Raw genomic sequence first — 113517 nt, 5'->3', positions numbered from 1 at the left:
TCTCGCTGCAGAGCGTCGCCGAGGACTCCGGCGTCCGCGTCGCGGACCTCACCCCGACCGCCCGCCAGCAGCTCGCCGGCGACGGCATCCGGGTCGAGGACCTCCCGCGCGCCCAGGAGACGGTCAACCGGCTGCGCACCCAGCAGATGCTGCCGGTGTGCGTGCCCGCGGCCGCCCCGGGCACCACGCCCGGCGCGACCCCCGGCACCGTGCCCCCGGCCGGGGCACCCGCGGCGACGGCCGCACCGGGCACGCCCGGTGTCGCGGGCCAGGCCCCCGTCGCCACGCCGACCCCTGAGCAGGTCCCGGGCCGGGACTGCCGGGTCCCCTGATGGCGCGCCCGACCGCTCCCGGCGCCCGGTCCGGCACGCCGGGCAGCCCCGGCTACGAGCGTCCGGCCGACCGCACGGCCCTGCGGCCGGCGGTCGCGGCGGCCGTGTCCACACGCCGGGGCGTGGAGCTCGCCCTCCTCGGCTTCGCGGCCGTGATCACCACGGGTGCGCTCGTGCTCGTCGAGGCCAACCAGGAGCAGGAGCTCACCTGGGCGCTGCTCTACCTCGGCGCGGCCTACATGGCCATCCTCGCGCTCGCGCACCTCGCGGTGCGGAAGTTCGCCCCGTACGCCGACCCGCTCGTGCTGCCCCTCGCGGCGCTGCTCAACGGCATCGGGCTGGTGATGATCCACCGGGTCGACCTCGCCAAGATCGCCCGCGCGGCGAGCCTCGGCAACGAGGAGCCCGCCCAGGAGGCGCTGCGCCAGGTCGGCTGGACGGCGATCGGCATCGTCTTCTTCGTCGGGGTCCTCTGGCTCGTCCCCGACCACCGCACGCTCGCCCGCTACGGCTACACCGCCGGGTTCGTCGGGCTGGTGCTGCTGGCGCTGCCCGCGGTGCTGCCGGCCTCGCTCTCCGAGGTGAACGGCGCCCGCATCTGGATCAAGCTCGGGCCCGCGAGCATCCAGCCCGGCGAGTTCGCGAAGATCCTGTTCGTCGTCTTCTTCGCCTCCTTCCTGGTGGTCAAGCGCGACCTGTTCACCAGCGCGGGCAAGCACTTCCTCGGCATGACCTTCCCCCGGCCGCGCGACCTCGGACCGCTGCTGGTGGCCTGGGGCGTCGCGATGGCGGTCCTGGTCTTCGAGTCCGACCTCGGCACGTCGCTGATGTTCTTCGGGATCGTGCTGGTGATGCTCTACGTCGCCACCGAGCGCATCTCGTGGGTGATCATCGGTCTGACCATCTTCGGGGCCGGCGCCTTCGCGGCGTGGACCTTCGTCGACCGCGTCCAGATCCGCGTCTCGGTGTGGCTCGACCCGTTCGCCGACTATAACGGCCGGGGCTTCCAGGTCAGCCAGGGGATCTTCGGGCTCGCGACCGGCGGCATGGGCGGCACCGGGCTCGGCGCGGGGCGCCCGGAGCTCGTCCCGTTCGCGAGCACCGACTTCATCTTCACCTCGCTCGGCGAGGAGCTCGGGCTCGTCGGGATCGCGGCGCTGCTGCTCATCTACTGCGTGCTCGCCACGCGGGCCATGCGCAGCGCGCTGGCGGTGCGCGACACGTTCGGCAAGCTGCTCGCCGCGGGCCTCGGCTTCGCGATCGCGTGGCAGGTGTTCGTCGTCGTCGGCGGCGTCATCAACCTCATCCCGAACACCGGCATCACGGCGCCGTTCGTGTCCTACGGCGGGTCGTCGCTGGTGGCCAACTACGCCCTGGTCGCGATCGTCCTGCGGGTGTCGAACGCCGCCCGGCAGCCCGCCACGGACCGCAGGCCCGGGGCCGCGCCCGGTGGAGGAGGGCCGCAGGCGCCGCTCGCGCCGCTCGCCGAGGCCAGCACCGAGATGGTGTCCCGCGACCAGGTGCGCACCCCGCCGCACGGGCACGGGCACCAGGAAGCCGGCGCCGGCGGACCCGGCGCCCCCGCCGACCGCTCCCCACGAGGAAGGACCCGAGGAGAGTGAACACCCCGCTGCGACGGGTCTCCCTCGCGGTCATGGTGCTGGTCCTGCTGCTGCTGGGTCAGGCCACCTGGATCCAGGTCGTCAAGGCCGACGAGTACCGCGCGGACCCCCGGAACGCCCGTGTCCTGCTGGACGAGTACGCCCGCCAGCGCGGCCAGATCTCGGCCGGCGGCGAGGTGCTCGCGCAGAGCGTGCAGAGCCCCGACCCCGGCGACCGGCTGCGCTACCTGCGCCAGTACACCGACGGGCCGCTCTACGCGCCCGTCACGGGCTACTACTCCCAGATCTACGGCGCGGGCGGGATGGAACGCGCCATGGACCCGGTGCTCAACGGCACCGACGACCGCCTGTTCGTGCGGCGCATCTCCGACGCCGTCACCGGGCGCGACCCGGCCGGCGGCAACGTCGTCCTGAGCATCGACCCCCGCGTGCAGCGGGCGGCGTACGACGCGATGACCTCGCGGGGCTACCAGGGCTCGGTCGTGGCGATCCGCCCGCAGACCGGCGAGATCCTGGCCATGGTCTCGACGCCCTCGTACGACCCGAACCCGCTGGCCAGCCACTCGGGGACGGTCCAGCAGAACACCTGGAACCAGCTCTCGGAGGACGATCCCCCGACGCTGACCAACCGCGCGACCAGCGAGACCTATCCGCCCGGCTCGACCTTCAAGATCGTGAACACCGCCGCGGCGCTCGAGGCGGGCATGATCCAGCCGAACAGCCCGGTCACCGCCGCGCCGCGGATCACGCTGCCCGACAGCACGACGACGCTGGAGAACTACGACGGCAAGCCGTGCGGGCCCGGGGCCACCGTGCCGTTCGCGACCGCGTTCGCGAAGTCCTGCAACGGGCCGTTCGCCCAGCTCGCCGTGCAGGTCGGCGCCGACCGCCTGCGGGCCATGGCCACCTCGCTCGGCTTCGGGAACCCGGGGCTGACCGTGCCGATGCCGGTCGAGGCGTCGGAGACCGGGCCGATGTCCGACGGCGCGTCGGTCGCCCAGTCCGGCATCGGGCAGCGCGACGTGCGGCTCACCCCGCTGCAGAACGCCATGATCACCGCGACGGTCGCGAACGGGGGCGTGCCGATGACCCCGACCACCGTGTCGCAGATCCAGGGTCAGGATCTCTCGACCGTCGAGTCCACCGAGCCCGACCGCCTGCAGCGGGCCTTCTCGCAGTCGACCGCCGACACGCTCACGCAGCTGATGATCGGGTCGGAGAACAACGGGTCGGGCCAGGGCAGGATCCCCGGCGTGCAGATCGCCTCCAAGACCGGCACGGCCGAGTGGGGCGCCTCGCCGAAGACCAACCCGCCGCACACCTGGTACGACGCCTTCGGGCCGGTGCCGAACCCGCAGATCGCCGTGTCGGTCATCGTCGAGCGCGGCGGCAACCGCGGCGAGGAGGCCACCGGTGGGTCGGTGGCCTCGCCGGTCGGCCGCGCCGTCATCGCCGCCGCCCTGGGGAACAACGGCTGATGGCACCGACGACCGGCTCCCTCATCGGCGACCGCTACCGGCTCGGGCGGCGGATCGCCGTCGGCGGGATGGGCGAGGTCTGGGAGGCCGAGGACTCGCGCCTCGGCCGGACCGTCGCCGTGAAGATCCTGAAGGCGGAGCTCACCGGCGACCCCGAGTTCCTGCACCGCTTCCGCACGGAGGCGCGTACGGCCGGCTCGCTGTCGAACGCCGGCATCACGGCGGTCCACGACTACGGCGAGACCACCACCGAGTGGGCCACCGCCAACGGCACCGTCCAGGTGCCCACGGCGTACCTGGTCATGGAGCTGGTCCGCGGTGAGCCGCTCGCCCAGATCCTGGCCGTGCACGGGCGCCTCGGGGTCGACTACACGCTGGACATCCTCGAGCAGTGCGGCCACGCCCTCGAGGCCGCGCACGAGCGCGGGCTGATCCACCGCGACGTCAAGCCGGGCAACATCCTGGTGACGCCGACGAACCAGGTGAAGATCACCGACTTCGGCATCGCCAAGGCCATCGACGCGGCGCCGGTGACGCGCTCGGGCATGGTCATGGGCACGGCCCACTACATCGCCCCCGAGCAGGCAGGCGGCGGCGACGCCGGCCCCGCCTCCGACGTGTACTCGCTGGGCGTGGTGGGCTACGAGTGCCTCGCGGGGCGCCGCCCGTTCCTGTCCGAGAACGCGGTCACGGTCGCGATGATGCACATCCGCGACCCCCTGCCCCCGCTGCCGAACGACGTCCCGCCCGTGGTGCGCCAGCTCATCGAGGCCACGCTCGCCAAGGACCCGCGCCAGCGCTACGCCACCGGCGGGGAGTTCGCCCAGGCCGTGGCGGCCGTGCGCCGCGGCGACCCGCTGCCGCTGCCCGGCCAGGCCATGGCACCGACGGAGCGCGTCAACCCGGCCACCCGCGTCGCGCCCGCGATGCGGGAGACGTCCCCGCCCCGGGGCGCGGAGCGGCCCGACCGCTGGGCCTCGCGCCCGGAGGAGCCGCGCCGTCGGGGGCCGTGGGGCACGGTCGCGGCGCTGGCGGTGGTCGCGCTGCTGCTGCTCGCCGGCGTGCTGTGGGTGATCAACTCCGCCGAGACCTCCGCGCCGCCGCCGGCGCCGACCACCACCGCGTCGTCCACCACGACGACCCCCAGCCCGACCACGACGCGCAGCTCGCGCACGACCTCGAGCACCGCGTCCGGCAACACGGTCTCGGTGAACCAGGTCGAGTACCTCGGACGGTCCGCGCAGACCGCCGCCGCCGGTCTCCGCCAGCTCGGCCTCGACCCCGAGGTGAAGACGGTGCTGGGCGGCACCCCGAACGACGAATCGGCCTGTCGCGTCCTCTCCGTCTCCCCGAGCGGTGAGGTCCCCCGCGGGGAGACCGTCACCGTGACCTGTCAGGAGTTCTGAGGATGACCACCCCACGACTCCTGTCGGACCGCTACGAGCTCGGGCCCGCCCTCGGCTACGGCGGGATGTCGGAGGTGCACGGCGGCCGCGACGTGCGCCTGGGCCGCGACGTGGCCATCAAGGTGCTGCGCGCCGACCTCGCGCGCGACCCGCAGTTCCAGGTGCGGTTCCGGCGCGAGGCGCAGAACGCCGCGGCCCTCAACCACCCGGCGATCGTCGCGGTCTACGACACCGGCGAGACGCCCACCGACGACGTCCCGCTGCCCTACATCGTCATGGAGTACGTGGCGGGGCGGACGCTGCGCGACATCGTCAAGACCGAGGGCCCGATGGAGCCCTTCCGCGTCTGCGAGGTCCTCGCCGACGTCTGCGCGGCGCTCGACTTCTCCCACCGGCACGGGATCATCCACCGCGACGTCAAGCCCGCGAACGTCATGATCACCCCAGCCGGCGCGGTCAAGGTGATGGACTTCGGCATCGCCCGCGCGCTCTCCGACGCCCAGCCGGCGGTCACCCAGACCGCCGCGGTGATCGGGACCGCGCAGTACCTCTCGCCCGAGCAGGCCCGCGGCGAGTCGGTCGACGCCCGCTCGGACGTCTACTCGACCGGGTGCGTGCTCTTCGAGCTGCTCACCGGCCGCCCGCCCTTCACCGGCGACTCGCCGGTGGCGATCGCCTACCAGCACGTGCGGGAGGATCCGCCGGCTCCGTCGGAGATCAACCCGCGGGTGTCGCCGGACCTCGACGCGATCACGCTCAAGGCGCTGGCCAAGAACCCGTCGAACCGGTACCAGAGCGCCGACGAGATGCGCGAGGACCTCTACCGGGTCCTGTCCGGCGAGCAGCCCGGCGCGCCGATGGTGATGACCGCCGACGAGCGCACCGAGTACATGACCGGGAGCCATCCGGCTGCGTACCCGGCCGCGGCCACCGACGGCTTCGCCGAGGTGGACGAGTTCACGGCGTGGCAGGCCGAGCAGAACGAGGCCCGCCGCAAGCGCTCGCGCCGCCGCACGATCGCGGTCGTCGCGGTGCTCGCGCTGCTCGCCGCGCTCGCCGGCGTGTACTTCCTGTTCTCGCCGTCGGCGAACACCGTGGCCGTGCCGACCGTCGTCGGCCAGCCGCAGGCCGCGGCGCTCCAGTCGATGTCGACCGCCGGGCTGCGCCCGACCGTCGTGCCCGTCGCGTCCACCCCGCAGCAGGTCGGGCAGGTCGTCACCACCAACCCGTCGGAGGGCCTCGAGGTCCCGCCGGGCAGCGTCGTCGAGCTGCGGGTCGGTCGCGGACCCGACCCCGTGCAGGTGCCCGACCTGTCCGGGCAGACCGCGAACGAGGCGCAGGCGACCGTGCAGCGCCTCGGGCTGACCCTCGCCCCGGTGCCCCAGCAGCGCGAGGTCGACGACGCCAACCAGGTCGGCCGCGTGCTGTCCCAGGACCCCGCGGCCGGGGGCTTCATCGCGCCGGGCACGCCGGTGCTGCTGACCATCGGGCGCCAGCGCGAGACGCTGCGCCTGCCCGACGTCGTCGGCCAGGACCGCCAGACCGCCACCACGACCCTCGAGGGCGTCGGGCTGCGCGTCACGGTGTCCGAGGTCGACGGCGGCCAGTCGGCCGGCACCGTCGTCGACACCTCGCCCGGTGCGGGCTCCACCGTCCCGCGCAACTCGTCGGTGACCCTGCAGGTCTCGCGCGGCAACCAACTCTCGGTGCCCTCGGTGGTCGGCCAGACGCCGTCGCAGGCCGCCCAGCAGCTCTCGCAGGCCGGGTTCACCGGATCGATCGCGCAGACCTCGCAGCAGGTCACCGACGCGTCCCAGGTCGGGAAGATCCTCTCGCAGAACCCGAGCGCCGGCAGCCAGGCCGGGCGCAACGACACCATCCAGGTCGTCGTCGGGGCCTTCGGCGGCGGAGGCGGCGGCGACGACGGTGGCGGGCTCTTCGGCGGCGGGTAGGCCCGGTCTCAGGCCCGGTCTCAGGCCGGGGGTGCGGCCGCGAGCGCCAGGGCGCGCAGACCCTCGGTGAGGTCGCGGACGACCGCGTCGTCGACCGGGTGGCCGCAGGCGCCCATCCAGGTCGCGAGCAGGCGGTGGCCGTCCTCGGTGAGCACCGACTCGGGGTGGAACTGCACGCCCTCGAGCGGGAGCTCGCGGTGGCGCATCGCCATGAGCACGCCGTCGTCGGTCCAGCCGGTGGGCTCGAGGACGTCGGGCAGCGTGTCGGGCCGCACCGTCAGCGAGTGGTAACGGGTGGCCGTGAACGGGGTGCGCAGGCCGGCGAGCACCCCGACGCCCTCGTGGTGCACGAGCGAGGTCTTGCCGTGACGCAGCTCCGGCGCCCGCTCCACCACCCCGCCGTGGGCCGCCCCGAGGGCCTGGTGGCCCAGGCACACCCCGAGCATCGGCCGCGCGGCGGCGGCGCAGCGGCGGATCACCTCGAGGCTCGACCCGGCGTCGTCCGGCGTCCCCGGGCCGGGGCTGACCAGCACGCCGTCGACCTCGTCGACGAGGTCGACCACGCCCTCGGCGTCGTTCCGGAGCACGACCGGCTCCGCGCCCAGCTGCGCGAGGTACTGGACGAGGTTGTAGACGAAGCTGTCGTAGTTGTCGACGACCAGGACGCGCATCCCCCGAGCGTACGGCCGGTTGATCGAACCGGTCGACTACGCTGGCGCGGGAGTCGTCCCGCCCGATCGGAGCCGTCGTGCCCAAGTCCAAGGTCCGCCGCAAGCCGGCCTACACGCCGCCGCCGAAGGCCGGTCCCGCCGCCGCGGGGCCGTCCCACCCGGCCTACGTCGGGATCATGCTCGGCGTCGGCCTGCTCGGGCTCGCCTGGCTGGTGGTCAACTACCTCGCCTCCGAGTCGATCCCGTTCATGCAGGACCTCGGCCCGTGGAACTTCCTCATCGGGTTCGGGCTCATCGTGGTGTCCCTGCTAATGACCATGAAGTGGCGCTGAACCACACGCATGTCATTCGTCCACCGCTGTGGACGGACCCTGTGGACGGACGGCGATGACTGACGACGCCGGGGCGGTCACCTGGGCCGCACCCTGGCCCGCGGTGCTGCTCGGCCTGGCCGGCACGGTCGGGTTCGGGGCGTGGGCGCTCGCGGTCGGTGACCCGCCCGGGCGCCTGCTGGTGGGCATCGCCGCGGTCGCGGTCGGCGTCGTGACCGCGGTGGGAGCGTTCGCCCGCCCTCGGCTGCGCGTCGACGACGGGGGGCTCGTGCTGCGGGGGCTGACCGGCACCCGACGCTGGCCGTGGGAGCGCGTCGACGCGGTGCGGGTCGTGCGGATGCGCCGGCTCGGGGTGCCGGCGGCCTATCTCGAGGTCGAGACGCGCGACGGGGACGCACCCGATGACGGGCGTTTGCTGGTGCTCGGGCGCCTCGAGCTCGGCACCGACCCCGTCGAGGTCGCCGAGGCGCTCCAGGAGCACCGGGCCCGCGCGGGCCGGGCCGCGCGGACCCCGGCGTCAGGACAGCGCGAGGACCCGGACCGCGACGAGCACGACCAGGACGACGGCGATCCCGCCGACGGCGAGGAGTCCGGCGGCCGGCCGTGACCGGGCCGGCCCGTGCACCAGCGCGACGGCCACCAGGGCGCCGGTCACCAGCCCGCCGAGGTGCCCGAGCAGCGAGAGGCCGGGGATCGTGAAGCTCAGGACGACGTTGATGCCGATCGTCAGCAGCGCCGGGCCCTGGTCGAGCTGCAGGCGCCGCAGCACCACGAGCAGGGCGCCCATCAGCCCGAACACCGCGCCGGAGGCGCCGGCGACGGGCCGCAGGGGATCGCCGAACAGCACGACCGCGGCCGAGCTGCCGAGCAGCGACACCGCGTAGAGCAGCGAGAACCGCAGCCGGCCGAGGACCAGCTCGAGGTCCCGGCCCAGCACCCACAGCGCGAACATGTTGACCGCGACGTGCAGCGGGCCGATGTGCAGGAAGCCGGCGGTGACGAGGCGCCACCACTGCCCGTCCGCCACGTCGGCGGGCACGAGCCATCCGGCCTGCGCCCACGGTGAGGCGATGTTGTCCCACACGCTGCCCGCGGACAGGGCGGTGAGCGCGAAGACGGCGAGGTTGACGACGACCAGCGTGATCGTGACGACCGGCCGGTCGCCGGGGCGCGCGGCCGCCCGCGGGCGCCGGACCTCGCCGGCAGCCCGGTTCTGCGCGGCGACGCAGTCGACGCAGTGCGCGCCGACCGGCGCCGGGCGCAGGCAGTCGGGACACGCGGGCCGCCCGCACCGGGTGCAGGCGAGAGCGGTGGGGCGCTCGGGGTGCCGGACGCAGGACGCCGCGGCCTCGGGCCCGGCGGCGGTCACGTCGCCCCCCTGGTCGGCGTCAGGAGCCGACCGACACCGACGTGATGACGATGTCCTGGACGGGACGGTCGCCCGGACCGGTGGCGGTCGCGGCGATCGCGTCGACGACGTCGCGGGAAGCCTGGTCAGCCACCTCACCGAAGATCGTGTGCTTGCGGTTGAGCCAGGTCGTGGGCGCGACCGTGATGAAGAACTGCGAGCCGTTGGTGCCCGGCCCGGCGTTCGCCATCGCGAGCAGGTAGGGCCGGTCGAAGCGCAGGTCCGGGTGGAACTCGTCGGCGAACTTGTAGCCGGGGCCGCCGCGGCCGGTGCCCGTCGGGTCACCGGTCTGCAGCATGAAGCCCGCGATCACACGGTGGAAGATGGTGCCGTCGTAGAAGGGTCCACTGCTGCCGCCCTTGGCGTTCGGCTCGCTGTAGGACTGCTCGCCGGTCGCCAGTCCCGTGAAGTTCGCGACGGTCGTGGGCGCCTCGTTCGCGAACAGGACGAGGTTGATGTCCCCGTTCGAGGTGTGCAGCGTGGCGGTCGGGGTGTCGGCGGTGGTCACCCGGCCATCGTGCCACTAGGACCGTGGCGACCTTCGAATGGAGTAGCGGGTGTGACGCCCCGGCGGGTCGGGCACCTGCACCGCAGGGGCCGGGGGCATCATGGCCGCCCCACCGACGAGTGAGGTGAAGTCGTTGAGCAGCAAGACCGTGATCGGGGCCAGGCAGGACCTGGACGATCTGCGCAAGGAGGGCCGTCGCGCCCGGAAGAAGGCGGAGAAGCGCGCGGAGAAGGCCGCCGCGCAGGCCCGCAAGGACCGGGAGAAGGCCCGCAAGGAAGGCGCCAAGAAGCGCGCCGAGGTGCGCAAGGACGTGCGCGCGGCCGCCGATGACGCCCGCAAGCGCGTCCTGGACGCCCGCGCCGAGGCGCGCCAGCGCGCCGAGGAGGCGCAGGCGGAGGCCCGCGCGCGTGCCCAGGAGGCGCGCGCGGAGACCCGCAAGCGCGCCAACAAGGCCGCCAAGGAGGCCCGCAAGCAGGCCAAGGCCTACGCCAAGGACGCCCGCAAGCGCCTCGAGAAGTCGGCCGTGCCGACCTCGAGCAAGGAGTTCCAGGAGCTCGGTGAGACCGTGCGCGGCTCGCTCGAGGAGGGCCTGACCTCGGTGCGCAAGGACCTCGCGGCCCGCATCGAGCCCGAGGAGCCGAAGAAGCGCCGCCGTTGGGGCCTGTGGCTCGTCGTCGCCGCCATCGTCGGTGTCGGCGCCGCCGTCGTGGCCACGCGCCGCGAGCCGGAGCTGCCGCCCCCGCCGCCGCCGGCCCCGCGCCCGAAGCCGGCCACCACGTCCGGCGCCACGTCGACCCCGCCCGTCTCGCCGTCGGCCGCGTCCGGTCAGGAGATCCCGACCCACACCGCGACCGACGCGGTCTCCGGGTCCAGCCCGAACGGCGCGGTCTCGTCCGAGAAGCCGGCCACGGGCGGCAAGGACTAGTCCCGCCCGGCGCACCCCTCGTCGGCACGACCCGTTCCCGGTCCCGCGCGGACCGGGGACGGGTCGTTCGCGCGTCCGGGACCGGTTCCTCACCCACCCACCAGGCGCCGCAGGCGGTCCCCCGCGTCGACGCCCCGGTCCAGCACCGTGTCCTGCGGTCGGCCCCCGACGACCGCGGCGACGTTCGCGGCGCTCGTCGTCCCCGGCGTGAGGTAGGCGTGGTGGCCCCGGGACTCCGCGAGCACCCGCCCGTCGGGCAGGGCCACCTCGCGGGCCGACAGCCCGGTGACCCCCGGCATGCGGTTGGGGTCCGGCCCGAACCAGCCGGTGTCGGCGGTCGGGTCCCCGCCCGCCTCGACGACCCACGCGTGGCCCGGCGGCCGCCCCGGTGACGGCCCGACGCCCGGGCTGCCGAGGTAGACGACGTCGTCGACACCGCCCGCGCCGCCCGGCGCGAGGGCGGCCGCGGTGACCACCGATCCGTACGAGTGCCCGATCGCCGTGACGTGCGCGTCGGGCTCGGCCCCGGGCCGCGCGGCGTCCAGGCCGTCGAGGAACGACGCCAGCCGGTGCCCGCCCTCGACGGCGGGCGCCCGGCCCAGCACCGACCGGTCGGGGTCGGCGACCTCGTCGGCCTGCGGCGCGTCGTAGCCGTACCAGGCCACCGCCGCCGTGGCCGGGCCCGCGGCGTCCGCGAGGGCGTCGAGCTCGTCGAGGCGGGCCGGGAGCTCGTCGACCCCCGTGGTGAAGCCCGGCGTGAACACCGCGACGTCGCGGGCGGTGTCGACGTCGCCCCGCGCCACGGCCGCCCGGACACCCTGGCCCGGGCGGCCGTCCGGATCGATCTCGAGGTCCAGCAGCGCCCGCCCCGGACGGTCGAGCGCCGCGGCCACCGCCCCGAGCCGCGCGAGCCGCTCGCGCACCTCGTGGAGCTGCCAGCCGACCTCCGCGAGCGCCACCGGGTTCCGCGTCCGGGCCAGTCGCTCGCGGGCGGCGGTCTCCTCCCCGCGCGCCTGCTCCTGCGCCGCGGCGAGCACGATCCGGTTGGCACGGTCGCGGACCGGTGCCGGGAGCCCGTCGAGGCCGCCGACGAGGGTGGGGCGCTCCCGCTCGAGCACGGCCCGCGTCGCGGGGTCGAGGCCCGCCCACCACCGGGCGACGGCGGCGGGGTCCGGCCCGGCGCCGCCGTTCAGCACGGTCGGGGGCGGGGTCGGCGGGGTCCGTGTCCCGTGGCCCGCGCCGTCGAGCGCCGTCGCGAGCACCGCGTCCACGGCGGCGGGCGCGACGCCGGCGCCGAGGGCGAGCGCCGCCGACCCGAGGGCGGCGAGCACGCCGTCGACGTCGGCGACCAGCGCCCGGTGCCGGTCGGCCAGCGCGGCGCGGGTCGAGGTCGCCGCCGCGGCGGCCGGGCCGGTCCATCCGGGAACCGGCCCGTCGAGCACCGCGGCAGCGTCGGCGAGGGCCCGCCGGGCGGCGAGGAGCCGGGTCGCCGCGGTGGCCACATCCGTCACCGCGCCGACCCCAGCGCCCTCAGGTCGCCCGCCGCGTCCTCGTCCCCGGTGCGGTAGGCCGCGCCCGCGGCGCCCAGGGCCTCGCCGTGGGCCACGAGGTCGGCACACCACAGCGCGACCGCCGCCTCCCACCGGTCGGCGAGCCCGGCCGCCGCCGGCCCGGCGCGGCCCGCCGGCAGCACCGCCACCTCCCGCACCGCCGCGGCCGGGGCGGTGACCGGTACGGCGAGCGCCGCCGCGGAGCACGCCGCGCCCGCCTCCTGCAGCTCGTCGGGCCGCACGACCGGCCCGTCCTGTTCGTCCACACCGGTTCCGACGCGGCACCCGGCGTCGCGGATCCCGGGGTCCCGGCGGGGTGGGGACGCATCCGGTCGATGGGGACGGCGATCGGCCGTGCGGTATGACGCCGGTCACATCGACGGTGGATCGCGTCGATCGGCGCGAGGGCGTTCGTGGCGGGATCGACCCCGACCGACGAGGAGCACCCGATGATCGAGTACCTGCCCGCACCCCGCACCCTGATCGACGGCCTGGCCATGGTCGAGTCCGGGCGCTGGCACGGCGGCCGCCTGTGGTTCGCGCACTGGGGCGTCGGCGAGGTCGTCGCGGTCGATCCCACCGGCCGCGCCGAGGTGACGGCGACGGGGCCGGCCCGGATGGGCTGGTCGATCGCGTGGCTGCCCGACGGCCGCCTCGTCACCACCGGCGACGCCGTCGTCCGGCACGAGCCCGACGGCACCACCACGACGCTGCGGGCGCGGGGCGCCAACGAGATCGCGGTCGACCCGGTGGGGCACGTCTACGTCGACGGCTTCGACGGCTCGTTCGGTGACGGCGGCTGGCCCGATCCCGGCTGGATCGACCTCCTCGCGCCGGACGGCACCGCCCGCCGGGTCGCCGAGGACATCCACTTCCCCAACGGCATTGTGATCACGCCGGACGGCGCCACGCTCGTCGTCGCGGAGTCGACGGCCGGGCGCCTCACGGCGTTCGACATCGCCGACGACGGCGGCCTCACCGGCCGCCGCGTGTGGGCGGACGGCCTCGGTCCCGACGGCATCGCCATCGACGCCGAGGGCGGGATCTGGACGCAGACCGGGGACACGCGGACCTTCACCGGCGATCCCACCTCGCCCGCGGGCGCGTGCGTCCGGGTGCTCGACGGCGGCGAGATCACCCACCGCGTGGAGACCGACCTGCCGTGCTTCTCCTGCGCCCTCGGCGGGCCCGATGGCCGATCGCTGTTCCTGCTGTGCAACGAGTGGGCGGGCATCGACGAAGCCGTCGCGGTGCAGGCCCGGCGATCGGCGCGCGTGCTCGTGACCGAGGTGCCGCGGTGATGCTGCGGTGATACTGCGGGGGTGCCGACCCCGTCCCCGCGCGAGCTCGAGGCCGCCCGGGACCGCCTGCTCCCCGACGTCCTGCCCGGGCCGGACGATCCGCCCCTGCGGGTGCTGTTCTGCGGGATCAACCCCGGGCTGGTGTCGGCGGCGACCGGGCACCACTTCGCGCGCCCCGGCAACCGGTTCTGGCCCGCGCTGCACGCCTCGGGGTTCACGCCACACCTGCTCGCGCCTGCGGAGCAGGGCGAGCTGCGCCCGCTGGGGCTGGGGCTGACCAACGTGGCCCCGCGGGCCACCGCCCGCGCCGACGAGCTCGACGACGCCGAGCTGGTGGCCGGCGGCGAGCGGTTGCGCACCCTGGTCGCCGCCGTCCGCCCGGCGTGGCTCGCGGTGGTCGGGATCGGCGCCTACCGGGTCGCGTTCGGCGAGCGCCGCGCCGCCGCGGGCCGGCAGGCCCGCACGCTCGGGCCGACCGGCCTGTGGGTGCTCCCGAACCCCAGCGGCCTCAACGCCCACCAGACACCGGCGACGCTCGCGGCGGCGTTCCGGGAGCTGCGCGCGGCGTCCGGATAAGGGCCGCGGTTCCGGGGCACCTGGCCGTCATGAAGGCTGCGCTCTACCGCCGCACCGGCCCGGCCGCCGAGGTGCTCTCCGTCGCCGACATCGACGTCCCGGATCCCGGGCCGGGCGAGGTCCGCGTCCGCATCACCGGCTCGGGGGTGAACCCGACCGACTGGAAGACCCGCGCCGGGCTGACCGGCCGCGACCCGGAGGACTTCCAGGTCCCGCACCAGGACGGGGTCGGCGTCGTCGACGCGGTCGGCGGGGGCGTGGACGCCGTGGCCCCGGGTCAGCGCGTGTGGCTGCAGCTCGCGGCGTTCGGCAACCGGTACGGCACGGCCGCGGAGTACTCCGTGCTGCCCGCCGAGCGCGTCGCACCGCTCCCGCAGGACGCGCCGGACGACCTGGGTGCCTGCCTCGGCGTGCCGGCGGTGACCGCGGCGCACTGCCTGCTGGTGCGGGGTGCCGGCCGCGAGGCACTGCGCGGGGCGACGGTGCTGGTCGCCGGCGGCGCGGGGGCGGTCGGGCACTACGCGATCGAGCTGGCCCGGCACGCCGGCGCCCGGGTCGTGACCACCGTGAGCTCCGAGGAGAAGGCCGAGCTGGCCCGGGCGGCGGGGGCCGACCTCGTCGTCAACTACCGCGAGGACGGGGCGATCGACCGCGTCCGGGAGTTCGCGGGCCAGGTCGACCGCGTCGTCGAGGTCGCCCTGGGCGCGAACCTCGAGCTGGACCTCGCCGTCGCCGGGGCGGGCACCGTCATCGCTGTCTACGCCAACGAGCCGGACGACCCGGTGATCCCGACCCGCCGCTTCATGGTCGCGAACGCGACCATCAGCTACGTGCTGCTCTACGGCGTCCCGTCGTCCGAGCTGGCGGTCGCCACGGCATGGGTGAGCGAGGCCGCGGGCAGCGGCGCCCTCTCCCCGCTGCCGGTCACCCGGTACGGGCTCGACGACGTCGTCGCCGCGCACGAGGCCGTCGAGGACGGGGCGGTGGGGAAGGTCGTCGTCGTCCCTGGCTAGCTGTACTGCTCCCGCGCGGCGAGGAACGCGTCGCGCGGATCGTCGGCCTCGTCGCCCCGCCCGACCGTGGCGAGTCCGACCGCGGCGCCGTGCGCGGCGGCGGCGCCCCGCGGCCACATGCCGGCCTCATAGCGGGCCGTGGCCGTGGCGGGGTCGTCCACGACGGCTGCCGCGAGGTCGGCGGCGTCGAGCATGGCGAGGTTGGCGCCCTGCCCGCCGAACGGCGACATGAGGTGGGCGGCGTCACCGAGCAGCGTCACGCCGGGGTGCGTCGGCCACCGCAGCCCGACCGGCAGGGCGTACAGGCGGCGGGCGACGACCGTGTCGTCGGCGAGCGCCACGACGTCGCGCAGGGCCGGCGCCCAGCCGTCGAACCAGGCGAGCAGCGCGGCGCGCGCCGCCGGCGGGTCGTCGGCCGGGAAGCCGTCGGCCCAGGCCTCGTCGACGCGCAGGGAGACGTAGACGCCGAGGTTGCCGGCCGAGAGCCGCTGGGTGGCGAGGCCGCGGTCGCCGTCGAAGCACATGGTGCTGCCGCGGCCGGCCAGCGCCGCGACGGCCGGGCGGGTGCGGTCGACGTCGGTGTGGAACAGCTCGACGAACGTGACGCCGGTGTAGGACGGGCGGGCGTCGCAGAGCAGCGGACGGACGCGGGACCAGGCCCCGTCGGCGCCGACGACGAGGTCGGCGACGAGGACGTCCGGGCCGTCGGGGCCCTGCAGCCGCAGCTCGTGGGTGCCGTCCGGGCGGGGCCTGACGGTCTCGAGCCGCGTGCCCCAGCGGACGGTCCCGGGGACGAGGGCGTCGAGCAGCAGGCCGCGAAGCTGGCCCCGGTCGATCTCGGGGGTCGCGAAGCCCTCGGCCGGCTCCTCGGCCAGCACGGTGCCGTCGGGGGCGAGGCGCCGCCCGGCCTGGTCCTCGGGTCGGGCCAGGGCCGCCCAGGTGTCGTAGAGGCCGGCGGCGTGCAGCGCGTCCTGCCCGGAGCCGGCGTGGAGATCCAGGGAACGACCCTGGTCGCGGGCGCCGGCGGAGTCCTCCTGCTCGAGGACGGTGACGGTGTCGATCCCGTGCCGCTGCAGCACCCGGGCGAGCGTGAGCCCGCCGGGGCCGCCGCCGACGACGGCGATCCGGGGTGGGGTGAGCATGCCGCGAAGCGTAGGCGTACTCACTACAAAACTGCAATCACTCAATTTTCGGAGGCGTTACGGTGTCGCCGTGGAACAGACGGTGGGCCGCCGCGAGCGCAAGAAGGCCGCGACGCGCCAGGCGCTCGCCGACGCGGCGCTGGAGCTCTTCCTCGCCCGCGGCTACGCCGACGTGACCGTCGCCGAGATCGCCGACGCCGCGGACGTCTCGGTGACGACGCTGTTCAACCACTTCCCGGGCGGCAAGCCGGCGCTCGTCTTCGACGAGGCCGAGGCGCGTCAGGACGCGCTGGTCGCCGCGGTGCGCCACCGGCCGGCGGGCATCGGGCTGGTCGCGGCGCTGCACGCGCACCTGCGGGGCTCGCGCACGCTCTCGCCGCCCGCGGCGCCGGCGGACCGCGAGCGGATGGAGCGCTTCCTCGCCCTGGTGCGCGAGAACCGGCCGCTGGCCGAGGCGCACCGGGCCATGTGGGCGTCGCAGGAGGCCGCGCTGGCCGCCGCGATCGCCGAGGAGCCGGGCACCGACCCGGAGGCGGCCGCGGCGCTCGCGCGTCTCGTGCTCGACGGCTACGTCCACGCCGAGGGGCGCCCGGACCCGGCCGCGTCGTTCGACGTCGTCATGCGCCTGCTGACCCGGGGCTGGGACACGATGTACCTGTGACCTGTTGTTACAGCTACCGGCGGGTTAACCTCTCCGCGTGTCGACGCACTACGACGTCCTCGTCGTCGGATCGGGATTCGGGGGCAGCGTCACGGCGCTGCGGCTCGCGGAGAAGGGCTACCGGGTCGGCGTCCTGGAGGCGGGGCGCCGGTTCACGCCGGCGACCCTGCCGGCGACGTCCTGGGACGTCCGGAACTTCCTGTGGGCACCGAAGCTGGGCTGCTACGGGATCCAGCGCATCCACGTGCTGCGCGACGTCGTGGTGCTCGCCGGCGCGGGCGTCGGCGGCGGGTCGCTGAACTACGCGAACACGCTCTACCGGCCGAAGAGCGACGCGTTCTACCGCGACCCGCAGTGGGCGTCGATGACCGACTGGCGCGACGAGCTCGACCCGTTCTACGACCAGGCGACCCGGATGCTCGGGGTGGTCACCCAGCCGTCGGTGACGCCCTCGGACGTCGTCATGCGCGACGTCGCCCGGGAGTGGGGGCGGGAGGACACCGTCGCGCCGACCCAGGTGGGCGTGTACTTCGGCGCCGGGCCGGGCGTGACGTCGCCGGACCCGTTCTTCGGCGGCGCCGGACCGGAACGCACCGGGTGCCTCCAGTGCGGCGAGTGCATGACCGGCTGCCGTCACGGCGCCAAGAACACCCTCGAGACGAACTACCTCGCGCTCGCCGAGCGCGCCGGGGCCGTGGTGCACCCGGAGACGTCGGTGCGCGCGATCCGGCCGTCGTCGTCCGGCTACGTCGTGGAGACGCGGGCCCTGCGCGGGCGGGGACGCGCGACGTTCACCGCCGAGCAGGTCGTGGTCGCCGCGGGCACGTGGGGCACCCAGACGCTGCTGCACCGGCTGCGCGACACCGGCGTGCTGCCCCGCATCTCCCGGCGGCTCGGCGAGCTCACGCGCACCAACTCCGAAGCGCTGGTCGGCGCCATGGCCCGGCGGGCGCCCGAGCGCGGCGGGCCCCGCGACTTCACCCGCGGGGTCGCGATCACGTCGTCGTGGCACCCGGACGAGGACACGCACATCGAGCCCTGCCGGTACGGCTACGGGTCGAACGCGATGGGCCTGCTGACGACCCTGATGACCGACGGCGACGGGCGGGTGCCGCGCCTGCTCAAGCTCCTCGGCGCGATCGCCCGCCACCCGCGCACGTTCGCGCGCTCGCTGGACAAGCGGCACTGGTCGGAGCGCACGGTGATCGCGCTGGTCATGCAGTCGCTCGACAACTCGATCACCGTGCGGCGGCGCTTCGGGCGCCTCGTCTCCCGCCAGGGCCACGGCACCCCCAACCCGACGTGGATCCCGGCGGCGAACCGGACCACGCGCCGCATGGCCGAGATGATCGACGGTGACCCCGGCGGCACCTGGGGCGAAGCGGTGAACATGCCGATGACCGCGCACTTCATCGGCGGCTGTGCCATCGGCGCCTCCCCGGAGACGGGGGTGATCGACGGCTACCAGCGCCTCTACGGGCACCCCGGCCTGCACGTGGTCGACGGCTCGGCGCTCTCGGCGAACCTCGGCGTGAACCCGTCCCTGACCATCACCGCGCAGGCGGAGCGGGCGATGGCGTTCTGGCCGAACAAGGGCGAGGAGGACCCGCGCCCGCCGCTCGGGTCCGCGTACCGCCGCGTCGCCCCCGTGGCCCCGCACGCCCCCGTGGTCCCCGCCGACGCCCCGGGCGCCCTGCGCGTGGTCGGGCTCGGCACCCCGCCCGTCCCACCCCGCACCCCGGTCGCCGGCGGCTGAGCGGGTGTACGAGCAATGCGGCTTTCCTGGCGTGTGACGCCAGGATCGCCACACCCTCGCTCGCGTGACACGCCGAGACCCGCGCCGGGGATGAGGCACCCGGTGTCTCAGCCTGGCGTCCACGCTGACGCTCAACGTCAGGAAAGCACCCACGATCACCCTGAACGCCTGGGGCGGCTCCGCCGGCAGCCCACGATCGCCGTCTCGGTGACGAGGGCACTCAGAGGTGAGAGCGATCGTCACCCGGATCGCGATCGTGCGGCGGGCACGGCCCTCCCCGCTGCCCGAGCCGGGCCCGTCGGATCGAGCGGGTGGAAATCCTGACGTCCAACGTCAGCGTGGTCCCCACGCTGACACCACCCCGTGCGTCGCCCCCGTGCAGAGACGGCGAGGATCGCGGGCGTGGTCGCCGACGCGCTGCTGTTCTCCAACTCCCGCCCGCCCGGGGCCGCGGTGCCGTTCGCGCACGCCGCCGAGCCGCTGCGTCGCCACCTGGGCGGGCGCACGATGTGGTTCGCGGCCTGGGCGGGCGACGACCTCGACGCCTACACCGGGTTCGTCGCCGAGGCCCTGGAGAACGTCCTGGGGCCGCTCGACGTCCGTGGCCTGCACCGCGAGCCCGACCCGGCCGCGACGATCCGCGATGCCGACCCCGACCGCGAGACGGTGTTCGTCGGCGGCGGCAACACGTTCCGCCTGCGACGGCGCACCGGGGACAACGGTGTGCTCGCAGCCCTCCGCGAACGGACCGACCTGAGATACGCCGGCGCGAGCGCGGGCTCCAACCTGGCCTGCCCGACGATCATGACGACGAACGACATGCCGATCGTCGACCCCGGTGGGTTCGACGCCGTCGGCCGCATCCCCGTGCAGATCAACCCGCACTACCTCGACCCCGACCCGCACTCCACCCACCGGGGCGAGACCCGCGAGCAGCGCATCGAGGAGTTCCACCAGGAGAACGCGGTCGCGGTCGTCGGGCTCCGCGAGGGCGCCTGGCTCCACGCGACGGACGGCGGCGACACCCTCACCCTCGACGGCTACACCGCCCGGCTCTTCCGCCGCGGCCACGAGCCGAGCGAGCTCGCGGCGGGTACCGACCTCACGTGGCTTCTCGCGACACCTACCTCCTGACCGACGTCCGCACCCGGCACCACGACGGGCTCGTCGACGTCGCGGTCGACGACGGCCGGATCACGGCGGTCGGCGCCGGGCTCGCGCGGCGGGAGCCGGTCCTCGACGGCGGCGGCAGGGTGGTCCTGCCCGGCCTCGTCGAGCCCCACCTGCACCTCGACAAGGCGATGCTCGATCCCGGTCCCGACCCGGACGCCGGCCTCGACGCCGCCGTGGCGCGCACCGCCGAGCGGAAGGAGCGGTTCACCCCGGACGACGTCCGCGCCCGCGCCACCGACGTCCTGCGCCGGGCCCACGCCCACGGCACCACGCGCGTGCGCACCCCCGTCGACGTCGACCCGACCGTCGGCCTCACGAGCCTCGACGTCCTCCTCGAACTCCGTGAGGAGTGGGCGGGGCGCGTCGAACTCCAGGTCGTTCCGTTCCCCCAGGAGGGGATCGCGAGCAGGCCCGGCACCCGCGACCTGCTCGTCGAGGCCCTGCGGCGCGGCGCCGACGTGCTCGGGGCGTGCAGCTACGCCGAGGACGACGTCGACGCCTGCCGCGACCACGTCCGAGACGTCCTCGATCTCGCGCAGCACCACGGGGTCCCGGTCGACGTGCACGCCGACTTCGCCGCCGGACCGGACGACCCGCGTCACGACCTGGCCCAGGAGATCGCGGCGATGACGTCCGCCGCGGGCATGACGGGCCACGTCGTCCTCGGCCACGTGACGACGCTCGCCGGCCTCGACCCGGAACGTCGCCGGCGCACCGCGGACGCGCTCGCCGACGCGGGGGTCGGCGTCGTCGTGCTCCCGCCCACCGACCTCTACCTCGTCGGCGCCTCGGCCCCGGTGCGCGAGCTGCGCGACGCCGGGGTCCGCGTCGCGTACTCGTCGAACAACGTCCGCAACGCCTTCACCCCGTTCGGCACCGTCGACCTCCTCGACGCCGCCCTGCTGCTCGGCCACATGCAGGGCGTCGATCTCGACACCCTGCTCGACATGGGCACGGTCGACGCCGCCGCCCTGCTCGGTGACGATCACCACGACGTCACCCCCGGCGCCCGCGCGGACCTCGTCCTCCTCGACGCCACCGACGCGACGACCGGCCTGCTCGACCGGGCAGCCCGCACACCCGTTGCCGGGCTGCCAACGGGGAGTTCGGGCGCATAGAAGCAGCGAACAGCCCGTTCGCTGCAACCGAGACACGCCGACCCCGGGCAGCGAACGCCCGCGCACCGGCGCAAACTGGCCCCGATGACCACGATGCGCCGCTCGTCCGCCGAGTCCCTGCTCGCCGAGGATCTGCGTTCCGTCGTGCGCGGGCGGGTGCGGTTCGACACCGCGAGCAAGGCCATGTGGTCCGCCGACGCGTCGAACTACCGTCACGTGCCGCTGGGCGTCGTGCAGCCGGTCGACCTCGACGACGTCGAGGCCACCGTCGACGTCGCGCGCCGCCACGGCGTCCCGGTGCTCCCCCGCGGCGCCAGCACGAGCATCGGCGGGCAGGCGGTCAACGAGGCCGTCATCGTCGACTTCTCCCGCCACCTCACGCGCGTGCTCGACATCGACCCCGACGCGCGCACGGCGCGGGTGCAGCCGGGAGTGGTCCTCGACGACCTGCGCGACGCCGCCCGCCCGTACGGGCTGACGTTCGGGCCGGACCCGTCGACCCACAATCGCTGCACGCTCGGCGGGATGATCGCCAACAACGCGTGCGGGTCGCACTCGGTGGCGTGGGGCAAGACCGTCGACAACGTCCGCGAGCTCGAGGTCCTGCTCGCCGACGGCACGCGGATGGCCGTCGGCCGGACGCCCGATCTCACGGCAGCGATGGCCCGGCCCGGCCGCGAGGGCGCCGTGTACCGCGAGCTCGCCGCCCTGCGCGACCGCCACGAGACGACCATCCGCGGCGAGCTCCTCGGCCACGGCATGACCCGGCGGGTCAGCGGCTACAACCTCGACCAGCTCCTCGACGAGCACTCGTTCGACCTCGCCCGTGCCCTGGTCGGCACCGAGGGCACGTGCGCGACGGTCCTCGAGGCCACCGTCGACCTCGTCGAGTCCCCGCCGGCCCGCGCCCTGTGCGTGCTCGGTTTCCCCGACGCGTACACCGCGGCCGACCACGTCATGCCGATCCGCGAGCACGCGCCGCTGACGATCGAGGGCGTCGACGTCGGCGTCATCGGCGCGCTGCGCGCGCGCCGGCCCGACGACCGCACCCACGAGCAGCTGCCCGAGGGCAAGGGCTGGCTCTACGTCGAGACCGGCGGCGCAGACCGCGCCGAGGCCGAGGCGAAGGCGCGGGCCATCGGCACGGAGATGGCGACCTACGGCGCGAGCGTGAAGGTGGTCTCGGACCCGGCCGCGATGCGCGGGCTGTGGAAGGTCCGCGAGGACGGCTCGGGGATCGTCACCCGCTCCCCCGACGGCGGCGAGGCCTGGCCGGGGTGGGAGGACGCCGCGGTGCCGCCCGCGCAGATGGGGGCCTACCTGCGCGAGTTCGACGCGCTGCTGCGCCGCCACGGCCGGCAGGGCGCCTACTACGGGCACTTCGGCGACGGCTGCCTGCACGTGCGCATCGACTTCGACCTGCTCACCCGCCCCGGCCTGGCGAACTTCCGCGCGTTCCTGACCGACGCCGCCGACCTGGTCGCCGCGCACGGCGGGTCGGTCTCCGGCGAGCACGGTGACGGCCAGGCCCGCGCCGAGCTGCTGGCGCGGACGTACTCCGCGGAACTGCTCGGGGCCTTCAAGGACTTCCGCACGGCCTGGGACCCCGACGGGCGCATGAACCCCGGCCGCGTCGTCGAGCCCGCGAAGATGGACGAGGACCTCAAGGTCTTCGTCGGCGTCCCCACGATCGGCCCGCGCACCGAGCTGGCCTACACCGACGACCGCGGCAGCTTCACCCGCGCCAGCCGACGCTGCATCGGCGTCGCGAAGTGCATCACCGACAGCGGGGGCTACATGTGCCCCAGCTACCGGGTCACGGGCGAGGAGATGCACTCGACGCGCGGCCGCGCCCGGATGCTCTTCGAGATGGCCTCGGGCAAGCTCGTGCCGGACGGCTGGCGCTCGACCGAGGTCCGCGACGCCCTCGACCTGTGCCTGAGCTGCAAGGCCTGCCAGCGCGACTGCCCGGTCGGCGTGGACATGGCCACCTACAAGGCCGAGTTCCTCGCCCAGCACTACGCGGGCCGCGCCCACCAGCGTCCCCGCAGCCACTGGTCCATGGGCCACCTGCCGCGCTGGCTGCGCCTCGCCGGGTCGGTCCCCGGCCTGCCGCGCGTCGCCAACGCGCTGGCCCGCAGGCCCGCGCTCGCGAGCCTGGCCAAGCGCGTCGGCGGCATCGCCCCGCAGCGCGACATCCCGGCGCTGGCCCCGCGCCCGCTGCGCCGCGTCGTCGGCTCGCACCCGCCGCGCCCGGACGGCGCGGAGCCCCGGCTGCTGCTGTGGCCCGACACGTTCACCGCGGCGTTCGACCCCGACCTCGCCCTCGACGCGATCGCGGTGCTCGAGCACCTCGGCTACCGCGTCGAGCTGCCGACGGGGCAGGTGTGCTGCGGGCTGACCTGGCACACCACCGGGCAGCTCGACACCGCCCGCTCGGTCGTGCGCCGCAGCCTCGACGTGGTCAAGCCCTGGCTCGACGACGGCGTGGCGGTCGTCGGGCTCGAGCCGTCGTGCACCGCGGCGCTGCGCCAGGACGTCGTCGAGCTGCTGGGGCCCGACGACGAGGACGCCGTGCGGCTGAAGGCCTCGACGCGCACCCTCGCCGAGGTCCTGGCGCAGCACACCGACGAGCTGCGCGCCCAGGTCACCACGCACACGAAGGCGATCGCCCAGATCCACTGCCACCAGTACGCCGCGATGGGCTTCGACGCCGACCGCGCCGTGCTCGACGCGCTCGGCGTGGTCACCGAGGTCCTCGACGCCGGCTGCTGCGGGCTCGCGGGCAACTTCGGGTTCGAGGACGGGCACTACGAGGTCTCGACCGCCTGCGCCGAGCGCGCGCTGCTGCCGGCCGTGCGCGCGGCCGACGCCGACACCGCGGTGCTCGCGGACGGCTTCTCGTGCCGCACCCAGATCCGCCAGCTCGCCGGCACGGGGCACGAGCCGGTGCACCTCGCGCACGTCGCGGCGACGGCGCTGGGCCTGCGGTCCCGCGAGCGGGCATCGGCGCCGGCGGTCACGTGACCCGTCCCGGCGTGCTGCGCTGGATCGGCTACGCCTTCGGGGCACGGTTGCCGACGGGGTTCGCGCCGTGGGTGCTCCACGACCTGACCTGCCGGACGTGGTTCCTGCGCCACCTCGCCCGCACCGCGGTGCAGTCGACGCCCGCGGCCCTGCTCGCCCTGCTGCCGGGACCGGGGTGGCTGCGGCTCGCGCTGCCGCTGTTCGTGCTGTTCGCGTCGCTGTTCATGGCCGCGCTCTTCTCGCCGATGGTCCGCGAGAAGCGGCTCTACCAGCACGGCTACCTCCCGGAGGTCGTGCTCGGCGACGACCCGTAGGGCTTGCGGGCCCAGACCGCGGTCATCATCCAGCACTGGACCCAGCGGCCGGGGTCGTCGAGCAGGGCGGTCGCGGCATCGAAGGTCGTGGCGTCGAGATGCCCGCTCGCGAGGACACGGTCGCGCACCTCGGCGAAGAAGAGCTGGAAGTAGCGAGCACCTCGGTCGCCGCCGCGGATGTCCTGCACGTCGGTCTCGGCCTGCGCCCGGCCGAGACCGAGGGCGTCGACCATCCCCGGCAGCCGCCGGCCGATGAACCAGTCGACGCCGCTGTCGCGACCCCAGGCGAGGATCCCCCGCCAGGTGGCGGCCCAGACCTCGGGTTCCGTGGTCGGCGCGAGGTGGAAGTCCGGCTCCTGGACCAGCAGCCAGCCTCCGGGCCGCACCGCGCCCGCCATCTGCGCCAGCACCGCGGGCGCCTGATCGGCGACCTGGTGCAGCATCGCCCGGCACGACACGATGTCGAACGCCTCAGTCGGGAGCGTGCTGGTCCGCAGGTCCGCCTGCCGCACCGTGAGGTTCGCCGCCGGGACGAGGTCCAGCACCGCAGTGTTGATGTCGATCGAGGTGACGCTGCCCGACGGTCCGACGACGTCGCAGAGCCACTCGGTGACGCTGCCGTTGCCCCCGCCCAGTTCCAGGCAGTGCCACCCCTCCCCGACGCCGAGCGACCGGACGTACCGGCGCGTCCACGGGTCGAGGATCTTCGACATGAGGTCCAGGCGCTGGTACTCGACCGTCGCCGCGTCGTCGAGGATGTAGGGCCGCAGCTGCGTCATCGTCGTGCCTCCGGGTGTGCTCTGTGACCGGGCCCACTATCAGGCGACGATCGGTGCCCCCGCCAGGGGGACGCCGTCGGCCAGCGTGCCGAGCACGTGCACGAACGTCTCGATGTAGGGCCGCGCGGGGTCGCGGTGGACCAGCGCCTGCGCGGCCAGGCGCGCCCCGCTGACGACACCGGCGAAGACCACGACCTCCTCGTCGGCGGCGGAGCGCCCGACCGCCTCCGCGACCAGCGCGGCCACGTGGTCGACGCCGAAGGTGTTGCGCTCGCGCAGCACCGCCCCGATCTCCGGGATCGAGCGCGCGAGGTCCATACGTACCTCCTCGAGGGCCCGCTTCTCGTCGGAGAGGGACGCGAACGCCGTGTGCATGCTGCGGCGCAGGGCCTCCAGGAGCGGGGTGCCCGCCGGGATCGCGCGGAAGGCGGCCTCGTAGAGCGGATCGACGTCGTCGAGGAGGACGACGTCCTCCTTGGTCGGGAAGTAGCGGAAGAACGTGCTGCGCGAGACCTCGGCCGCCGCGGCGATCTCGTCCACGGTCGTGGCCGCGAAGCCCCGGTCGCGGAACAGCCGCAGGGCGTGGCGCTGCAGCTCGGCGCGAGTTCGCTGCTTCTTGCGCTCGCGCAGGCCGGGAGACGGAGCGGAGCGGAGCTCGACCATGGAGCCCGGATCGGTCACGTCGGACATCCTGACACGCACACTCAACTGGCACCTAGTATCACTTGAGACTCAGTACCAGACGAGCGTAGCCTCCTCGCCGTGGACACCGAGGTGATCGTGGTGGGGGCGGGACCGACCGGGCTGACCGCGGCCCTCGAGCTGGCGCGCCGGGGGATCGGGGTGCGCCTGCTCGACGCGGCGCCCACTCCGTTCGTCGGGTCGCGGGGCAAGGGGCTGCAGCCGCGGTCGCAGGAGCTGCTCGACGTCGTCGGCGGCGTGACCGACCGGTTGGTCGCGCTCGGGCGCACCGACCTGCGCGTGCGACGCCACGAGCCGGACGGCACGGTCCGCGACGAGCCGGGGCGCGACAGCACGCCCACCCCCGACACGCCCTGGCCGACGACGCTGCTGATCCCCCAGTGGCGCGTGGAGCAGGTCCTGCGCGAGCGGCTCGCCGACGTCGGGGTCGCCCCGGAGCAGGGTGTCCGGGTCGACGACCTGGCGAGCGACGACGAGGGCGTCACCGTCGCCACGTCGGTCGGGACGCTGCGCGCCCGCTACCTGCTCGGCGCCGACGGCGGCGGCAGCACCGTACGGCGGGCGCTCGGCGTGCCGTTCCTCGGCGAGACCCGTGAGGAGATCCGGATGGTCGTGGCCGACGTCGAGCTCGAGGGGCTCGACCGCGACCACTGGCACCAGTGGGGCGCGCCCGACCCGGTGCCCTACTCCTGGGTGGCGCTCTGCCCGCTGCCCGCGTCGCCGACGTGGCAGCTCCAGGCCGGCCCGCTCGACGACCGCGAGCCCGACGACGCGGTGCTCGCCGAGATCGTCGCCGCCCGGGGCCCACGGGTCCGCCTGCGACGGGTCGCGTGGCGTTCGGTGTGGCGGCTCAACGTGCGGATGGTGTCCGACTACCGCCGCGGCGACGTGTTCCTGGCCGGCGACGCCGCCCACGTGCACTCCCCGGCGGGCGCCCAGGGGATGAACACCGGCATCGGCGACGCGATGAACCTCGGCTGGAAACTCGCCGCCGTGCTCCGCGGCGCCGACGACGCCCTGCTCGACACCTACACCGCCGAGCGTCTGCCGATCGCCGCGGGCGTGCTCGGCATCTCGACCGAGCTCTCCGGCGGCGCGATGTGGTCGCGGACCGCCACGCAGGTGCGGACCACGTCGCAGCTCGACCTCTCGTACCGGGACGGTCCCCTGGGGGACGCAGGGGACACCGCGGAGGGCGCGGGACCACGGTCCGGCGACCGCGCCCCCGACGCCCCGGTCGGGGACAGCACGCTCTTCCTCCGCCGTCGTGAGCGCGACTGGACGGTGCTGACGACGGACGGGGCGGAGCTCCCCGGCACCACGACCGTGACCGCCGGCGCCGACGCCGCCGCCACTTATGCCCTCGCTCCCGGCGAGGTCGTCGCGATCCGCCCCGACGGCTACGTGGGCCGCCGTGGCACCGCCGACGAGGTCCGCGCGTGGCTCGCGCCGATGCTCCCGAGGGTTCAGACGCCCGCCGGGCACTGATCGGGCATCGCGGTCGCCGGGTCCAGCAGGTAGGCGGTGTACGCGTCGGCGGCGCAGCGGCTGGGCGCGTCGAGGGTGGTGTGCCCGATCGCGTCGACCACGAGCACGTGCCCGGCGGAGAGCTGGGACGCCGCGGCGCGGGCGTCGACCAGCGGGGTGGTCGGGTCGTAGCGGGAGTTGACGAGCAGGGCCGGCGCGGGCAGGGCCGCGTTCCACGGGCCGAGGTAGCGGTCGGGGTCGATCGCGGGCCAGTCCACGCACATCGCGTGGTTCAGCGCCGTCGACGCCCCGACGATGGGGTGCGCGGCCTGCTCGGCGACGACCGCGGCGTCCATGTCGGCCGCCGACGGCGTGACGCTGTCGGTGCACTGGATCGCCAGGTAGGACGGCGAGTGCTCGGGCGCCCACGGCACCTCGGGCAGCGGGACGTGCCCGCCCGACGGCGGCGCCGACGGGGCCCGCGCGGCGAGCGTGCGCATCAGGCCGGGCAGGCGGCCCTCGGTCTGCAGCGCCCGGTCGATGCGGGCGACCAGCTCGGCCGACGACGGCCCGGCGGCCGCGACGACGTCGGTGGCCCGGGCCCGCGCGTCGGGGCCCAGCGGGCAGGTCGGGGTCGCCGCGCACCGGTCCAGCGCGACACCGAACGCCTCCTCCCACGCCGCGCTGACCCCGGCGCGGACGTCGACGGGCACCCGCTCGGTGCCCGGCGCCCCGGTGGCGTTGGCGACGAGGTCGAGGCTGCCGTCGAGGACCATCGCGCGCGTGCGGCCGGGGAAGAGGTTCGCGTAGGTGGCGGCCGAGTACGTGCCGTAGGAGTAGCCGTAGAGGCTCAGCGTCTCCTCGCCGAGGCCCTGGCGCAGCAGGTCGAGGTCCCGGGCGGCGTTCGCCGTCGACAGGTGCCGCAGGCGCTCCCCGGTGCCCGCCAGGCACGCCCGCCCGGGCTCGGCGGCCGAGGCCCAGAACGCCGGCGTGCGCGCCGGCCCGACGGGAGCGGGCACGCGGTCGCCGCCGAAAGGGGCGCACGCGACCGGCGCCGAGGACCCGGTGCCCCGCGGGTCGACCGCGACGATGTCGAACCGCGCCCGCAGCCCGTCGAAGCGCCCCGCGAGACGCCGCAGGCTCGACGTCGCCGGCGTGCCCGGGCCGCCGTAGTTGACCACCAGGGTCCCGATCCGCGCCGCGGGGTCGGCTGCCGGGAGCCGGATCGCGGCCAGGTCGATCGTCTCGCCTGCCGGCTGCCGGTAGTCCAGCGGGACCGTGACCGTGGCGCACTGGAACGCGCCGCCGCACGCCTCCCAGGCCGGCGCCGGGGCCTGCGCGCCGTTGGTGCCCAGCGGCGGTGCCCCCGGCGCCCCGGTGGCGGGACGGGACGGCGTGCCCGAGCACGACACCACGGCCAGCAGGACGGCCGCCGCGAGCAGCACCCGGGATCTCACCGGAACATCATGGGGCGGAGTCAGTCCATGTGGACGACCGTCCCCCACGACGCGGACCACGGCGCGCGCAGGGTGCACAGGGCGAGGGGGACGTCGCCGTTCACGACGGCGTTGGCCGCCGGGTCGCGGTGGCGCGGCAACGGCGTGATCGTGCGGCAGAGCTCGTCGGCGCCGCGCACGTCACCGACGAGGATCGCGGCGGTGGCCGTGTCCGGTGGCCGTCCGAAGAAGGCGAACCCGCGGTGGCCGCTGTACACCGGCGGGAGGCCGGCGGCCGGGCCGTACTCCTCGAGGCCCGCGGCGTACCAGTACGAGAACGCGAGCACGGTGGTGTGCGCCTGCTGCTCGGGCGGCAGCGACCGGTACGCCGCGGCCGTGTCGGCGGCGAGGCTCGTCCAGCCGACCTGGCCCGAGGCGAGGAAGTCCCCCCGCTCGACCCGCCACGACACCGGGCCGAGCGGCAGGGCGATCACGGCCACCACCAGCGCGGAGGCCACGAACGCCGGCACCGAGACCGACCAGGACCACCACCGCGCGGGCCGGCGGTCCTGGAGCGCGACGGCGCCCGCGGCGACGAGCACGGCGGCGAGGCCCATGACGTAGTAGGGACGGCCGCCGGCGGCGAGCATCGCCGCGATCGTCACGACGGCCCCGACGCCGACCGCGCGCCAGGGCCGCAGGGCGTCCGAGCGCAGCAGGGCCCACAGCCCGACCGCCGCGAGCACCATCCCGGGGATCAGCCCGACGTCCCAGGCGGCGAACGGCAGGAAGCTCCAGCGGTTGCCGGTCAGGCCGCCTTCGCCGGCCACGACCCCGCCCATCTCCAGCTGCGGCCAGCCGTGCGCCGCCTGCCACAGCAGCGTCGGCACGGTCGACGCCGCGGCCAGGACCAGGGCCACCCACAGCGCCGGACGCGCGAGCAGCCGGCGCGGTCCGGCCACGAGCACCCCGACGGCCAGCCCGGCGACGAGCACGGGGACGAGGAACTTGACCGCCAGCGCGACCGCGAGCACCGGCGCGGCGGCGAGGAGGAGCGCGTCGTGCCGCGTCCGCAGCCAGCGCACGACGAGCCACAGCAGCAGCGCCCACAGGAACGGGTCGAGCGTCGACGTCGCCAGGAGGTGGCCGGTCGCCAGGAGGAACGGCGAGATCGCGACCGCCGTGCCGGCGAGGAGCTGGGCGCGGCGCCGGCCGCCCATCTCGGCGGCGAGCAGGGCCCCGACCACGACGTGCGCGGCACTCGTGATCGTGGCGGGCAGGCGCAGGACGACGAGGTCGCCCGGCGCGAGCCCGTCGAGCGCCGCCGCGAGCCACGGCACCAGTGGCGGCTGGTCGGCGTAGCCCCACGCGAGGTGCCGGCCGGCGGCGAGGAAGTAGAGCTCGTCGCCGAACGTCCCGTACCAGGCCGAGGTGATCCCGTGGACGAGCGCGACCCCTCCGGCGAGCAGGAGCACCGCGCGCCACGCAGTGCGGGGCCGCGCCGGGGCGGAGGTGCCGGGGGCCGCGGGTGCCGCGACCACCGGCTGCGGCGCCGTCGCGGTCACCGGGGGCACTCCCCGTGCGCAGCACCACGACCCATTCGGGCGACCCTAGGGGAGGCCGCCGCGGGCTCCGGGGGCGCCTCGCGCGGGTTACGCCATCGAGCGCAGCCCCGGCCACAGTGTGGCCCACGGCGCGCGCGGCGTGCAGAGCGCGAGCGGCACCGTGTTCAGCACCGGCGTCGGCTCGGGGGCGAGGTAGGGCGGCAACGGCGTGTACGTCGCGCACGCCGCTCGCCCCGCGCCGGGCTCGCCGACGACCAGCGCGGGCGCCGAGCCCGGCGGGACGCCGAGGTCGTGGTAGCCGCGGTGGGGGCTGTAGACCGGGGGCAGCCCGCCGGTCTCGCGGTGGTACGCGAGCGCCGACGCGGTCCAGTAGGAGCTCGCGATCACGACGGTCCGCGCGCGCACGTCGGGCGGCAGGGCGTCGTAGCGCTCCCCCACCCCGGCGGCGAGGTCGGGCCACCCGATCTCGCCCATCGTCGTGAAGTCGGTCTGTGCCTTCGCCGACGCCGGGCCGATCGGCAGCACGAGCACGGCGGTGACCACCCCGCAGACGACGAGCGCGACGGGCCCCGTCGTCCAGCGCCCCCACCGTCGGGCCGGGCGCCGCTCGAGCGCCACGGCACCGGCGGCGAAGAGCAGCGCGTAGAGCCCCGCGACGTAGTAGGGGCGCCCGCCGGCGACCAGGAACGCCGCGGTGGTCACCAGCACCGCCACCCCGAGCCCCCGCCACGGCCGCAGCTCCGGGCGCCGGAGCAGCGCGACCAGCCCGACGACCACGAGCACCACCCCCGGCAGGACGCCGGCGAACAGCACGGCCATCGGGACGAACTGCCAGCGGTTGCCGAAGAGCTCCGCCTCGCCGGTGACCACGCCGCCCATCTGCAGCTGCGGCCAGCCGTGCGTCGCCTGCCACACGAGCGTGGGCACCGTGGCGAGCGCCGCGATCGCGAGCCCGAGCCACAGCATCGGGCGGGTGAGCAGACGGCGGGGTCCGGCGACGAGCACCCCGACCCCCACCCCGAGCACGAGACCGAGCACGAGGAACTTCGTGTTCAGGGCGACGGCGAGCACCACCCCGGCGACGACGAGGAGCCGGTCGTCACCCCGGCGGATCCACCGCACCAGCAGCCAGAGCAGCAGCGCCCACCAGAACGGGTCGAGCGTGGACGTCGCGAGCAGCCGCCCGCTCGCGAGCAGGAACCAGCTCGCCGCGACCGCGCCGGCCGCGGTGACCTGCGCCCGGTGGCGCCCGTCGAGCTCCCGGGCGATGAGCGCGGCGAGGACGGCGATGCCCGCGATGGCGAGCACCGCGGGCAGGCGCAGCACGACCGTCGAGCCCGGTGCGAGGGCGTCGAGACCCGCCGCGAGCAGCGGGAGCACGGGCGGCTGGTCGGCGTAGCCCCACTGCAGGTGGCGCCCGGCCTCGATGAAGTAGAGCTCGTCGCCGAAGTGCCCGTAGAACGGCGAGCACGCGAGGAGCAGGACGGTGAGGGCCCCGGCGAGGCCGAGCACGGGTCCGCGGGCGAAGGGCGGGGCCGCGGCGTCGGTGGTCGCGGGGGCCGGGTGGAGCAGGGTCATGACGACTCCCGTCGGGTGGCCGCGTCGAAGAGGGCGACGAGCTCCTCGGCGTAGGCCTCGAGGTCGATCTCGGGATGGCGAACGCGGCGCGGGGCGATGACGTCGATGGCGCCCCGGACGGTGTGCGCCATGACGAGCGGGTCGAAGTCGCGGAACGAGCCGTCCTGCTGCCCGTCGCGGAAGAGCGCGACGAGGAAGTCCGCGATGACCTCGTCGTCCCCCGGCGCGAAGAGCCGGCCCCCGCCCTCGGGGCTGTAGCCGGAGACGATCTCGATGACCGCGCGGAGGGCCTCCGGGTTCGCCGCGATGTAGGCGACGTTGCTGCGCAGGTAGGCGGCGAGCCGGTCCCGCGGCGTCGTCGCGGCCGTGATGGCCGGCGACATCGCCGCCGCCCCGGCCTCGTAGACCGCGAGGACGACCTGCTTCATCAGGTCGTCCTTGCCGGCGAAGTGGTATGAGACGACGCCCTTGCTCACGCCCGCCTGCTTCGCGATGCGGGCCAGCGACGCCTGCCCGATCCCCTCGTCGGCGATCACCGCGGCGGCCGCTCCGATGATCTGCGTCCGGCGGGCGCGCTCGATGAAGGACAGCTCCTTGGCCGGCTGGCCCGTCGGACTGTTTTCTGGCCGCACGGTCAGAAATTAGCACGCGCGGTCAAGAGGTCGCGGTCGGCGTGCGTGACCGTGGTGCGAGACTGTCCGGCGATGGAGCTCACCCAGGGGTGGTCGACGGTGCTGCCGTCGGGGGTCGCGGAGCGCTACGAGCTCCGGGAGACGCGCAACGCCGCCGCGGTGCTGGCGGCGACGAGCCCCGACGAGTTCGGCGAAATCTGCGCGGTGCTCGCCGACTTCGTGCTCACCACGGCCGACCTCGTCGAGGCCGGGGGCAACGAGTCCCGGCTCGCCGCCCGCCTCAACGCGGCGTTCCGGGCCCGCGGGTGGCGCGAGGGACGGGTCGACACCGTCGTGACCTCCCGCCTGCAGGTGCAGCCCTGGGCCCCGGCCGGCGAGCACGGCGTGACCGTGCGCGAGAGCGAGGTCGTCAACGAGGGCTACAAGGTCGACAACGTGAAGGGACGGGTGGCGCTCGACGTCGAGTGGAACGCCAAGGACGGCAACCTCGACCGCGACGTCGGGGCCTACCGCGCGCTCTACGACGCCGGGCTGATCGACGGCGCGGTCCTGCTGACCCGCACCCACGACGACCTGCGCGAGCTCGCCCGCGAGCTGACGCGCGCGGCCGGCGGCAGCGACGACGAGGTCCGCAGCCGGCTGTCGACCTCGACGACGACCCACCTCGGCAAGCTCGCGTCGCGCATGACCCGCGGCGACGCCGGCGGCTGCCCCCTGTTGGCGGTGGCGATCTCCCGACGCTGCTGGGCCCCCGCGCCCGGCGAACCCGACCGGCCGGCCGCACCGGCACCGCTGATGCTGACCGACGAGGTGCTGTGACCGGCGCGGGGGAGACGGAGGAGCCCGGGCTGTCGGACCCCGGCGCTAGCGTCCCGCCCGCCCCGACCACGGCGAGGAGGCCCGAAGCGATGACCCTGGCGGCGGACGCCGGCACCGACGGACACGCAGCACCCGACGGGACGCGGGCGCGGCGCGCGGAACCCCTGCGCGTGGACGCGACGCCCCTGGAGGACGTGGCGCTGCCCCGCACGGCGGGCGGGTGGTCCTGCGTCTACGCCGACCCGCCGTGGCGCTTCACCAACCGCACCGGCAAGGTCGCGCCCGAGCACCGGCGGCTCGACCGCTACGACACGATGACGGCCGACGAGATCGCCCGCCTCCCGGTGGCCGACGTGGTGTCCGCCAACGCCCACCTCTACCTCTGGGTGCCGAACGCCCTGCTCCCCGAGGGGCTGGCCGTCATGCAGGGCTGGGGTTTCCGCTACGTCAGCAACCTGGTCTGGGCCAAGCGCCGCAAGGACGGCGGCCCGGACGGCCGCGGCGTCGGGTTCTACTTCCGCAACGTCACCGAGCTGATCCTCTTCGGCGTGCGGGGCTCGCTGCGCACGCTCGAGCCGGGTCGCCGGCAGGTGAACATGATCGAGACGCGCAAGCGGGAGCACTCCCGCAAGCCCGAGGAGGCGTACGACCTGATCGAGGCGTGCTCCCCCGGGCCGTACCTCGAGATGTTCGCCCGCTACGCCCGGCCCGGGTGGACGAGCTGGGGCGCCGAGTCCGCCGCCGACGTTGCTCCGCGCGGGCGCCAATACCCCGCTTACAGGTAGTACAGGAGCGCACAATTCTGTCACGGTGCGTCAGTTCGCTGGCCCGACAGACGGACCATGATCTCGTTCGCAGTACGCGTCCGACCGCTTGACTCAGCGGTAATCAACGATAGTGGCGGCATTCGGCCACGCGCTGTGATACTTCCGCGTATGGCGAAGACACCGGAGCTGGCGCGCAACCAGCGGGTGACGGGGGCGGAGCGCACCAAGCTGGGCAACGAGCTGCTCAAGCGGTACCAGAAGGGCGCCAGCATCCGTGAGATCTGCGCCGATACGGGCTACAGCATCGGGCGCGTGCGACGGCTGCTGGTCGACGCGGGCGTGGAGTTCCGCGGCCGCGGCGGCACGCAGGGACGGACCCGCAAGGACGGCAAGGAGGCCAAGAGCAGCTAGCCCCGGTCGGCTCAGCGCCCTCGCCGGCGGCGCGCCAGCACGTTGAAGGCGCTCTTGAGGCCGACGTCGAGGCGTGACCCGTCGGCGGGCAGCAGCCCGACCTGCCGGGCGAACTGCATCTGGTCGAAGATCACGAAGTTGCTGACCACCCGGCCGTCGGCGACCACGACGTGGTCCATCCCGTCGAGGTCGACGCGCGCGCCGGTCGGGGCGATGCCCTCCCACTCGCCGCCGGTGTGGTGACCGGAGAGCCGCCACCGCAGGAACACCTCGCCGCCGTCCTCGGCGGGGTTCTCCGCCAGGCCCTCGATCGTCATCGCGAGGTCGGGCACCGCGGCGAACACGCCTTCCCACCACGCGACGAGATCGTCGGCCCCGCGCACGGTCCGGTTCGGGAAGCGCTCGCGGGTGTCCGCCGTGAACACCTGGCGCAGCGCGGCGGCGTCGTGGGCGTTGATCACGTCGATCGTCCACCGCACGAGCGCGCCCGGCGACGCATCGGCCGGCGGGGTCGGCCGCGGCGGGTCCGGAGCGGGGGTACGGGTCGGGTCGGCGGTCACGTCGCCGGAGCGTAGACGGCGTCCGTCTCGGGCACCTTCTCGCTCATGACTCCCCAGTACACCGTCCGGGAGGACGGCCACCGATGAGCTCCCAGATCGCCGCGCAGTGGGTGTCGGCGGTCGGCAGTGCCGGCTCGCTGCTCGGCTTCGCCGCCTACGTCTGGATCATGCTGCTCAACCGCAAGGACCAGGTCGAGGTCCGGCAGGAGCAGCAGGCCCAAGGGGTGACGGCGTGGCTCGACGAGGGCGGGAGCCACGACCGCGACGAGGACTACGTCCTGTGCGTCCACAACGGGGGCGACTCCCCCGTCTTCCAGGTCCGCTGCCTGTTCAGCCTGCCCTCGAGCGACGAGCAGCACAGCATCTCGATGGCCCTGCTGCCCCCGCAGAGCGACCAGATCCACTCGCTGCCGTTCGGCGCGGACGAGGTCAGCCGCGACGAGCTGTACTCGGCGCCCGCGGTTCCGGAGATGCGGTTCACCGACTCCCACGGCAGCCACTGGGGCCGCGACGGCAACGGCCTGCTGCACCGCCTCGACCGGCGCAGCGCGCGGCGCAAGCCGCAGTCCGACGGCGGTCAGGACGGCGCCCGCGACGATTCCGAGTGGGAGCAGGCGCACCGCGAGCGCGCCGACGCCCCGCGCGACGGGGCGTCCCAGGGGTCCTCGCAGCAGGACGACCAGGACGCCCGGCAGCAGGACCGCGCCTCCAGCCAGGCCTGAGGAGCAGAACGGCGTGCCCGGGCACGCGGACGTGCCCACGAGCGCCGGAGGCGCACCTCAGGCGAGGGTGAGCACCCGCGGGCCGTCGTCGGTGATCGCGATCGTGTGCTCGGCGTGGGCGGCCCGGCTGCCGTCGGCGGTGCGCAGGGTCCAGCCGTCGTCGTCGTGGACGTAGTCGTCCCCGCCGCCGGCGTGCAGCATCGGCTCGATCGCGATCACCAGGCCGGGGCGGAGCCGCAGCCCGCGCCCGGCGCGGCCCTCGTTGGGCACGTGGGGCGCCATGTGCATGGCGCGCCCGATGCCGTGACCCCCGTGGTCGGCGAGCATCCCGTAGCCGGGCTCGCGGGCCACGGCGCTGATCGCGGCACCGATGTCCCCGAGCTTCCCGCCCGGCACCGCCGCCGCGATCCCCGCGTGCAGCGCGCGCTCGGTGGTCGCGATCAGGTCGAGGTCCGCCGGATCGGGGGCGTCGCCCACGACCGCGCTGAACGCCGCGTCGCCGCACCAGCCGTCGAGGAACGCGCCGCAGTCGATGCTCAGCAGATCGCCGTCGGCGAGCCGGTACGGGCCCGGGATGGCGTGGACGACGGCGTCGTTGACGCTCGCGCAGATGACGCCGGGGAACGGCGACGGCGCGAAGTGCGGGTGGTAGTCGAGGAAGGCCGGCACGGCGCCGTGGTCGGCCATGACGCCGTGCGCGACGTCGTCGAGCTCCTTCAGCGACGTCCCCGCCACCGCGGCCGCGCGCACCGCGTCGAGGCAGCGAGCGACGACGCGACCCGCCTCGCGCATGGCGTCCACCTCGCCGGGGGACTTGAGCTCGATCTCGGCGCGCCGGAGCATCCCTCGACCCTAGACACCGGCCGGTCCACCAGCCGAAATGACACGGTTGTCATTCGTCCCCACTGTGCACAGAACCTGTGGACAACTCGTGGGGCACGAAGTCGTAGTCGGTCGGGTCGAGGTGGGCCACCGCGCGGACGTACTCCTCCATGTAGCGCGGCCAGTTGGCGACGATCCGGCCGGACGCGTCGCGGTACCAGGAGTCGCAGCGGGTCCAGGCCGTGCCCTCGAACTCGGCCTGGATGCGGGCGTCGAACGCCTGCTCGACGTCGCGACGCACCTCCAGCGCGGCCGCCCGGCGGCGGGCGGTCTCCTCGAGCGCCTGGCGCACGTACGCGACCTGGGCCTCGAGGAAGACGATGATCGAGCCGCCGGAGGTGTTGGTGTTCGGGCCGTAGAGCACGAACAGCGACGGGAAGCCGGGCACGGTCATCCCCAGGTGCGCGTGCGCCCCGTCGCCCCACTCCTGCTGCAGCGTCCGGCCGTCCCGGCCGACGACGTCCATGGGGAACATGAACTCGGTCGTGCGGAACCCGGTGCCCCAGATGAGCACGTCGGCGGGGTGGTGGCGCCCGTCGGAGGTCCGCACGCCGTCCGGGACGATCTCGGTGACCCGCTCGGTCACGAGCGCGACGTTCTCGCGCTCCAGCGCGGGCAGGTAGTGCGAGCTGAACAGGATCCGCTTGCAGCCGAACGTGTAGTCCGGCCAGGCCTTGCGGCGCACCTCGGGATCGCGCAGCTGGCGGCGCATGAACAGCGTCGAGTAGATCCGGCCGAGGCGCCCGGCCGTCCGCGGGTGGCGGATCATGATCGTGAGCATCTCGAGGTAGCCCTTGAGGAAGAACCGCCGCGCCCGGATCACCGCCGGGAACCGCGCGAACAACGCGTGCAGCCAGCGCGGGTAGAACCGGTTCTTGCGCGGGAAGAACCAGTTGCCGCTGCGCTGGAAGACGGTCATGTGCCCGACCTCGGGCGCGATGGCCGGCACGAACTGCACCGCGCTCGCGCCCGTCCCGACCACCGCGACGCGCTTGCCGTGCAGGTCGACGTCGTGGTCCCACCGCGCGGAGTGCATCGCCGGGCCCGCGAAGTCGTCCGCGCCGGGGATCGGCGGGATGGCCGGGGTGTTGAGCTGCCCGGTGGCCAGCACGACGGCGTCGGCCCGCCAGGAGCGTCCGTCCTCGGCCTCGACGGTCCACGTCATCGTCGCCTCGTCGAGCCGTGCCGCCGACACCCGCACCGAGGGCACGAACACCTCGCCGAGCCCGTACTCCTTCGCGACGCCCTGGAGGTACTCCAGGATCTCCGACTGCGGCGAGCACAGCCGCGACCAGTCGCTGCGCTGGGCGAACGAGAACGAGTAGAGGTGGCTCGGGACGTCGCAGGCCGCGCCGGGATAGCTGTTGTAGTACCAGGTGCCGCCGATCTCGGGGGCGCTGTCGAGGATCACGACATCGGTGATCCCGTGGCTGCGGAGCTCGATGGCCGCGGCGATCCCGCCGAAGCCCGCGCCCACGACCACGACCCGCGTCCCCACGGCCGTCCCTGTCCCGTTCCGCTCCGTCACGGGCCGGACGGTAGCTGTTCCGCCGCCTTTTTGGCAGGCTGCCAACGTGGCTCACGTGCCCCGACCCCCTCCGCCGGGACTGGCGGACGTGGTGACGGGGATGGCGGGCTACGACGAGCACGCCGGCGCCGGACCCGTCGTCCGTCGCGAGACCCCGACCGGCGGCTGCACGCTGATCCTCGCCTGGGGTGACCCGCTGCGCGTCGAGGGCCCGGCCGGCCCGCTCTGGCAGCGCGCGTTCCTCGCCGGGCTCGACGACGGCTGGGCCCGCACGGCGTTCACGGGTCAGCAGCGCGGCGTCCAGGTGGACCTCACGCCGCTCGGGGCCGCGCGCCTGCTCGGCCGCGACGGGGTCGAGCTCGCCCGTCACGCCCCGCCGCTCGACGAGATCGGGATCGCCGTGCTGGCGGCCCTGCCGGACCGCCTCGCCGAGACCGCGACCTGGGACGCGCGGTTCGCCCACGTCGCGGCGACGCTCCGGGGCCTCCTGGCCGACACCCGCTTCGACCCCGACCCGGAGGTCGCGCACGTCTGGTCGCGGCTGCACGCGGCCCGCGGTCGCGTGCCCGTCGGCCACCTCGCGGCGGAGACCGGCTGGAGCCGCCGCCACCTCCTGACCCGGTTCCACCGCCAGGTCGGCCTCGCCCCGACCGTCACCGGCCGCGTGCTGCGCTTCCGCCACGCGACACAGCTCCTGGCGCCCGGCACCGGTCCGGCCCGCGTGCCCACCGACCGGCGCATCACCGACGTCGCCGCGGCCGCGGGGTACGCCGACCACTCCCACCTGGTACGCGAGTTCCGCGACCTCGCCGGCTGCACGCCCGGCGAGTTCCTGCGCGAGTGGTTCCCCGACGTCCAAGACGCCGGTGCGCCCGGGTCCTAGCGTTCCCGCCATGAGCGTCTTCCCGACCCTGCGCTACCACGACCCCGACGAGGCCATCGCCCTGCTGCGCGACGCGTTCGGCTTCACCGTCGCCGCCGCCCACCGCGACGACGCCGGCACCGTGCAGCACGCCGAGCTCGTCCACGACGGCGGGGCGGTGCTCCTCGGCCCCCGCCGCGAGGGCGACCGGTTCGCCACGGGCCGGGCGGTGATCTACACGGTGGTCGACGACGTCGACGCCCACCACGACCGTGCCGTCGCCGCCGGCGCGAAGGTGATCATGGGCCTCACCGACCAGGACTACGGCTCGCGCGAGTACGCCGCGGTCGACGCCGAGGACAACGTCTGGAGCTTCGGGACGTACCGGCCGGTGCAGCTTCGCCGCACGTGAGCAGTTCGGCGTGCCAGGGCACGCCGAACTGCTCACGAGGCGAAGCCACCTACGCGATCCAGGGCGGCACGACCGGCTCGCGGCCCGGGCCCGAGGCGACGTCGTCGCCGACGCCGGTCACGACGGCCTCGAGGCCCAGGGTGCTGTCGGCGTGGACGCGGCGGGGCTCCCCGCCGGGCAGCACGAGTGTGTCGCCGGGCGTGAGGTCGTGCCGCTCGCCCGCGACCTCGACCGACGCCCCGCCCGCGACGACGCTCCAGACCTGCTCGCCCGCCATCGTGTGGTCGGGCCCCACGGCTCCGGGCGCCATCTCGACCCGCCACAGCGCCTGGCGTGACGCTCCCTGGGTCGGCGAGGCGAACGTCGTCATGGTCGCGTTCGGGGTGGTCGTACGCCGGGCGTCGCCCCGCCGGATCACGGTGCTCACGAGGTCCTCCTAGACTCGTCAATGTGGTTGACGAAAACGTAAACCGGGTTGACCGTCGTGTCCAGATGTCCGGCGGCGAGCTGGTCTTCCGGCTGCTCGCCGCCTTCCGCGACCTCGTCGACGCGATGCACGCCGAGCTCGCGCGGCGCGGTCATCCCGACGTGCGCCCCGCCCACGGCTTCGCGCTCCAGGCGATCGCGCCGGGCCCGGTCACGGGGTCCGAGCTCGCCGGTCGCCTCGGCGTCACGAAGCAGGCGGCCGGCAAGACGGCCGACCTGCTCGTCGGGCACGGCTACGTCGAGCGCACCGGCGACCCCGGCGACGCCCGCCGGCGCCTGCTGGTGCTCACCCCGCGCGGACGCGAGGTCCTGGCGATCTCCGCGGAGGTCCTCGAGCGCCGGCGGGTGGAGTGGGTGGCCCGTGTCGGCCCCGAGGGCTTCGCGGCCCTCGCCGACGGCCTCCGGGCGCTCCCCGTCGACGCGGGCGGGCCCCTGGCGGCGGCGGCGTGGTTCGTCCCGTCCTCCGGCTGACACGCTGCCGGTCGTGGACGACGAGAGCGCGAAGCACCACCTCCACCGGGCGCTGCGCCAGGCCCGCGAGGCCCTGCTCTGGAAGCTGGACGGGCTCGGCGAGTACGACGCCCGACGCCCCCTGACGCCCACCGGCACCAACCTGCTCGGGCTGGTCAAGCACCTCGCGTTCGTCGAGGCCGCGTACTTCGGCACCACGTTCGACCGTCCCGTGCCCGACGCGCCGCGCTGGGCCGACCTCGGCGACGACGAGACGGCCGACATGTGGGCGCGGGCCGACGAGTCCCGCGAGGAGCTCGTCGGCCGGTACCGGCACGTCGCCGAGCACGCCGACGCGACGATCGCGGCGCTGCCGCTCGACGCGCCGGGCCACGTGGTGCACTGGTCGGCCGAGCGGAACCCGGTGACGCTGCACGGGATGCTCGTGCACGTCGTCGCCGAGACCACGCGGCACGCCGGCCACGCCGACATCGTCCGCGAGCTGATCGACGGCGCGGCCGGACTGCGGCCGGACAACGACAACCTGCCGCCCGGTGAGGCGGACGCCTGGGCCCGCTACCGCGACCAGGTCGACGAGGCCGCCCGCGCCGCGTCCAGACGCCCGTGAGGCGGTTCCGCGGACGTCGGTGACGGCGCTACGTTGCTCGCCCGTCGGGGGACCAGATCCGTTCCACCACCGTCGACCTCCGGAGCACCTCGTGGGCGTCACCCTGAACCCGTACCTGCACTTCGACGGCGAGGCCGCCGACGCCATCGCCTTCTACGCCGACGTCCTCGGCGGCACGACCTCGGTCATGACCTTCGGACAGATGGGGATGGAGGGCCCGGACGCGAACAAGGTCATGCACGGCCAGCTCGAGACCGACCGGGGCATCACCCTCATGGTCTCGGACATGCCGCCCGGGTCGGCCCGGCAGCGCGGCAACGACATCACCGTCTCGCTGTCCGGTGACGACGAGCCGACGCTGCGCGGGTACTACGAGAAGCTGTCCGCGAGCGGCGAGGTCGGCACCCCGCTCGAGAAGCAGATGTGGGGCGACCTCTACGGCGACTGCACCGACCGGTACGGCGTCCGCTGGCTGGTCAACATCGCCGGGTCGGGCTGAGCCGCCCGCTCACCCCTCGCTCGCGACCGGCGCCTTCGCCGGCGCCTTGGTCGCGGGCTTCACCGGGCCCTTGGCGTTGCCCTTGGCCGGGGTCTTCGCCGCGACGGTCTCCGTGACCTTCCCCGCGACGCTCTCCGCGGCCTCCTCGGGAGCGTCCTCGTCCTCGTCCTCCGCGGCCTTCGCCGCCCGGCCCGCCGACCACGACAGCTCGAGCTCCATCTCCACCTCGTCGCCGTCGATCTCGACCTCGATCTCGACGTCGATGTCGTCACCGAGCGGCACGGTGAGCACCGGTCCGGAGAGCGAGAGCTCGGCGGAGCCACCCTCGCGGATCGCGTCGGCCAGGTCGGTCAGCCAGTCGGCGACCTCCTCCCGGGACAGCGTCAGCTCGTGCTCGATCTTCATCTCGGCCATCGCGCCGGTCCTCTCCGCGGGGGCGCCGAGCGGCCGGCGCCGTGTGTGGACCACCCTGCCGCGCCGGGTGTGATCCGGACATTCCGTCAGGCGGCCGAACTCTGCGCACCGCCGAGGAAGTCGAGGACCTCGCGGGTCACCCGGGCGGGGTCGTCCTCCATGACGAAGTGGCCGGCCCCCGGCACGACGACGAGCTCGGCGCCCGGGATGTCGGCGGCGAGGCGCTCGGCCCAGCTCGTCGGCTGCCAGCGGTCCTCCCCGCCCCACAGGAGGCGCACCGGGACCGACACCTCGCCGAGCCGCCCGATGAGCTCCTCGGTGGGGGCGGAGTCGTAGGTGCCGACCTGGTGCTGGACGAACGAGGCGCGCCCGACGGCCGAGCGGTGCGGGGCGAGGAAGGCCTCGAGGACGTCGCCGGTCATCACGGAACCGTCGGCGACGGTCATGGTCAGCTGCCGGGTCAGCATCTCCTCGAACTCCGCCGCGGGCAGCCGGGCGAGCTGGTCCAGCCCGGTGCGCAGGATCGCGCGCCACGTCTCCGACGGCCACGAGTCGTAGCTCACCGAGTCGATGAGCAGGAGCCGACGGACCCGCTCGGGGTGCAGGACGGCCATCCGCTGGCCGACCGCGCCGCCGATGTCGTGGGTGACCAGGCTCGGCCGCTCGATGCCGAGGACGTCGAGCAGCCCGACGAGGAGGTCGGTCTGGGCGACCACCGAGGTGTCGCGGTCGACCGGTCGCTCCGACCGCCCGTACCCCAGCAGGTCGTAGGTGACGACGCGGTGGCCCGCCGCCTCGACGTGCGGCACCACGTCGCGCCACTCGTGGGAGTGCGAGGGCGTCCCGTGCACGAACACGACGGGATCGCCCTCGCCGCGGTCGCGGTAGGCGAGGCGCACGCCGTCGACGAGGACGTGCCGGTCGAGGAGGTCCATGATCGGTAGACTAGTCTACCTAGTCATGCAGCGCCGATCGGCACGCTCCAAGCTCCTGGACGCCGCGGCCGCGCGGTTCTACGCCCGGGGCGTCGCGGCCACGGGCATCGACACCATCACCGCCGACGCGGGCGTGGCGAAGATGAGCCTCTACAACAACTTCGCCTCGAAGGCCGACCTGGTCGCGGCCTACCTCGACCGGCGCCAGCAGGAGTTCCTCGACCTGCGCCGGCGGCGCCTCGAGGCCCTCCCGGCCGACGCCGGTCCCGGCGCCCGGGCCCTCACCGTGGTCGACGCCTACCGCGACCACGCCGCGGGCGTCGACGGCTTCCGGGGCTGCGGGCTGCTCAACGCCGCGGGGGAGCTCGCGAGCGACGACCCGGCCCGCGCGCTCGTCGCGCGGCAGAAGGACGAGGTCGAGACGCTGCTGCGCGAAGCACTGGCTCCCCGGGAGGACGCCGCGCCGCTCGCCGAGCACCTGTCGCTGCTGCTCGAGGGCGCGATGGTCCGCGGCGGGCTCGACGGCGACACGGAACGCCTGGACCGGGCCCGCCACCACGCGGCGGTGCTGCTGGGCGAGGGTGTGCCGTCGTGAGCGGAGAGATCACCGACGCCGATCGGCGCGCCGTCGCGGCCTGGGCCGTCGACGTCGCCGAGCGGGCGCTGCCGCTGTTCACCGCGCGGGTCGCCGACGACGACCGGCCACGGCGGGCGATCGACGGGGCCCGCGCGTTCGCCGACGGCGTCGCGCCGTCCGCGGGGCTGCGCGCATCGGCCCTCGCCGCGCTCGCCGCCGCCCGCGAGGCGGGGGATCCGGTCGCCACGGCGGCCGCGCGGTCGGCGGGGTACGCCGCGGCGACGGCCTTCCTCCACCCCCGACCGGAGCCGCACCAGGTGCGCCACGTCCTCGGACCGGCGGTGCAGCTCGCCCTCGCCGCCGACCTCGCGGGTGGCGACGGGGACGACGAGATCGACCGGGCGCTCGGACGAGCGGCACCGGCCGTCCGGGACGTCGTGCGCCGCCTGCCGGCCGACCCTCCCGGCCGCACCCGCCGCGCGCGGCTGAGCCGGCGGCTCGACGACGGCCTGCGCGGCTGACCCGTCAGGAGGTGCGGCGCAGACCCGCCCGACGCCGGTAGGTGCCCGGTGGCTCGTGGAACTCGAGCTTGAAGCGGCGGCTGAACGACGCCAGGTCGGCGAAGCCGCAGGCGTAGGCGATGTCGGTGAGGCTGCGGCCCGCATCGCGCGGGTCGAGCAGACGCCGCCGCGCGTGCTCGAGGCGCCGGCGGCGGATGAGCGCGCCGACCGTCGTGTGCGCGTCCGCGAACACCCGGTGCAGCGCGCGCACCGAGATGAAGTGTGCCCGGGCGATGTCCTCGGGGCCGAGGGCCGGGTCCTCGAGGTGCTCGGCGATGTAGTCCTCGACGCGCCGTCGCAGGTCGGCGGCGCTCGTCGGGGACAGGACCTCGTCCTGTCGCAGCGACTCACCGATCGCCGTGCCGAGCAGCGCCGCGAGCTGCCCGGCCAGGCGCCCGCCCGCCGGATCGCTCAGGGCGGGCGGGCGGATCGCGGTCTCGGCGAGCGTCTGCCCGACGATCGCGCCCAGACGGTCGCCGCCGAGCGGGCGAGCCGTCGCCGCACGGGTCACGTCCGCGCCGAGGGGCACGAGCTCGCGGGGCCACGTGAGCACCAGCAGCTTCCACGGGCCCGCGAAGTGCCAGGCGAACGGCCGATCGGTCTCGTAGACGGCGTACCCGCCGCGCCCGAGCGCCGCCTCCCGGCCGTCCTGCTCCACGACCGCGGTCCCCTCGGCGACCAGCCCGACCTGCAGGTACGTCCGGCCGTCGCTGCGGGCGAGGCCCGTCGTGCGGCGCGCGCTCTGCGGCGAGGAGCTGACCACCGCGGCCGACAGGTGCCCGACGAGCGTGCTGCGGACCCGGCTCGCGAGCGGGTCACCGTCCTCGACGTCGTCCACGTCCAGCGCGACGAAGTGCTCCCGCAGCAGGTCGCACCACGGGGCGAGTCCCTCGGACTCGCTCGCGGTGGTGTGGTTGGCGTAGGCGGGCCCGGTGTCCGGGAAGGGACCGACGGGTCGCGGCTCTCGGGTCACCGGTGGACTCCCGGTCAGGTGGTGGTCCGCCGACGCTAGGGCGCCCCCGCAGGCCCGTCAACGCGGAGCGACCGGCTTCTGGCGCTCTGCGACAAGCCCGTCACGGTGTGGCCGGTCGACCATCTCGTCACGGTCGAGGCCGACCCACCCCGGACCCACCACACCGAGGAGTCACCGTGACGGCCACCGAGATCCCCCTGACGCCCACCACGACCACCGTGCGGGCCGCCTGTCCCCACGACTGCCCCGACACCTGCGCGATGCTCGTGACGGTCGAGGACGGTCGGGCGACGAAGGTCGCCGGCGACCCGGACCACCCGTTCACCCGGGGCGGCCTGTGCGTCAAGGTCAACAACTACCAGGAGAAGACGTACAGCCCGGACCGCGTCCTGCACCCGCTGCGCCGCACCGGGCCGAAGGGCAGCGGCCGGTTCGAGGAGATCTCCTGGGACGAGGCGCTGTCCACCATCGCCACCACGTTCCGGGAGAAGATCGCGGAGCACGGCCCGGAGACGGTCATGCCGGTGAGCTACCTCGGCAACCAGGGCATCCTCAACGGGCTGACCGTCGGCGACGCCTTCTTCAACCGCCTGGGCGCGACCGTCTCCGAGCGGACCTACTGCGACTCCGGGTCCTGCACCGCCTACGCCGCCACCATCGGCGCGACGGCGGGCGTCGACCCCGAGAGCTTCGTGCACTCCCGCTACATCATCATCTGGGCGACCAACACGATCTCGACCAACCTGCACCTGTGGCCGCTCATCGCCGAGGCCCAGAAGCGCGGGGCCAAGGTCGTCTGCATCGACCCGATGCGCCACCGCACCGCGCAGCGCGCCGACTGGCACATCCCGATCCGCCCGGGCACCGACAACGCCCTGGCGCTCGCGATGATGCACGTGATCATCTCGGAGGGCCTCCACGACGAGGCGTACGTCCGCGACCACACGGTCGGGTTCGACGAGCTCGCCGAGCGCGTGGCGCAGCACACCCCGGAGTGGGCGTCGGAGGAGACCGGGATCCCGGCCGAGGACATCCGCACGCTCGCCCGCGAGTACGCCACGACCGACCCCGCGGTCATCCGGATCGGTGTCGCCGTCGAGCGGCACGCGGGCGGCGGGCAGACCGTGCGCTCGATCGCGTGCCTCCCGGCCCTGATCGGCGCATGGCGCCACGTCGGCGGCGGTCTGCTGCAGCTGCCGCTGTGGGCGCACCCGGTCAACTGGCCGGCGTTCGTCCACCCCGAGTACCGGCCCGAGGGCACCCGCGTGGTCAACCAGTTCCTGCTCGGGCAGGCGCTGACCGGCGAGCTGGCTCTCGACCCGCCGATCACGGCGCTGATGGTCTACAACTCGAACCCCATGGTCGTGTCCCCGGAACAGGACAAGATCGCGCGGGGCCTGGCGCGTGAGGACCTGTTCACCGTGGTCAGCGACCATTTCCTCACCGACACCGCGCGCTACGCCGACATCGTGCTGCCCGCCACCACGGCCCTCGAGCAGCACGATCTCATGTTCAGCTGGGGCCACTTCTACGTCACGATCAACACCCCGGCGGTGCCGCCGGAGGGCGAGTCGATCCCCAACACCGAGCTGTTCCGCCGGCTCGCGGCCGCGATGGGCTTCGAGGACGACTACTTCCGCCTCTCCGACGAGGAGCTGCTCGCCCAGGCCTACGACTGGTCCGCGCCCGCCATGGAGGGCATCACGCTGGAGTCGCTGCGCGAGACCGGCTGGGCCCGGCTCAACCTGCCCAGCGCCGACGAGTACGCACCGCACGTCGACGGCGGCTTCCCGACGCCGTCCGGGAAGACCGAGTTCCGGTCCTCGGCGCTCGAGGCCGCGGGCAACTTCGTCGTCCCCCTGTTCCGCCAGCTCTCCGAAGAGTTCCAGGTCGGTGGCGCGGTCGACCCGCTCCCGCACTACATCGCACCGCGCGAGACCGGCGAGGTGTACCCGCTCAACCTGCTCTCGCCGAAGTCGCACGCGTACATCAACTCGAGCGCCGGTGACCAGGCGATGCAGAAGCGGGTGCAGGGCGAGCAGACCCTCACCATCCACCCGGCGGACGCGGAGGCGCGCGGCATCGAGGAGGGCCGCTACGTCGCGATCGCGAACGACCGGGGGCGCTTCGTCGCCCTCGCGCACGTCTCCGACGAGGTCGCGCCTGGCGTCGTCGTGTGCCCGATGGGATCGTGGCCGAAGAACGCCAAGGAGGGGAGCACCGTGAACGCGGTCAACCCGTTCGTCTTCGCCGACCTCGGCAACGCGCCGACCTTCTCCGACACCCGTGTCGAGGTCGCGCTCGTCTGACCGGGCGGCGGGGCACGGCGGCACCGTCGACGCGGCCGCCGTGCTCCGCCGGCCCAAGGTCCTGCCCGCCGCCGCGACCGTGGCCGACGCGCGCGCGGTGCTGGCGGACGACCACGTCCACGCGGCCCTCGTCGTCGACGGCGGCGTGCTGCTGGCCGTGGTCGAGCGCGGCGACCTGGACCCGTCGGTGCCCGAGGCGATGCCGGCCGCGCTGGTCGGCCGGCTCGCCGGGCGCACGGTCGGACCGGACGCGGACCTCGACGCCACCTGGTCGGCGATGGCGGCGCAGGGCCGGCGCCGGATGGCCGTCGTCGACGGGGACGGGGTGCTCCTGGGGCTGCTGTGTCTCAAGCGGTCCGGGCGCGGCTTCTGCTCGGACGCGGACGTGGCGGCGCGGGCCGCCGATCGCGTGCGCTGAGTGACGCCCGCCACCCGGGCTTGAGCGTGCCGCGACGGCACGGATTCCGATGGCGTCATGACACGGATCGCAGACCGCACGACCTCGCAGCCCCGACTGATCGACCTCGAGGAGCTCTTCGCCGACCCCGCGTTCTCCCACCCGGCGATCTCGCCGGACGGCACCCGGCTCGCCTACCTGGCACCGCGGTACGGCCGCACGCAGGTGTGGGTCCGCGGGATCGACGAGGAGCACGAGGACGCCGTGTGCGTGACGCACGACGCCCGCCGCGGCATCCGGACGTTCTACTGGACCGACGATCCGCGGTGGCTGCTCTATCTGCAGGACACCGACGGCAACGAGGACTGGCACCTGTTCCGGGTCGACCTCACCGCGCCCGACCGGGAGGCCGTCGACCTGACCCCGCTGCCGGCCGGCTCGCGGGTGGTCGGGGTCGAGCCCCTGCCGTCGTCGCCGGGGACCCAGCTCGTCTGGATGAACCAGCGCCCCCTGGTCATCGACGTGTTCCGGGTCGACATCGCCTCCGGGGAGACGACCCTGCACCTGGAGCAGCCCGAGACCACGGGCACCTACCTGCTCGACCGGGAGGGCCGGCCGGCGTTCTACTCGTTGCTCGCCGACGACGGCAGCTACGAGCTCTCCGCGGTCGACGCCGCGACCGGCGCGACGCGCCTCCTGCGCCGGGTCGGCGGCCCGGAGCACCCGCTGGGGGTGCCGCTGCAGATGGTCACGCCGGACGGCACGGGACTGCTGATCGGCGACTACCAGGACGGCGACGACCTCCGGCTCGTGCGCCTCGACCGGGACTCCGGCGAGGAGACCGTCGTGGCGGCGGTGGACGGGCACAGCCTCGACACCATGGGGCTGATGGCCCCCGGCCTGCCGCCCACGGTGTTCACCAGCGCCCGCACCGACGAGGTGGTGGCCGCCCGGTTCGTCGGCGACCGGCCGCACATCGAGGTGCTGGACCCGCACGTCGCCGAGGTCGTCGCCGCGCTCGAGACCCTGTCCGAGGGCGTCCTGGGCTGGCTGTCGTCCGACGACGGCGAGCGGCTGTGGGTCGCGAGCTTCGTCCACGACCGCGAGCCCGGGCTGACCTACCTCTACGACCACGCCACGGGCGAGAGCCGGCTGCTGTTCCGGCCGCACCCCCACCTCGACCCGACCGACCTGGCCCCGACCACGCCGGTCCCCTTCGCCGCCCGGGACGGGCTGCCGCTGCACGCGTTCCTGACGCTGCCGGTGGGCGTCGAGCCCACGGGCTTGCCGCTGGTGCTGGTCGTGCACGGCGGCCCGTGGGCCCACGACACGTGGGGCTGGGACCCCGAGGCGCAGTTCCTGGCCAACCGCGGGTACGCGGTGCTCCACGTCAACTTCCGCGGCTCCACGGGCTACGGGAAGCGGCACGTCACGGCCGCGATCGGCGAGTTCGCCGGCGCGATGCACGACGACCTGATCGACGCCGCGCAGTGGGCCGTGGCGCAGGGCTACGCCGACCCGGAGCGCATCGGCATCTACGGGGGCTCCTACGGCGGCTACGCCTCGCTCGTCGGCGTCACCGTGACCCCGGACCACTTCGCCGCCGCCGTGGACTACGTCGGGATCTCGGACCTGGCGAACTTCATGCGCACGCTGCCGCCGTTCGTCCGGCCGTGGCAGGTCAACAACTGGTACCGCTACGTCGGCGACCCCGCGGTCGGGGAGCAGGAGGCCGACATGCTGACCCGCTCGCCGATCACGATGGTCGACCGGATCCGCACCCCGCTGCTCGTCGCCCAGGGGGCCAACGACGCCCGCGTCGTGCAGGCGGAGTCCGACAACATCGTCTCCTCGCTGCGCGGCCGCGGCGTGCCCGTCGAGTACCTCGTCGCCGACGACGAGGGTCACGGCTTCGCCAACCCGGAGAACCGGTTCCGGCTGTACCGCGCCATCGAGCGGCACTTCGGCCGGCACCTCGGCGGACGGGTCAGCTGATCTCCTCCGCGAGCGCCACGATGATGCCCGACGGCCCGCGCACGTAGCAGAGCAGGAAGACGTCCTCGTACCGCGCGATCTCGCCCACGAGCTCCCCGCCGTGGGCGCGCAACCGGGCCACGGTGTCGTGGATGTCGTCGACGGCGAACATGAGGCGGCGCAGTCCGAGGGTGTTCGCCGGCGCGTCGGGCTCCGCGGTGGTGGCCTCCGGGGTGCGGAACCGCGTCAGCTCGAGTCGGCTGTGCCCGTCCGAGGTCGCCACGAAGGCGACGTCGACCCGGACGTCGTCCAGCCCGACGACGCGGTCCACCCACGCGCCCTCCGCGGTCCCCCGGTCACCCGGCTCCAGCCCGAGCTCGACGAAGAACGCGACGGCGGCGTCGAGGTCGTCGACGACGACGCCGACGTGGTCCATCCGCTGCACGGCCATGGTGGTGGTCCTCCCCTGGTGTGGCTCCTGTCCTGCGGGGACGGATCCGGCTCCCGGTTTCTCGACACCGCCACCCTCTCGGGACGCTCGGCGACCGCTAGCGTCACGCGACGACATGGTGGCGCCAGCGCTCGAGCCGCAGGGGGTGGGTCCCGTGACCTCGACCGCCGTGCGCTGGTGGGACGTCCCGATCATCGGGTGGTCCGACGCCGGCTCGTCGCCGCAGGAACGGGGCCGGACCACCCGTCAGACCCTGCTGCTCGAGGCGGCCCGCGCGTTCGACGAGCGCGGCTACGACGCGGCCTCGCTCTCGGAGATCCTCAAGGCCAGCGGGCGCACCAAGGGCGCCATGTACTTCCACTTCCGGTCCAAGGAGCACCTCGCCACCGTGCTCGTGACCGAGATCGTCGACTCCTGGGCCCTGGTCTGCCGGGAGATCCGCGACCGCGAGCTCGACCCGCTGCGCACCCTGCTGGTCGAGACCGACGCCTACGTCAGCCGGTGGTCCCACGACGTCGTCGTGCGCGGCGGCAGCCGGGCGATGGCGGGCGGCGCGAACTTCGCCGACAAGCACCGGGCCTGGTACGGCGACTGGGGTCGCAGCACCGCCGAGCACCTGCGGGACGCCCTCGACCAGGGCATGCTGCGCCCCGACACCGACCCGGACCGGCTGAGCAGGCTCGTCGTCGCCGCGTCCTGCGGCCACCGCTCGTTCGCCGAGACGATCCCCGGCTCGCCCACCCACTTCGAGCGGATGACCGACACCTGGCTCGGGGTCCTCCAGATCGTGGCGACCGAGTGGTGGCTCGCCGACGTCCTCGACTCCGGGTGGGAGCACCGCCCGGCCCCGGACGCCGCGGCGTTCGCCCGGATCCGCGAGGCGTGATCCCGGTTCAGGCCGCCAGGTGGAACGTGGTCGCGAAGCGGTCGAGGAGGTCGCCGCGCCCGCGCAGCACCTCGACCTCGCCGGTCGCGAGCGCGCGGGCCGGGGCGAGCTCACCGGAGATGAGCCGGTGGATGCTCGGGCCCGCGGTGAAGGCGAGGTCGACGGGCCCGTCCCCGCGCCGCACGTCGAGGGCGGTTCCGTCGACCCGGACGACGAGCTCGGTGGGCCCGAGGCGGGCCGCGTAGGCGGTCGCGGGCAGACCCGCCGCCACCTGCGGCCGGAAGGCGGTGCGCAGGGCCATGGTCATGGCGTCGGGGGTGAGGATCTGCTCCTCCCGGGGATCCCCCATCGCCTTGGAGCCCCACGCGCCGAGCGCGAGCACGACGGGTTCGAGCTCGCGTCCGTAGTCCGTCAGCTCGTAGATGATCACCCGTGAGCGCGGTGCCCGGCGGATCACGCCGGCCGCCTGCAGCTCCTTGAGCCGCGCCGCCAGGATGTTGGTCGGGATGCGGGGCAGGCCCGCGGCGAGCTCCCCGTTGCGGCGCGGCCCGACGAGCAGGTCGCGGACGATGAGCATCGCCCACCGCTCGCCCACGAGCTCCAGGGCCCGCGTGACGCCGTCGTACTGCCCGTACTCGCGGGCGGCCACCGGGCTCAGCCCTGCTGGCTCGCATACGCCTCGGGCCCCTGCTGGGCGGCGGCCGGGTCCATCCAGCCGAACTCGAGGTGGTTCCCGTCGGGGTCGGTGATCCCGCGCTGGTACATGAAGCCGTAGTCCGCGGCGGCGCGCGGTTCGGCACCGCCGACGGCGAGGGCGTCGGCGACCCGGGCGTCGACCGCCTCCCGGCTGTCGAGGAAGAGCGCGGTCGCCGTCGTCGGGCTCACCGCCGGGTCGCCGATCGGCAGGTCGGTGAAGGTCTGGAAGAAGTCACGAGTCAGGAGCATGAAGGCGCTGTGGCCCTCCTCGACCACCACGCACGCCGCGTTGTGGTCGGTGAAGAGCGGGTTGATCGTGAAACCGAGCGCTGTGTAGAACGTCTTCGCGCGCTCCAGGTCGGTCACCGGCAGGTTGACGAACATGGTGGTCATGGCGGCTCCGCTCCTCGGGGTGCGCCCACACTTGCAAAAAACAAGTGACGCGTCCAGCCCCGGGGGTCAGCCCAGCCGCGCGTAATCGATGACGGCCGCGCAGTCGATCCCGCGCAGGGTGCCGTAGCCCGGGCCCCAGCCGGTGCCGAGGCGGGAGGCGATGAAGGCCTCGGCGACGGGCGTCGGGGCGTGCTGCACGAGCAGCGCGGCCTGGGTCGCGAGCGCGATCTTCGTGACGAGGTAGCGCGCGGTGTCCTCCGGCGTCTCGACGAGCTCCTCGATCTCCCGCATCGCCGCGGCGAGCAGCGGGTGCTCGGCGGCGACCGGGCGCATCTCGTCGAGGACGGGCTCGACGGCCTTGGGCTCACGGGCCAGGACGCGCCCGACGTCCATGACCATCATGTTCGACGTGCCCTCCCAGATGGCGTTGAGCGGCGCCTCCCGGTAGTAGCGCGGCAGCGGGTGCTCCTCGATGTAGGCGTTGCCGCCGATCGACTGCATGACCTCCTCGACCACCGAGGAGACGCGCCGGCAGTTCCAGAACTTCGCGACCGGGGTGAGCAGCCGGCTCACCAGCTTCTCGGAGACCGCGTCGTGGGAGTCCTGGTGGTCCTCGGCCCGGGCGACGCGGAACCCGAGGTGGGCGGCCCCGGCCCACTCGAGGACGAGGTCGGCCAGCACCGGCGCCTGGATCGGCAAGGTCGAGAGCGGCGAGCCGAACGCGGTGCGTTCGTCGTTGTGGTGGAGGCCCTGGCTCAGGGCCGCGCGCATGAGCCCGGCGGAGCCGACCGCGAAGTCGAGGCGCGTGTACTCGGCGGAGGACAGGATCGTGCGCACGCCCTTGCCCTCCTCGCCGACCAGGATCGCCTCGGCGTCGTGGTACTCGATCTCGGAGGAGGCGTTCGCCTTGTTGCCGAGCTTGTCCTTGAGCCGGTTGATGCGGATCCGGTTGAGGGTGCCGTCGGCGCGGCGGCGCGGGACGAGCAGGCAGGAGACGCCGCCCTCGGTCTGCGCGACGGTGAGGTAGCAGTCGGCCATCGGCACCGAGGCGAACCACTTGTGCCCGTTGACCAGGTACGTCTCCCCCGGTCCCCGGGCTGCGACCGGTCGGGCCACGGTGACGTTGGCGCGCAGGTCCGAGCCGCCCTGCTTCTCGGTCATGAAGTAGCCGATGGTGCCCGCGGACTTCTCGGTGATCGGGACGTCGGCGGGGTCGTAGCCCTCCACGACGATCTTGTCGGCCCACGGCGCCAGCTCCGGCTGGCTGCGCAGGATCGGGACCGCGGCGTAGGCCATGCCGATCGGGCAGGCGGTGGACCCGTCGATCTGGTTCCACAGGTAGGTCAGCACCGCGCGGGCCGTGTGGGCGCCCGGCTGGTCGGCGGTCCATGCGAGGGAGTGCACGCCCGAGCCGAAGCCGAGGGCCATGAGCTGGTGGTAGGCGGGGTGGAAATCGACGTCGTGGACCTCGTGGCCGAGGCGGTCGAGCTGACGCAGCTCGGGCAGCACCCGGTTGGCCTCGCGGGCGGCCTTGAGCACCGTCGGGTCCCAGACCTCCGCTCCCAGGGCGGCGGCACGCTCGCGCGCCCAGGGGGCGTGGGTGTCGACGATCCCCGCAGCGAGCTCGTCGCCGGTGAAGGCGTTGGTGTGGTGCAGGTCCCCGACGAGGTTGTCCGGGACCGGGCGCATCCGCGAGAAGTCGCTGCGGGTGTCGCCGCTCGGACTGGTCAGCGTCATGGTTCTGCTCCGGTCGTGGAGGGGACGGCGCGGATGTCGGGCCGGGTCCCGGGTGGTGTGCCGGCGACACCGGTCTGGGCGAACCGGGCGATCTCGGTGCTGACGGCGTCGCGGTCGGGCGCGTGCGCGGTGCGGCCGGCGAGCGGGGCCACGACGCCCTCGAGGAACGCGCCGACGATGGCGGCGCCGCGGACCCCGGCGTCCTGTGCGGGGAACTCGCCGGACGCGACGCCCTCGGTGATGAGGTCGGCGAACGCCGCGGCCAGCTCCGCCCGGGCGTCGAGGCGCACCCGGTCGACCTCGGGGTCCATCGGCTCGACGATCACCGCGTAGGCCAGGCCCTCGCCGCGTAGGGCGCGGTCGACGAACGTGGCCACGGCGTCCCCGAGTCGGTCGGTCGCCCGGCGGCCGGGCTCATCCGTGATCGCGCGGACCACCTCGAGCTCGCGGACGCAGACCACCCGCAACATCTCGGAGAACAGCGAGGCCTTCGACGGGAAGTGCCGGTAGATCGTGCCGGTGGCGACATCGGCCATGTCGGCGACCACGGCGATCTGGGCGGCCGCGAACCCCTGCTCGGCCACCACGACCCGGGCCGCCTGCAGGATGCGCCGCCGCGCGTCGGCCTGCCGCGCCGCGACCCGTGCGCCGGGGCGCGCGGACCTCGCGGACCTCGGCGCCCCGGTGGCGGCCGGCTCGGTCATCAGCTCGACTCCCGCGTGAACGATCGCTCAGTCCGGAATCATCGTTCAGGACTGAACCACGGTTCACATGTGGCCGTCAACGGGCGCTGTCGAGGGGCGCGCTCGTCACCGGTGGTCGACTCCGGATGCTCACGACGGATCCTTCCAAGCGAGGCCGTCGGCGAGGTCCGTGATGGCGGCGCGGTCGGGCTTGCCCTGCTCGGTGAGGGGGATGTCGTCCGTCGGGACGACGACGAGCGTGGCGGCGACCGCGTCCCCGTGCTCGCCCGCGACCGCGTCACGGCAGTCGCCCTCGTCCACCGCGGCCCCCGCCCACGCCTGCACCGCCGCCACCCGACGGCCGCGGGCGAGGTCGGTGACCACGACGGCGTAGCGGACCGCGGCCAGCCGCATCAGGGTGTCCTCGAGGCCGGTGGGGGTGATCAGCCGCTGCTCCACGAGCTCGCAGTCGACGACCCGCCCGAGGACGTGCAGGTGACCGTCGGCGTCGAGGCGCCCGAGGTCGCCGGTGCGGTACCAGCCGTCGACGAAGTGCTCGGCCTCGTCGGTCGGACGATTGCGGTAGCCGTGGGCCATGGCCGGCGAGCGGACCTCGATGCTGCCGTGGACCGGGTCGAGGGTGCCGTCGTCGCGACGGAACCGGACCTCGACCCCCGGCAGAACCGGGCCCGCACTGGTGGCCCGGCGCGGGTCGGACGGGTCGTTGTCCGCCGGACGCAGGGCGCTGACGATGCCGATCTCGCTGGCGCCGTACGTGTGCTGGATGACCGGACCGAGTCGCTCGCGGGCCCGCCGGCGCAGGGCCGGCGGCGCCGAGGCCCCGATGTGGGTCAGGGCCTGCAGGCTCGACAGGTCCCGCCGGACGACGTCGGGGTGGTCCATCAGCGCGACGAGCTGGGGCTCGACGAGGAACAGGTCGGTGATCCGCTCGGCCTCGACCTGCGCGAGCACCGCCGCGGGTTCGGAGTCGTCGCGCAGCACGAGCACCCCGCCGCCGATGATCGTCTGCGCGACGAGGACCTGGGTGAGGTAGGCCTCCGCCCCCGACACCAGCTGGCGACGCTCCGGACGTGGTGGGCCGGCCACCATGGCGGTGTAGGCGGCCACGTCGCGCACGCTGCTCTTGGGGATGCCCGTCGTCCCGCCCGACGAGAGCACCGTGCCGAGGTCACCGAGGTGCGACCGGGACACGAACGGCTCCGGGGACTCCGCCGCCGCGAGCTGGTCGAGGCGCACCGCGACGCCGTCCACCGGGCCGATCGCCACCACCGGCGCCGTCGTCTCCGGCAACCAGTGCGCGGTCTGCGGGAAGACCACGATCAGCCGCGGGTCGATCTGCTCGAGCTGGCGCGCCCGTCGCTCCGCGCCCGGCGGCGCCGAGAGGTACACCGCGCCCGCGTCGACCAGGTGTGTCGCGAACCGCACCGCGAGCGCGTCGGGCCGGTTCGGCGCGTACTGGGCAACCAGGTCGCCGGTGCTGATCCGCAGACCGTCCAGCGCCCGCGCGTAGCGGTGGATCGCCGCCAGCAGCTCCGCGCCCGTCGTGTCTCCCTCGGGCGACCGCAGCACCACCCGGTCACCCGCTGCCGACAGCGCCGCCACGATCTGCTCGACGGACGGGTGGACGCCGGAGGGAGCTGAGGCCGGCACGGTGGTCACCGTCCGTACGGTTCCGTCTCGTTCCCGACAGATCGATCGGCCGATCGAGTGAGTGATGGTTCAGTCGATGGGGGATCGGCACCTAGCGTGTCCTCCGACCCGAGGCGATCCGTCGAGCACCACGCCCGGTCAGGGAACGGAGGACGCCGGTGACCCTCGTCCTGGACGACGACCGCGTCGACGCCCGGTTCCGCCGCTCCGGCGGTGCGCAGTGACCGCCGGGGTGGGCGACCTGGCGGCACGTGTGCTCGGTCCGGTGCTGCTGCCGGGCGACGACGGCTACGCCGCGGAGCTGGCGGGCTTCGACCTCGCCGTGGGCCAGCGTCCCGCCGTCCTCGTCGGAGCGACCGGTGCCGCCGATGTCGTCGCCGCCGTGCGTCACGCCGGTACGCACGGACTGGCGGTCGGTGCGCAGGCGACCGGGCACGGCATCACCGTGCCCGCCGACGACGCCCTCCTGATCACCACCCGTCGCGCGGACGCCGTGCGCGTCGACCCGTCCGACCGCACCGCGTGGCTGGAAGCGGGGGCGGTGTGGAGCCGGGTGCTGCACGAGGCCGCGCCGTTCGGGCTGGCGCCCCTGGCCGGCTCGGCGCCGGCGGTCGGCGCCGTGTCGTACACCCTGGGCGGCGGGCTCGGGGTGCTCGGCCGCCGCTGGGGTTTCTCGGCCGACCGCGTCCGCCGACTCGACGTCGTCACCGCCGACGGCGTCCCGCGCCGGGCGACCGCCGACGAGCACCCGGACCTGTTCTGGGCGCTGCGCGGCGGTGGCGGCAACGTCGGCGTGGTCACCGGGATGCAGATCGAGCTCGTCGAGCTCGCCGAGCTCTACGGTGGCGGGCTGTTCTTCCCCGGCGAGGACGCCGGCGCCGTCCTCGACGCGCTGCTCCTCGCGGGGCACGACGCGCCGGACGAGATCAGTTTGTCGGCGATCCTCATGACCTTTCCCGACCTCCCGGCCGTGCCCGCTCCGCTGCGCGGGCGGTGGTGCTGCCACGCGCGGGTGACCTCGACCGGCACACCCGCCCGCTGCGAGGACGTCATCGCGCCGCTGCGCCGCGCGGCGACACCGCTCGCGGACACCGTGCGGACGATGCCGGTGACGCAGATCGGCACCATCCACAACGACCCGACGACCCCGCGGGCCACCACCAGCCGCTCGCTCGCGCTGCGGACCGCCGACGCCGACACCGTCGCCACGATCCTGCGCCACGCCGGCCCCCACGCCCCGTTCGTCGTCGAGATCCGCCAGCTCGGGGGCGCGCTCGGCCGGGAGCCCGCCGTGCCGAACGCCGTCGGTCACCGCGGCAGCGCCTACTCCGTCTACGTGACCACGTCCTCCCCCCATCCCTCGGCGCGAACGGTCTCCGACGGCGCGGCCGAGCAGGCGTTGTTGGACGACCTGGGCCCGTGGAGCGACGGCGGCGCGCTGGTCAACTTCCTCGCCGGTGCCCACGTCACCCCGGCGGACGTCCGGGCCGCCTACGAGCCCGCCCGCTGGGACCGCCTCGTGGAGATCAAGACGGAGTGGGACCCGGACAACGTCTTCCGGATCAACCACAACATCCCGCCCCGAGATCGCACCGGGACCCGGGTCCCCGGGTGACGGCGCCCGGCGCGGCCCGGACCGGGAAGGCGGAACGCGGCACGGTCGTGGCCGCGACGTCGGCGATGGTGCTGCTGGTGCTCGACTCCAGCATCGTCGGCGTGATGCTCCCGAGCATCCGCGTCGACCTCGCCCTCGGGCCGGGAGCGCAGGCGTGGGTCGTGGCGGTCTACTTGGCGACCCTCGCGGTGCTGCTGCCCGTCGGGGGCAGCCTGACCGACGCCTGGGGCGCCGCGCGGGCCTTCGTGATCGGGCTCTCGGCGTTCGCCGTGGCCTCTCTGCTGTGCTCGGCGGCGGGGCTCGTCGCCGGCAGCGTCGTCGTCGTGGTCGCCGGTCTGGTCCCGATCGGCGTCGGGATCGGGCTGCTGCTCAGCCCGATGACCACGGCCGCGCTCTCGGCCGCGCCCGCCGACCGCCGCGGCCTCGCGTCGGGGCTGGTGTCGACGGTCCGCCAGGTGGGCGGAGTGGCCGGTGTCGCCCTCCTCGGCGTGCTCACGGGACTGTCCGCCGGTGGCCTCCCGATCGCGGCGGGGTTCGCCGTCGCCGCGGTCCTCTGCACCGTCGGCACCGCCGTCGTGGCCCGGGCGTTCGTCTGAGCGACGCGAACGTTCGCGTGATCACGCAGTTGCGGATTCCTGCAGTTTCCTTTCCCGCTTTCGCGGTGATCGTCATGCTGTGGTCGTGCTCGGCGATCCCGTGGACCCGGACGTGCTCGACCCCACCGCGCTCTACCGCCTCCGCGACGGGGCCTACGCCGCCGACCTCGTGCTCGCGGCGGTGAGCGAGTTCGACGTGTTCGCCTGGCTCGCTGCGCACGGTCCGGCGCCGGCGGAACAGCTGTGCGAGGCGATGGGGTGGGCCGCCCGCCCCGCCGACGTGCTGCTCACCCTGTGCGCCGCGCACGGCCTCGTCGACCGCTTCCTCGAGGCCGACGACCTCGTGCGTCTCTCCGACTTCGGTCGATGGCACCTCGGTGGCGAGACCTCGTTCGACCTCCGGCCCTACTTCGGCTCGCTCGCCGAGCGGCCCGCGGTCGCCGAGCTCGCCGAGGTCCTGCGCACCGACCGCCCGGCGGCGTGGGCGAGCGCGCCGTCGCGACCGGGCGGCCACGACTGGGCCGGCCGCCTGGCCGATCCCCGCTTCGCCGCGACGATCACCGCCGCGATGGACGCGCGGGGCGCCTTCCTGGCTCCGAGCGTCGCGCGGGTCCTCCGGGACCTCGCGATCGACCGGCTGCTCGACGTCGGCGGCAGCTCGGGGATCTACGCGATGGCGCTGCTCGAGGACCGCCCGGAGGCGACGGCGACGGTGCTCGAACGCTCCCCGGTCGACGAGGCGGCGCGGACCCTGCTGGCCGAACACGGAGCGGGCAGGCGCGTCCGGGTCGTCACCGCGGACATGTTCGCCGACCAGTGGCCCGCGGACCACGACGTGCACCTGTTCTCGCAGGTCCTGCACGACTGGGGCGGGCGTGACGTCGAGCGGCTGATGGCGACGTCGTGCGCGGCGCTCCCGCCCGGCGGGCGTCTGGTCGACGTCGACGCCCACGTCGACGCCCGCCGCACCGGCCCGCGCCCGGTCGCGGAGTACTCCGCGCTGCTGATGCACTCGACGCCCGGGAAGTGCTGGTCGACCGGCGAGCTCGGCGAGATGGCCGCCCGCGTCGGTTTCGCCGAGGTCGAGGCCCGGGCGTGTGCGGGCGACCGCAGCGTCATGGTCTTCACCAAGCGCTGAGCGCCCCGTCCGGCGCCGGCGTCAGTCGGCCGCCGGCCGCTCGACCGGCAGCTCCACGCAGTCGGCGGTGCACGCTCCGCCGGCCGTCGGAGCTCCCGGCGCCGGGCGGTGCAGGACCGCCCGCACGGGCACGACGTCGAGCCGGTCGCCGGCGACGGTCGCCGTGCCGTCGACGATCAGCGAGTACCCGCCCGGCTCGCGCGGCGCCCAGAGCAGCGTGACGGCGTCGTGCGCGGCGGCGTCGCCCCGTCCGGTCCGGCCGACGCCGTGCACCCGCACCACGCCGTCGACGACGGCGGTGTCGACCGCGCCGACGTGCGGGCGCGGCCGGTCGCCCAGCGTCAGCAGGTATCCGGCGCCCATGCCCTCGACCGTCTCGGCCAGAGCCTCGGGCTCGACCTCGATGCTCACGACCGCAGGCTACGACCCGACCGGTCGGTCCTCCGCCGCGGCGACGTCGCCGAGCACCGCGACGGCGAGTGCGTGGCCGACCGGGGTCAGCCGGTACATGACGAGCTTGCCGTCGCGCCGCGAGGTCACGAGACCGGCGGACCGCAGGACCCGCAGGTGGTGCGACGCGAGGTTCTGCGCGTGGCCGACGACCCAGGCCATGTCGCAGACGCAGAGCTCGTCGCCGGCGAGCAGGGCCGCCGCGACCGCGAGCCGGGTGGGGTCGGCCAGCGCCTTGCCCCGCGCGGCCGCGGCACCCAGGACGTCCGGATCGGGCAGGGAGGTCCGGATGTCCTCGGCGTGCGGGAGGTCCAGGCAGAGCAGGTCGCACCGGTCGACCTCGGGAGACGGAGAGGACACGGCGTCAGACTAACCATCGTTGCTGCGTCCCTTGTGACAACGCACCAACGAGCGTGAGGATGTGTGCCGTGTCCGACGCCTGCTGCGGCCCCGACGAGGTGGCGAGGGCCGACGAGGGGCCCGCCCGCCTGTGGGAGGTCCGCGGACTGCGGCTCGCGCTCGCGGCGGCCGTCCTGCTCGCGGGCGCCTGGATCACCGGCCTCGCCGGCGGCCCCGACCTCGCCGTCACCGGCCTGGCGCTGGTCGCCGCCGTCGTCGCGGGCTCCACCTTCGTTCCCGGGGCGCTGCGCGACCTGCGCCACGGGCGTCTCGGCGTCGGCACGCTGATGACGATCGCGGCGGTCGGCGCGGTCGCCCTGGGGGAGGTCGCCGAGGCGGCGCTGCTCGGGATCCTCTTCTCGATCGCCGAGGGACTCGAGCACCACGCCGTCAGCAGGACCCGGCGCGGGCTGCGGGCCCTGCTCGGCCTCGTCCCGCCGACCGCATCGGTGCGGCGCGGCGACCGCGAGGTCACGGTCTCCCCCGACGAGCTCGTCGTCGGCGACCTGCTCGTGCTCCGCCCCGGCGAGCGGGCCGCCACCGACGGCGTCGTCCGCACCGGCCGGACCAGCCTGGACACCTCGGCGGTCACCGGCGAGTCGGTCCCGGTCGAGGCCGGGCCGGGCGACGACCTGTTCGCCGGCACCATCAACGGCGGCGGGGCGGTCGAGGTCGAGGTCACCGCGGCGGCGGCGGACAGCTCGCTGGCCCGCATCGTGCACATCGTCGAGGAGGCCCAGGAGCGCCGGGGCGCCGGGCAGCGCCTCGCCGACCGCATCGCGCGGCCCCTGGTTCCCGCGATCATGGTCCTGGCCGTCGTCATCGCCGGCGTCGGCGCCCTCGTCGGCGATCCCCTGCTGTGGATCGAGCGGGCGCTGGTGGTCCTCGTCGCCGCCTCGCCCTGTGCGCTGGCGATCTCGGTGCCCCTCACCGTCGTCGCCGCTGTGGGCGCCGCGAGCCGCCACGGCGCCCTGATCAAGGGTGGCGCGGCGCTCGAGGAGCTCGGCCGCGTCCGCGCCGTCGCCCTGGACAAGACCGGCACCCTGACGCGCAACGACCCGCAGGTCGTCGAGGTCGCGGCCGCGCCGGGCCACGAGCGCCGCGAGGTCCTGGCCGCCGCGGCCGCGCTGGAGGCCCGCAGCGAGCACCCCCTCGCCGCGGCCGTGCTGGCCGCCGCCGACGCGTGGGCCCTCGACGTCACGCCCGCCGAGGACGTCACCGCCGTCGCCGGCCACGGCCTGACCGGCGTCCGGGACGGCGCCGCGCTGCGCCTCGGCAAACCAGGGTGGGTTCCCGTCTCGGACCTCGGCGGCGAGGTCGACCGCCTCCAGGACGCGGGTGCCACCGTCGCCCTCCTCGCGAGCGGCGACGCCGTGCTCGGTGCGGTGGCCGTGCGCGACGAGCTGCGTCCCGAGGCGCCGGCGGCCGTCCGGGGTCTGCGCGATCTCGGTCTCCAGGTCGCCGTGCTCACCGGGGACAACCGGCGCACCGCCGTCGCGCTCGCCGAGCGGGCGGGCATCGGGACGGTGCACGCCGAGCTGCGCCCCGAGGACAAGGCCGCCCTGCTGCCCCGGATCGCCGGTGGGCGGCCGGTCGCGATGGTGGGCGACGGCGTCAACGACGCCCCCGCGCTGGCCACCGCCGACGTCGGCATCGCGATGGGCGCCATGGGCACCGACGTCGCCATCGAGACCGCCGACGTCGCCCTGATGGGCGAGGACCTGCGCCATCTGCCCCGGACCCTCGCCCACGCCCGCCGGGCGCGGCGGATCATGCTGCAGAACGTCGGGCTCTCGCTACTGATCATCGGCGCGCTGATCCCGCTCGCCGCGCTCGGCGTCCTCGGGCTCGCCGCCGTGGTCGTCGTCCACGAGGCCGCCGAGGTGCTGGTCATCCTCAACGCCGTGCGCGCCGGCCTCGGTACCGCACCGGCCGTCCCGCGGCACGCGCGACAGCTGTGGCAGCATGTCGGTCACCCGACCGAGAAGGGCTCTTCGTGCCGTACGTCGAAGCGTCCGTCCGCCACCGGCAGCTGATCACCGCCGCACGGGCCGCGCTCGCCCGCGAGGGGGTCGCCCGGACGTCGCTGCGCGCCGTCGCCGCGGAAGCCGGGGTGCCGCTGGGCACGATGCAGTACGTCTTCCCGTCGAAGGAGAAGCTGCTGCAGGCGGTCATCGAGGACGTGGTCGAGGAGATCGCCGAGGTCCTGAAGGGCTCCGCCGAGCTCGACCGGGGTCTCGCACACGCGATCCGGGGCGGCCTGCGGACGTTCTGGTCGAGCCTGGTCACCGGTCACCGGGGGCTGCAGCTCATGCAGTACGAGCTGACGACCTACGCCCTGCGGACCGCGGGGCAGGAGCACCTGGCCCGGTGGCAGTACGAGCGCTACTGCGGCGTGGTCGCGGAATGGTGCGCGACGGCTGCGCGGCACGCGGGCGATGCCTCCGCGGTGCCGATCGACCGGCTCTCACGCGTCATCGTCGCGGGCATCGACGGGCTGATCCTCCAGCACGTCTGCGACCCCGACGAGTCGCGCTCCCAGGAGGACCTCGAGGCGATGGCGGACATGGTCGTCGCGCTCGCCACCGCCGGTCACGGCTGAGCACTCCTCTTGCGGGCGCCGGCCGCGAGCTCTACCGTCCCGGACTCAGTCATACGACTGACTTTGCTCGTCGGAGGTTGCTGGACGTGGATGTCGATGTGGTGGTCGTCGGAGCCGGGTTGGCCGGCCTCAGCGCGGCCCGGGAACTGGTGGCGGCGGGGCGGACGGTGCGCGTGCTCGAGGCCCGCGACCGGGTCGGTGGCCGCACCGAGGGCGGCGTGCTCGAGGGGGCGCCGATCGAGCTCGGTGGCACGTGGGTGGGTGAGGGCCACACGGAGATGTACCGGCTGGTGGCCGAGCTCGGCCTGGAGACGTTCCCGACGTGGAACGACGCCGGCGCGCTCCTGATGGACCTCGGCGGCAAGCAGTCCCGGCTCGCGCCGACGAAGGGCGCCGTCCCCAAGGTCAACCCGATCGCGCTGGCGGACCTCGCCCAGGGACTGCTCCGCTTCGGAAGGCTGGCCCGCAGCGTCGACCCGGCGACGCCCTGGACGCACCCGAAGGCCGAGTACCTCGACGGGCAGACCTACGAGACGTGGGTCCGCCGCAACCTCCGGACGCCGACGGGTCGCGCCTACTTCCGGGTGCTCGCCGAGGCGCTCTACTCCGCGGACTCCACGGATCTCTCCCTCCTGCACACGCTCGTCTACACCGCGAGCAACGGCGGCGACCTCGAGACGCTCGCCTCGACCGACCGGGGAGCGCAGAAGGACCGGGTGGTGGGCGGTTCGGTGCTGGTCGCCGAGCGCCTCGCCGAGGGCCTCGACGTGCGGCTCGGCGCGGCCGTCGCCGCCGTCGCCCAGGACGACGACGGCGTGACCGTCACGACCCGGGCCGGCGAGCGCGTCCGCGCCTCGCGGGTGGTCGTCGCCCTGCCGCCGACGCTGTCGGGCCGCCTGGACTACCGACCGGTCCTCCCGGCCTGGAGGGACCAGCTCACCCAGCGGGTCCCGGCGGGCACCGTCGCGAAGTGCTTCGCCGCGTACCCGACCCCGTTCTGGCGCGACCACGAGCTCAACGGTCAGGCGATCTCCGACACGGGCCCGGTGAAGGTGACCTTCGACGTCTCCCCGCCCGGCGCCGAGGTGGGCATCCTGATCGGGTTCGTGGAGGGTGGCGAGGCCCGTCGGTGGCAGCGACTGCCCGACGACGAGCGTCGGGCGGCCGTCCTCGACTGCTTCGCGCGCTACTTCGGCGCGGAGGCGGCCGCGCCCACCTCGTACGTCGAGAAGGACTGGAGCGCCGAGGAGTTCAGCCGCGGCTGCTACGGCGCGCACTTCGCGCCCGGCACCTGGACCAGCTACGGCCCCGCCCTGCGGGCTCCGGTGGGTCGCATCCACTGGGCCGGCGCGGAGTACGCCGTCGAGTGGGCCGGCTACATGGAAGGGGCCGTCCGCTCCGGACGGGCCACCGCCGACGAGGTCATGACCGAGCTCGGGCTCCGCAGCGAGCGGGCGTCGGCACCGGCCGCGCCGGCGGGATGAGCCGGAGGGGCGCCGGCGACCAGCGCATCGGGGGATGTTCGTCGTCGTCCGCGCCAGCAGGATCGGTGACGTCGACCAGCCCAGCCGAGGAGCCGCTCATGGATCACGCCACCCGCACCGACGACCCCGAGTACGTCAGCGAGATCGCCGAGACGCCCCTCGGGCCGGTCGAGTACGCCGTCGTCGGCACCGGGACGCCGGTGGTCGTCGTGCACGGCAGCCCCGGCGGGATCGACGCCGCCGCCCTCATGGCGCGGATCCTGCCCCGCGACCGCATCTCGGCGATCCTGCTGTCCCGGCCCGGATACCTCGGCACCCCTCTCGAGGGCCGGACCACCATCGACCAGCAGGCCGACCTGATCGCCGCGCTCCTCGACCACCTGGCGATCGACCGCGCCGGCGTCCACACCTGGTCCGGCGGCGGTCCCAGCGGCTACCGCCTCGCGGTCCGTCATCCGGAGCGGGTCACCACCCTCGTCGCCAGCGCCGCGGTCTGCCAGGCCTACGAGGCACCGCACCAGGACGTCGCGACCCGGCTGATGTTCACCACGGCCCCGGGTCGGTGGCTGCTGCGGCTCCTCGCCGCCCACCAGCCCGAGCAGTACATCCGGGCGGAGCTCGGCGGCGAGGGCGATCTCACCGACGACCAGCTCGCCCGGCGCGTCGAGGAGGTCCTCGCCGACCCCGCCAAGCGCGACCTCGCCCTCGCCCTCGGTCCCACCGCGGTCCCGGACGCCCACCGCCGCGCCGGCTTCCACAACGACCTCGACCGGTTCGCCGCGATCACGTCGCTCGAGCTCGAGAAGATCACTGCGCCGACGCTCGTCGTCCAGGGCACCGCCGACAGCGACCTGCCGCCGACCCAGAGCACCTTCGCCGCCGACACCATCCCCGGTGCCGAGCTGCTGACCCTCGACACCGGCACCCACCTCGCGCTCTACACCCACCCCGACGCGGCCGCGGCCCAGGCGCGCGTCGTGGAGTTCCTGACGCGCGCCGGGTGAGTGACGTCCCGGGGCGCGGCGGGTGGGCGCACGCGGCAGACCTCGGCACGGTCGGAGAAGCGACTCCGGTACTCGCCCGATCGGACGCGAGATCGGTCAGGGCCGGTGGGCGCCTCGAGCGGGTCCGGACGACACCGGGTCAGGCGCGGCGGCGGGCAGGGGTGCCGTCGGCGACGCGGCCGAGGGATGTGGTGGATGCGGGGGTCGCGCCGCGGCGTCCGCTGCCGGCTCGGGCCGGCCGTGGCGCGGGGATGCGCCGACCCCGTCGTCGTGCCCCGTGGTCGTCCCGCCGGCGATCGTGCGGTGGAGAGACATCGCCGCCGGCTCGATCGGACCGGAGGTCGCGTCGCCGACCCGCGAGGCGGCGCCGTCTCTGTCCGCGACCTGTTGGGCGAGCAGATCCCGGATCTCGGTGAGCAGCTCGATGTCGGTCGACTCGACCGGTCCTGACTCCTCGCCCCGCAGCCGACGGGCCTGGATGGCCTTCATCGGCGCGACGATCATGAAGTAGACCACTGCTGCGGTGAGCACGAACGTGATCGTCTGGTTGATGAAGTCGGCGTAGTCGAACACCACGCCGTCGACCGTCACCGTGCCCGCGAACTGACCGCTCCCGGGCGAGACGAGCTGGATGAGCGGCTTGAGGAACGACGTGGTGAAGGCGGTGACCACCGCGGTGAACGCCGCGCCGATGACGACGGCGACCGCCAGATCGACCACGTTGCCGCGCAGCAGGAAATCCTTGAAACCCTTGAGCACCCGACGCCCCTTGCCGAGATCGATCTCGAGCCCGGGGGGTCCCCGGCGTCCCGCCGATCACGGTAGGAGGCCGGACGGTCGGTTCCCGCAACCCCCCACCCCCGGGGCACGTGCGCGCAGCTCAGCGGGGGATGGCCCTGGATCGTCGCCCGTGGCCCTCGTTCCGTGCCACGGGTGGACGCGCAGACGTGCGGGGCGCGGTCGGTCGGCGTCGACGACGTCGAACACCTCGGTCCGCCGCGACGCCCGTACTGGAGCCGGACTGAAGCGCGGTTGAAGTCGATGGGGTGAGCCTCTCGGGCATCGGACCGAGACGAAGGAGCCTCCATGTTCCGCCGCCGTGGCGTGCGCGAGCCCGCCGCCTGTTGCGCGCCGTCGGGCACCGACGTCCCGTCCGACGACACCGCGAGCACCCCCGAGCCGTCGCGCCCCGAGATCGGACGACGCTCGCTGCTCGGCTCCGCGATCGCCGGCACCGGGCTCGTGGCGGTGGCCGCGGCCGGCTGTGCGCCGTCGGCCGGGCAGACCGCCGGGCCGCTCTCCACCCCGCTGAACCCGGTGCTCCCGACCGGCAATTCGCAGCCCCGGGACACCTCGCTGACGCTGCTCGGGACCTCCGGCGGCCCGCAGGCCGAGTACGTCCGCACCGGTACGTCGAGCGTGCTGACCGTCGAGGGGCAGAACTACGTCGTCGACTGCGGGCGCGCCAGCGTCACGCAGTACATCAACGCCGGGCTGGAGTTCAGGGCGCTCAAGGCCATGTTCATCACCCACCTGCACGCCGACCACCTCGCGGACTACTACAACTACTTCCTCTGCGAGGGGGGCGAACCGAACGGCGAGGGCGACAACCTGTCCGGACCGCTGACGGTCTACGGCCCCGGGCCGGCGGGCGGGCTGCCCCCCATGCCGACCCCACCGGTCGCGACGATCGCACCGCAGAACCCGACCCCGGGCATCAAGGAGCTGACCGACCGCCTCAACGAGGGGTACGCCTACAGCTACAACGTCTTCATGCGGGGCATCGGCACCCGCGACGTCGAGTCCCTGCAGGACATCCACGAGATCGTCGTGCCCCCGGTCGGCGCCACCCCGGCGAACACCGCACCGTCGATGGCTCCGTTCCCGATCTACGAGGACGACCGGGTGCGGGTGAGCGCCATCCTCGTCTCCCACGGCGCGGTGTTCCCGTCGTTCGCCTACCGCTTCGACACGGCCAAGGGCTCCGTGGTCTTCAGCGGCGACACCAAGTACTCCGAGAACGTCATCCGGCTCGCCCAGGGCGCCGACGTCCTGGTCCACGAAGTGATCAACCTGGAGCTCATCGAGCGGTTCGGCCACGTCACGCCCGCGCTGATGACGCACCTGCAGGATTCCCACACCACGACCAGCCAGGTCGGCCAGGTCGCCACCCAGGCCGGGGTCGGCCAACTGGTGCTGACCCACCTCGTGCCGTCCAACCCCCGGCAGATCCCCGATCCGGTCTGGCACGCCCAGTGCAGCGCGAACTTCCGGGGGGCCGTGCACGTCGGCAACGACATGGACCGCATCACCTGGGCCCCTCGACGCCGCTGAGCCCACCACCCCGTCAGGAAGGAAGCGATCGATGTCCGAGGTCCGAGGCCACCAGGTGGCGGACGACGTGTTCGTGTTCACCGGTACCGCCGTGAACTGGGTGCTCATCCGGGAGGGCAGCGAGCTCACCCTCGTGGATGCCGGCTGGCGCGGCGACACCGAGCAGGTCGAGCGATCGATCCGGTCGCTGGGCCGGGAACCGCAGGATCTCCGCGCCGTCGTGCTCACCCACGCGCACGCCGACCACACCGGCGCGCTCAACCACCTGCACGACACCTACGAGGTACCGCTGTACATGGACTCCGCCGAGGTTCCGAACGCCGTGGGCACGGTCGACGAGTCGGGCGGCCCCCTCGACGTCGCGAAGATCCTCTTCCGGCCGCGTGTCGCGCTCTGGGCGGCCCAGATCGTCGGTGTCGGGGCGCTGCGCCACGTCACCGTGCCCGACGCCCAGGCCTTCCCACAGGACGACGGCGCCCTGGACCTCCCCGGTCGACCGGTCCCGGTCGCCACGCCCGGGCACACCTCCGGGCACACCAGCTACCTCCTGCCGTCGGCCGGCGTGCTGATCAGCGGCGACGCGCTGGTCACCGCGCACCCGACGCTCCCTGACGTCGTCGCGCCCCGGCTGCTGCCCGGCTTCTTCTCGAACGACCAGGACAGCGCCGTCCGTGCGCTGAGCACCCTGCGCACGGTCGACGCCGACACCCTGGTCCCCGGCCACGGACCGACCTGGGACGGACCGATCAGCCGGGCGGCCGACGAGGCCCTCGACCACGTCGGCGAGCACTGAGGACAGCGGCCGTGGACAACACCGACAGCACCGTCGTCGAACCGACGGTGGCGATCATCGGCGCGGGCTTCGCGGGCGTCTGTCTGGGCATCAAGCTCAGCCGGGCCGGCATCCCGTTCGTCATCCTGGAGAAGGCGTCGGCCGTGGGCGGCGTCTGGCGCGACAACGTGTATCCCGGCGCCGCCTGCGACGTCCCGTCGCATCTCTACAGCTACTCCTTCGAACCGAGCCACGACTGGTCGCGCGCCTTCGGCCAGGCCGGGGAGATCCGCAGCTACATCGAGACATGCGCGCGCAAGTACGGGGTGCTCGACCACGTGCGCTGCGACGCGGAAGTCACCGCCGCGTCCTTCGACGAGGTCAGCGGGCGGTGGCGGCTCATCCTCGCCGACGGCACCGAGGTGGAGAGTCGCTTCCTCGTGCCGGCCACGGGGCAGCTGAGCCGGCCCGCCGAGCCGAGCCTGCCGGGCCTGGACAGCTTCGAGGGCACGGTGTTCCACTCCGCCCGCTGGGATCACGACTACGAGCTCACCGGGAAGCGGATCGCGGTCATCGGCAGCGGTGCCAGCGCGATCCAGTTCGTTCCGCAGATCGTCGACAAGGTCGCCCAGCTCGTCCTGTTCCAGCGCTCGGCGCCCTACGTGCTGCCCAAGCCTGATCGCCCCTACACACCGCTGGAGAAGTACGTCTACCGGAACTTCCCCGCGACGCTGGCGACCAGTCGCACCCGCAAGTACCTCTACTACGAGGCGCGGGTCATCCCGATGACCAAAGGGCGCGGACTGCCGTTGATCAGGGGTCTGTTCCGACGCCACCTGCGCCGGTGCGTTCCCGACCCGCAGCTGCGGCGCCGTCTGACCCCGACCTACCCGCTCGGCTGCAAGCGCGTCCTGATCTCGAACGACTGGTACCCCGCGATCACGCGCCCGAACGTCGAGGTGCTCTCCACGGGGCTGGCCGAGGTCCGGCCACACGCCGTCGTCGGTGCCGACGGCAGCGAGCGCGAGGTCGACGGGATCATCTTCGGCACCGGCTTCGCCGCCGGCGACCTCCTGGCTCCCATGACGATCACCGGCCTCCAGGGCCTGGATCTCCGGCGGGACGCGTGGCGCGATGGGCCCGAGGCCTACCTGGGAATGACCGTCACCGGCTTCCCGAACATGTTCATCCTCTACGGCCCGAACACGAACCTCGGGCACAACTCCATCATCTACATGCTGGAGAGCCAGACCGACTACGTGCTCAGCGCCATCCGGCACCTCGGCGTGCACGGCCACGGCTGGGCGAACGTCCGCGCCGAGGTGCAGGCCCGGTACAACGACGAGATCCAGCGGCTGCTGTCCGGGACGGTGTGGGAGGCCGGCTGCACCAGCTGGTACCGGTCCGCGAACGGCAAGAACACCAGCAACTGGCCCGGCTTCACCACCGACTACCGCAAACGCACCCGCTTCTTCGACGCCGGCAACTACGAGGTCCGCCCCGCCGTCGAACCGACCGCCTCCTCGTCGCCGCGCTGACCCGCCCCGGCGTTCATGTCGAGCGCCGTCCCGTCCCGCCACGGCTCGAGGTCGGTGAGGAATGTCGAGTCCCCCGACGGATCCTGCCGTTGCAGCCAGCGGGTCAACGCCGCGCGGGTGTTCCGGGTGGACAGGCAGACCATCTGAGCAATGGCCTCGCGGGTCAGGCTCTCCGACAGGGAGACGTCGTCGTGGAAGACCGCCTTCTGCGCCGCGACGACGGGGCGAGGGCGGCGAGCGTACCGGGCGGCGAGCTGCTGGGCGTGCGCGAGCACGTCTCCGTCGACGACGTGGTTGACCAGACCCATCACCGCGGCCTCGTCCGCGCTGATCGCCCGGGCCTCGAGCATCAGCTCGAGGGCGCGCACCGGTCCGATCACCGTCGCCAGCTGCTGGCCGCCGAAGGTGGTGGTGATCCCGATCGTCAGCTCCGGGAGCATGAAGTGCGCGTTCCGGGACGCCAGGCGGACGTCGAAGAACGTCGACACCTCCAGCCCGCCGCCGCCGCACGGCCCGTCGACCGCCGCGATCCACACCGCGGGCGAGCGCAGGATCGCCTCGCACGCGGCGTGGAAACGGGCCAGCAGCCCCAGCGAGGCCAGGGGCGTCCGGTCCAGCAGCCGTCGGACCGGCTCACCGCCCACCGCCGAGACCCTCTTGATCGCCCGCACCACCAGCGACACGGGCGGGCGCGGCAGCGTCGGCGGGAGGGTCTCGGCGCTGTGCAGGAGGTCCGCGATGTCGAAATGGGTGATGTAGCGACCGGGCACTCCGCCGGTGAGGACGACCGCCCCCACGCTCTCGTCGGCGTCCACCGCCGCGACCAGCCGGACGAGATCGTCCTGCATGGGCGCGGTCATGTAGTTGAACGGCGGGGCCACGACGCGCACGGTCAGGACGCGGCCGTCCTGCTCGCACCGCAACGTCGCGAGGTCCAGATCGGCTGTGCGCATCGGCGCGACTCCTCGGTTCCGTCGGTCATCCGGGCCGAGCGGCCCGGCACCCGAGGCACCGTCGCGCGCCTGTCTCCAGTCCGTCTCCAGTCGCTATTCGGCCTCCAGCACTTCCACGACGGACAGCCGCTCGCCGTCCTGCCGGGCCTGCTCGTACTCCGCGTCGGGGAGCCGCTCGCGGGTGAGGTCCTCGAGCGTGCGCGTGAGCTCCCAGCGCGGCCAGGCCAGCGCTGCGCGGCGGTTCTCGGCGCGGGCCGCGGCGTAGATCGTCGCGGCCCGGCGGTAGTCCCCGGACTGGGCGGCGAAGTTGGCGCGGACCTCGAGCGGGCTACCCACGCCGCCGGTGCCCAGCCGCGCGTAGCCGCGGACCAGTCGGTGGAACCAGGGGATGCCCTTGTCGGGGTCGGAGGTCAGCATCGCGGCGAGCATGGGCGGTGCCGCCGTCACCCAGCTGGCCATGACGTTCCCGGCAGCGGTGGCGCGCTCGTGCACGCGTTCCGAGTCGCGGACCGCCTCCTGCCAGCGGCCCGCCGCGAAGGCCGCCGAACAGCCGACGGCGGCCGCGACCAGCTCGAGGTCCGGATCGCCGGCATCGTCGACGACCCGGCGCAGCGTCTCGTGCACCACGCCGATCAGCTCGACCGCGGCCGGCATGTACGCCGCCGGGACGAAGGCCGAGGAGATGAGACGGACCAGACCTTCACCGATCGCGACGAGGTCCTCCGGCGCCGCCGAGGGCAGGTACGCGAGGGCGTACTCGACGTGCGGTCGCGCGAGATCGATCCGCGCCTGCAGGGCCAGCGCCGCGCCGAGTGCCAGCCGGACCGACACGGCGTCGGCAGGCCGAACGTCGTGGGTGCCCTCGTGGACGACGTCGTGGGCGAGCTGCAGCCAGCGGGTGCCCTCGAGCACCCGTGCGCGGTAGTACCAGTACGTCCCGAGCCGGGCCGCGATGTGGGCGCCCCGCACGTCGGGCTCGTCGATGAGGTGCCGGGCCAGGGTGGCGCGGACCGTGGCGTAGCCGTCGTCGAGCGCGTGGAACCACTCGATCTCGTCGGGATGTCCCAGGCGGGGCCGTGCCGCGACCAGCGCCGAGGTCCACGCGTCGCGGCGATCGATGATCGCGGCTTCCTCGCCTGCGCCGACCAGCGCGCGGTGCGCGTGCGCACGGACGGTCGCGAGCTGGCGGAACGTCGTCGACCCACGGCTGCGCTGCGCGCCCTGCACGCTCAGCATCGAGCGGTGCACCAGCTGGGCGAGGATGTCGTCCGCCCCCGCCGGCCCGTCCACCACCTCGCCGAGCACCTCGACGGCCATCGAGCTGGTGAACGGCCCCGGCAGCACCGCGATCCGCCGGTGGGCGACCTGTTCGGGCCCCGTCAGCATCCGGTGGCTCCAGTCGATCGCCGACTGCACCGTGCGGCGATGGTCGTCGCCGCCGCGCCCCAGCCGGCCCAGACGGCCGGGGTCCGCGGAGACCTGCGCCGCGATGTCGTCGAGCGTGTGGCTGCGGACGCGTGCGGCGGCGAGCTCGATCGGCAGGGGGAGCCCGTCGAGGGCCACACAGATCTCCACGGCGCGATCGAGGACCTGGTCGTCGACCGGGAGCGTCGGCGCCGCCGCGGCCAGCCGTTGCAGGAACAGCGCCACGGCGGGAGCCGCGGCACGGTCGGTGCCGGCGTCGTCGCGCGGGAGCCGGAGAGGATCGAGGGTCCAGACGGTCTCGCCGACGACGTCGATCGGCTCGCGGCTGGTGGCGAGGACGCCGCACTCCGGCCGCACGGACGGGTCGGCGCCGGTGGCGAGCGACGCCTCCACGATCCGGGCGACGGCCGGCAGGACGTGCTCGCAGTTGTCGAGCACGACCAGGACACGGCGAGCACGCAGGTAGTCGCCGAGGGCCTCGAGCGGGGTCGCTCCGGCGGGGGCGGCAAAGCCCACCGTCGAGACCACCGTCTCGACGACGAGGGCCTCGTCGGACACCGACGCGAGGTCGACGAACCACACGCCCTCCGGGAACGCCGTGGCCGCACGACGGGCGACCTCGATCGCCAGCCGTGTCTTGCCGCACCCGGCGGCCCCGACGACCGACACCAGCCGGCGTTCGCGGAGCAGCTGCTCGAGCGCGGGCAGGACGTCCTCGCGACCGATCAGCGGCGTCAGGGCGGCCGGCAGGTGCACCTCGGGCGCGGCGGGCGCGACCGGTGGGTGGGGGGCCGGATCCGGCGCTGCCAACCCGGCGTCGTCGTCGAGGATGCGGCGGTGCAGGTTCCGGAGCTCCGCGCCGGGCTCGGTACCGACCTCCTGCATGAACAGGTGATGGGTGTCCCGGTAGCACTGCAACGCCTGCTCACTGCGACCGCTGCGGTACAGCGCCAGCATCTGCTGCGCCCGCAGCGGCTCGCGGAACGGCATCGCGGCGATCAGCGGCTCCACATCGGAGAGTGCCTGGTCGAGCGCCCCCGCCTCGACGAGCGCCTCGATCCGTCGGGCCTCCACCTGTCCGTGCAGCTCGTCGAGGCGGGCGACGGCCGGTTGTGCCCACGGACGCTCGGCGAGCGGGCCGTAGGGGCGACCGCGCCACAACCCCAGCGCCTTGTCGGCGCGGACCACCGCCGCGGCTGCGTGCCCGGCGGCCAGCAGGTCCCGGACCTCGCTCGCGAGCTCGGAGAACAGCACCGAGTCCACGCCGTGGGCCCCGGCCACCAGGCGGTAGCCCCCGGCGTCGTTGACCAGCACCGTCGGCGGCTGCCGTGGGCTGCGACCCGGCTCGAGGAGCTGTCGCAGACGCCAGATGTGTGAGTCCAGGCTCGAGGCGGCGCCGGGGGTGAGGCGCTCACCCCAGGCCGCGTCCATCAAGGCGTCGACCGAGACACGACGGTTCACGTTGATCGTGAGGAGCGCGAGCATCGCGGTCGCTCGCAGCCCGGCGACCGGGCGCTCGTCGGCATCGACGGCCACAGCGATGGCGCCGAGATCCCGCACCCGCATCGGTGGATGTTAGCCGTCACAACGAACGGCGGTGAAGGGATCGTGAGGCCCCGGAGTGAGCGCGCGCGCCGCACCCGGGCCGGACTGGAGTCGGACCGGAGAGCGGGTGGAGTCGGCACCGGCAGCTTGCGGGGGTGACGACGCCGGCTGCGAGGAGAAGGACATGGACATGCCGAGGAACCTGAGGTGGGTCCTCATCGCCCGCGGGATCCTGGCCGTCGCGCTCGGGGTCCTCGCCATCGGCTGGCCGGGCATCACCGTGGGCGTCGTCGTCCTGCTGTTCGCCGTCTACGCACTCGTCGCCGCGGGCACCGACCTCGTGACCGCGATCCACGTCGACGGCGTCGGACCCACGCTCGGACACCTCACCCTGGCGGCGCTCTCCGCGACAGCGGGCCTCGCCGCCCTCCTCTGGCCCGGTGCCACGGCGGTGCTGCTGAGCTGGCTCGTGGCGTTCTGGGCGCTCGCCACCGGCATCGCCGAGATCGTCCTCGCCACACGGCGCGGGATCACGCCCGGCCGGCGTGCGCTGTGGCTGGCGGGTGGACTCGTGTCGGTCGCCCTCGGCCTCGCGCTCGTGCTGCTCCCCGGTGGCGACCCGCTCTCCCTCGGCGTCGCGTTCGGCCTGTTCAGCACGGTCTACGGGATCACGGTGCTGACGCGGACCCTGCGGGCCGCGAGATCCGGCACGCCCATGGCTGCCGAGGGTGCGTCGTGAGCAGGGACCGTGAGCGCATCGACGTCTCCTTCCCCTCCGGTGACGCGTCGTGCGCAGCGTGGTTGTACCTGCCCCGGCCGCACGGAACCCGCGCCCGGCGACCGGTCGTCGTCCTCGGTCACGGCCTCGGGGCCACCCGCGACATGAGCCTCGACCACTACGCCGAGGCCTTCCGCGCCGACGGCTACGCGTGCGTCGTCTTCGACTACCGCCACTTCGGGGACTCCGGCGGACAGCCACGCCAGCTCCTCGACGTGGAGCAGGAGCTCACCGACTGGGCGTCGGCGATCGCCTACGCCCGCTCGCACCCTTCGTGCGACCCCGAGCGCGTCGCGCTCTGGGGCAGCTCGTTCGGCGGCGGGCACGCGCTCACCGCCGCCGCGCGGGATGGCGGGGTGGCGGCCGTCATCGCGCAGTGCCCCTTCACCGACGGCATCGCCTCGATGATGCGCCACGACCCCGTCGCCTCGGTGCGCGTCGGCGCCCGCGCGGTGCGGGACGTCCTCGGAGCCGCGCGAGGACGCGCGCCGGTCACCGTCGGCCTCGTCGGCCGTCGCCGCAGCGCCGCACTGTTGACCGCGCCCGACGCGCTCCCCGGCTACGCCGCGCTGCTGACCCCGGGGACGACGTTCCGCAACGAGGTCGCCGCCCGCTTCGCCTGGCAGCTCCCCCGCTACCGCCCGGGACGGCGCCTGCGTGAGCTGCGGTGCCCGGTGCTGCTGTGCCTGTGCAGCGACGACTCCGTCGCGCCCACCACCCGTACGCGGCGGTACGTCGCCGGCACACGCACGCAGCTCCGCGACTACCCCTTCGGACACTTCGGCATCTACCTCTCCCCTGAGCGGGAGGTCGTCCTCCACGACCAGCGCGAGTTCCTGCGCCGCGAGGTCCCGTCCGAGGGCAGGAGCGCATGAACGGCGGACCGGGCCGGGACGGGAAGCCCCAGAAGCACCCGCTGCTGCTCGCGATCAGCCCCCGGGAACGGACGATCCGGGAGCGCTACGAGCTGGCCAGCATCGTCAACGACATCCTGATCGCGGTCTGGTTCCTGGTGGGCAGCGTCCTGTTCTTCTCCCCGGAGACCACGTTCGCCGGCACGTGGCTGTTCGTCCTCGGCAGCGTCGAGCTCCTCGTGCGCCCGATGATCCGCCTCGCCCGGTGGCTGCACCTCGAGCGACTGATCGACCTCTCGGCCGCGCCCGTCGACGAGCCCGACTTCTGATCGTCCCGCCGCCGGGATCCGCCCGTCCGGCACACACTTCCCGCTCCGTGAACGAGGTCGCCATGCTCACCACCCACGTCGCCGGCACCGAGCCGGGACAGCGCCCGCTCAACGGCCCTCAGACCACCGGCCGCGACTACCGCAACCTCTCCGACGCCGAGTTCGACGTACGGCGAGAGAACGACGTGCGCATCCCGACCCGGGACGGCACCGTGCTCCTCGCCGACGTCTACCGTCCGGACACCGACCGACCGGTCCCGGCGCTCGTCGCCGCCGCGCCCTACCCGCGACAGATCCAGGACCTGGGAGCCCCGACGGGGATCATCGAGGCCGGCATCAGCGACTTCTGGGTGCCCCGCGGCTACGCGCACGTGATCGTGAACCTGCGCGGGATGTGCGGCTCGGAGGGCACCTGGACCTTCTTCGACTCCCAGGAGCGCCTCGACCTCCACGACATCGTCGAGTGGGTCGCCGAGCAGCCCTGGTGCGACGGCCAGGTCGGCATGATGGGGATCAGCTACTACGCGATGGCCCAGCTCGCCGCGGCCACCGAACGCCCCCCGCACCTCGCGGCGATCTTCCCCTTCCACGCCACGATCTCGGGCTTCGAGTTCGCCAACCACAACGGTCTCTACAGCTCCGGGTTCATGGACTCGTGGTTGTCCGCCCTGGCGCTGGTGGCCCCCCGCAACCGGGCCTTCCGCAGCCCGCTGGTGAGCCTCGTTCGCCGCGTCCTCGCGCTCCCGCGCGTGCACCGCCGGTTCGCGACCTTCAACGGCGAGGCCGCCCTGGCCGGGCTCGAGAAGGTCCAACATCTCCCCCACGCCGAGCACCCCTGGGACGACCTCCTCCGCGCGTGCGGCCACGAGCACCCGGTCCGGGACGCGTGGTGGGACGACCGCGAGCTCGTCCACCGCCTCGCCGCCATCGACATCCCGGTCTACCTGGGCACCGAGTGGACCAACGTGCCGATGCACCTGCCGGGGACGCTCGCCGCCTGGGAGCAGCTGGCCGACAAGCCGACCGTGCGGCTGGCCCTGCTCGGCGACCACGGCCTGCCGTGGCCGTGGGAGAGCATGCACGTCGAGGCCCTGGCGTGGTTCGACCAGTGGCTCAAGGGCCGCGACACCGGGATCCTGGAGGGGCCGCCGATCCGGTACGTGCTGCCCGGCGCCGACGGGTGGCGCACCGCGCACGAGTGGCCGCCGAAGGCCGACCTCACCGAGCTGGTCCTGCAGGCCGACGGGCGACTCGGTCACGAACCGTCCGACGGCGGGCGGAGCTACGACAGCGCGTACGGCCGGCTGGCCTGGACCGGCTCCCCGCTGCCCGCGGACCTCGACGTCCTCGGACACGGCGAGCTGGCCCTCACGGCGACGAGCACCGCGTCCGACACCGGCTGGATCGTGCTGCTCGAGGACCTCGCCCCCGACGGCACCGCCACCCCCATCACCCAGGGCTGGTTGCGCGCCGCGCTGCGCGAGGTCGACGAGCAGACCAGCGTTCCTGGACGCCCGATCCTGCCCGTGCGCCGCGCGGTCCCGGTCCCGGTCGGCGAGCCGGTCGAGTACCGCGTCCCGCTGGTGCCGACCGCCCGCCGGTTCGCCGCCGGTCACCGCCTCCGGCTCACCGTGACCAGCGACGACACCGTGCCGGGCAGCCGCCCGATGCTCGGCTTCACCCACACCCCGGTCGCGACGACCGCGACCAACACCGTGCACGCGACCTCGCGGCTGCTGCTGCCGGTCGCGCCCTGAACCCCCGTTCCCGAGAGGACACGGACACCATGACCAGCCAGCAGAGCCCGGCCCGCCACGTCGCGGCCGCCGGCACCGAACCCGGGCAGCGACAGCTCAACGGGCTCCAGACGTCCGGACGCACGTACCACGACCTCAGCGAGGTCCGGTACGCGATCTCCCGGACGAACTCGATCACCATCCCGGTCCGGGACGGCACCCGCCTGCGGGCCGACGTGTTCCTGCCCACCGACGGCGACCCGGCCACGACGGTCAGCGTGGACGGGTCGGTCCGGGACGATCCCCACGGCGTCGCCGCGCCCGCGCTGTTCTCGTTCACCTGCTACCCGCGGCAGGTCCAGGACCTGGGCGCGCCGCTCGGTTTCATCGAGGCGGGCGCCAGCGACTTCTTCGTCCCCCGCGGCTACGCCCACGTGATCGTCAACGCCCGGGGCACGTCGGGCTCGGAGGGCACGTTCGGCCTCTACGACGCGCAGGAGCACGCGGACATCCACGACGTCGTGGAGTGGATCGGCGTCCAGCCGTGGTGCGACGGCGCCGTCGGCGGGATCGGGATCAGCTACTTCGCGATGGCCCAGCTCGCCGCCGCGGCCCTCGGGGCCCCGCACCTCAAGGCGATCTTCCCGTACGCGACGATGGACGACCTCTACGACGCGGTCTGGCAGCGTGGCGTGCTCAGCTCCGGGTTCTTCGCCGCGTGGATGTCCGCGGTCGGGGCCATGGCCGCGGTCCCGGACGAGTTCTGGCGCGGCCGCCGCGTCGACTTCGCCCGCCGGCTGCTCAACACCCCCCATGTGCACAAGCAGATGGAGCACGTCACCGGCGACACCGCGGCCAAGGTCCTCGGGACGCTGAACCACACCCACGACGCCGAGGAGCCCTTCGGGCGGCTGTGGCAGGAGGGCGCGATCGAGCACCCCACCCACGACGCCTGGTGGGACGACCGTTCCGTGCGCCCGGCGCTGGCCGACATCGACATCCCGGTCTACCTGGGGTGTCAGTGGGACAACGTGCCGATGCACCTGCCCAGCACCTTCCCGGTCTGGCGCCGCCTGGCCCACAACCCCCGTGTCCGGATGACCCTGCCGGCCGAGAACGCCCTGGCCTGGCCGTGGGAGAGCCTGCACGTCGAGGCGCTCGCCTGGTTCGACCAATGGCTCAAGGGCCGGGAGACCGGGATCGACGACGGGCCCCCGATCCGCTACGTCATCCCCGGCACGGACCAGTGGCGCAGCGCCGAGCAGTGGCCTCCCGAGCAGACCACCCTCGTGCCCTACGCCCTGCGCGCCGACGGCGTCCTGTCCCCGGACGAGGGCGAGCCCGGGGCCCGCAGCTACCTCTACATCGCCGCCGAGGTCGGCCGCCCCCGCAACGCCGACCCGCCGACCCTCCCCGACCGCCTGACGTGGGAGACCGAGCCCGCCGACGTCCCGATGGACATCGTCGGGGACATCGAGCTCGACCTCGACGCCGAGATCACCGCCCTGGACACCGCGTGGATCGCGGTGCTCCACGACCTGGCCCCCGACGCCACCGCCACGCCGATCAGCGCGGGCTGGCTGCGCGCCACACTGCGCACCGTCGACGAGGTCGCGAGCCGGCCCGGCAGCCCGGTGATCCCGTGCCGCGAACCCGCCGCGGTGCCGGTCGGCCGGGTCGTCCGCTACCGGATCCCGATCGTGCCCAACGCCCGACGGATCGCGCCCGGACACCGCCTGCAGCTGGTGCTGGCCAGCCACGACGACGGTCCCGACGGCCCCACGGTGCTCGGCTTCGTGCACACCCCGGTCGCCGAGTCCAGCCGCAACACCGTCCGTTCCTCGTCGCGTCTGCTGCTCCCGATCCTGCCCGCCGACCAGTCGTGAGCGATCACCCGAACATCGAAGGAGACCTGCTGTGACCACCGCACCGACACCGTCCGCGACCGACGACCACCCCCGCCGGCGGGTCGAGGTCGACGGACTCGAGATGTCCTACGTCGACACCGGCACCGGCGACCCGATCGTCTTCCTGCACGGCAACCCGACGTCGGCCTACCTGTGGCGCAACGTCATCCCGCACGTCGCGGACCTGGGGCGCTGCCTGGCACCGGACCTGATCGGGCACGGCGACTCGGCCAAGGCGCCGGAGTACAACTACCGCTTCGTCGACCACGTGCGCTGGCTCGACGAGTGGTTCGACGCCGTCGGCGCCACCGCGAACGTCCACCTCGTCGTCCACGACTGGGGCTCGGGTCTGGGATTCCACCGAGCGAAGCGCTTCCCCGACCAGATCGCCTCGATCACTTACATGGAAGCCCTCGTCCAGCCGCGGCCCTGGGACGGCTTCGGCGACGGGGAACCGATGTTCCGCGCACTGCGGACCGCCCGGGGCGAGGAGATGGCGCTGGGCGACAACATCTTCGTCGAGGACGTCATCCCCGGAACGGTCCTGCGCACGATGACCACCGAGGAGATGGAGATCTACCGGGCTCCCTATCCGACCAGGGAGAGCCGCATCCCCACCCTGCTGTGGGCCCGGGAGATTCCCGTCGAGGGCGAGACCCGGCCCGCCGACATGTTCGACATCGTCACCGACTACGCCGCGTTCATGAAGGGCACGCCGATCCCGAAGCTGTTCGTGCGCGCCAATCCCGGCAACATCCTCCACGAGCCCGGTGTCGAGGTCGACCACTGCCGCACCTGGCCCAACCAGCACGAGGTCGAGGTCCCCGGCGTCCACTTCGTGCAGGAGGACTCGCCCGACCAGATCGGGCAGGCGCTGCGTGGGTTCCTCCGCGGCCTCGAGGCGTAGGGACACCTGCCACGGAGGCGTGCCCCGTGCCCTGGGCGACGTCCTCGGCCGACTCAGTGCCCGGGCCGGACGATCGGGAACAGCAGGCTCTCGCGGATCGTGCTGCCGGTCAGCATCATGACCATGCGGTCGACGCCCATCCCCAACCCGCCGGACGGCGGCATGGCGTACTCGAGGGCGAGCAGGAAGTCCTCGTCGAGCTCCATCGCCTCGGCGTCCCCACCGGCCGCCAGGAGCGACTGCTCGGTGAGCCGCTTGCGCTGCTCGACCGGGTCGACCAGCTCCGAGTAGGCGGTCCCGATCTCGGCGCCGAAGCAGACCAGGTCCCAGCGCTCGGCGAGCCGCGGGTCGTCGCGGTGCTGGCGGGTGAGCGGGGAGACATCGGTCGGGAAGTCCCGGTAGAAGGTCGGCTCGAGGGTGTGGTCCTCGACGAGGTGCTCGTAGAGCTCCAGGACGACGGCTCCCCGGCCCCAGTGCGGGTCGTAGGGGACGTCGACGCGATCGCAGTGGCGGCGCAGCTCCTCGATCGTGGTGTCGGCGGTGACCTCCTCGCCCAGCGCGTGGGAGATGGCGTCGTTGACGGTCGTCGCGCGCCAGGTCCCGCCGAGGTCGTACTCCCGGCCCTGGTGGACGACGACGGTGCCGCCCAGCGCGGCGCGGGCGGCCTGCTGGATCATGTCCTGCACCATCGTCTGCATGGTGTCGTAGTCGCCGTAGGCCTCGTACGCCTCGAGCATGGTGAACTCGGGGTTGTGGGTGGCGTCCGCGCCCTCGTTGCGGAAGTTGCGGTTGAGCTCGAACACCTTCTCCGCGCCCCCGACCATGAGTCGTTTGAGGTAGAGCTCGGGGGCGATGCGCAGGTAGAGGCGCATGTCGTAGGCGTTGATGTGGGTGGTGAACGGCCGGGCGTTGGCTCCGCCGTGCACCGGCTGCAGCATCGGGGTCTCGACCTCGAGGTAGCCCTGGCCGGTCAGGCACTCGCGGACCGCGTGCACGGCGTCCGACCGTTGCCGCAGCATGCGGCGGGACGCGCTGTTGACCACCAGGTCGAGGTAGCGCTGCCGGACCCGGGCCTCGGGGTCGGCCAGGCCGCGGCGCTTGTCGGGCAGGGGGCGCAGGCACTTCGCAGTGATCGACCACGCGGTCGCCAGCACGGACAGCTCCCCGCGGCGGGACGTCCCGACCTCGCCGGTGACGCCCACGTGGTCGCCGAGGTCGACCTGCCGCGCCCAGTCGCGCACGCCGTCACGGCCGAGCCGGTCGACCGCGAGCATCACCTGCAGCTGCGCGTCGCCCTCCTGCAGCACGGCGAAGCACAGCCCGCCGAAGTCGCGGACACGCACGACCCGCCCGGTCACGGCCACGCGCTCGCCGGTCGCCGCGTCCGCCTCGAGGTGCCCGAACCGGGCTCGGATCTCCGCGAGGCTCGCGGTTCGCGGGTGTCCGACGGGGTAGGGGTCGACGCCGTCGGCCAGCATCCGCTCGTACTTCGCGTGCCGCACGCGGACCTGCTCGGGCAGCCGGGCGAGGCGGGCCGCGAGCTGCGCCGCGACGGGGTCCTCCGCCTCGGTCGTGGTCGGCGGGGGAAGGGCGACGGCCGGGCCACCACCCTCGGCGGCGAGGCCGCGGCGCTGCAGGGTCCGCAAGCTGGGGGTGGTGAGGAACCCCTCCGCCGCCGCGGCGGCCAGACCGAGCCGCGGGAGGTCGCGGGCGGCGCGGTAGCACAGGTAGCGCGGCGTCCAGATCGGCTGGTACTTGGCGTTCGCGCGGTACAGCGACTCGAGCTGCCACCAGCGCGACCCCAGCACGAGCAGGCGCCGCCACAGCCGGAGCACCGGGCCGGCCCCGATCCGCTCGCCCTGCTCGAACGCGGCGCGGAACATCGCGAAGTTGAGCGACAGGCGGTCCACCCCGAGGGTGCGCGCCTGCTCGACGAGCGAGGCGACCATGAACTCGGTCAGGCCGTTCTCGGCGGAGCGGTCGCGACGCATCAGGTCCAGGGACAGGCCGTGGCGGCCCCACGGCACGAACGACAGCAGTGCCCGCAGCTCCCCGGCGCCGTCGAAGCACTCGACCAGCACGCACTGCCCGTCCGCGGGGTCGCCCAGGCGGGAGAGCGCCATCGAGAAGCCGCGCTCGGCGTCGGTGTCGCGCCAGGCGTCGGCGCGCTCGACGACCTCCCTCATCTCGTCCGGGGACAGGTCGGCGTGCCGCCGGACGCGGACGGTGTGGCCCGTCCGCTCCACCCGGCTCACGGCCTGGCGGACCACCCGCATCGACCGGCCCTCCATCGAGAACTCCCGGACGTCGAGGACCGCCTCGTCGCCCAGCTCGACGACGCTCAGCCCCGCGCCCGCATAGGCGCGGGCACCGCGCTCGCTCGCGCCCATCACCGCGGGCAGCCAGCCGTACCGGCGCAACTCGTCCAGCCAGGCCTCGATCGCGCCCGGCCACGCCTCCGGCGCGCCGATCGGGTCTCCACTGGCGAGGCTGACGCCGGAGACGACACGGAAGGTCACCGCGGACTTGCCCGACCTCGAGAACACGGCGGCCTTGTCGCGGCGGGTGGCGAAGTAGCCCAGGGAGTCGTCCTCGCCGTACTGGTCGAGCAGCACCCGCAGCCGCTGCTCGTCGGTGGGATCGAGCCGGCGACGGTCGCGACGGGGCCGGAACAGCACGTACGCGGCGGCCAGCACGGCGAGGGCGCCGAACAGCCCGCACAGGAACGTGACCGCGCGCGGTCCGGCGCCGGCGATGCCCACCGCTCCGGGGTCGCCGAGACCGCCGAGCACGTAGGTGACGGCCCACCCGAGCCGGTCCGCGGGATTGCTGAGCGTGCCCGGGAACAGCTGCAGCAGACCCCAGCCGAGCAGGGTGCCGGCGAGGACGAGGGCGAGGTAGGTCCCCAGCGCGCGCCACCCGCTGTTGTGCTGCGTCCGCGCGGTGAACCGTCGGCGGGCGACGAGCAGGATCGCGAGGGCCGCGACGCCGAACGCCAGCCGCAGCCACGTCCCCGTGGCACCGATCTGGAGGGTGACCGGGTCCTCCGCGTCGGTGTCGATCCTGAACTCGACACCGCCGAGCACGCGGCCCAGCACGACGTAGACCACGACGAACCACCACGCCACGCGCATCCGTCGACGCACGGCCGACGCGAGGATGCCCAGGAAGGTCGCGATGGCCAGGCTCGGCGGCGCCTCGACCGACACGACCTCGATGGCGATCCGCAGCCACTCCAGGGGCGCACGCAGGGGCGGCACGATCGCGGTGACGGCGCAGAAGATCGCGACGAACGCGAGGTAGCCGGCGAGGAGATCCGGCACCCGGTCGGCGAACCGTGCCAACGCCGACCGGCCGGCCGGTGGCGACTCGTCGCGGCGCGCCGCGGTCGGCGACGGCGTCTGCGCGGATCCGGTCCCCGGGGCCCGGGGCGGCTCGTCGGCCGTCAGCTCGACCATGTCGTCTCTCCGAGAGATGTCGCCGGCCCCGGCGCGCGTCCCCGGCCTGGGCTTCTGCCGTCAGCATGGCGATCAATCCGAGGAACGGATACAGCGATATGCGTGGTCGCGTGGTCACGCAGCTCGTTGATCGACGAACCCACCTCAGCCGCCATCTCGCACCGCGACCCGCACCACGTACCGAGTTGTCCGAGCTGACGTCCGTGACCGGGAGCGATCCACCCGGTCTCGGGGTCGAGCTCAGACGGTGATGACCGCCTTGCCCAAGACGTGGCCGGCCGCGAGGCGCTCGACGGCTTCGGGGGCGTCGCCCAGCGCGAAAGGTCGGTCCGTGGTCGAGGTGACGGCGCCGTCGTCGACGAAGGCTGCGAGGCGATCGAGGCCGGAGAAGTGCTCCTTGTTGGTGACCATGACCAGCCGCTGGGAGACGAAGGGGTTGAGCAGTGTGGCGTACAGCTGGCGGCCCATGCCGGGGCTCCACGTGGCGCCGTTCTCTCCGCCGACGATCGCCAGGGTGCCGCTGGGTGCCAGGGCGCTGCGCAGCCTGTTGACCGGCGTGACTCCACCGATGTCGAGGATCACGTCGAACACGCGCGACCCGTCGGTGACGTCCTCCCGCGTGTAGTCGATGACTTCCGCGGCCCCGAGGTCGCGCACGAGCGCCAGTTTGGGCGTGCTGGCGACACCGGTGACGGTCGCCCCGGCCGCGACGGCGAGCTGGACCGCGTAGGTGCCCACCCCGCCGGAGGCCCCGACGACGAGGACGGACTGTCCGGCGGTCACGCCGGCGGTGTCGACCGCTCGCAGCGCCGTGAGCGCGGAGACGGGCATGGCAGCGGCGTTCTCGAAGCTCAGCCCCGCGGGCTTGCGGGCGAGCTTGTCCTCCCGCGCCACGGCGTACTCGGCGAACGAACCCCGGGCGATGCCGAACACCTCGTCACCGACGCGGAAGCGGGTGACGCCCGGGCCGACGGCGACGACATCCCCGGCGGCGTCCTGGCCGAGGACCGGGTTCTTCGGTCTGCGGACCCCGAAGCCGAGCAACCGCATGAGATAGGGCTCCCCGGTCATGAGGTGGACGTCCCCGCGGCTGACACCGGCCGCGTGCACCCGGACCAGCACCTCACCGTCCCCGGCGGTCGGCCGGTCGATCTCGCGCAGCTCGAGGACCTCGGCCGATCCGTAGGTGTCCTGCACGATGGCCTTCATGGTGGTCATGTCGCGCTCCTGACCGAGGCGGCTCCGCCCTCGTCCGATGTGGTGCTCTCACCACCACGGCAGGAGCCGGTGCCCTCGCCGACGTGCTGACTGGAACTGACGATGTCGACGCCGCGCGGGCCGCCCACGAACGCGTCCACCGGCCGCGAGTCACACGCGCCCAGCGAGTCGCCGGTTACGGGGCGTCCGTGCTGGTGGCGAAGACCGACCGCGGCATCGCCCCGCGCGACCACGCAGTCACGGGATTGAGCGGGTCTGACTGCCGGGAGCCGGATCAGGAGCCGACCCGTGCTCCGCTCATCGACGGGCCGGCAAGGGGTTCCGAGCGGGCGGGGAGGTGACCAGGTCGTCGCGCGCGCCGACCAGCACGTGCGCTCCCCGTTCGGCGGCGTGGGCGAGGGCGCGCATAGAACTTGTCCTGCCGATCTCGGCTTCGCCCGGACGCAGCCTGTTCCGGCGCGGCGCGGGAGGTGGGCGGCCGCTCGGGAGGTGGCTCGTCGATCCATCGTCGGTCGAAGTGCCGATCGATAGCCTCTGGGCGACGTACGGGCTCGGTCGACCGGGGAGTCTGCATGCGGGAACTGGCCCAGCGGTTGCGACGGTTGATCGTGGCGACCGACGATTATCGCCGTGCGATGGCCGCCTCGGTGGAGGTGAGCACGGTGGAAGCGGCGGTGCTCGGCGAGCTGCTGCACGAGGGCGAGCTCAGTCCCACGGTCATCGCTCGGTCGGCGGGGCTGACCCCGGGCTCGGCGACCGCGCTGATCGACCGGCTGGTCTCGCTGGACCTGGTGGCGCGCGAGCCGCACCCGGATGACGGCCGGCGGATCCTGGTCGCGTTGCGGCCGCGCGGCCGGGCGATCATCCAGACCATGTTCTCGCTGTTCGCCACCGACCTCGATGAGGCTCTGCGTCGCTCGGATCCCCGGCTGGCCGATGACGTGGAACTGCGCCGGCTCGTCGGCGACCTCCTCGGCAACATGGCGTCGTCGCTGCGGTCTCGGGCTCAGGACCGTCGGCGGATCCGAGCGGCCATCGACGCGGCCCTCGCTCGGCAGCCGGGGCGACCTGGACGGCCTCGCATCGATCGCGAATAACGAGCCACACCGCGGCGGCAGCGGTCGGAGTTCGGGGTTGGGGTCGGTCGATCGACCCGGGGTGTGTCGACCGACCGACCCCATACCTGCGGCGGCGGCAGCGGGCGGTCTGCCTCCCGCAGCAGGAGCTTGACGTCGGGAGCGGGGCGCGGGCCGGCGAAACGGACGAGGATCAGGCTCCACTGGTCTCGTGGCCTCTGGATCCCGCGAGCGCGAGGTGGCGGTGCTGGCAGCGCAAGGGCGGAGCGAACCGCACCCCTTCGAGTATCCGGACGTCGAGGGCGAGCTCGTCGTCCGTCCCGATGGGCATGATCGGCGCCGACAGGTCGATCGCTTCGCCTTGGGGGTCGCTCGCCGGCACCGACACTTCGCGAATTCTTCCGTGGGCGATGACCGAGGTCGTACTCCCACCCCCGAGCGAGGTGAGCTGCACGTGCAGCGACCCTACGGCGAACCGGTGCACCTTCAGTTCGGCCGCAGCGTGGAAGACGATCACATCACCGGTGACGCGATACTCCGAAATCGGATCGAGAGTGGGCAGCATCCGACGGTTGTAGATGAGCCACCCGGCGTCGAGAGATCTCAACACCGACCAACACTCCTCCTGACCCAACTTGTCCGATTCGTGAGGGTTCATCCCCAGCTCTCCCGACTGCCGTCGATTCGCATCTCTTTTGGCCATCGAAGTACCGAGGGTGGAGGCGAGGCGAGCCCTGCGCATCGTCCGTCCGGTCGAATCTCGTTCAGTAGCCGCGCAAGGACATCGCGTAGTCGGTGCACCGAACAGCGACCGAACTGCGCGACGATTGTCCTCCCGATCCGGAGATCGAACCGGAGGCAGCGAGTCCCGTCCTTGTCGAGAGGGATTGCCCTGAATGGAGCCTTTTGCTTTCGTTGAACACCGCACTAGCTTCGGCGCCGCTCGAGCCCAGTAGCCCTGATCGCCGTCGCCCGAGCGGGCCGCCAGCGTCGGCCACCCTCGCGACGACACCCGGCGACCTCACTGCCCACCAGAATCGGGAGGACGCATGGCCGCATCCCGGGCTCGTCGGAATGTGTGCATCCTTCGCGACGCTGCCGATCCGGCCCCGCCGGGCGGGTCAACCGGCCCGCACACCTCTCGTCAAGAGTGTCGCGAGCACTCGGCCGAGATCGAGGCCGAGATCGAGGCGGTGGTCGATGGCGCGGAGCGCATCCAGCGCGCGGAGAGACGGGCCGAGCGGGCCGAGCAGCGTCAGCTCGCCCTCGAGAAGGCCCTCACCTCGCGAGCAACCATCGACCAGGTCAAGGGCATCCTCATGGTGGTGTTCGGCCTGGACGCCGACGCCTCGTTCCGGGTCCTGGTCTGGCTGTCCCAGCAGTCGAACACCAAGATCGCTGATCTCTGCCTCGACATCCTCCGCGCCTCCCCCGCCGTTCCCGACTCCCTGCAGGAGGAGCTCATCGACGTGCTCTACGGCCGCCTGCGTCCCCGGGGAGCGCATCGAAGACGTCGACGGTCCACGCCGCGGACGCCGGTCGCTCTCTCCGCCCGGCGGACGACCACGTGACAGCATGCTCCGACCGCACGACACCCAGCGGCCTCGATCCGCCCGGCGACGAGACGCTGTTCTCGTCCCGCGAAGCGCTCGGTCTGAACCGTTCGTCCGACCGTGGCGCGACTGCAGCATGAGCCAGCCACGAGGAAACACGAATGAGCTGGACAAGACCTCGCGCACCGACGTGGCGACCGCCGAGTTCGCCACGTTCGTCGTTCACGGTGCACGGCACCCGGTGCGCGTCATGGCGATCAGCAGCGAGATCGATCGCAGCAACACCCAGGAACTGCGCGCGAAACTGCACGACCTCATTCACCCCAGCACCCTCGCCCCGGTACATCACGAGGGCTCAGAACTGATTACCGACGTCGTGGTCGACCTGCGCCGCATACGCTTCATCTCAGCAGGCGCCCTGGCCGCACTGGCCCTCCAACGCGACACGACAGGACATCGCCTACGGCTCGTCCTCGGCAGCCGTGACATCGCGCACCGAGTGCTGACCAGCGCCGGCCTCGACAACGAGGTCGAGCTCTACGAGGACCTCCCAGAAGCCGTGCTTGCCGAGCCCGCAAGCGACTAATCCTGCGCCATTCATGCCGGTAGGACCGCTACCGGGCTCACGGGCCCGCTCGGCCGACTGCCGCTAGCGAGTCGGGGGGGCGAGCAGGCCATGGCACGACGGGTAGACGACGGGGCCTCGTGTGCACGGCCTCTCGCCGATCGGCGCCATGAGGAAGTGCCATGAGGAAGGTGGATTGAACGTGGATAGTCATGGGGACGCCAGGTCCAACACAATTCCCATCGACAGCACGACCAGATCGAGAGCCTTCAAGTTGACGGGTGAAGCGCTGAGCCATGCCGAACCATCGAGAGCGGCACCGAGGCCGCGATAAGGCCCCCCACCAGGGAGTCAAGGACATACTTCATCGCAGCGAACGTCGCAATCACCAACACCGTCCGCGGCATCGCCCTGCGCGACCTCGCAGTCAAGATGGTCGGGCGGATCTCTGACATCCGGACCCCGGACCAGGGCCCGGGCTCCGCAGACCAGATCGAGAGACGCGGCGGGCGCCGACCCTCGACGAGTGGTCGACCCGGGCCATTGCGCCGTACAGCAGCAGTTCCGCGTGCTCGACGCCGTGAATGTGGGGCGGCTACCCGGGCCGGGCCGCCGGCTCGGCTGCCTCAGGGAGGCACGGGCGTGCACGACGAGCCGATGATGACCGCCGCCGTCCTCACTGCGTTCGGCGGGCCCGAGGTCCTGCACGTCCGGCACGACTTCCCGATCCCTCTCCCGGGCCGGGAGCAGGTCCGGGTACGGGTGAGCGCCGCATCGCTGAACAACACCGATGTGTGGACCCGCGAGGGGGCTTACGGGACCGCCGACGACCCCACCGCCCCAGCAGGCTGGCTCGGACCGATCGCGTTCCCCCGCATCCAGGGTGGAGACGTCGCGGGGGTTGTCGATGCTGTCGGGGAGGACGTGCCGCCGGAACTCGTGGGGCGTCGCGTGCTGGTCGATCCCGCCCGCTACGCCGGCGACGGGAGCGATGCGCCGATCGTGGCGGTACTCGGTAGCGAGTTCGACGGCGGGTTCGCCGAGTACACGGTCGTCGACGCCGCCCGCGCCCACGACGTCACCGACTCCCCGCTGACCGACGAGGAGCTGGCCTGTCTGCCCATCGCCTCCGGCACCGCGATGGGGATGTTGGAACGTGGCGGCATCCTGCCCGGAGAGACAGTTGTGGTGACCGGCGCCTCTGGAGGCGTGGGATTGGCTGCGGTCGGCCTCGCCGCGGCCCGCGGAGCACGGGTCACAGCGATCACTGAACAGGCCAAAGCCGCTCTGGTCGAGGACGCCGGCGCCGTGCACACCGTCGACCGCTCCGGCCCCGGCAGAGACGCGGTCGCCGCGATCCGCGCAGCCCACCCGGGCGGAGTCGACGCCGTGGTCGATGTCGTTGGCGGAGACCAACTCGCACGCCTGATCGATGCTCTCGTACCCGGCGGGCGGGCCGTGGTGGCCGGAGCAGTGGCAGGGCCGGTCCCGGCGATCGATCTTCGACGGCTCTATCTGCACAACCGCAGGCTCATCGGGTCGACGATGCACACCACCGCGCATTTCGCGAAGCTGGTCGAGCACGCCCGTGCAGGAGAAGTCCACCCCAGAGTCGCGGCTCGTTACGCGCTCACCGCGATCCACGAAGCCCAGGCGCAGTTCGTGCGGCGCGAACACGTCGGCAAGATTGTCTTGCTTCCTGGCGGCGCAAATTGACCAACGGCATCCTCGGTCGCCACACCTGTGGCGATGCACCCGACGAGCCGGCTCGGTCGGAGAGAACGAGCAGTGATTCGCCGGCGCCGGCGGTCCCGACAGGCACGATGGGCACGGCGTGGTCGATGGCGAGGCGGGCGAAGCCCTGCCGGCTGCCGAAGCTGACGCGGTTGCGGTCGGGGGAGGCTATGAAGGCGTCGAGGTCTCAGCCGGGCAGGACGAGCAGGTGGTGCCCGGCGGCGAGTGCCTCGTCAGCGGCGTCGGGGCTGGCCGGCCGGCAGCCGAGCTCCTCGAGCACGGAGCCGACGCCGAGGGCCCAGGCGAACTGGTGGACCAGGATGTCCATGGGACCGGCGAGGCCGGAGTCGCGCAGCGCCGCGAAGGCGGCGAGGACGTGGAGGTCGAAGACTCCGCCGAATCCGTGGTTGCTCACGATCAGGCTCGGCGCGTCCGGGAGCGGAGCGTCGAGAGCGACCGATAGGCGGTGGTAGCGGCGCATCACCCCGATCGCGGCGTCACGGACAACCGCCGCCGCGTGCCCTGCGAGGGCGCTCGCGCTGATGTCCGTCATCGTCGTCACGTGCGGGTGGGGTCGACGAGGTTCACCGCGGTGCGCACGATCCGACGGCGCACGGCGTCCTTGATCCGGTCGGCTCGACCGGCGGTCACGGTCGTGCTGGACCGCACGCCGAGGCGGGGGAACAGCGGGGCGGCGTTGTCGTGGTCGATCGCGGCCTGGATCGAGGTGCCGAAGGGGGTGTGGGTGAGGTGTTCGTCGAGGCCGCCGGAGAAGTAGGTGACGGCGCTGGCCGGGGCGAAGGGCCAGTCGCTGCCGTAGAGGATGTGGTCGGGCCGGGCGAACTGGAGCAGCGAGGGCAGCGCCGACGGCGAGCCGGACAGCGCAGTGTCGTAATAGAAGGACCGGAAGTCCTCGAGGACGTCGCGCGGGCTGCGGCCGATATCGCCGGCCATGCCTGCGGCCATGCGGTGGGCGGCGTAGGGGACGAAGCCGCCGGCGTGGGAGAGGATCATCCGCAGGTTCGGGTGCCGGGTGACGACGCCGTTGCGCACGAGCAGGTAGGCCGCGCGGGTGGTGTCGAGCAGGAAGTCCGCGGCGAAGGGCGGGATGCCCTCGACCGGCGGGGCGGGCAGCTCGGCGGGGTGGATGAACACGACCATGTTGCGGCGGTCGAGCTCGGACATGACGGGGTCGAACGCGGAGTCGCCGAGGTAGGTGCCGTGGTGATTGGCCAGGAGCACGACCCCGTCGGCGTGGAGGTCGTCGTCGGCGTGGGCGATCGCCTCGAGCGCGAGGTCGACGTCGGGCAGGGGCACCGCGGCGAACATCCCGAACCGGTCGGGGTGGTCCTTGACCAGTTCGGCCTGGGCGTCGTTGAGCCGGGCGGTGAGGTCGCGGGCCTCGGCCGGGTCGCCGAGGTGGGTGCCCGGGGTCGACAGCGACAAGATGCCGGTCGCGATGTGGTGGTCGTCCATCATCGTGATCGCGGCGTCGGGGCTCCACGCCGGGAGCGCGCGCCCGCCGGCTTCAGCGAGGCCGTGGCGCTCGAGGGCGGCGACGTAGTCGCGGGGCAGCAGGTGCTGGTGGACGTCGATGCGTCCGGTGCGCGTCATGGGGACTTCCTCGTCCTGGGTGTCGATCCTGGGATCGGTGGGGGTGGCTCAGCGCAGTCCGGCCATCAGTGGACGTGCGCCTGGGTGGCGGGCGGCCGGGGGCGCGGCTTCGTGCACGTAGTCCTCGACCCCCGGGCCGGCGAGCGCGGGGACGACATACTCGGCGGTGAGCAGGGATGCCGCGCCGCGGCCGAACTGGCCGAGCTTGTCGATCACGGTCTGCCCCACGGGGGTGTGGCCCCACACGCTGATACCCCGGTGGGTGGCCGGTTCCCAGGTCTTCTCGTCGACGACCAGCGGGTTCCAGCCGACCTCCCACTCGAACCCGGACGGGGTCTGCGCGTAGAACGACAGCTCGCGGTCGTTGGTGTGCTGCCCGACCGTCAGCGCCATCCCGAACCCGAGTTCGCGGACGCGCTGGTAGGCCGCGACCATGTCGTCGAGCTCGGCGACCTGGACGTTGAGGTGCTGCACGCGGGTCCGGATCGGGTCGAGCCGTACGCCCTGGGTGGAGGCGATCGCCACGGAGTGGTGGCGCTCGTTGACTCGCAGGAAACGGATCTTGAGAAGGACGCCGCTGATGGTCTCGTCGATGTAGTCCGTGAGGCGCGCGTCGAACACGGTGTCGTAGTAGCCGCGCAGGTGAGCTGGGCGGGTGGAAGTCAGGGCGACGTGGCCCATGCCCCCGTCGCCGGTGACGAACCGGTGGGTCCGCATGACCGGCGAGGCGTCGGCGAGCAGTGGCCGCGTGAAGATTTCCTGGGTGATGCCCTTGGGGCCGGGGAAGCGCAGGAGGCGCTCCACCCCGCGCCGCGCGGCCGCGTCCGCGGTCCCCTCCACGGTGGGCACGCCGGCTCCCTGCACCCGGCGGGCGACCTCGTCGAACGTGGCGTGGTCGTCGAGCTGCCAGCCGATGGTCGTGACGTCCTCGGCTGGTCCGCGTTCGAGCAGGAAGCGGCACTGGTGATCGTCGAGGCGGAACCGCAGGGTGTCGGGGTCGAGGTCGTCGGCGTGCATCCCGATGGCGTCGACGCCGAAGCGGCGCCAGTCGGTGAAGCGCTGGGTCTCGATGACCAGATAGCCGAGGTGGACGTGGCCGAAGATGGTGCTCACCGGATCTCTCCCGCAGCGAGGAAGGCGCCGACGACGTCGTTGAACAGGGCGGCCTGCTCGAACTGGACCCAATGCCCGGTGCGGGCGAGCTGGAGCAGGCTGGCGTGGGGCATGGTCGCGGCGAGGGTGGTGCCGCCGCTGGGGCGGTTGACGCGGTCCTCGGCACCCCAGACGACGAGGGTCGGGGTGGCCAGCCTGGAGAGTCGGGCGTCGCGGGTCAGGTCCATGCGCCACAGGGTGCGCAGCGCCCCGAGCCCGGAGGGCCGGCGCAGCGGCGGATGGGCGATGACCTCGGGGTCGATGCTGGCCTGGTAGCGGGCCTCGATCGCGGCGTCGGAAATCCGGGACGGGTCGTACACCAGGTACTGGCGGAGGAAGGTCGCGAGCTTGTCCCGTGAGGGGCCCGAGCCGGTGTAGTAGTTCAGCAGCGCGTTCAGACCGGGGGTAGGCAGCGCGCGCGTGGTGCCGATGCCGCCGGGACCCATGAGGACGAGCCGGTCGACGCGCTGGGGGGGTGTCCAGAGCCAGGCGCAGCGCCGCCGAGCCGCCGTAGGAGTTCCCGACCAGGTGCGCCCGCTCGATACCGAGGGCGTCGAGGACGGCGCGCACGGCGTCGGCGAGGTAGCCGAACGGGTCGGACTGGTCGGGGTGGTCGGGGCCTTTGCTCGAGCGGCCGTAGCCGGGCAGGTCGGGCACGATCACGCGGTGGTGCGCGGCGAGAGCGTCGATGTTGGCGGCGTAGTTCGACACGCCCGATGCGCCGGGGCCGCCGCCGTGCAGCAGCAGGACCGGGGGTCCGTCTCCGGTCTCGGCGACGAACACGTCGGTCTCGCCGCGGCTGCCGCCCGGTCCGCGGATGGCGACGGTGAGCGTCTTCTCCGCCAGTGTGCTGGTCGGTGAGGTCATGACTGCTCCTCTCGAGCTAGGGGCGCGCCGGTCACGCCGGCGAGAGCGCGGGGGTGGTGATCGCGGGGACGGGCAGGGTGCTGCAGGAGTTCGCGGCGCTGTGCACGAAGCCGTCGGGACGCAGCACCACCGCGGTCGCGTCGTGGGCGCGCATCCACGCCGCAAGCGATTCCCCCAGTCCGGTCTCGACCAGCACGTCCCGCGCCGGTGAGCCACCGGCCGGGGCCACGGCGACGTCGCGCAGCCCGCTGTCGGCCCATGCGCGACGGTCGGCGCCGCCGGGATCCTCGGGAAGGGTGACCAGCGACCAGCCCGGACCGCGCCGATCGTCGAAGCGCGCTGCCGTGCCGTGCTCGTCGTGAACCCAGGGCTGCGGCGGCAGCCAGCCCACCGCGGCGTGATCGGAGTTGCCGAGCAGCCCGTGCCGGTAGTGGGGGGCCGGGAACCAGCCGCCCTCCTGCAGGAAGCTCCCGATGGCCGGGAGGCAGGTGACCACGCGGAACAGGGCGTTGCGGAGCGCCGCCACCGGCCGGCGCCGTTCGGTGATGACGCGACCCGCGAGGACGGCCCATCGGGTCATCTCGCGCACGTGGGGCTGGCGCTCGGTCTCGTAGCTGTCCAATGCCTGCTCGTCGAGCTCGCCGCGCAGGACGGCCGCGAGCTTCCAGCACAGGTTGGCGGCGTCACGGATGCCCGAGGCCATGCCCTCGCCGATCCAGGGCGGCATGACGTGGGCGGCGTCGCCGGCCAGGAACACCCGCCCGCGGCGCCAGTCCGACGCGAACCGCACGTGGTGGCTGTAGACCACCGCGCGCAGCACCGTGACGTGCTCGGCGGCGATGCCGTGGCGGCCCAGCAGTCGCCACACCGACGCTTCGGAGGCGAGCTCGGTCTCGTCCTCGCCGGGCAGCACCGGGAACTCCCACCGGTGGTGTCCCAGGGGTGTGGGGCAGTCGACTGCAGGCCGCTGGGGGTCGCAGTGGAAGCGCAGCCGATCGTGCTCGGGCCAGGTCTGCTCGACCTTGGTGTCGACCACCAGCCACCGGTCCTCGTAGGTGCGACCCTCGAATCCGACGGCGAGCTGCGCGCGGGTCGGGCTCGAGCCGCCGTCGGCCGCGATGACGTAGCGCGCACGAACCCGTCGCAGCGTCCCGCCCTCGAGGTCGGCCACCAGCAGCTCGACAGCGTCGTCATGCTGGATGATCCGGAAGCACTCACACGACAGCCAGGTCGCGACGTCGGGATAGCGCTCCACCCCAGCGCGCAGGGTCTTCTCCAGGGCCGGCTGGTAGATGAACAGTTGGGGCGGGTGCGCGTTGCCGCGGGTGCGCGGAGTGAAGTTCAGGAACGTCTCGCCCTGGTCGTCGACGAAGTCGATGCGCTTCTCGGCGAGCATGTCCGCCTCGAGCTCCTCGGCCAGTCCGGTGCGCTGCAGCAGCCGCAGGACCTCCTCGTCGGTCGAGATTGCCCGGGCCCGGGTGTAGATCGACGGCTCGCGCTCGATGACGACCACCGAGAGCCCCTCGGCGCCGAGCAGGTTCGCCGCGGTCGCCCCCACCGGGCCGTAACCCACGATCGCTACGTCCACCTGCTCCACCGCGTCCTCGCTCACCGGGCCTCCTCAGTCGGCTTACTGGAACGAACGCTACAGCAACTAGTGGAGCAATCGCTACGGTAAGCTCGGTTTCAGGCCAACGGACGAGGAGCGGTGCGGTGAGCGAGCGCACGACCCGGCAGCGGCGGGCCAACGGCGAGGAGTCGCGTCGGCGCATCCTGGACGCCACGGTGGAGATCGCCGGCGAGCGCGGTTACGAAGGCACCAGCATCAAACTGGTCAGCGACCGGGCCAGGCTGCCGGCCAGCTCGATCTACTGGCACTTCCAGGACAAGGACGCGCTCATCGCGGCGGTGATCGAGCGCAGCTTCGGCACCTGGCTCGACGCGATGACGCTGCCCGAGGCCGACGCGCAGGAAGCCTCAGCCGACGCCGAGCAGGTCGAACTCGCCCGGGGGCGCGCTCGCGCTCTCGCCCGCCAGGTCGCCACGTCCCTCCTCGACACCCCGGACTTCCTGCGCCTCGGGCTGATGCTCGCCCTCGAGCGCCGCCCCGAGGAGCCGAGTGCGCGCACGATGTTCCTGCAGGTCCGCCACGTCGCCCACGAGCGCCTCATCCACGCCGTCACCCAGCTCGCGCCGGAGCTGGACGACGCCGCGGTCCGGCGCGTAGCCGTGTATGCCCTCGCCGCCGCCGACGGGCTGTTCATCGCCCACGAGATCGGCGACGACGTCGACCTGGTCGACCTGTTCGAACTGCACGCCGACGCCCTCGTCGACATCGTCGGACGGCTGAGCACGCGGTCCTGAGCCGACGCCGCCACCGAGGACGGTCGCCCGCGCGGCCACCGTCCGGGCCGTCTCGCCGACCAACGGCCCGCTCATGGAGAGCATGCCGAGGTCGATCAGCCTGTAGCCCACGGCCTCGGTGCTCACGTCGAATTCGCGGGCGATGGCTCGAACCCCCGATCACCACCGACCAAGACATGAATCTCGGCACCCGCGTCGCCCGGGTGCGCACCGACGCCGCGTGTGTCCGATGTGTCGACGCGATGACACGAGCCCTTGGTCGGCGATACCGACGAGAGCGGACGCCCGCTCGCGCGCCCGACCAGAACGCTGCCGCCTAAGCAGCTTCGACCGTGAGCAGACCGACCGTGGACGGGGACGGCACCGGGTCGCCGTGCGCACGTAGATCTTCGATGTGCAGGACCACGGCCTCGCGCATCAACTGCACGCACTCGTCGTAGGTGTCCGCAGCGGCGACGCACCCGGGGAGGTCCGGGCTCCAGGCCCCGAAGCCACCGTCCTCGTCGCGCTCGACGACCACCGCGTATCCGGTCAACGCGACCTCCCCTCGATGTCAGCTTGTCTGAGGATGCTCTTCTCGGTTCCGCGCGGCAACGTCGCGCTCGGCTTCCCCGCGATCGTGGCCGTGCCCGGCTTCATCGGGTGCCTGAACTGACGATGACTCCCGGTGACGCGGACGAGATACCAGCCGTCGGCCTCGAGGAGCTTGATCATCTCGCTGACCTTGACCGGCACATGTCGGACGTTAGCGACGGTCACCGACACGCCCTCGAGCAACACGGCCGACACGGAGAATCGAGAACCTAGCCAGTCAACGGATGTGGCTGGAGCCAACGATGAGCACCGCCGCGATTTCGTGCCACGTCCGGACACGGAAGATCACGAGAGCAAGCGTTATCGCAGGTCAGGATGGGTGGAGACGAAGGGAATCGAACCCTCCACCCCCGCCTTGCAAAGATGGACGATCGCGTTGACCAGGGCCTCTGCCAGCAACGATGTCCTCGCGGGCCGTCGCTGGATGCTCCTCAGCATCGCCGGTAGCTCTGGTTTCGTGCCACGAGGCGTGCCACGAAACGGGTGGTTGGCGCGTCCACTCGCCGACGGCGGCTGACGTCCGCGATGGTCAACTTCTGCCAAGCATCGGTTCTCCGAAGCTGACCCGACTCAGGTCTGCTCGAACCGGCGTCCGTGGACGACGCGACCGGATACCGCCACTACGGCGTCGACCAGGCCCCTCAGCACACCGCGAGGAGCCCGGCGGCGCGGGGGCGTTGTCGACCAGACTCCGACGCCGCGCATCTGCTCAGCGGAGGGTGAGTCGTTGCGGTCATCGAGCATCGGCGACGGGAGCAGCCGGACCAGGATGGGCGAGCCGATGCGGTCGCGTGCCATCCGGCTCAGCGACATCTCCCGTGATGTCGCACCGACCAGGAGCTGAGCTCAGGTCTCTCCCTGTGCAAGCGGTTGAAGCGGCCGGGTTCGGGCTCAGACTGTCGGAACGGTTCCGCCGTCGATCACGTACTCGGCGCCGACGATCGCCGAGGCGCGGTCCGAGACCAGGAACCCGACCAGGTCCGCGATCTCCTCGGGGTGCGCGAACCGTCCCAGCGGCACCCCGCCCAGGGAGTCGAAGATCATCTGCTTCGCGCCGTCCCGGGTGAGGCCGTTGCCTTCGGCGATCCGGTCCACGAACTCCTCGTACGCCTCGGTCTCGATCCCGCCGGGGCTGACGGCGTTGACCCGGACGCCGCGTGGCGCGACCTCGTTCGCGAGCCCCTTGCTGTACGTGCGCAACGCCGCCTTCGCCGCCGCGTACGCCAGCGACGCGTCGTACAGGGGCAGTTCGCGCTGGATCGAGGTCACGTGGACGATCACGCCCGACCCGGCCTCGACCATCGTCGGCAGGAGCGCCCGGTCGAGCCGCACCGCGCCCAGGAGGTTCAGGTTCAGCTCGACGAGCCACTGCTCGTCGGTGATGGCCGCGAACCCGCCGGGCGGCGTCGAGGCCCCACCCACGACGTGCACCAGGACGTCGAGCGGCCCGTTCTCCGCGAGCCGCGCGACTACGGCGTCGGTGCCGGCCGCCGTCGCGGTGTCCGCCGCGATGAAGCGGTCGGGCCGGTCGTACCCGTCGGGCATGGTCCGGGCCGTCGTGTACACGTCGGCGCCCATCTCCCGCAGCCGCTCGACGACGGCCTTTCCCGCGCCCTTCGACCCGCCCGTGACGAGCGCCCGACGCCCGTCGAGACGACCGCGATCCGAACTGGACATGTTCTCCTCCGGTGGCGGTCGACGGGTCAGGCCTCGTGGTTCCCGATGACGAGCTCGGCCACGAGGTCGTCCCGCAGGGTGAACCGGTAGTCGAGGTCGGCGACCCCACCCGGGAAGTCGCCCTCCAGGTGGAGCGTGACCGTCCAGTGGGTGGCGTCGATGCGGCGGGCACCGGTCTGCTCGGCCGTGTACTCGAACTGGGTCGAGGCGGCGCGCAGGAACGCGAGCGCCTCCTCCCGGCCGTGGAGGGTCTGGCCCTGGTCGACGAGCACCACGTCGTCGGTGAAGGAGGAGGACGCAGTGTCGTCGTCGCCGGCGACGTGGGCGGCCACGAAGTCGCGCACGGTGGCCGGGAGGGCCTCGGAGGAAAGGTCGGTGTGCTGTGTCATGGGCCCACCGTGCGAGCTCGCGGCGCGGGAGGGTCAAGAGCTGGACCCTCTCCCTGGGGGAGGGTCCAGGCTGCGGGGGTGCTGACCATCGGGGAGTTCTCGCAGCTGACCCACCTGAGCGTGCGTACCCTGCGCCGCTACCACGAGGCGAGCCTGCTCGAGCCCGCCGTCGTAGACGAGGCGACCGGCTACCGCTACTACGCGGTGGACCAGATCCCGACCGCACAGGTCATCCAGCGGCTCCGGGAGCTCGACGTTCCCCTGGGCGACGTGCAGCGGATCCTGCGGACCCCCGACCCGGAGGTTCGGGCGGCGCTGGTCGCCGACCACCTGCAGCGCCTCGAGGGCGAGCTCGCCCGGACGCGTGCCGCGGTCGTCTCGCTGCGGCGCCTGCTCCGGCCCGACCCCGCGCCTCTCGACGTCGAGCTGCGCGCGGAGCCCGCCCGGACGGTCGCGGCGGTGGAGGGCGTCGTCGGGCACCACGAGGTGGAGAGCTGGTTCGCCGGCGCGGTGGCCGAACTGGACGCAGCCGTCGGCCCCGCGGCGGCCGGACCTCTCGGGGGGACCTTCGACAATGCCCTCTTCGAGCAGGAGCGCGGCCACGCGCTCCTGTACCTGCCGACCGCCTTCGCGCCACCGCGCACCGGACGTGTCCACCCCGCGGACCTGCCGCCCGTGGAACTGGCCGTCACCACCCACGTCGGCGAGCACGACGGCGTCGAGGTCACCTACGGGCAGCTCGGGACCTGGGTGGTGGAGAACGCGATGTCGGTGGCCGGGCCGGTCCGGGAGCGCTATCTGGTCGGGCCGCGCGACACCCCCGATCCGGCCGCGTGGCGCACCGAGATCGGCTGGCCGGTCTTCCGGGTCGGCTGATCCTCGTGGGAGCCATGGACGAGATGATCGACGCCGCCGTGATCGGACAGCTCGCGCGGCTGCTGCGGCAGGTCGGCGTCGAGCCGACAGCGCTCGAGGTGTGTCGCGTCGCCGATCAGAAGCTCCGTCGGCGGGTCGACGTCGTGCGGGACGCCCTTTTGGTCGATCTCCCTCCCGGGTACGACGAAGCGGCCGCGGTGGTTCGCGCCGCGTTCGAGGACGAGACGTTCACCGGCTGGATGCTGTGGCCGGTGTCGGAGGCCGTCGTCGACCGGGCCCTGGCGTCGGGCTCCGCGCGGAGCTTCGACGACGCCCTGGACGTCCTCGCCCTGCTCACCACCCGGCTGTCCGGTGAGTTCGCCATCCGGGACATGCTCCCGGCGAGACTCGAGCGGACGCTCGAGGTGGCCGAGGCATGGACGCGGAGCCCGGACCTGCACGTGCGCCGGCTCGCGAGCGAGGGGACGCGCTCCCACCTGCCGTGGGCCCGGGGCGTCCCGGAGCTGGTCCGCCGGCCCGGGGTCACCCGCGCCGTCGTCGACGCGCTCTACACCGACGAGTCGGAGTACGTGCGCCGGTCGGTGGCCAACCACGTCAACGACCTCAGCCGCGACGATCCCGATCTGGCCGCCGACATCGTGGCGGGGTGGCTGGACCGACCGGAGGGGAACATGCCGCAGGTCGCCCGACATGCGCTGCGCACCCTGGTCAAGAAGGGGCACCCGAGAGCTCTCGCCCTGATGGGGTTCGAGGGCGCCGAGTTCCGGGCGGACGGGCCGACCGTGACCGAGCACCGGGTCCCCCTGGGCGCGGCGGTCGACTTCACCGCGCGGATCACGAACACCGGGACCCGGCCGGCCCGGACCGCGATCGACTTCGTCCTGCACTTCCGGACGGCCCGCGGCGAGCTGCGCCCCAAGGTCTTCAAGCTCGCGTCCCGGTCGATCGCGCCCGGCGACACGGTGGTCGTCGACAAGTCCTACTCGTTCCACGCCCGGACGACCCGGACCTTCCATCCGGGCGAGCACGCGATCGAGCTCCAGGTCAACGGGCGGCCCCACGGCCGCGACACCTTCCACCTCGTCCAGCCGGAGGAGTCCTCGTGAGCACGACCGAGCAGGTCCTCGCGATCGTGGCGTCGGTCCCGCCGGGACGGGTGACGACCTACGGGTCGATCGCCGACGTCGTCGAGGGCGCGACCGCGCGCAGCGTGGGTCACGCGCTCAGGACGGATGGTCATGCTGGGCCGTGGTGGCGTGTCGTCACCGCGAGCGGTCGTCCCGCTCCTGGTGCCGAGCAGGCCGCGTACGAGCGTTTCCTCGAGGAGAAGACCCCTGTGGACACGGCCGACGACGGGACCTACTCGGTCGACGTCGCGGCGGCAATGTGGCACATCCCGAGTTCGCCATCCCCTTCTGCGGGTCGGAGCGGTTGATCGTACACCGTGCCGCATTCCGCCGCTGTGGAGTGGTCACGGGGGGCGATCGTGGGGCCGACCTCTGCTGGCCGTCGGCGGCGCAGACAACGTGCAGGTGTGGGAGGTAGTGCAGGAGGAGCCGATCCCGCGGCTCCCGCCTACCGCTCAGACGAGGCGGCCGGCGCGGACGCGCTGGACCGGCCCGCGGAGGCGACGGCGCTGGCCGGAGTGCTGCTGACCCGGCGCCGAGGGGCTACGCAGTCACGCCGCCGATCGTCTCGACCGCTGCGTCGACGAACCAGGGCGGCGCGTCTGCGGGGGGTTACCTCGACGTCGGCCGCCTCTGACGTCGCGCGGCAGCAGCGCCGCGCGCACCGTGTTCCGCGCCAGCCCCGTCGGCCGCGCGATCTCCTGATCGGGAGCCCCTCGGCCCCATGGGCCGACGGAACTCCGCCCCAGTCCTCCACCGTGATCACCTCCCGAATCATCCCGGAGGGGGTCGACTTTCCCGGGACCTCAGGGGGAGCGCGACCCGTCTGAGCACCATCCGCGAGCGCCTGCCGCGCCGTGTCGTACACATACACCGGTCGCTCCCCGCCCAGGCGAACCGGCAGAACGCGATCACGCAACGGCTTCTGGTCGGAGGTCGTCTTGATGAAGGCGGGGAGCACCGCCACGTCGGCCGCCCCGCGTGGGCCTCCGCCCTCGCGCCGAGACGGACCTGTTGGTGTTCGTCGTCGTCGGCCGCGCACATGCCGGCCATGGGCGGCCGAACCGTGAACTCCGTCAACGGATGTGATGGGAGTCGGCGACGAGCACCGCCGTCGCTTCGTGCCACGTCCGGGTCCGGAAGATCACGAGAGCGAACGTTTCCGCAGGTCAGGATGTGTGGAGACGAAGGGAATCGAACCCTCAACCCCCGCCTTGCAAAGGCGGTGCTCTGCCAATTGAGCTACGTCCCCGAGGGTCAGGCCGAGGTCGTCGCCTCGCGCCAGACGTCCTTCGTGGGTTGCTGTTCGCGCTGACGCCGGAGGAGGACGACGGCCCCGGCAGCCAGGGCGAGCGTGACGAGCGCCTTCACCGCACCCCCTTCCCACGAGTACCCGACCCACGGTACCGCAGCGCCCGGATGGGCCCGACGACTCGCACTCCCCGGCCGTTGTGGTGATCGAAGTCCCGATACGGACGCTGAGCGTCCGTGACGGCACTTCGCTGACACGCGCGGAGCCCGTGATCGTCGGAGGGCCTCGCGTCGCGCCCGCCCCGGGCGGTAGGACTCACCACGGACGACGGCGTCGAGGACGGGAGCAGCGATGGGCTCGACCGGCCGTGCCTACGTGGTGGGCACGTTCGACACGAAGGGCGAGGAGCTGCGCTACGTCGCGGGGCTCCTGCGGGACGCGGGTCACGCGGTGACGACGGTCGACGTCGGCACGACCGACCCGGAGGCGAGCACCGCCGACGTCGGGCCGCGGGAGGTCGCGGGCGCGGACCAGGCGTTCACCGGCGATCGCGGCAGCTCGGTGTCGGCGATGAGCGCGGCGCTGGAGCGGTGGCTCCCGGCGCGGGACGATGTCGCGGGGGTGATCGCGCTCGGCGGCTCGGGCGGGACGGCGCTCGTGACGCCGGCGCTGCAGCGCCTGCCGGTCGGGCTGCCGAAGGTCGTCGTCTCGACGGTCGCGTCCGGCAACGTCGCCCCGTACGTCGGGTCGGTCGACCTGACGCTCATGTACTCGGTCACCGACGTCGCGGGCCTCAACCGCATCAGCCGCCGGGTGCTCGGCAACGCCGCGCACGCGCTCGGCGGGATGATCGCGACGGAGCCGCCCGCCGCGCAGGACAAGCCGGCGCTCGGCCTGACGATGTTCGGCGTCACGACGCCGTGCGTCACGGCCGTCACCGAGGCCGTCGCCGAGCAGTGGGACTGCCTCGTCTTCCACGCGACCGGCACCGGCGGGCGGGCGATGGAGAAGCTCGTCGACGACGGGCTGGTCCAGGCCGTCGTCGACGTCAGCACCACCGAGATCGCGGACATGGTCGTGGGCGGGGTCATGGCGGCCAGCGAGGACCGCCTCGGGGCCGTCGCGCGCACGGGCGTGCCGTGGGTCGGGTCGGTGGGCGCGCTCGACATGGTCAACTTCGGGGCGCCGGACACCGTCCCCGAGCAGTTCCGCGGACGGACGCTCTACGAGCACAACGCGCAGGTGACGCTGATGCGCACCACGCCCGACGAGTGCCGGGCCGCGGCGGGGTTCCTCGCCGACCGCCTCAACGCCTGCCCGGGCCCGGTGCGCCTGGTCCTGCCCACCGGCGGTGTCTCGGCCCTCGACGCACCCGGCATGCCCTTCGCCGATCCCGAGGCCGACGCCGCGCTCTTCGACACCCTGCGGGAGAGGTTCCGCGCCGACGACACCCACCGGATCGTCGAGAGCCCGCACCACGTCAACGACCCCGAGTTCGCGGCCACGCTGGTGGCCGCCCTCGGGGAGATCACCGGAGGACGCCCGTGACCCGCGCCGAGATCCTCGAGCGCCTGCGTGCCAAGGTCGACCGGGGCGAGCCGATCGTCGGCGGCGGCGCCGGCACCGGTCTGTCCGCCCGCTGCGAGGAAGAGGGCGGGATCGACCTCATCGTCATCTACAATTCCGGCCGATACCGCATGGCGGGGCGCGGTTCCCTCGCCGGGCTCCTCGCGTACGGCAACGCCAACGACATCGTCGTCGAGATGGCGCGCGAGGTCATCCCCGTCGTCCGCCACACCCCGGTGCTCGCCGGCGTGAACGGCACCGATCCCTTCCTCCTGCGCCCCCGGTTCCTCCGCGAGCTGCGGGATCTCGGGTTCGCCGGAGTGCAGAACTTTCCGACCGTCGGCCTCATCGACGGCACCTTCCGGGTGAATCTCGAGGAGACCGGGATGGGCTTCGATCGTGAGGTCGAACTCATCGCCGCAGCGCACGACGAGGATCTGCTCACGACGCCGTACGTGTTCTCCGCCGACGACGCCCGCGCGATGGCGCAGGCCGGTGCCGACATCGTGGTGTGCCACATGGGACTCACGACCGGCGGATCGATCGGCGCCCAGACCGCGAAATCGCTCTCGGACTGTGTCGATCTCGTGGACGAGTGGGCGACCGCGGCGCTCGAGGTGCGCGACGACGTCCTCGTCCTCGTCCACGGCGGACCGGTGTCGTCGCCCGACGACGCGGCGTTCGTGCTCTCCCGGACGCGGACCTGCCACGGCTTCTACGGCGCCAGCAGCATGGAACGACTCCCCACCGAGCAGGCCCTCACGGCCACCACACGAGCATTCGTCCAGCTCCGCCCCGGTTCCGACCCCCAGGAGGCCCCCTGATGCCCGAGACCATGAGCAGCACCGTCGTCCCCGCCGACGCCGACGCCGTGTGGCGGGTGGTCCGCGACTTCGACGCCCTGCCCTCCTGGGTTCCCGCGATCACGGCCAGCGAGCTCGAGGGCGGCGCGTCGTCCGACCAGCTCGGCGCGGTGCGGAAACTCACCCTCGGCGACGGCGGCGTCGTGCGGGAGAGGCTCATCTCCCGCGACGACCGCGCGCGCACTCTGACCTACGCGATCCTCGATTCGCCGTTTCCGGTGCACGACTACCGCGCGACCGTGCGCGTCGTTCCGGTGACCTCGACCGGGGAAACCTTCGTGAGCTGGTCGGTGCTCTTCGACTGCGAACCCGGTGAGGCCGAACGGCTCAAGGCGTTCTTCGAAGGGGACGTGTTCGGCGGCGGCCTCGAGGGCCTGGTGGAGTATTTGTCCTCGCGAGCGTGACGCTCACAGCACGAAACGGGTCCGGTGCGAACACCTCGTCATTTCTTTGCTAATCTCGCGATGCAACGAATAGACGGCACCTCATCGGTTCGATGATGTAGTGAGGAGTCACGCCCGCCATGGCCCAGAAGACCATCGTCACCCTGGTCGACGACCTGACCGGGGAGGAGGCCGAGGACATCACAACAGTCGAGTTCGCACTCGACGGCGTGACCTACGAGATCGACCTCGACGACAAGAACAGCGCGAAGCTGCGCGACGCGCTGGCCGAGTACGTCGCCGCGGCCCGCCGCACCGGCGGTCGGCGCTCCTCGGGCGGCCGGCGCCGCTCCGGCGCCGGCACGGGAACCCCGCGGGCCACCTCGCCCGGCGGCTACGACCGCGAGACCTCGAAGCAGATCCGCGAGTGGGCCAAGGCCCAGGGCTTCGAGGTGTCCGACCGCGGCCGCGTGCCCAACAACGTCGTGGAGGCCTGGGAGGCCCAGCGCAAGGGCTCCGAGCACGCCGCGACGTTCTCGGGCTGAGCCCCGCACGCACGACGACGGCCCCGGAGCGCGATGCTCCGGGGCCGTTCGTGTCGGTGGGGTGCACCCGTGGTGGTGGGCCCAGCTGGATTTGAACCAGCGACCTCGTCGTTATCAGCGACGCGCTCTAACCAACTGAGCTATGGGCCCTCGCGGCAACCAACCAGGTGCGGGCGTCACGGTACCCGACGGTCATCGCGTCACCCGCACCCGGCCTCCCTACTCGCGCTCGGACAGCGTGACCTCGATACCGCCCGCGACGTCGGCGGAGATGTTGTAGATGAACGCCGACACGCTCGCGAGCGCGGTGAACAAGATGATGTTGACGACGCCGATCACGGCCGCCACGCCGAACACGCCGCCGGCGGTGATGAGCTCCCCGCCGCCCCCGGCGTCGGACGTGAGGTCCTGGTAGGTGCCGTTGAGCTGCGCCCACACACCCATGCCGTCGAGGACCGCGTAGAGCACGCCGACGGCGAACATCCACACGAAGAAGAGCGCCACTCCCAGCACGAGCGCGAGCTTCAGCACCGACCACGGGTCGAAGCGCCGCACCTGCAGGCTGGCCCGCCGGGGCGCCTTCCCGCTGCGCGGTCGGGCCGCCGCGAGCTCCGCGACGTCGTCGGGCTCCCGTCGATCGTCGGCCTCGCGCTGGCGCAGGCCGAGCTGCTCGGGCGAGAGCTGGTTCGTCGGGGCGTCGATGCCCGAGGCGCCCGACCCCGGCCCGGCCTCGCCGGTGCCGCCCGGCCGCGCGGCACCACCCGACGGCGCCGTCCGTGCCGCGACGGGGATACCGCCCGACGGCGGGCCGACGTTCGGGCCGCCCTGGGGGCCCGGTCCGCCGGGACGCGGGAACGGGCCCGACGGCGGGTGCGCCCCGCCTGGACCACCCGGTCCGCCGGGAGGACCACCCGGTCCGGGGCGGGGCTGGCCGCCCGCGGGGGTCGGCGGGCCGGCCGGTCGACCCCCCGCGGGCAGGGGACCGGACGGCGGGCCGACGGCCGTACCGCCCCGCTGCCACGGCGGCGGAGGACCGACCGGGCCGCTGCCCGAACCGGCCTCGCCGTCACCGTGGCCGTTCGCGCTGCCGTTGGTGGCACCCGACGACCCGCCCGGCGCCGACGTCTCGGCCGTCCGGCCGGTATCACCGCCGCCCTCGACCGCGGGGACCGCGGTCGTCGCGCTCGCCGAGTCCGTGCCCTCCGTCGCCTCGGTCGAGGCCGCGGCGTCGGCGGGCTCCTGCGTGCTCGTCCGCGTCCCACCCGGACCCGACGTCTCCGACTGCTCGGGCCGGGCTCCGCCGCCCTTCGTCTCCCGCACGTCCACGGGTCGAGCTCCGCTGCGCTTCGTCTCCTCCGACGTCGCGGAGCTCGGCTCCTCGGGCTTGCTCGGTGTACTCACGGAACTCGTCTCGTCGGTCGGTGACGGGGGACGGACCGGTCAGGACCGGTCAGGGCTGGGGCTGCGAGGACGTCGATCCACCGGCGTCCGGGTCGGCGGCCTCCTCGGCGTTGCGGGCGATGGCGAGCAGCGTGCCACCCTCACCGAGGTTCATCAGGCGCACGCCCTTGGTCTGTCGTCCCGCCTTGCGGACCGACTTGGCCGTCGTCCGGATCACCCCGCCGCTCTCGGTGATCGCGTAGAGCTCGTCGTCGAGCTCGACGATCAGGGCACCCACGAGGGTGCCGCGCCGGCGGTCGTACTGCAGCGTCAGCACGCCCTTCCCGCCGCGGCCCTGCACGGGGTACTCCTCGATCGGCGTCCGCTTCGCGTACCCGCCGCCGGTCGCGACCAGCAGGAACGTCCCGTCGCGCACGACGCCGAGCGAGAGCAGCTCGTCGCCGCTGTTGAACCGCATGCCGGTGACGCCGGACGTGGCACGGCCCATCGGGCGCAGCGCCTCGTCGGTGGCCGAGAACCGGATCGACTGGCCCTCGGCGGACACCAGCAGCAGGTCGTCGTCGGCGGAGCACAGCACGGCACCGACGAGCTCGTCGCTGTCGCGCAGATTGATGCCGATGAGCCCGCCGGAGCGGTTGGAGTCGAAGTCCTGCAGGCGCGACTTCTTCACCAGACCGGCCTTCGTCGCGAGCACCAGGTACGGCGCCGCGTCGTAGTCCTTGATCTGCATGACCTGCGCGATCTGCTCCTCGGGCTGGAACGCGAGGAGGTTGGCCACGTGCTGGCCGCGAGCGTTGCGCGTCGCCTCGGGCAGCTCGTACGCCTTGGCCCGGTACACGCGGCCCTTGTTGGTGAAGAACAGCAGCCAGTCGTGCGTGGAGCACACGAAGAAGTGGGAGACGATGTCGTCCTGCTTGAGCGTCGCGCCCTGCACCCCGCGACCGCCCCGCTTCTGGGTGCGGTAGAGGTCGGTCTTGGTGCGCTTCGCGTAGCCGGTCCGCGTGATCGTCACGACGACGTCCTCGACCGCGATCAGGTCCGCGTCCGCGACCTCGCCGTCGTAGCCGACGAGACGGGTCATGCGGTCGTCGCCGTGCTTCTCGACGATCTCGCCGAGCTCGTCGCGGACGATCTGACGCTGCCGCTCCGGGCGGGCCAGGATGTCCTCGAGGTCGCGGATTATCTCCTCGATCTCGGCCAGCTCGTCGATGATCTTCTGGCGCTCGAGGGCGGCCAGGCGACGCAGCTGCATGTCGAGGATCGCCTGCGCCTGGATCTCGTCGATCTCCAGCAGGTCGATCAGGCCGGCGCGGGCGACGTCGACGGTCTCCGACGCCCGGATCAGGGCGATGACCTCGTCGAGCGCGTCGAGCGCCTTGACCAGGCCGCGCAGGATGTGGGCCCGCTCCTCGGCCTTGCGCAGGCGGTAGCGCGTGCGCCGGACGATGACGTCGATCTGGTGGCGGATCCAGTGCCGGATCATCTGGTCGAGCCGCAGGGTGCGCGGCACGCCGTCGACGATCGAGAGCATGTTGACGCCGAAGCTGTACTGCAGCTGCGTGTGCTTGTAGAGGTTGTTCAGCACGACCTTCGCGACGGCGTCGCGGCGCAGCGTGATGACGATGCGGCGGCCCACGCGGTCCGACGACTCGTCGTTGATCTCGGCGATGCCCTGGATGCGCCCGTCGCGCACCAGCGTCGCGATCGACTCGATGAGCGAGTCCGGGTTGACCTGGTAGGGCAGCTCGGTGACGACGAGGATCGTGCGGCCCTTGGCGTCCTCCTCGGCCTCGACCACCGCGCGCATGCGGATCGAGCCGCGGCCGGTGCGGTAGGCCGACTCGATGCCGTCGGTGCCGACGACGAGCCCCGCCGTGGGGAAGTCCGGGCCCTTCACCCGCGCCATGAGCGCCTCGAGGGTCTCCTCCTCGGAGGCCTCGGGGTTGTCCAGCGCCCACATCGCGCCGTCGGCGACCTCGCGCAGGTTGTGCGGCGGGATGTTGGTCGCCATGCCGACCGCGATGCCGGCGGAGCCGTTGACCAGCAGGTTCGGGATGCGGCTCGGCAGGACGGCCGGCTCCTGCGTGCGGCCGTCGTAGTTGTCGACGAAGTCGACGGTCTCCTCGTCGATGTCGGCGAGCATCGACATCGCGAGCGGAGTGAGCCGGCATTCGGTGTTGTGGCTGACGAACCCGTCGGTCAGGAACGCGTGGTCGGGCGAGTCGATCCGGACGCTGTAGACGTCCCGCTCCCCGGCGTCGACGACCGAGGCCACCTCGGCGTAGTAGAAGCGTCCGTCGCTGAGCTCTTCCGCGATCCGCCGGGCGTCGGGCTCGTCGACGTGCGCGAGGATCTCGTCACGACCGAGCTCCCAGCGCTCGACACGGTCGAGGTTGTGGCGGTCGAGCCACTGCTGGTTGCGCCGGTCCGTGGTGCCGTGGGCGCGGAGGAACGCGCCGAGACCCGGCACGTGGTCCGATCCCAGCGCGCGCGTGGCCCGGGCCTCGGCGCCGAGGATGCCGGCCAGCTTCTCCTGCTTGGCGCCGACGAAACCGATCCGGGTGGCGAACAGCCGCGCGTCCCGCCGGTTGGTGACGACGACCTTCCACTCGCCCACCGCGTGCCGGTAGCGCTTGCTGACGACGCCGAACTCGAGCAGGAGGTTCTGGACATCCTTCGCGAGCTGCTCGCTGCGCGTGGAGTAGGAGACCTGAACGGTGTTGCGCGGCAGCGACGAGCAGGACCCGTCGCCGGTGAACAGGGCCTGCAGGAAGAAGCGCTTGCGTGCTGCACCGCCCGCCCAGACGAACTCGGGCACGGCCTTCGCGGCACTGCGCTGTCCGACCAGCTCGCCGAGAACGCTCCCACGCAGGCTGGTGAGGTCATGGACGTCGATCTCACGCAGTGTCGAGCCGGACGCGATGGTCCGCGCCGACACATAGCGCCGGCCTCCGACCGCCGTGTCGAACGCGCTCAGGACGAGTCCGAAGAACTCGGGGTCGACGTTGTTGAAGCCGGCCCGCTTCTCCGAGACGAAACCCTCGGAGACGAAGGCTCCGAGGACGGTGGCGGCTGCGGCCTCGCTCCAGTCGGGCGCTCCCGGGTCGTCGGCGGCGACGCGGTTCATCGCGACGCGGTCGCCCGGGCGGATCTCCTCCGCGAGCTTCCACAGCAGCGTCGGCACACCGGCGACGTCGACGAGGCAGAGGACCGGGTGGTTGGGCGTCCCGGTGAGCTCGTAACCCTCCCGCGTCGTCACCGTCAGCGTCGGGTGCGCCCCGGAGTGGAAGAACATCTCCGCGCGCACCGGGTCGCCGTTGCGGTCGAGAAGCTTCTCGTCGATCGCGGTGTCGGAGCTCGGCGCCGCGCCGGGCGCGAGATCGGCGATGCGCGGGCTGCCGCCCTCGGCCCGCCGGACGCGCGTATCGGCGACGACGCAATACCTCATCGCGGCAGCCGGGTCATTGCCCGGGCTGCCGAAGTTGCCCTGGCCGTCGATCAGCGGGTAGCGCATCGACCACGGCTGCGCGAGGCGCACGAGCGCGTCGTAGATCGCCGAGTCGCCGTGCGGGTGGTAGTTCCCCATGACGTCGCCGACCACGCGGGCGCACTTGACGTAGCTGCGGTCGGGCCGGAAACCCGAGTCGTACATCGAGTACAGGACGCGGCGGTGGACCGGCTTCAGCCCGTCCTCGACCAGGGGCAGCGCGCGACCCACGATGACCGACATCGCGTAGTCGATGTAGGAGCGCTGCATCTCCTGCTGGATGTCGACCGGCTCGATGCGGTCGCCGGACCCTCCACCGGGAGGCAGGGTCGTCTCGGTCACGCGGTTCTCACCCTCCTGGCGCCCCTCGCGCGGGGCGCCGGACGCTGTCGATCCTATCGGGGCCGGGGGTGCTCTCCCGGCTCCCCCGGACGGCCCGTCGCGGCGTGTCCACGCCGGTCAGCGCGCCGTCCGGGTGTGGGACGGAGGCCGTGCTCCGCGGTGTTCCACGGGAAACGCGCACCTCCGTCCCTCGACCTCGACTACACGTCGAGGAACCGCACGTCCTTGGCGTTGCGGGTGATGAAGGAACGGCGGGACTCGACGTCCTCGCCCATCAGCACGCTGAACAGCTCGTCGGCGGTGGCGGCGTCGTCGAGCGTCACCTGCATCATCTGGCGCGTGTCGGGATCCATCGTGGTCTCCCAGAGCTCCTTGGCGTTCATCTCGCCGAGCCCCTTGTAGCGCTGGATGCCCTCATCCTTGTTGATCTTCTTGCCGGCGGCCCGGCCGGCCTCGAGCAGCCCGTCCCGCTCACGGTCGGAGTAGGCGAACTCCGGCTCCGCCCCGCGGCCGCTCCACTTGATCTTGTAGAGCGGCGGCATCGCGAGGAACACGTGACCGTTCTCGACGAGCGGGCGCATGAACCGGAACAGCAGGGTCAGCAGCAGCGTGCGGATGTGCTGGCCGTCGACGTCGGCGTCGGCCATCAGCACGATCTTGTGATAGCGCAGCTTCGTCAGGTCGAACTCGTCGTGGATGCCGGTCCCGAGCGCCGTGATGATCGACTGGACCTCGTTGTTCTTGAGGACGCGGTCGATCCGGGCCTTCTCGACGTTGATGATCTTCCCGCGGATCGGGAGGATCGCCTGGAACATCGAGTCGCGGCCGGACTTCGCCGAGCCGCCCGCCGAGTCGCCCTCGACGATGTAGACCTCGCTGCGCTCCGGGTCGTTGCTGCGGCAGTCGGCGAGCTTGCCCGGCAGGCCGCCGAGGTCGCCGGCCGTCTTGCGGCGCACGAGCTCGCGGGCCTTGCGCGCCGCCATCCGCGCCTGCGCCGAGCCGACGGCCTTGTTGATGATCGTCTTGGCCTCGGCCGGGTTGGCCTCGAACCAGTCGCCCAGGTACTCGTTGCAGACCTTCTGGACGAACGAGCGGACCTCGGTGTTGCCCAGCTTGGTCTTCGTCTGGCCCTCGAACTGCGGCTCGGCCACCTTCACCGAGACGATCGCGGCGAGACCCTCGCGGATGTCGTCCCCGGTGAGCGCCGGGTCCTTGTCCTTGATGAGCTTCTTGTCGCGCGCGTACCGGTTGACCGTCGCGGTCAGCGCCGAGCGGAAGCCCTCCTCGTGGGTGCCGCCCTCGGTGGTGTTGATCGTGTTGCAGAACGTGTAGACCGACTCGGAGTAGCCCGAGTTCCACTGCATCGCGACCTCGACCTGGTGACCGGTGCCGTCGGCCTGGAACCCCACCGGCTTGCGGTGGATCGGGTCCTTCGCGTGGTTGATGTGGGCGACGAAGTCCTCGAGGCCGCCCGGGTAGTGGAACGTGCGCTCCGTGACGTTCGCGACGTAGCCCTCGGCGTCCGGGGCATCGTCGAGACCCGCGCCGTCGTCGTCGGCGCTCTCCGGCTTGCGCTCGTCGCGCAGCACGATGGTGAGCCCCTTGTTCAGGAACGCCATCTCCTGGAGCCGGCGCGAGACCGTCTCGAAGTTGTAGGTCGTCGTCTCGAAGATCGTCGGGTCGGCCCAGAAGGTGATCGACGTCCCGGTCTTGCGGGTCTTGCCGCTCGCGACGAGCTTGCCCGGCACCGAGTGGTCGTAGTGCTGGGTCCAGATCTGGCCGTCGCGGTGGATCTCCACGTCGAGCGCGGTGGACAGCGCGTTGACGACGCTGATGCCGACGCCGTGCAGACCGCCGGAGACGGCGTACGACTTGTCGTCGAACTTGCCGCCCGCGTGGAGCATGGTCAGCACCATCTCCACGGCCGGCTTCTTCTCCACCGGGTGCGTGTCGACCGGGATGCCGCGGCCGTCGTCGACCACCGAGATGCCGCCGTCGGCGAGGAGGTTGACGTGCACGTACGAGGCGTAGCCCGCCATCGCCTCGTCGACGGAGTTGTCGACGGCCTCCCAGATGAGGTGGTGCAGACCCCGCTCGCCGGTGGATCCGATGTACATGCCGGGCCGCTTGCGGACGGCCTCGAGGCCCTCGAGGACGGTGATGGACGAGGCGCTGTAGTCCCCGTTGTTCTTCTTCTGGGCCGAGTTCGGTGCGGCTGCCACGGGCTCCGGTGTCTCCCTCGCGTGGGCACGTGCCCGCGTGCGTGACGCGCGGGCGGAACATCTGCTTCCAGTCTACCGGGTCACCTCCCGCAGAACGGGCCGGGCACGCGGCTCAGCGCGTCACAGCGCGCCGAAATCGACGTCGGGAGGGTTCGACCGCCCGCGGGGCACCCCCGACGACTCTCCTGACCGTCTCCGCGCGCCCTGAGAGCCCCCCTGCGGCCCTCAGGTGCTCGGCGGGGTCACCCGTAGGTGTCCCGCGGGCCGCGGCCCGAGACGTGCCGGGGCCCGCGCCGCCAGCTCGGCGCCGCCGGCCCGTGGATGCGCATGGACGTGACGACACCGTCGCCCAGCCCCGAGGCGATGCGCGCGAGGAGCTGGCGCTGGAGCAGGCGCAGCTGGGTGGCCCAGGCGGTCGAGTCGGCCTGCACCGTGAGCACGCCGTCGCGCAGCGCCTCGGGCCGCGCGTGCTCGGCGACCTCGTCCCCCACGAGCTCGGCCCACCGCCCGAAGACGGCACCGTCGGCGAGCCGCGGCGCCCAGCCACGCTCCCCCGACAGACGCGACGCGAGGCGTCCGAGGGTCTGGGGGTCGCGGTCGTCGGCGCCGGCCCCCGACCAGCCCCGGCGGCGCCCCCGGCCCAGCCCGCCTGCCGTGCGGCGCCCGGGCTTGCGGGCGCCCCCGGCGCCCTTCCCGCCGCCGACCGCGGCGCGTCGTGCG

107 protein-coding genes, 2 tRNA genes and 2 pseudogenes (2 of these 111 running past the window's edge) are annotated in these 113517 nt (G+C 73.5%); 61 read left to right on the top strand and 50 right to left on the bottom strand.

The genetic code is table 11. The features are described from left to right. The 5 genes in view from ACR9E3_RS05435 to pknB are tightly spaced (at most 2 nt apart) and all read left to right on the top strand, a layout consistent with a single transcriptional unit that may run on beyond the window. Positions 1 to 332, top strand: the end of a protein-coding gene (locus ACR9E3_RS05435) for a PP2C family protein-serine/threonine phosphatase (RefSeq protein WP_460379029.1). It extends 1048 nt beyond the left edge of the window; only the last 332 of its 1380 coding nucleotides appear in the window; the start codon falls outside the window, past its left edge; the stop codon is at positions 330 to 332. After that, complete coding sequence (locus ACR9E3_RS05430; protein ID WP_460379028.1) at positions 332 to 1954, top strand: FtsW/RodA/SpoVE family cell cycle protein; 1623 nt, start codon at positions 332 to 334, stop codon at positions 1952 to 1954. The genes ACR9E3_RS05435 and ACR9E3_RS05430 overlap by 1 nt, the downstream gene beginning before the upstream one ends. Further along, on the top strand, positions 1951 to 3432 hold the full coding sequence (locus ACR9E3_RS05425) for a peptidoglycan D,D-transpeptidase FtsI family protein (protein WP_460379027.1): 1482 nt from the start codon (positions 1951 to 1953) through the stop codon (positions 3430 to 3432). Before ACR9E3_RS05430 ends, ACR9E3_RS05425 begins: the two co-directional genes overlap by 4 nt. After that, entirely contained in the window at positions 3432 to 4838 is a 1407-nt protein-coding gene (locus ACR9E3_RS05420) for a protein kinase domain-containing protein (RefSeq protein WP_460379026.1), read from the top strand. The genes ACR9E3_RS05425 and ACR9E3_RS05420 overlap by 1 nt, the downstream gene beginning before the upstream one ends. A gap of 2 nt (positions 4839 to 4840) precedes the next feature. Continuing rightward, positions 4841 to 6790: a Stk1 family PASTA domain-containing Ser/Thr kinase gene (gene pknB, locus ACR9E3_RS05415; RefSeq protein WP_460379025.1), complete on the top strand. Its 1950-nt coding sequence runs from the start codon at positions 4841 to 4843 to the stop codon at positions 6788 to 6790. Positions 6791 to 6810: 20 nt separating this feature from the next. Here the strand turns inward: pknB and ACR9E3_RS05410 are convergent, their stop codons facing one another. Continuing rightward, positions 6811 to 7461 carry an aminodeoxychorismate/anthranilate synthase component II gene (locus ACR9E3_RS05410; RefSeq protein ID WP_285652487.1) on the bottom strand — a complete coding sequence of 217 codons (651 nt, stop codon included), beginning with the start codon at positions 7459 to 7461 and terminating at the stop codon, positions 6811 to 6813. A gap of 77 nt (positions 7462 to 7538) precedes the next feature. On the opposite strand from ACR9E3_RS05410, the gene crgA reads away from it, so the two are divergent. Together crgA and ACR9E3_RS05400 are read left to right on the top strand one after the other, a co-directional pair. Beyond that, on the top strand, positions 7539 to 7793 hold the full coding sequence (crgA, locus tag ACR9E3_RS05405; RefSeq protein ID WP_460379024.1) for a cell division protein CrgA: 255 nt from the start codon (positions 7539 to 7541) through the stop codon (positions 7791 to 7793). A 55-nt stretch (positions 7794 to 7848) separates the two neighbouring features. Beyond that, on the top strand, positions 7849 to 8400 hold the full coding sequence (locus tag ACR9E3_RS05400) for a PH domain-containing protein (protein WP_460379023.1): 552 nt from the start codon (positions 7849 to 7851) through the stop codon (positions 8398 to 8400). Here ACR9E3_RS05400 and ACR9E3_RS05395 read toward each other — a convergent pair. Next, positions 8311 to 9162 (bottom strand): rhomboid family intramembrane serine protease, encoded by an 852-nt coding sequence (locus tag ACR9E3_RS05395; protein WP_460379022.1) that lies wholly within the window; start codon positions 9160 to 9162, stop codon positions 8311 to 8313. The genes ACR9E3_RS05400 and ACR9E3_RS05395 overlap by 90 nt on opposite strands. 19 nt (positions 9163 to 9181) lie before the next feature. After that, on the bottom strand, positions 9182 to 9709 hold the full coding sequence (locus ACR9E3_RS05390) for a peptidylprolyl isomerase (protein ID WP_460379021.1): 528 nt from the start codon (positions 9707 to 9709) through the stop codon (positions 9182 to 9184). A gap of 133 nt (positions 9710 to 9842) precedes the next feature. On the opposite strand from ACR9E3_RS05390, the gene ACR9E3_RS05385 reads away from it, so the two are divergent. Continuing rightward, positions 9843 to 10634, top strand: a complete 792-nt coding sequence (locus tag ACR9E3_RS05385; RefSeq protein ID WP_460379020.1) for a hypothetical protein — start codon at positions 9843 to 9845, stop codon at positions 10632 to 10634. Between the two features lie 89 nt (positions 10635 to 10723). Here the strand turns inward: ACR9E3_RS05385 and ACR9E3_RS05380 are convergent, their stop codons facing one another. Both ACR9E3_RS05380 and ACR9E3_RS05375 read right to left on the bottom strand, forming a co-directional pair. Then, a complete protein-coding gene (locus ACR9E3_RS05380; protein WP_460379019.1) occupies positions 10724 to 12145 on the bottom strand; it encodes an alpha/beta hydrolase in 1422 nt (473 codons plus the stop codon). Beyond that, on the bottom strand, positions 12142 to 12450 hold the full coding sequence (locus tag ACR9E3_RS05375; RefSeq protein WP_460379018.1) for a hypothetical protein: 309 nt from the start codon (positions 12448 to 12450) through the stop codon (positions 12142 to 12144). The genes ACR9E3_RS05380 and ACR9E3_RS05375 overlap by 4 nt, the downstream gene beginning before the upstream one ends. Positions 12451 to 12633: 183 nt before the next feature. Between ACR9E3_RS05375 and ACR9E3_RS05370 the strand changes: the two genes are divergently transcribed. Genes ACR9E3_RS05370 through ACR9E3_RS05360 form a run of 3 tightly spaced genes read left to right on the top strand, consistent with a single transcriptional unit; the run spans position 12634 to position 15074 of the window. Further along, the gene (locus tag ACR9E3_RS05370) at positions 12634 to 13485 is read left to right on the top strand and encodes an SMP-30/gluconolactonase/LRE family protein (protein ID WP_460379017.1); all 852 of its coding nucleotides are present in this window, start codon (positions 12634 to 12636) and stop codon (positions 13483 to 13485) included. Positions 13486 to 13506: 21 nt separating this feature from the next. Further along, a complete protein-coding gene (gene mug, locus ACR9E3_RS05365; RefSeq protein ID WP_460379016.1) occupies positions 13507 to 14061 on the top strand; it encodes a G/U mismatch-specific DNA glycosylase in 555 nt (184 codons plus the stop codon). A gap of 29 nt (positions 14062 to 14090) precedes the next feature. Next, complete coding sequence (locus ACR9E3_RS05360; protein ID WP_460379015.1) at positions 14091 to 15074, top strand: NADPH:quinone reductase; 984 nt, start codon at positions 14091 to 14093, stop codon at positions 15072 to 15074. Here the strand turns inward: ACR9E3_RS05360 and ACR9E3_RS05355 are convergent. Next, positions 15071 to 16216: an FAD-dependent oxidoreductase gene (locus ACR9E3_RS05355; protein ID WP_460379014.1), complete on the bottom strand. Its 1146-nt coding sequence runs from the start codon at positions 16214 to 16216 to the stop codon at positions 15071 to 15073. The two genes, ACR9E3_RS05360 and ACR9E3_RS05355, sit on opposite strands and share 4 nt — an antisense overlap. 70 nt (positions 16217 to 16286) lie before the next feature. On the opposite strand from ACR9E3_RS05355, the gene ACR9E3_RS05350 reads away from it, so the two are divergent. The 6 genes from ACR9E3_RS05350 to ACR9E3_RS05325 all read left to right on the top strand — a co-directional run bounded on the left by ACR9E3_RS05350 (position 16287) and on the right by ACR9E3_RS05325 (position 24265). Beyond that, on the top strand, positions 16287 to 16877 hold the full coding sequence (locus ACR9E3_RS05350; RefSeq protein ID WP_460379013.1) for a TetR/AcrR family transcriptional regulator: 591 nt from the start codon (positions 16287 to 16289) through the stop codon (positions 16875 to 16877). A gap of 37 nt (positions 16878 to 16914) precedes the next feature. Next, positions 16915 to 18633 carry a GMC oxidoreductase gene (locus tag ACR9E3_RS05345; protein ID WP_460379012.1) on the top strand — a complete coding sequence of 573 codons (1719 nt, stop codon included), beginning with the start codon at positions 16915 to 16917 and terminating at the stop codon, positions 18631 to 18633. Positions 18634 to 19035: 402 nt separating this feature from the next. After that, entirely contained in the window at positions 19036 to 19767 is a 732-nt protein-coding gene (gene pepE / locus ACR9E3_RS05340; RefSeq protein ID WP_460379011.1) for a dipeptidase PepE, read from the top strand. Continuing rightward, positions 19740 to 20924: an amidohydrolase family protein gene (locus tag ACR9E3_RS05335; RefSeq protein WP_460379010.1), complete on the top strand. Its 1185-nt coding sequence runs from the start codon at positions 19740 to 19742 to the stop codon at positions 20922 to 20924. The genes pepE and ACR9E3_RS05335 overlap by 28 nt, the downstream gene beginning before the upstream one ends. A gap of 84 nt (positions 20925 to 21008) precedes the next feature. Continuing rightward, on the top strand, positions 21009 to 23951 hold the full coding sequence (locus ACR9E3_RS05330; RefSeq protein ID WP_460379009.1) for an FAD-binding and (Fe-S)-binding domain-containing protein: 2943 nt from the start codon (positions 21009 to 21011) through the stop codon (positions 23949 to 23951). After that, positions 23948 to 24265 (top strand): DUF5313 family protein, encoded by a 318-nt coding sequence (locus ACR9E3_RS05325; RefSeq protein WP_460379008.1) that lies wholly within the window; start codon positions 23948 to 23950, stop codon positions 24263 to 24265. The genes ACR9E3_RS05330 and ACR9E3_RS05325 overlap by 4 nt, the downstream gene beginning before the upstream one ends. Here the strand turns inward: ACR9E3_RS05325 and ACR9E3_RS05320 are convergent. Together ACR9E3_RS05320 and ACR9E3_RS05315 are read right to left on the bottom strand one after the other, a co-directional pair. Beyond that, positions 24229 to 25044: a class I SAM-dependent methyltransferase gene (locus ACR9E3_RS05320; protein ID WP_460379007.1), complete on the bottom strand. Its 816-nt coding sequence runs from the start codon at positions 25042 to 25044 to the stop codon at positions 24229 to 24231. The genes ACR9E3_RS05325 and ACR9E3_RS05320 overlap by 37 nt on opposite strands. Before the next feature lie 39 nt (positions 25045 to 25083). Further along, positions 25084 to 25725 carry a TetR family transcriptional regulator gene (locus ACR9E3_RS05315; RefSeq protein ID WP_460379006.1) on the bottom strand — a complete coding sequence of 214 codons (642 nt, stop codon included), beginning with the start codon at positions 25723 to 25725 and terminating at the stop codon, positions 25084 to 25086. An 81-nt stretch (positions 25726 to 25806) separates the two neighbouring features. Here ACR9E3_RS05315 and ACR9E3_RS05310 point away from each other — a divergent pair, with 81 nt between their 5' ends. Then, positions 25807 to 27234 (top strand): FAD-dependent monooxygenase, encoded by a 1428-nt coding sequence (locus ACR9E3_RS05310; protein ID WP_460379005.1) that lies wholly within the window; start codon positions 25807 to 25809, stop codon positions 27232 to 27234. On the opposite strand, the gene ACR9E3_RS05305 is transcribed toward ACR9E3_RS05310, so the two are convergent. From ACR9E3_RS05305 to ACR9E3_RS05290, 4 genes are all read right to left on the bottom strand, one after another. Further along, positions 27213 to 28670 (bottom strand): alpha/beta hydrolase, encoded by a 1458-nt coding sequence (locus ACR9E3_RS05305; RefSeq protein ID WP_460379004.1) that lies wholly within the window; start codon positions 28668 to 28670, stop codon positions 27213 to 27215. The genes ACR9E3_RS05310 and ACR9E3_RS05305 overlap by 22 nt on opposite strands. A gap of 20 nt (positions 28671 to 28690) precedes the next feature. Then, a complete protein-coding gene (locus ACR9E3_RS05300) occupies positions 28691 to 30214 on the bottom strand; it encodes an ArnT family glycosyltransferase (protein ID WP_460379003.1) in 1524 nt (507 codons plus the stop codon). 87 nt (positions 30215 to 30301) lie between these two features. Further along, entirely contained in the window at positions 30302 to 31792 is a 1491-nt protein-coding gene (locus tag ACR9E3_RS05295; RefSeq protein ID WP_460379002.1) for a glycosyltransferase family 39 protein, read from the bottom strand. After that, positions 31789 to 32424: a TetR/AcrR family transcriptional regulator gene (locus ACR9E3_RS05290; RefSeq protein ID WP_460379001.1), complete on the bottom strand. Its 636-nt coding sequence runs from the start codon at positions 32422 to 32424 to the stop codon at positions 31789 to 31791. Before ACR9E3_RS05290 ends, ACR9E3_RS05295 begins: the two co-directional genes overlap by 4 nt. Positions 32425 to 32496: 72 nt before the next feature. Between ACR9E3_RS05290 and ACR9E3_RS05285 the strand changes: the two genes are divergently transcribed. From ACR9E3_RS05285 to ACR9E3_RS05275, 3 genes are all read left to right on the top strand, one after another. Then, positions 32497 to 33243, top strand: coding sequence for a BglII/BstYI family type II restriction endonuclease (locus ACR9E3_RS05285; RefSeq protein WP_460379000.1), 747 nt, complete (start codon positions 32497 to 32499; stop codon positions 33241 to 33243). A gap of 89 nt (positions 33244 to 33332) precedes the next feature. Beyond that, positions 33333 to 34028 carry an MT-A70 family methyltransferase gene (locus ACR9E3_RS05280; protein WP_460378999.1) on the top strand — a complete coding sequence of 232 codons (696 nt, stop codon included), beginning with the start codon at positions 33333 to 33335 and terminating at the stop codon, positions 34026 to 34028. A 150-nt stretch (positions 34029 to 34178) separates the two neighbouring features. Then, positions 34179 to 34421: a helix-turn-helix domain-containing protein gene (locus ACR9E3_RS05275; RefSeq protein WP_460378998.1), complete on the top strand. Its 243-nt coding sequence runs from the start codon at positions 34179 to 34181 to the stop codon at positions 34419 to 34421. Between the two features lie 11 nt (positions 34422 to 34432). On the opposite strand, the gene ACR9E3_RS05270 is transcribed toward ACR9E3_RS05275, so the two are convergent. Beyond that, positions 34433 to 34981 carry an ester cyclase gene (locus ACR9E3_RS05270; protein WP_460378997.1) on the bottom strand — a complete coding sequence of 183 codons (549 nt, stop codon included), beginning with the start codon at positions 34979 to 34981 and terminating at the stop codon, positions 34433 to 34435. A gap of 83 nt (positions 34982 to 35064) precedes the next feature. Between ACR9E3_RS05270 and ACR9E3_RS05265 the strand changes: the two genes are divergently transcribed. After that, positions 35065 to 35703, top strand: a complete 639-nt coding sequence (locus tag ACR9E3_RS05265) for a hypothetical protein (RefSeq protein WP_460378996.1) — start codon at positions 35065 to 35067, stop codon at positions 35701 to 35703. Positions 35704 to 35760: 57 nt separating this feature from the next. Here the strand turns inward: ACR9E3_RS05265 and map are convergent, their stop codons facing one another. Next, on the bottom strand, positions 35761 to 36546 hold the full coding sequence (gene map, locus ACR9E3_RS05260) for a type I methionyl aminopeptidase (RefSeq protein WP_460378995.1): 786 nt from the start codon (positions 36544 to 36546) through the stop codon (positions 35761 to 35763). Positions 36547 to 36595: 49 nt separating this feature from the next. Beyond that, the gene (locus tag ACR9E3_RS05255) at positions 36596 to 38113 is read right to left on the bottom strand and encodes a flavin-containing monooxygenase (protein WP_460378994.1); all 1518 of its coding nucleotides are present in this window, start codon (positions 38111 to 38113) and stop codon (positions 36596 to 36598) included. 55 nt (positions 38114 to 38168) lie between these two features. Here ACR9E3_RS05255 and ACR9E3_RS05250 point away from each other — a divergent pair, with 55 nt between their 5' ends. Both ACR9E3_RS05250 and ACR9E3_RS05245 read left to right on the top strand, forming a co-directional pair. Then, the gene (locus ACR9E3_RS05250) at positions 38169 to 38996 is read left to right on the top strand and encodes an AraC family transcriptional regulator (RefSeq protein WP_460378993.1); all 828 of its coding nucleotides are present in this window, start codon (positions 38169 to 38171) and stop codon (positions 38994 to 38996) included. A gap of 10 nt (positions 38997 to 39006) precedes the next feature. After that, positions 39007 to 39387 (top strand): VOC family protein, encoded by a 381-nt coding sequence (locus ACR9E3_RS05245; RefSeq protein ID WP_460378992.1) that lies wholly within the window; start codon positions 39007 to 39009, stop codon positions 39385 to 39387. A gap of 49 nt (positions 39388 to 39436) precedes the next feature. Here ACR9E3_RS05245 and ACR9E3_RS05240 read toward each other — a convergent pair whose 3' ends face one another. Further along, the gene (locus ACR9E3_RS05240) at positions 39437 to 39814 is read right to left on the bottom strand and encodes a cupin domain-containing protein (protein ID WP_460378991.1); all 378 of its coding nucleotides are present in this window, start codon (positions 39812 to 39814) and stop codon (positions 39437 to 39439) included. Between the two features lie 65 nt (positions 39815 to 39879). On the opposite strand from ACR9E3_RS05240, the gene ACR9E3_RS05235 reads away from it, so the two are divergent. The 3 genes from ACR9E3_RS05235 to ACR9E3_RS05225 all read left to right on the top strand — a co-directional run bounded on the left by ACR9E3_RS05235 (position 39880) and on the right by ACR9E3_RS05225 (position 41450). Beyond that, a complete protein-coding gene (locus ACR9E3_RS05235; protein WP_460378990.1) occupies positions 39880 to 40344 on the top strand; it encodes a MarR family winged helix-turn-helix transcriptional regulator in 465 nt (154 codons plus the stop codon). Positions 40345 to 40357: 13 nt separating this feature from the next. Further along, positions 40358 to 40951, top strand: a complete 594-nt coding sequence (locus tag ACR9E3_RS05230) for a DinB family protein (protein WP_460378989.1) — start codon at positions 40358 to 40360, stop codon at positions 40949 to 40951. 91 nt (positions 40952 to 41042) lie between these two features. Then, positions 41043 to 41450 carry a VOC family protein gene (locus ACR9E3_RS05225; protein WP_460378988.1) on the top strand — a complete coding sequence of 136 codons (408 nt, stop codon included), beginning with the start codon at positions 41043 to 41045 and terminating at the stop codon, positions 41448 to 41450. Between the two features lie 9 nt (positions 41451 to 41459). Here the strand turns inward: ACR9E3_RS05225 and ACR9E3_RS05220 are convergent, their stop codons facing one another. Both ACR9E3_RS05220 and ACR9E3_RS05215 read right to left on the bottom strand, forming a co-directional pair. Further along, a complete protein-coding gene (locus ACR9E3_RS05220; RefSeq protein WP_460378987.1) occupies positions 41460 to 41864 on the bottom strand; it encodes an amphi-Trp domain-containing protein in 405 nt (134 codons plus the stop codon). A gap of 86 nt (positions 41865 to 41950) precedes the next feature. Then, positions 41951 to 42799: an alpha/beta fold hydrolase gene (locus ACR9E3_RS05215; protein WP_460378986.1), complete on the bottom strand. Its 849-nt coding sequence runs from the start codon at positions 42797 to 42799 to the stop codon at positions 41951 to 41953. 25 nt (positions 42800 to 42824) lie between these two features. Between ACR9E3_RS05215 and ACR9E3_RS05210 the strand changes: the two genes are divergently transcribed. Both ACR9E3_RS05210 and ACR9E3_RS05205 read left to right on the top strand, forming a co-directional pair. After that, complete coding sequence (locus ACR9E3_RS05210; protein WP_460378985.1) at positions 42825 to 43394, top strand: TetR/AcrR family transcriptional regulator; 570 nt, start codon at positions 42825 to 42827, stop codon at positions 43392 to 43394. Further along, positions 43391 to 43897: a putative immunity protein gene (locus ACR9E3_RS05205; RefSeq protein WP_460378984.1), complete on the top strand. Its 507-nt coding sequence runs from the start codon at positions 43391 to 43393 to the stop codon at positions 43895 to 43897. Before ACR9E3_RS05210 ends, ACR9E3_RS05205 begins: the two co-directional genes overlap by 4 nt. A gap of 4 nt (positions 43898 to 43901) precedes the next feature. Here the strand turns inward: ACR9E3_RS05205 and ACR9E3_RS05200 are convergent, their stop codons facing one another. Next, positions 43902 to 44909: a helix-turn-helix domain-containing protein gene (locus tag ACR9E3_RS05200; protein ID WP_460378983.1), complete on the bottom strand. Its 1008-nt coding sequence runs from the start codon at positions 44907 to 44909 to the stop codon at positions 43902 to 43904. A gap of 176 nt (positions 44910 to 45085) precedes the next feature. On the opposite strand from ACR9E3_RS05200, the gene ACR9E3_RS05195 reads away from it, so the two are divergent. From ACR9E3_RS05195 to ACR9E3_RS05185, 3 genes are read left to right on the top strand one after another with little or no spacing between them, the layout of a single operon-like run. Beyond that, a complete protein-coding gene (locus ACR9E3_RS05195; protein ID WP_460378982.1) occupies positions 45086 to 47218 on the top strand; it encodes a molybdopterin-containing oxidoreductase family protein in 2133 nt (710 codons plus the stop codon). A gap of 40 nt (positions 47219 to 47258) precedes the next feature. Next, positions 47259 to 47636, top strand: a complete 378-nt coding sequence (locus tag ACR9E3_RS05190; protein WP_460378981.1) for a CBS domain-containing protein — start codon at positions 47259 to 47261, stop codon at positions 47634 to 47636. Positions 47637 to 47693: 57 nt separating this feature from the next. Further along, complete coding sequence (locus ACR9E3_RS05185; RefSeq protein WP_460378980.1) at positions 47694 to 49610, top strand: S9 family peptidase; 1917 nt, start codon at positions 47694 to 47696, stop codon at positions 49608 to 49610. Here the strand turns inward: ACR9E3_RS05185 and ACR9E3_RS05180 are convergent. Next, positions 49603 to 50040, bottom strand: a complete 438-nt coding sequence (locus ACR9E3_RS05180) for a VOC family protein (protein WP_460378979.1) — start codon at positions 50038 to 50040, stop codon at positions 49603 to 49605. The two genes, ACR9E3_RS05185 and ACR9E3_RS05180, sit on opposite strands and share 8 nt — an antisense overlap. Before the next feature lie 154 nt (positions 50041 to 50194). Between ACR9E3_RS05180 and ACR9E3_RS05175 the strand changes: the two genes are divergently transcribed. Further along, a complete protein-coding gene (locus tag ACR9E3_RS05175) occupies positions 50195 to 50926 on the top strand; it encodes a TetR family transcriptional regulator (protein WP_460378978.1) in 732 nt (243 codons plus the stop codon). 7 nt (positions 50927 to 50933) lie between these two features. Here the strand turns inward: ACR9E3_RS05175 and ACR9E3_RS05170 are convergent, their stop codons facing one another. The 5 genes from ACR9E3_RS05170 to ACR9E3_RS05150 form a co-directional block, all read right to left on the bottom strand. Further along, positions 50934 to 51575, bottom strand: a complete 642-nt coding sequence (locus tag ACR9E3_RS05170) for a winged helix-turn-helix transcriptional regulator (protein ID WP_460378977.1) — start codon at positions 51573 to 51575, stop codon at positions 50934 to 50936. A 5-nt stretch (positions 51576 to 51580) separates the two neighbouring features. After that, entirely contained in the window at positions 51581 to 52015 is a 435-nt protein-coding gene (locus ACR9E3_RS05165) for a VOC family protein (RefSeq protein WP_460378976.1), read from the bottom strand. 66 nt (positions 52016 to 52081) lie between these two features. Then, entirely contained in the window at positions 52082 to 53752 is a 1671-nt protein-coding gene (locus ACR9E3_RS05160; RefSeq protein WP_460378975.1) for an acyl-CoA dehydrogenase family protein, read from the bottom strand. After that, positions 53749 to 54456, bottom strand: a complete 708-nt coding sequence (locus ACR9E3_RS05155) for a TetR/AcrR family transcriptional regulator (protein WP_460378974.1) — start codon at positions 54454 to 54456, stop codon at positions 53749 to 53751. The genes ACR9E3_RS05160 and ACR9E3_RS05155 overlap by 4 nt, the downstream gene beginning before the upstream one ends. Positions 54457 to 54585: 129 nt before the next feature. After that, a complete protein-coding gene (locus ACR9E3_RS05150; RefSeq protein ID WP_460378973.1) occupies positions 54586 to 56115 on the bottom strand; it encodes an AMP-binding protein in 1530 nt (509 codons plus the stop codon). 211 nt (positions 56116 to 56326) lie between these two features. Here ACR9E3_RS05150 and ACR9E3_RS05145 point away from each other — a divergent pair, with 211 nt between their 5' ends. The 3 genes from ACR9E3_RS05145 to ACR9E3_RS05135 all read left to right on the top strand — a co-directional run bounded on the left by ACR9E3_RS05145 (position 56327) and on the right by ACR9E3_RS05135 (position 59455). Further along, the gene (locus tag ACR9E3_RS05145) at positions 56327 to 57721 is read left to right on the top strand and encodes an FAD-binding oxidoreductase (RefSeq protein WP_460378972.1); all 1395 of its coding nucleotides are present in this window, start codon (positions 56327 to 56329) and stop codon (positions 57719 to 57721) included. Then, positions 57718 to 58317, top strand: a complete 600-nt coding sequence (locus ACR9E3_RS05140) for an MFS transporter (RefSeq protein ID WP_460378971.1) — start codon at positions 57718 to 57720, stop codon at positions 58315 to 58317. Before ACR9E3_RS05145 ends, ACR9E3_RS05140 begins: the two co-directional genes overlap by 4 nt. An 85-nt stretch (positions 58318 to 58402) precedes the next feature. Continuing rightward, the gene (locus tag ACR9E3_RS05135; RefSeq protein WP_460378970.1) at positions 58403 to 59455 is read left to right on the top strand and encodes a methyltransferase; all 1053 of its coding nucleotides are present in this window, start codon (positions 58403 to 58405) and stop codon (positions 59453 to 59455) included. 21 nt (positions 59456 to 59476) lie between these two features. On the opposite strand, the gene ACR9E3_RS05130 is transcribed toward ACR9E3_RS05135, so the two are convergent. Both ACR9E3_RS05130 and ACR9E3_RS05125 read right to left on the bottom strand, forming a co-directional pair. Beyond that, positions 59477 to 59866 carry a hypothetical protein gene (locus ACR9E3_RS05130; RefSeq protein WP_460378969.1) on the bottom strand — a complete coding sequence of 130 codons (390 nt, stop codon included), beginning with the start codon at positions 59864 to 59866 and terminating at the stop codon, positions 59477 to 59479. Between the two features lie 9 nt (positions 59867 to 59875). Beyond that, on the bottom strand, positions 59876 to 60265 hold the full coding sequence (locus tag ACR9E3_RS05125) for an ArsR/SmtB family transcription factor (RefSeq protein ID WP_460378968.1): 390 nt from the start codon (positions 60263 to 60265) through the stop codon (positions 59876 to 59878). A 68-nt stretch (positions 60266 to 60333) separates the two neighbouring features. Between ACR9E3_RS05125 and ACR9E3_RS05120 the strand changes: the two genes are divergently transcribed. The 4 genes from ACR9E3_RS05120 to ACR9E3_RS05105 all read left to right on the top strand — a co-directional run bounded on the left by ACR9E3_RS05120 (position 60334) and on the right by ACR9E3_RS05105 (position 65394). Continuing rightward, positions 60334 to 62340, top strand: a complete 2007-nt coding sequence (locus ACR9E3_RS05120) for a heavy metal translocating P-type ATPase (RefSeq protein ID WP_460378967.1) — start codon at positions 60334 to 60336, stop codon at positions 62338 to 62340. Continuing rightward, positions 62301 to 62906 (top strand): TetR/AcrR family transcriptional regulator, encoded by a 606-nt coding sequence (locus tag ACR9E3_RS05115; RefSeq protein ID WP_460378966.1) that lies wholly within the window; start codon positions 62301 to 62303, stop codon positions 62904 to 62906. The genes ACR9E3_RS05120 and ACR9E3_RS05115 overlap by 40 nt, the downstream gene beginning before the upstream one ends. Positions 62907 to 62992: 86 nt before the next feature. Further along, positions 62993 to 64390, top strand: coding sequence for a flavin monoamine oxidase family protein (locus tag ACR9E3_RS05110; RefSeq protein WP_460378965.1), 1398 nt, complete (start codon positions 62993 to 62995; stop codon positions 64388 to 64390). Between the two features lie 98 nt (positions 64391 to 64488). Next, positions 64489 to 65394 (top strand): alpha/beta fold hydrolase, encoded by a 906-nt coding sequence (locus ACR9E3_RS05105; RefSeq protein ID WP_460378964.1) that lies wholly within the window; start codon positions 64489 to 64491, stop codon positions 65392 to 65394. Positions 65395 to 65763: 369 nt separating this feature from the next. Here ACR9E3_RS05105 and mscL read toward each other — a convergent pair. Beyond that, a pseudogene (mscL, locus tag ACR9E3_RS05100) lies at positions 65764 to 66153 on the bottom strand (large conductance mechanosensitive channel protein MscL); the annotation flags it as partial. Between the two features lie 327 nt (positions 66154 to 66480). Here mscL and ACR9E3_RS05095 point away from each other — a divergent pair. The 3 genes from ACR9E3_RS05095 to ACR9E3_RS05085 are packed head-to-tail and all read left to right on the top strand — an operon-like array spanning position 66481 to position 70038. Beyond that, positions 66481 to 67728, top strand: coding sequence for an MBL fold metallo-hydrolase (locus tag ACR9E3_RS05095; protein WP_460378963.1), 1248 nt, complete (start codon positions 66481 to 66483; stop codon positions 67726 to 67728). Between the two features lie 31 nt (positions 67729 to 67759). Further along, a complete protein-coding gene (locus tag ACR9E3_RS05090) occupies positions 67760 to 68521 on the top strand; it encodes an MBL fold metallo-hydrolase (RefSeq protein WP_460378962.1) in 762 nt (253 codons plus the stop codon). An 11-nt stretch (positions 68522 to 68532) separates the two neighbouring features. Further along, entirely contained in the window at positions 68533 to 70038 is a 1506-nt protein-coding gene (locus tag ACR9E3_RS05085; protein WP_460378961.1) for a flavin-containing monooxygenase, read from the top strand. Here the strand turns inward: ACR9E3_RS05085 and ACR9E3_RS05080 are convergent. Both ACR9E3_RS05080 and ACR9E3_RS05075 read right to left on the bottom strand, forming a co-directional pair. Then, a complete protein-coding gene (locus ACR9E3_RS05080; protein ID WP_460378960.1) occupies positions 69987 to 70991 on the bottom strand; it encodes an enoyl-CoA hydratase/isomerase family protein in 1005 nt (334 codons plus the stop codon). The two genes, ACR9E3_RS05085 and ACR9E3_RS05080, sit on opposite strands and share 52 nt — an antisense overlap. 93 nt (positions 70992 to 71084) lie before the next feature. Then, positions 71085 to 73982: an AfsR/SARP family transcriptional regulator gene (locus tag ACR9E3_RS05075; RefSeq protein WP_460378959.1), complete on the bottom strand. Its 2898-nt coding sequence runs from the start codon at positions 73980 to 73982 to the stop codon at positions 71085 to 71087. A 163-nt stretch (positions 73983 to 74145) separates the two neighbouring features. Between ACR9E3_RS05075 and ACR9E3_RS05070 the strand changes: the two genes are divergently transcribed. Genes ACR9E3_RS05070 through ACR9E3_RS05045 form a run of 6 tightly spaced genes read left to right on the top strand, consistent with a single transcriptional unit; the run spans position 74146 to position 80472 of the window. Further along, a complete protein-coding gene (locus tag ACR9E3_RS05070) occupies positions 74146 to 74700 on the top strand; it encodes an HdeD family acid-resistance protein (RefSeq protein ID WP_460378958.1) in 555 nt (184 codons plus the stop codon). Beyond that, complete coding sequence (locus ACR9E3_RS05065; protein ID WP_460378957.1) at positions 74697 to 75614, top strand: alpha/beta hydrolase; 918 nt, start codon at positions 74697 to 74699, stop codon at positions 75612 to 75614. Before ACR9E3_RS05070 ends, ACR9E3_RS05065 begins: the two co-directional genes overlap by 4 nt. Further along, entirely contained in the window at positions 75611 to 75922 is a 312-nt protein-coding gene (locus ACR9E3_RS05060; RefSeq protein WP_460378956.1) for a YrhK family protein, read from the top strand. The genes ACR9E3_RS05065 and ACR9E3_RS05060 overlap by 4 nt, the downstream gene beginning before the upstream one ends. A gap of 47 nt (positions 75923 to 75969) precedes the next feature. Continuing rightward, positions 75970 to 77679: a CocE/NonD family hydrolase gene (locus ACR9E3_RS05055; protein ID WP_460378955.1), complete on the top strand. Its 1710-nt coding sequence runs from the start codon at positions 75970 to 75972 to the stop codon at positions 77677 to 77679. Between the two features lie 29 nt (positions 77680 to 77708). Further along, on the top strand, positions 77709 to 79544 hold the full coding sequence (locus ACR9E3_RS05050; RefSeq protein WP_460378954.1) for a CocE/NonD family hydrolase: 1836 nt from the start codon (positions 77709 to 77711) through the stop codon (positions 79542 to 79544). Between the two features lie 31 nt (positions 79545 to 79575). Further along, positions 79576 to 80472, top strand: a complete 897-nt coding sequence (locus ACR9E3_RS05045; protein ID WP_460378953.1) for a haloalkane dehalogenase — start codon at positions 79576 to 79578, stop codon at positions 80470 to 80472. A 53-nt stretch (positions 80473 to 80525) separates the two neighbouring features. Here ACR9E3_RS05045 and lysX read toward each other — a convergent pair whose 3' ends face one another. Both lysX and ACR9E3_RS05035 read right to left on the bottom strand, forming a co-directional pair. Continuing rightward, positions 80526 to 83930: a bifunctional lysylphosphatidylglycerol synthetase/lysine--tRNA ligase LysX gene (gene lysX, locus ACR9E3_RS05040; RefSeq protein WP_460378952.1), complete on the bottom strand. Its 3405-nt coding sequence runs from the start codon at positions 83928 to 83930 to the stop codon at positions 80526 to 80528. Between the two features lie 240 nt (positions 83931 to 84170). Then, on the bottom strand, positions 84171 to 85148 hold the full coding sequence (locus tag ACR9E3_RS05035; RefSeq protein ID WP_460378951.1) for an NAD(P)-dependent alcohol dehydrogenase: 978 nt from the start codon (positions 85146 to 85148) through the stop codon (positions 84171 to 84173). A gap of 572 nt (positions 85149 to 85720) precedes the next feature. On the opposite strand from ACR9E3_RS05035, the gene ACR9E3_RS05030 reads away from it, so the two are divergent. Beyond that, positions 85721 to 86245, top strand: coding sequence for a MarR family winged helix-turn-helix transcriptional regulator (locus ACR9E3_RS05030; protein WP_460378950.1), 525 nt, complete (start codon positions 85721 to 85723; stop codon positions 86243 to 86245). 172 nt (positions 86246 to 86417) lie between these two features. Here ACR9E3_RS05030 and ACR9E3_RS05025 read toward each other — a convergent pair whose 3' ends face one another. Continuing rightward, positions 86418 to 86789 carry a hypothetical protein gene (locus tag ACR9E3_RS05025; protein WP_460378949.1) on the bottom strand — a complete coding sequence of 124 codons (372 nt, stop codon included), beginning with the start codon at positions 86787 to 86789 and terminating at the stop codon, positions 86418 to 86420. A gap of 484 nt (positions 86790 to 87273) precedes the next feature. Here ACR9E3_RS05025 and ACR9E3_RS05020 point away from each other — a divergent pair, with 484 nt between their 5' ends. The 3 genes from ACR9E3_RS05020 to ACR9E3_RS05010 all read left to right on the top strand — a co-directional run bounded on the left by ACR9E3_RS05020 (position 87274) and on the right by ACR9E3_RS05010 (position 90058). After that, on the top strand, positions 87274 to 87795 hold the full coding sequence (locus ACR9E3_RS05020) for an ANTAR domain-containing protein (RefSeq protein ID WP_460378948.1): 522 nt from the start codon (positions 87274 to 87276) through the stop codon (positions 87793 to 87795). Between the two features lie 118 nt (positions 87796 to 87913). Then, positions 87914 to 88363 carry an STAS domain-containing protein gene (locus ACR9E3_RS05015; protein ID WP_460378947.1) on the top strand — a complete coding sequence of 150 codons (450 nt, stop codon included), beginning with the start codon at positions 87914 to 87916 and terminating at the stop codon, positions 88361 to 88363. Positions 88364 to 88984: 621 nt separating this feature from the next. Then, complete coding sequence (locus tag ACR9E3_RS05010; RefSeq protein WP_460378946.1) at positions 88985 to 90058, top strand: zinc-binding dehydrogenase; 1074 nt, start codon at positions 88985 to 88987, stop codon at positions 90056 to 90058. A 205-nt stretch (positions 90059 to 90263) separates the two neighbouring features. On the opposite strand, the gene ACR9E3_RS05005 is transcribed toward ACR9E3_RS05010, so the two are convergent. The 6 genes and pseudogenes from ACR9E3_RS05005 to mhpA all read right to left on the bottom strand — a co-directional run bounded on the left by ACR9E3_RS05005 (position 90264) and on the right by mhpA (position 95321). After that, positions 90264 to 90491, bottom strand: coding sequence for a hypothetical protein (locus ACR9E3_RS05005; protein WP_460378945.1), 228 nt, complete (start codon positions 90489 to 90491; stop codon positions 90264 to 90266). 143 nt (positions 90492 to 90634) lie between these two features. After that, positions 90635 to 91690 carry an amidohydrolase family protein gene (locus ACR9E3_RS05000; protein ID WP_460378944.1) on the bottom strand — a complete coding sequence of 352 codons (1056 nt, stop codon included), beginning with the start codon at positions 91688 to 91690 and terminating at the stop codon, positions 90635 to 90637. 48 nt (positions 91691 to 91738) lie between these two features. Beyond that, on the bottom strand, positions 91739 to 92803 hold the full coding sequence (locus tag ACR9E3_RS04995; protein WP_460379075.1) for a VOC family protein: 1065 nt from the start codon (positions 92801 to 92803) through the stop codon (positions 91739 to 91741). After that, positions 92800 to 93030 carry an alpha/beta fold hydrolase gene (locus ACR9E3_RS04990; RefSeq protein ID WP_460379074.1) on the bottom strand — a complete coding sequence of 77 codons (231 nt, stop codon included), beginning with the start codon at positions 93028 to 93030 and terminating at the stop codon, positions 92800 to 92802. Before ACR9E3_RS04990 ends, ACR9E3_RS04995 begins: the two co-directional genes overlap by 4 nt. A 34-nt stretch (positions 93031 to 93064) precedes the next feature. Next, positions 93065 to 93709, bottom strand: a pseudogene (locus ACR9E3_RS04985) (alpha/beta fold hydrolase); the annotation flags it as partial. 31 nt (positions 93710 to 93740) lie between these two features. Next, positions 93741 to 95321 (bottom strand): bifunctional 3-(3-hydroxy-phenyl)propionate/3-hydroxycinnamic acid hydroxylase MhpA, encoded by a 1581-nt coding sequence (gene mhpA / locus ACR9E3_RS04980; protein ID WP_460378943.1) that lies wholly within the window; start codon positions 95319 to 95321, stop codon positions 93741 to 93743. A 101-nt stretch (positions 95322 to 95422) separates the two neighbouring features. On the opposite strand from mhpA, the gene ACR9E3_RS04975 reads away from it, so the two are divergent. Beyond that, positions 95423 to 96073, top strand: coding sequence for a TetR/AcrR family transcriptional regulator (locus tag ACR9E3_RS04975; RefSeq protein WP_460378942.1), 651 nt, complete (start codon positions 95423 to 95425; stop codon positions 96071 to 96073). A 316-nt stretch (positions 96074 to 96389) separates the two neighbouring features. Here ACR9E3_RS04975 and ACR9E3_RS04970 read toward each other — a convergent pair whose 3' ends face one another. From ACR9E3_RS04970 to ACR9E3_RS04955, 4 genes are all read right to left on the bottom strand, one after another. Further along, positions 96390 to 96608 (bottom strand): type II toxin-antitoxin system HicB family antitoxin, encoded by a 219-nt coding sequence (locus ACR9E3_RS04970; protein WP_460378941.1) that lies wholly within the window; start codon positions 96606 to 96608, stop codon positions 96390 to 96392. Then, positions 96605 to 96862, bottom strand: a complete 258-nt coding sequence (locus ACR9E3_RS04965) for a type II toxin-antitoxin system HicA family toxin (RefSeq protein WP_460378940.1) — start codon at positions 96860 to 96862, stop codon at positions 96605 to 96607. Before ACR9E3_RS04965 ends, ACR9E3_RS04970 begins: the two co-directional genes overlap by 4 nt. A gap of 696 nt (positions 96863 to 97558) precedes the next feature. After that, the gene (locus ACR9E3_RS04960; RefSeq protein ID WP_460378939.1) at positions 97559 to 98344 is read right to left on the bottom strand and encodes an SDR family oxidoreductase; all 786 of its coding nucleotides are present in this window, start codon (positions 98342 to 98344) and stop codon (positions 97559 to 97561) included. A gap of 26 nt (positions 98345 to 98370) precedes the next feature. Further along, entirely contained in the window at positions 98371 to 98733 is a 363-nt protein-coding gene (locus ACR9E3_RS04955) for a nuclear transport factor 2 family protein (RefSeq protein WP_460378938.1), read from the bottom strand. A 78-nt stretch (positions 98734 to 98811) separates the two neighbouring features. Here ACR9E3_RS04955 and ACR9E3_RS04950 point away from each other — a divergent pair, with 78 nt between their 5' ends. Genes ACR9E3_RS04950 through ACR9E3_RS04940 form a run of 3 tightly spaced genes read left to right on the top strand, consistent with a single transcriptional unit; the run spans position 98812 to position 101044 of the window. Continuing rightward, positions 98812 to 99609, top strand: coding sequence for a MerR family transcriptional regulator (locus ACR9E3_RS04950; RefSeq protein WP_460378937.1), 798 nt, complete (start codon positions 98812 to 98814; stop codon positions 99607 to 99609). A gap of 14 nt (positions 99610 to 99623) precedes the next feature. Then, on the top strand, positions 99624 to 100715 hold the full coding sequence (locus ACR9E3_RS04945) for a DNA alkylation repair protein (protein ID WP_460378936.1): 1092 nt from the start codon (positions 99624 to 99626) through the stop codon (positions 100713 to 100715). Beyond that, on the top strand, positions 100712 to 101044 hold the full coding sequence (locus tag ACR9E3_RS04940; protein WP_460378935.1) for an MGMT family protein: 333 nt from the start codon (positions 100712 to 100714) through the stop codon (positions 101042 to 101044). The genes ACR9E3_RS04945 and ACR9E3_RS04940 overlap by 4 nt, the downstream gene beginning before the upstream one ends. Positions 101045 to 101915: 871 nt before the next feature. Here ACR9E3_RS04940 and ACR9E3_RS04935 read toward each other — a convergent pair. Both ACR9E3_RS04935 and ACR9E3_RS04930 read right to left on the bottom strand, forming a co-directional pair. After that, positions 101916 to 101988 (bottom strand) — tRNA-Ala (locus tag ACR9E3_RS04935). Positions 101989 to 101993: 5 nt separating this feature from the next. Further along, positions 101994 to 102107 (bottom strand): DLW-39 family protein, encoded by a 114-nt coding sequence (locus ACR9E3_RS04930; protein WP_460378934.1) that lies wholly within the window; start codon positions 102105 to 102107, stop codon positions 101994 to 101996. Between the two features lie 232 nt (positions 102108 to 102339). Between ACR9E3_RS04930 and ACR9E3_RS04925 the strand changes: the two genes are divergently transcribed. From ACR9E3_RS04925 to ACR9E3_RS04910, 4 genes are all read left to right on the top strand, one after another. Then, entirely contained in the window at positions 102340 to 103536 is a 1197-nt protein-coding gene (locus ACR9E3_RS04925; RefSeq protein ID WP_460378933.1) for a Tm-1-like ATP-binding domain-containing protein, read from the top strand. Beyond that, positions 103533 to 104378 carry a phosphoenolpyruvate hydrolase family protein gene (locus ACR9E3_RS04920; protein WP_460378932.1) on the top strand — a complete coding sequence of 282 codons (846 nt, stop codon included), beginning with the start codon at positions 103533 to 103535 and terminating at the stop codon, positions 104376 to 104378. The genes ACR9E3_RS04925 and ACR9E3_RS04920 overlap by 4 nt, the downstream gene beginning before the upstream one ends. Next, positions 104378 to 104821 (top strand): SRPBCC family protein, encoded by a 444-nt coding sequence (locus ACR9E3_RS04915; RefSeq protein WP_460378931.1) that lies wholly within the window; start codon positions 104378 to 104380, stop codon positions 104819 to 104821. The genes ACR9E3_RS04920 and ACR9E3_RS04915 overlap by 1 nt, the downstream gene beginning before the upstream one ends. Before the next feature lie 119 nt (positions 104822 to 104940). Then, positions 104941 to 105345 (top strand): histone-like nucleoid-structuring protein Lsr2, encoded by a 405-nt coding sequence (locus ACR9E3_RS04910; RefSeq protein WP_285658390.1) that lies wholly within the window; start codon positions 104941 to 104943, stop codon positions 105343 to 105345. 73 nt (positions 105346 to 105418) lie between these two features. Here ACR9E3_RS04910 and ACR9E3_RS04905 read toward each other — a convergent pair. From ACR9E3_RS04905 to ACR9E3_RS04885, 5 genes are all read right to left on the bottom strand, one after another. After that, positions 105419 to 105495 (bottom strand) — tRNA-Ile (locus ACR9E3_RS04905). 69 nt (positions 105496 to 105564) lie between these two features. Further along, positions 105565 to 106746 carry a DUF3566 domain-containing protein gene (locus ACR9E3_RS04900; protein WP_460378930.1) on the bottom strand — a complete coding sequence of 394 codons (1182 nt, stop codon included), beginning with the start codon at positions 106744 to 106746 and terminating at the stop codon, positions 105565 to 105567. 49 nt (positions 106747 to 106795) lie between these two features. Continuing rightward, positions 106796 to 110575 carry an intein-containing DNA gyrase subunit A gene (gyrA, locus tag ACR9E3_RS04895; RefSeq protein ID WP_460378929.1) on the bottom strand — a complete coding sequence of 1260 codons (3780 nt, stop codon included), beginning with the start codon at positions 110573 to 110575 and terminating at the stop codon, positions 106796 to 106798. Between the two features lie 200 nt (positions 110576 to 110775). Beyond that, a complete protein-coding gene (gene gyrB / locus ACR9E3_RS04890; protein ID WP_460378928.1) occupies positions 110776 to 112797 on the bottom strand; it encodes a DNA topoisomerase (ATP-hydrolyzing) subunit B in 2022 nt (673 codons plus the stop codon). A gap of 242 nt (positions 112798 to 113039) precedes the next feature. Next, positions 113040 to 113517, bottom strand: partial view of a DciA family protein gene (locus tag ACR9E3_RS04885; RefSeq protein ID WP_460378927.1) — the 3' portion only. Its footprint extends 71 nt past the window's final position; the window shows 478 of its 549 coding nt (coding positions 72–549); its start codon lies off the right edge, out of view — the gene reads right to left on this strand; the stop codon is at positions 113040 to 113042.

It is taken from the genome of Actinomycetospora sp. C-140 (genome assembly GCF_054796175.1).
Note: the sequence above shows the minus strand (reverse complement) of the source record. Positions and strands in the feature narration are given on the sequence as shown.

What these genes read in the sequence shown, in the direction of transcription:
- ACR9E3_RS05105 (WP_460378964.1), top strand. Translation starts at nt 64,489, where the DNA reads ATGGATCACGCCACCCGCACCGACGACCCCGAGTACGTCAGCGAGATC.
- ACR9E3_RS05275 (WP_460378998.1), top strand. Translation starts at nt 34,179, where the DNA reads ATGGCGAAGACACCGGAGCTGGCGCGCAACCAGCGGGTGACGGGGGCG.
- ACR9E3_RS05180 (WP_460378979.1), bottom strand. Translation starts at nt 50,040, where the DNA reads ATGGCCGTGCAGCGGATGGACCACGTCGGCGTCGTCGTCGACGACCTC.
- ACR9E3_RS05090 (WP_460378962.1), top strand. Translation starts at nt 67,760, where the DNA reads ATGTCCGAGGTCCGAGGCCACCAGGTGGCGGACGACGTGTTCGTGTTC.
- ACR9E3_RS05360 (WP_460379015.1), top strand. Translation starts at nt 14,091, where the DNA reads ATGAAGGCTGCGCTCTACCGCCGCACCGGCCCGGCCGCCGAGGTGCTC.
- ACR9E3_RS05235 (WP_460378990.1), top strand. Translation starts at nt 39,880, where the DNA reads ATGTCCGGCGGCGAGCTGGTCTTCCGGCTGCTCGCCGCCTTCCGCGAC.
- ACR9E3_RS05420 (WP_460379026.1), top strand. Translation starts at nt 3,432, where the DNA reads ATGGCACCGACGACCGGCTCCCTCATCGGCGACCGCTACCGGCTCGGG.
- ACR9E3_RS05030 (WP_460378950.1), top strand. Translation starts at nt 85,721, where the DNA reads ATGCGGGAACTGGCCCAGCGGTTGCGACGGTTGATCGTGGCGACCGAC.
- ACR9E3_RS05000 (WP_460378944.1), bottom strand. Translation starts at nt 91,690, where the DNA reads ATGACGCGCACCGGACGCATCGACGTCCACCAGCACCTGCTGCCCCGC.
- ACR9E3_RS05430 (WP_460379028.1), top strand. Translation starts at nt 332, where the DNA reads ATGGCGCGCCCGACCGCTCCCGGCGCCCGGTCCGGCACGCCGGGCAGC.
- ACR9E3_RS05265 (WP_460378996.1), top strand. Translation starts at nt 35,065, where the DNA reads ATGAGCTCCCAGATCGCCGCGCAGTGGGTGTCGGCGGTCGGCAGTGCC.
- ACR9E3_RS05075 (WP_460378959.1), bottom strand. Translation starts at nt 73,982, where the DNA reads ATGCGGGTGCGGGATCTCGGCGCCATCGCTGTGGCCGTCGATGCCGAC.
- pknB (WP_460379025.1), top strand. Translation starts at nt 4,841, where the DNA reads ATGACCACCCCACGACTCCTGTCGGACCGCTACGAGCTCGGGCCCGCC.
- ACR9E3_RS04945 (WP_460378936.1), top strand. Translation starts at nt 99,624, where the DNA reads ATGGACGAGATGATCGACGCCGCCGTGATCGGACAGCTCGCGCGGCTG.
- ACR9E3_RS05160 (WP_460378975.1), bottom strand. Translation starts at nt 53,752, where the DNA reads ATGACGCTGACCAGTCCGAGCGGCGACACCCGCAGCGACTTCTCGCGG.
- ACR9E3_RS05295 (WP_460379002.1), bottom strand. Translation starts at nt 31,792, where the DNA reads ATGACCCTGCTCCACCCGGCCCCCGCGACCACCGACGCCGCGGCCCCG.
- ACR9E3_RS05020 (WP_460378948.1), top strand. Translation starts at nt 87,274, where the DNA reads ATGGCCGCATCCCGGGCTCGTCGGAATGTGTGCATCCTTCGCGACGCT.
- ACR9E3_RS05370 (WP_460379017.1), top strand. Translation starts at nt 12,634, where the DNA reads ATGATCGAGTACCTGCCCGCACCCCGCACCCTGATCGACGGCCTGGCC.
- ACR9E3_RS05155 (WP_460378974.1), bottom strand. Translation starts at nt 54,456, where the DNA reads ATGACCGAGCCGGCCGCCACCGGGGCGCCGAGGTCCGCGAGGTCCGCG.
- ACR9E3_RS05210 (WP_460378985.1), top strand. Translation starts at nt 42,825, where the DNA reads ATGCAGCGCCGATCGGCACGCTCCAAGCTCCTGGACGCCGCGGCCGCG.
- ACR9E3_RS05355 (WP_460379014.1), bottom strand. Translation starts at nt 16,216, where the DNA reads ATGCTCACCCCACCCCGGATCGCCGTCGTCGGCGGCGGCCCCGGCGGG.
- ACR9E3_RS05220 (WP_460378987.1), bottom strand. Translation starts at nt 41,864, where the DNA reads ATGGCCGAGATGAAGATCGAGCACGAGCTGACGCTGTCCCGGGAGGAG.
- ACR9E3_RS05070 (WP_460378958.1), top strand. Translation starts at nt 74,146, where the DNA reads ATGGACATGCCGAGGAACCTGAGGTGGGTCCTCATCGCCCGCGGGATC.
- lysX (WP_460378952.1), bottom strand. Translation starts at nt 83,930, where the DNA reads ATGGTCGAGCTGACGGCCGACGAGCCGCCCCGGGCCCCGGGGACCGGA.
- ACR9E3_RS05165 (WP_460378976.1), bottom strand. Translation starts at nt 52,015, where the DNA reads ATGACCACCATGTTCGTCAACCTGCCGGTGACCGACCTGGAGCGCGCG.
- ACR9E3_RS05400 (WP_460379023.1), top strand. Translation starts at nt 7,849, where the DNA reads ATGACTGACGACGCCGGGGCGGTCACCTGGGCCGCACCCTGGCCCGCG.
- ACR9E3_RS05245 (WP_460378992.1), top strand. Translation starts at nt 39,007, where the DNA reads ATGAGCGTCTTCCCGACCCTGCGCTACCACGACCCCGACGAGGCCATC.
- ACR9E3_RS05015 (WP_460378947.1), top strand. Translation starts at nt 87,914, where the DNA reads ATGAGCCAGCCACGAGGAAACACGAATGAGCTGGACAAGACCTCGCGC.
- ACR9E3_RS04955 (WP_460378938.1), bottom strand. Translation starts at nt 98,733, where the DNA reads ATGACACAGCACACCGACCTTTCCTCCGAGGCCCTCCCGGCCACCGTG.
- ACR9E3_RS05080 (WP_460378960.1), bottom strand. Translation starts at nt 70,991, where the DNA reads ATGCGCACAGCCGATCTGGACCTCGCGACGTTGCGGTGCGAGCAGGAC.
- ACR9E3_RS05285 (WP_460379000.1), top strand. Translation starts at nt 32,497, where the DNA reads ATGGAGCTCACCCAGGGGTGGTCGACGGTGCTGCCGTCGGGGGTCGCG.
- ACR9E3_RS05050 (WP_460378954.1), top strand. Translation starts at nt 77,709, where the DNA reads ATGACCAGCCAGCAGAGCCCGGCCCGCCACGTCGCGGCCGCCGGCACC.
- ACR9E3_RS05060 (WP_460378956.1), top strand. Translation starts at nt 75,611, where the DNA reads ATGAACGGCGGACCGGGCCGGGACGGGAAGCCCCAGAAGCACCCGCTG.
- ACR9E3_RS05320 (WP_460379007.1), bottom strand. Translation starts at nt 25,044, where the DNA reads ATGACGCAGCTGCGGCCCTACATCCTCGACGACGCGGCGACGGTCGAG.
- ACR9E3_RS05410 (WP_285652487.1), bottom strand. Translation starts at nt 7,461, where the DNA reads ATGCGCGTCCTGGTCGTCGACAACTACGACAGCTTCGTCTACAACCTC.
- ACR9E3_RS05215 (WP_460378986.1), bottom strand. Translation starts at nt 42,799, where the DNA reads ATGGACCTCCTCGACCGGCACGTCCTCGTCGACGGCGTGCGCCTCGCC.
- ACR9E3_RS05185 (WP_460378980.1), top strand. Translation starts at nt 47,694, where the DNA reads ATGACACGGATCGCAGACCGCACGACCTCGCAGCCCCGACTGATCGAC.
- ACR9E3_RS05330 (WP_460379009.1), top strand. Translation starts at nt 21,009, where the DNA reads ATGACCACGATGCGCCGCTCGTCCGCCGAGTCCCTGCTCGCCGAGGAT.
- ACR9E3_RS05095 (WP_460378963.1), top strand. Translation starts at nt 66,481, where the DNA reads ATGTTCCGCCGCCGTGGCGTGCGCGAGCCCGCCGCCTGTTGCGCGCCG.
- ACR9E3_RS04925 (WP_460378933.1), top strand. Translation starts at nt 102,340, where the DNA reads ATGGGCTCGACCGGCCGTGCCTACGTGGTGGGCACGTTCGACACGAAG.
- ACR9E3_RS04915 (WP_460378931.1), top strand. Translation starts at nt 104,378, where the DNA reads ATGCCCGAGACCATGAGCAGCACCGTCGTCCCCGCCGACGCCGACGCC.
- ACR9E3_RS05035 (WP_460378951.1), bottom strand. Translation starts at nt 85,148, where the DNA reads ATGACCACCATGAAGGCCATCGTGCAGGACACCTACGGATCGGCCGAG.
- ACR9E3_RS04960 (WP_460378939.1), bottom strand. Translation starts at nt 98,344, where the DNA reads ATGTCCAGTTCGGATCGCGGTCGTCTCGACGGGCGTCGGGCGCTCGTC.
- ACR9E3_RS05025 (WP_460378949.1), bottom strand. Translation starts at nt 86,789, where the DNA reads ATGCTGCCCACTCTCGATCCGATTTCGGAGTATCGCGTCACCGGTGAT.
- ACR9E3_RS04990 (WP_460379074.1), bottom strand. Translation starts at nt 93,030, where the DNA reads ATGGACCTGACCCGCGACGCCCGACTCTCCAGGCTGGCCACCCCGACC.
- ACR9E3_RS05280 (WP_460378999.1), top strand. Translation starts at nt 33,333, where the DNA reads ATGACCCTGGCGGCGGACGCCGGCACCGACGGACACGCAGCACCCGAC.
- map (WP_460378995.1), bottom strand. Translation starts at nt 36,546, where the DNA reads ATGCTCCGGCGCGCCGAGATCGAGCTCAAGTCCCCCGGCGAGGTGGAC.
- ACR9E3_RS04910 (WP_285658390.1), top strand. Translation starts at nt 104,941, where the DNA reads ATGGCCCAGAAGACCATCGTCACCCTGGTCGACGACCTGACCGGGGAG.